The organism is Pseudomonas sp. DWP2-2 (assembly GCF_049897065.1).
In the GTDB taxonomy this organism is placed as follows: Bacteria; Pseudomonadota; Gammaproteobacteria; order Pseudomonadales; family Pseudomonadaceae; genus Aquipseudomonas; species Aquipseudomonas paracarnis.
In genome coordinates, this window is record NZ_JAFCVN010000007.1 from 167,480 (window position 1) to 278,808 (window position 111,329).

The 111,329-nt window shown below is 60.0% G+C and carries 95 protein-coding genes, 1 tRNA gene, 1 other RNA gene and 3 pseudogenes (1 of these 100 cut by a window edge); 47 read left to right on the top strand and 53 right to left on the bottom strand.

Annotated elements, in window-relative coordinates; translation table 11 throughout:
* The 3 genes from ACP7CZ_RS17495 to ACP7CZ_RS17505 form a co-directional block, all read right to left on the bottom strand.
* On the bottom strand, positions 1 to 449 hold the 5' portion of the coding sequence (locus ACP7CZ_RS17495) for a hypothetical protein (protein WP_054898609.1). 1,513 nt of this gene lie to the left of the window's left edge; the window shows 449 of its 1,962 coding nt (coding positions 1–449); its start codon is at positions 447 to 449; its stop codon lies off the left edge, out of view.
* A 150-nt stretch (positions 450 to 599) separates the two neighbouring features.
* Positions 600 to 696: signal recognition particle sRNA small type (ffs, locus tag ACP7CZ_RS17500), an RNA gene on the bottom strand.
* Between the two features lie 98 nt (positions 697 to 794).
* Entirely contained in the window at positions 795 to 1,961 is a 1,167-nt protein-coding gene (locus tag ACP7CZ_RS17505; RefSeq protein WP_034128384.1) for a zinc-binding metallopeptidase family protein, read from the bottom strand.
* Positions 1,962 to 2,038: 77 nt separating this feature from the next.
* Between ACP7CZ_RS17505 and ACP7CZ_RS17510 the strand changes: the two are divergent.
* Positions 2,039 to 2,128 (top strand): annotated as a pseudogene (locus ACP7CZ_RS17510) (outer membrane lipoprotein carrier protein LolA); the annotation flags it as partial.
* Positions 2,129 to 2,248: 120 nt separating this feature from the next.
* On the opposite strand, the gene ligA reads toward ACP7CZ_RS17510, so the two are convergent.
* The 4 genes from ligA to ACP7CZ_RS17530 form a co-directional block, all read right to left on the bottom strand.
* Positions 2,249 to 4,615 (bottom strand): NAD-dependent DNA ligase LigA, encoded by a 2,367-nt coding sequence (gene ligA, locus ACP7CZ_RS17515; RefSeq protein WP_034128382.1) that lies wholly within the window; start codon positions 4,613 to 4,615, stop codon positions 2,249 to 2,251.
* An 87-nt stretch (positions 4,616 to 4,702) separates the two neighbouring features.
* Positions 4,703 to 5,566, bottom strand: a complete 864-nt coding sequence (gene zipA, locus ACP7CZ_RS17520) for a cell division protein ZipA (RefSeq protein WP_054898611.1) — start codon at positions 5,564 to 5,566, stop codon at positions 4,703 to 4,705.
* 259 nt (positions 5,567 to 5,825) lie between these two features.
* The gene (smc, locus tag ACP7CZ_RS17525; RefSeq protein ID WP_426174798.1) at positions 5,826 to 9,314 is read right to left on the bottom strand and encodes a chromosome segregation protein SMC; all 3,489 of its coding nucleotides are present in this window, start codon (positions 9,312 to 9,314) and stop codon (positions 5,826 to 5,828) included.
* Between the two features lie 2 nt (positions 9,315 to 9,316).
* On the bottom strand, positions 9,317 to 9,976 hold the full coding sequence (locus ACP7CZ_RS17530) for a GntR family transcriptional regulator (protein WP_294170459.1): 660 nt from the start codon (positions 9,974 to 9,976) through the stop codon (positions 9,317 to 9,319).
* 280 nt (positions 9,977 to 10,256) lie between these two features.
* Between ACP7CZ_RS17530 and xdhA the strand changes: the two genes are divergently transcribed.
* The 4 genes from xdhA (at position 10,257) to guaD (ending at position 16,346) form a co-directional block, all read left to right on the top strand.
* A complete protein-coding gene (xdhA, locus tag ACP7CZ_RS17535; RefSeq protein ID WP_294170454.1) occupies positions 10,257 to 11,705 on the top strand; it encodes a xanthine dehydrogenase small subunit in 1,449 nt (482 codons plus the stop codon).
* Positions 11,698 to 14,124, top strand: coding sequence for a xanthine dehydrogenase molybdopterin binding subunit (gene xdhB / locus ACP7CZ_RS17540; protein ID WP_294170452.1), 2,427 nt, complete (start codon positions 11,698 to 11,700; stop codon positions 14,122 to 14,124). Before xdhA ends, xdhB begins: the two co-directional genes overlap by 8 nt.
* Before the next feature lie 65 nt (positions 14,125 to 14,189).
* Entirely contained in the window at positions 14,190 to 15,029 is an 840-nt protein-coding gene (gene xdhC, locus ACP7CZ_RS17545) for a xanthine dehydrogenase accessory protein XdhC (RefSeq protein WP_034128376.1), read from the top strand.
* Between the two features lie 12 nt (positions 15,030 to 15,041).
* Positions 15,042 to 16,346, top strand: coding sequence for a guanine deaminase (gene guaD / locus ACP7CZ_RS17550; protein ID WP_197900412.1), 1,305 nt, complete (start codon positions 15,042 to 15,044; stop codon positions 16,344 to 16,346).
* A gap of 129 nt (positions 16,347 to 16,475) precedes the next feature.
* On the opposite strand, the gene ACP7CZ_RS17555 is transcribed toward guaD, so the two are convergent.
* Positions 16,476 to 17,240, bottom strand: a complete 765-nt coding sequence (locus tag ACP7CZ_RS17555) for a GntR family transcriptional regulator (protein WP_014719469.1) — start codon at positions 17,238 to 17,240, stop codon at positions 16,476 to 16,478.
* 222 nt (positions 17,241 to 17,462) lie between these two features.
* On the opposite strand from ACP7CZ_RS17555, the gene ACP7CZ_RS17560 reads away from it, so the two are divergent.
* Positions 17,463 to 18,653, top strand: a complete 1,191-nt coding sequence (locus tag ACP7CZ_RS17560) for a benzoate/H(+) symporter BenE family transporter (RefSeq protein ID WP_197900413.1) — start codon at positions 17,463 to 17,465, stop codon at positions 18,651 to 18,653.
* 37 nt (positions 18,654 to 18,690) lie between these two features.
* Here the strand turns inward: ACP7CZ_RS17560 and ACP7CZ_RS17565 are convergent, their stop codons facing one another.
* Complete coding sequence (locus tag ACP7CZ_RS17565) at positions 18,691 to 19,035, bottom strand: YggL family protein (RefSeq protein WP_003193255.1); 345 nt, start codon at positions 19,033 to 19,035, stop codon at positions 18,691 to 18,693.
* A 236-nt stretch (positions 19,036 to 19,271) separates the two neighbouring features.
* On the opposite strand from ACP7CZ_RS17565, the gene dacB reads away from it, so the two are divergent.
* The gene (gene dacB / locus ACP7CZ_RS17570; protein WP_294170440.1) at positions 19,272 to 20,732 is read left to right on the top strand and encodes a D-alanyl-D-alanine carboxypeptidase/D-alanyl-D-alanine endopeptidase; all 1,461 of its coding nucleotides are present in this window, start codon (positions 19,272 to 19,274) and stop codon (positions 20,730 to 20,732) included.
* Between the two features lie 120 nt (positions 20,733 to 20,852).
* On the opposite strand, the gene ACP7CZ_RS17575 is transcribed toward dacB, so the two are convergent.
* Together ACP7CZ_RS17575 and rlmKL are read right to left on the bottom strand one after the other, a co-directional pair.
* Positions 20,853 to 23,237 carry a sensor domain-containing diguanylate cyclase gene (locus ACP7CZ_RS17575; protein ID WP_294170437.1) on the bottom strand — a complete coding sequence of 795 codons (2,385 nt, stop codon included), beginning with the start codon at positions 23,235 to 23,237 and terminating at the stop codon, positions 20,853 to 20,855.
* A gap of 226 nt (positions 23,238 to 23,463) precedes the next feature.
* Complete coding sequence (gene rlmKL / locus ACP7CZ_RS17580; RefSeq protein WP_034128371.1) at positions 23,464 to 25,728, bottom strand: bifunctional 23S rRNA (guanine(2069)-N(7))-methyltransferase RlmK/23S rRNA (guanine(2445)-N(2))-methyltransferase RlmL; 2,265 nt, start codon at positions 25,726 to 25,728, stop codon at positions 23,464 to 23,466.
* A 532-nt stretch (positions 25,729 to 26,260) separates the two neighbouring features.
* Between rlmKL and rmf the strand changes: the two genes are divergently transcribed.
* On the top strand, positions 26,261 to 26,476 hold the full coding sequence (gene rmf, locus ACP7CZ_RS17585) for a ribosome modulation factor (RefSeq protein WP_002553055.1): 216 nt from the start codon (positions 26,261 to 26,263) through the stop codon (positions 26,474 to 26,476).
* Positions 26,477 to 26,603: 127 nt separating this feature from the next.
* Here the strand turns inward: rmf and ACP7CZ_RS17590 are convergent, their stop codons facing one another.
* From ACP7CZ_RS17590 to ACP7CZ_RS17610, 5 genes are all read right to left on the bottom strand, one after another.
* Positions 26,604 to 27,623, bottom strand: a complete 1,020-nt coding sequence (locus ACP7CZ_RS17590) for a quinone-dependent dihydroorotate dehydrogenase (RefSeq protein ID WP_072447413.1) — start codon at positions 27,621 to 27,623, stop codon at positions 26,604 to 26,606.
* A gap of 85 nt (positions 27,624 to 27,708) precedes the next feature.
* Positions 27,709 to 28,176, bottom strand: a complete 468-nt coding sequence (locus ACP7CZ_RS17595; protein WP_034128369.1) for a transglycosylase SLT domain-containing protein — start codon at positions 28,174 to 28,176, stop codon at positions 27,709 to 27,711.
* Positions 28,163 to 28,552, bottom strand: a complete 390-nt coding sequence (locus ACP7CZ_RS17600) for a winged helix-turn-helix domain-containing protein (RefSeq protein WP_072447526.1) — start codon at positions 28,550 to 28,552, stop codon at positions 28,163 to 28,165. Before ACP7CZ_RS17600 ends, ACP7CZ_RS17595 begins: the two co-directional genes overlap by 14 nt.
* 163 nt (positions 28,553 to 28,715) lie before the next feature.
* Positions 28,716 to 28,931: a FliM/FliN family flagellar motor switch protein gene (locus ACP7CZ_RS17605; RefSeq protein ID WP_034128368.1), complete on the bottom strand. Its 216-nt coding sequence runs from the start codon at positions 28,929 to 28,931 to the stop codon at positions 28,716 to 28,718.
* A 14-nt stretch (positions 28,932 to 28,945) separates the two neighbouring features.
* Positions 28,946 to 29,866: a secretin N-terminal domain-containing protein gene (locus ACP7CZ_RS17610; protein ID WP_294169621.1), complete on the bottom strand. Its 921-nt coding sequence runs from the start codon at positions 29,864 to 29,866 to the stop codon at positions 28,946 to 28,948.
* Positions 29,867 to 30,113: 247 nt separating this feature from the next.
* On the opposite strand from ACP7CZ_RS17610, the gene ACP7CZ_RS17615 reads away from it, so the two are divergent.
* From ACP7CZ_RS17615 to cobA, 8 genes are all read left to right on the top strand, one after another.
* Positions 30,114 to 31,313, top strand: coding sequence for a CmpA/NrtA family ABC transporter substrate-binding protein (locus tag ACP7CZ_RS17615; protein ID WP_294169618.1), 1,200 nt, complete (start codon positions 30,114 to 30,116; stop codon positions 31,311 to 31,313).
* A gap of 13 nt (positions 31,314 to 31,326) precedes the next feature.
* The gene (locus ACP7CZ_RS17620; protein ID WP_003193274.1) at positions 31,327 to 31,902 is read left to right on the top strand and encodes an ANTAR domain-containing response regulator; all 576 of its coding nucleotides are present in this window, start codon (positions 31,327 to 31,329) and stop codon (positions 31,900 to 31,902) included.
* A gap of 146 nt (positions 31,903 to 32,048) precedes the next feature.
* Entirely contained in the window at positions 32,049 to 33,260 is a 1,212-nt protein-coding gene (locus ACP7CZ_RS17625) for a nitrate/nitrite transporter (protein WP_032903097.1), read from the top strand.
* Positions 33,260 to 34,927 carry a bifunctional protein-serine/threonine kinase/phosphatase gene (locus ACP7CZ_RS17630; RefSeq protein ID WP_054897188.1) on the top strand — a complete coding sequence of 556 codons (1,668 nt, stop codon included), beginning with the start codon at positions 33,260 to 33,262 and terminating at the stop codon, positions 34,925 to 34,927. The genes ACP7CZ_RS17625 and ACP7CZ_RS17630 overlap by 1 nt, the downstream gene beginning before the upstream one ends.
* Before the next feature lie 232 nt (positions 34,928 to 35,159).
* Positions 35,160 to 37,613, top strand: a complete 2,454-nt coding sequence (nirB, locus tag ACP7CZ_RS17635; protein WP_034128365.1) for a nitrite reductase large subunit NirB — start codon at positions 35,160 to 35,162, stop codon at positions 37,611 to 37,613.
* Positions 37,610 to 37,927: a nitrite reductase small subunit NirD gene (nirD, locus tag ACP7CZ_RS17640; RefSeq protein ID WP_014719483.1), complete on the top strand. Its 318-nt coding sequence runs from the start codon at positions 37,610 to 37,612 to the stop codon at positions 37,925 to 37,927. The genes nirB and nirD overlap by 4 nt, the downstream gene beginning before the upstream one ends.
* On the top strand, positions 37,927 to 40,635 hold the full coding sequence (locus ACP7CZ_RS17645) for a nitrate reductase (protein ID WP_259039180.1): 2,709 nt from the start codon (positions 37,927 to 37,929) through the stop codon (positions 40,633 to 40,635). The genes nirD and ACP7CZ_RS17645 overlap by 1 nt, the downstream gene beginning before the upstream one ends.
* A gap of 10 nt (positions 40,636 to 40,645) precedes the next feature.
* Entirely contained in the window at positions 40,646 to 41,389 is a 744-nt protein-coding gene (gene cobA, locus ACP7CZ_RS17650) for a uroporphyrinogen-III C-methyltransferase (RefSeq protein ID WP_054897190.1), read from the top strand.
* Positions 41,390 to 41,449: 60 nt separating this feature from the next.
* Here cobA and ACP7CZ_RS17655 read toward each other — a convergent pair whose 3' ends face one another.
* The 8 genes from ACP7CZ_RS17655 to ppsA all read right to left on the bottom strand — a co-directional run bounded on the left by ACP7CZ_RS17655 (position 41,450) and on the right by ppsA (position 49,588).
* Complete coding sequence (locus tag ACP7CZ_RS17655; RefSeq protein WP_019820540.1) at positions 41,450 to 42,430, bottom strand: OmpA family protein; 981 nt, start codon at positions 42,428 to 42,430, stop codon at positions 41,450 to 41,452.
* A 107-nt stretch (positions 42,431 to 42,537) separates the two neighbouring features.
* Positions 42,538 to 43,128: an RNA polymerase sigma factor SigX gene (gene sigX, locus ACP7CZ_RS17660; RefSeq protein ID WP_003193286.1), complete on the bottom strand. Its 591-nt coding sequence runs from the start codon at positions 43,126 to 43,128 to the stop codon at positions 42,538 to 42,540.
* Between the two features lie 87 nt (positions 43,129 to 43,215).
* On the bottom strand, positions 43,216 to 44,040 hold the full coding sequence (locus tag ACP7CZ_RS17665) for a mechanosensitive ion channel family protein (RefSeq protein ID WP_003193288.1): 825 nt from the start codon (positions 44,038 to 44,040) through the stop codon (positions 43,216 to 43,218).
* A gap of 2 nt (positions 44,041 to 44,042) precedes the next feature.
* Positions 44,043 to 44,288 carry a hypothetical protein gene (locus tag ACP7CZ_RS17670; protein ID WP_014719486.1) on the bottom strand — a complete coding sequence of 82 codons (246 nt, stop codon included), beginning with the start codon at positions 44,286 to 44,288 and terminating at the stop codon, positions 44,043 to 44,045.
* Between the two features lie 86 nt (positions 44,289 to 44,374).
* Complete coding sequence (locus ACP7CZ_RS17675; protein WP_054897192.1) at positions 44,375 to 45,370, bottom strand: zinc transporter ZntB; 996 nt, start codon at positions 45,368 to 45,370, stop codon at positions 44,375 to 44,377.
* A 25-nt stretch (positions 45,371 to 45,395) separates the two neighbouring features.
* A complete protein-coding gene (gene rraA / locus ACP7CZ_RS17680; RefSeq protein WP_014719488.1) occupies positions 45,396 to 45,887 on the bottom strand; it encodes a ribonuclease E activity regulator RraA in 492 nt (163 codons plus the stop codon).
* Positions 45,888 to 46,116: 229 nt separating this feature from the next.
* Positions 46,117 to 47,106 (bottom strand): alpha/beta fold hydrolase, encoded by a 990-nt coding sequence (locus ACP7CZ_RS17685; protein WP_034128358.1) that lies wholly within the window; start codon positions 47,104 to 47,106, stop codon positions 46,117 to 46,119.
* A 106-nt stretch (positions 47,107 to 47,212) separates the two neighbouring features.
* Positions 47,213 to 49,588, bottom strand: coding sequence for a phosphoenolpyruvate synthase (gene ppsA, locus ACP7CZ_RS17690; protein ID WP_003193296.1), 2,376 nt, complete (start codon positions 49,586 to 49,588; stop codon positions 47,213 to 47,215).
* A gap of 178 nt (positions 49,589 to 49,766) precedes the next feature.
* Here ppsA and ppsR point away from each other — a divergent pair, with 178 nt between their 5' ends.
* A complete protein-coding gene (gene ppsR, locus ACP7CZ_RS17695) occupies positions 49,767 to 50,585 on the top strand; it encodes a posphoenolpyruvate synthetase regulatory kinase/phosphorylase PpsR (RefSeq protein WP_003193298.1) in 819 nt (272 codons plus the stop codon).
* A 123-nt stretch (positions 50,586 to 50,708) separates the two neighbouring features.
* Here ppsR and ACP7CZ_RS17700 read toward each other — a convergent pair whose 3' ends face one another.
* On the bottom strand, positions 50,709 to 52,133 hold the full coding sequence (locus tag ACP7CZ_RS17700) for a PLP-dependent aminotransferase family protein (RefSeq protein ID WP_054897194.1): 1,425 nt from the start codon (positions 52,131 to 52,133) through the stop codon (positions 50,709 to 50,711).
* 109 nt (positions 52,134 to 52,242) lie between these two features.
* Here ACP7CZ_RS17700 and ACP7CZ_RS17705 point away from each other — a divergent pair, with 109 nt between their 5' ends.
* From ACP7CZ_RS17705 to ACP7CZ_RS17725, 5 genes are read left to right on the top strand one after another with little or no spacing between them, the layout of a single operon-like run.
* Positions 52,243 to 53,187: a DMT family transporter gene (locus ACP7CZ_RS17705; RefSeq protein ID WP_019820549.1), complete on the top strand. Its 945-nt coding sequence runs from the start codon at positions 52,243 to 52,245 to the stop codon at positions 53,185 to 53,187.
* A 23-nt stretch (positions 53,188 to 53,210) separates the two neighbouring features.
* Positions 53,211 to 55,073, top strand: a complete 1,863-nt coding sequence (moeB, locus tag ACP7CZ_RS17710) for a molybdopterin-synthase adenylyltransferase MoeB (protein WP_294169551.1) — start codon at positions 53,211 to 53,213, stop codon at positions 55,071 to 55,073.
* A 16-nt stretch (positions 55,074 to 55,089) separates the two neighbouring features.
* Positions 55,090 to 56,004, top strand: a complete 915-nt coding sequence (locus ACP7CZ_RS17715; RefSeq protein ID WP_034128415.1) for a PLP-dependent cysteine synthase family protein — start codon at positions 55,090 to 55,092, stop codon at positions 56,002 to 56,004.
* Between the two features lie 37 nt (positions 56,005 to 56,041).
* The gene (locus ACP7CZ_RS17720) at positions 56,042 to 57,034 is read left to right on the top strand and encodes a serine O-acetyltransferase (RefSeq protein WP_034128354.1); all 993 of its coding nucleotides are present in this window, start codon (positions 56,042 to 56,044) and stop codon (positions 57,032 to 57,034) included.
* 2 nt (positions 57,035 to 57,036) lie between these two features.
* Complete coding sequence (locus ACP7CZ_RS17725) at positions 57,037 to 57,771, top strand: alanyl-tRNA editing protein (RefSeq protein WP_034128353.1); 735 nt, start codon at positions 57,037 to 57,039, stop codon at positions 57,769 to 57,771.
* A gap of 133 nt (positions 57,772 to 57,904) precedes the next feature.
* On the opposite strand, the gene prpD is transcribed toward ACP7CZ_RS17725, so the two are convergent.
* The 6 genes from prpD to ACP7CZ_RS17755 all read right to left on the bottom strand — a co-directional run bounded on the left by prpD (position 57,905) and on the right by ACP7CZ_RS17755 (position 66,301).
* The gene (gene prpD / locus ACP7CZ_RS17730; protein ID WP_072447398.1) at positions 57,905 to 59,389 is read right to left on the bottom strand and encodes a 2-methylcitrate dehydratase; all 1,485 of its coding nucleotides are present in this window, start codon (positions 59,387 to 59,389) and stop codon (positions 57,905 to 57,907) included.
* A 158-nt stretch (positions 59,390 to 59,547) separates the two neighbouring features.
* Positions 59,548 to 60,738: a 2-methylaconitate cis-trans isomerase PrpF gene (prpF, locus tag ACP7CZ_RS17735; protein ID WP_054897197.1), complete on the bottom strand. Its 1,191-nt coding sequence runs from the start codon at positions 60,736 to 60,738 to the stop codon at positions 59,548 to 59,550.
* A gap of 11 nt (positions 60,739 to 60,749) precedes the next feature.
* On the bottom strand, positions 60,750 to 63,344 hold the full coding sequence (gene acnD / locus ACP7CZ_RS17740) for a Fe/S-dependent 2-methylisocitrate dehydratase AcnD (RefSeq protein WP_072447394.1): 2,595 nt from the start codon (positions 63,342 to 63,344) through the stop codon (positions 60,750 to 60,752).
* Between the two features lie 183 nt (positions 63,345 to 63,527).
* Complete coding sequence (gene prpC / locus ACP7CZ_RS17745) at positions 63,528 to 64,655, bottom strand: bifunctional 2-methylcitrate synthase/citrate synthase (protein ID WP_014719499.1); 1,128 nt, start codon at positions 64,653 to 64,655, stop codon at positions 63,528 to 63,530.
* Between the two features lie 42 nt (positions 64,656 to 64,697).
* The gene (prpB, locus tag ACP7CZ_RS17750) at positions 64,698 to 65,591 is read right to left on the bottom strand and encodes a methylisocitrate lyase (RefSeq protein WP_003193320.1); all 894 of its coding nucleotides are present in this window, start codon (positions 65,589 to 65,591) and stop codon (positions 64,698 to 64,700) included.
* Positions 65,588 to 66,301: a GntR family transcriptional regulator gene (locus tag ACP7CZ_RS17755; protein ID WP_014719500.1), complete on the bottom strand. Its 714-nt coding sequence runs from the start codon at positions 66,299 to 66,301 to the stop codon at positions 65,588 to 65,590. The genes prpB and ACP7CZ_RS17755 overlap by 4 nt, the downstream gene beginning before the upstream one ends.
* A 270-nt stretch (positions 66,302 to 66,571) precedes the next feature.
* On the opposite strand from ACP7CZ_RS17755, the gene ACP7CZ_RS17760 reads away from it, so the two are divergent.
* The 6 genes from ACP7CZ_RS17760 to ACP7CZ_RS17785 all read left to right on the top strand — a co-directional run bounded on the left by ACP7CZ_RS17760 (position 66,572) and on the right by ACP7CZ_RS17785 (position 72,055).
* Positions 66,572 to 67,096 carry an ATP-dependent zinc protease family protein gene (locus ACP7CZ_RS17760; protein WP_014719501.1) on the top strand — a complete coding sequence of 175 codons (525 nt, stop codon included), beginning with the start codon at positions 66,572 to 66,574 and terminating at the stop codon, positions 67,094 to 67,096.
* Between the two features lie 18 nt (positions 67,097 to 67,114).
* Positions 67,115 to 68,647 carry an inactive transglutaminase family protein gene (locus ACP7CZ_RS17765; protein WP_003193324.1) on the top strand — a complete coding sequence of 511 codons (1,533 nt, stop codon included), beginning with the start codon at positions 67,115 to 67,117 and terminating at the stop codon, positions 68,645 to 68,647.
* A complete protein-coding gene (locus ACP7CZ_RS17770; RefSeq protein WP_003193326.1) occupies positions 68,647 to 69,633 on the top strand; it encodes an alpha-L-glutamate ligase-like protein in 987 nt (328 codons plus the stop codon). The genes ACP7CZ_RS17765 and ACP7CZ_RS17770 overlap by 1 nt, the downstream gene beginning before the upstream one ends.
* A gap of 186 nt (positions 69,634 to 69,819) precedes the next feature.
* Entirely contained in the window at positions 69,820 to 71,163 is a 1,344-nt protein-coding gene (pabB, locus tag ACP7CZ_RS17775) for an aminodeoxychorismate synthase component I (protein WP_057976275.1), read from the top strand.
* Positions 71,164 to 71,390: 227 nt separating this feature from the next.
* A complete protein-coding gene (locus ACP7CZ_RS17780) occupies positions 71,391 to 71,693 on the top strand; it encodes a type II toxin-antitoxin system HigB family toxin (protein ID WP_034128346.1) in 303 nt (100 codons plus the stop codon).
* Entirely contained in the window at positions 71,693 to 72,055 is a 363-nt protein-coding gene (locus ACP7CZ_RS17785; protein ID WP_294157910.1) for a helix-turn-helix domain-containing protein, read from the top strand. The genes ACP7CZ_RS17780 and ACP7CZ_RS17785 overlap by 1 nt, the downstream gene beginning before the upstream one ends.
* A gap of 120 nt (positions 72,056 to 72,175) precedes the next feature.
* On the opposite strand, the gene thrH is transcribed toward ACP7CZ_RS17785, so the two are convergent.
* Positions 72,176 to 72,793, bottom strand: a complete 618-nt coding sequence (thrH, locus tag ACP7CZ_RS17790) for a bifunctional phosphoserine phosphatase/homoserine phosphotransferase ThrH (RefSeq protein WP_014719505.1) — start codon at positions 72,791 to 72,793, stop codon at positions 72,176 to 72,178.
* A gap of 151 nt (positions 72,794 to 72,944) precedes the next feature.
* On the opposite strand from thrH, the gene ACP7CZ_RS17795 reads away from it, so the two are divergent.
* From ACP7CZ_RS17795 to ACP7CZ_RS17805, 3 genes are all read left to right on the top strand, one after another.
* On the top strand, positions 72,945 to 73,679 hold the full coding sequence (locus tag ACP7CZ_RS17795; RefSeq protein ID WP_014719506.1) for a phosphoadenylyl-sulfate reductase: 735 nt from the start codon (positions 72,945 to 72,947) through the stop codon (positions 73,677 to 73,679).
* Between the two features lie 492 nt (positions 73,680 to 74,171).
* Positions 74,172 to 75,701, top strand: a complete 1,530-nt coding sequence (locus tag ACP7CZ_RS17800; RefSeq protein ID WP_103299596.1) for an NCS1 family nucleobase:cation symporter-1 — start codon at positions 74,172 to 74,174, stop codon at positions 75,699 to 75,701.
* 13 nt (positions 75,702 to 75,714) lie between these two features.
* Positions 75,715 to 76,443 (top strand): aspartate/glutamate racemase family protein, encoded by a 729-nt coding sequence (locus ACP7CZ_RS17805; RefSeq protein WP_181124868.1) that lies wholly within the window; start codon positions 75,715 to 75,717, stop codon positions 76,441 to 76,443.
* A gap of 105 nt (positions 76,444 to 76,548) precedes the next feature.
* Here ACP7CZ_RS17805 and ACP7CZ_RS17810 read toward each other — a convergent pair whose 3' ends face one another.
* Complete coding sequence (locus tag ACP7CZ_RS17810; RefSeq protein WP_054920603.1) at positions 76,549 to 77,472, bottom strand: LysR family transcriptional regulator; 924 nt, start codon at positions 77,470 to 77,472, stop codon at positions 76,549 to 76,551.
* Between the two features lie 107 nt (positions 77,473 to 77,579).
* Here ACP7CZ_RS17810 and ACP7CZ_RS17815 point away from each other — a divergent pair, with 107 nt between their 5' ends.
* Complete coding sequence (locus ACP7CZ_RS17815) at positions 77,580 to 78,326, top strand: 3-oxoacyl-ACP reductase family protein (protein ID WP_057976282.1); 747 nt, start codon at positions 77,580 to 77,582, stop codon at positions 78,324 to 78,326.
* 130 nt (positions 78,327 to 78,456) lie between these two features.
* On the opposite strand, the gene ACP7CZ_RS17820 is transcribed toward ACP7CZ_RS17815, so the two are convergent.
* Entirely contained in the window at positions 78,457 to 79,143 is a 687-nt protein-coding gene (locus ACP7CZ_RS17820) for an HAD-IA family hydrolase (protein ID WP_054920599.1), read from the bottom strand.
* A 224-nt stretch (positions 79,144 to 79,367) separates the two neighbouring features.
* Between ACP7CZ_RS17820 and ACP7CZ_RS17825 the strand changes: the two are divergent.
* From ACP7CZ_RS17825 to ACP7CZ_RS17835, 3 genes and pseudogenes are all read left to right on the top strand, one after another.
* A pseudogene (locus ACP7CZ_RS17825) lies at positions 79,368 to 79,619 on the top strand (type II toxin-antitoxin system RelE family toxin); the annotation flags it as partial.
* A complete protein-coding gene (locus tag ACP7CZ_RS17830; RefSeq protein WP_014719512.1) occupies positions 79,603 to 79,929 on the top strand; it encodes a helix-turn-helix domain-containing protein in 327 nt (108 codons plus the stop codon). The pseudogene ACP7CZ_RS17825 and the gene ACP7CZ_RS17830, both read left to right, overlap by 17 nt.
* A 51-nt stretch (positions 79,930 to 79,980) precedes the next feature.
* On the top strand, positions 79,981 to 80,337 hold the full coding sequence (locus ACP7CZ_RS17835) for a DUF2784 domain-containing protein (RefSeq protein WP_014719513.1): 357 nt from the start codon (positions 79,981 to 79,983) through the stop codon (positions 80,335 to 80,337).
* On the opposite strand, the gene ACP7CZ_RS17840 is transcribed toward ACP7CZ_RS17835, so the two are convergent.
* Positions 80,324 to 81,292 carry an NAD-dependent epimerase/dehydratase family protein gene (locus ACP7CZ_RS17840; RefSeq protein WP_294157925.1) on the bottom strand — a complete coding sequence of 323 codons (969 nt, stop codon included), beginning with the start codon at positions 81,290 to 81,292 and terminating at the stop codon, positions 80,324 to 80,326. The genes ACP7CZ_RS17835 and ACP7CZ_RS17840 overlap by 14 nt on opposite strands.
* A gap of 94 nt (positions 81,293 to 81,386) precedes the next feature.
* Here ACP7CZ_RS17840 and ACP7CZ_RS17845 point away from each other — a divergent pair, with 94 nt between their 5' ends.
* The 7 genes and pseudogenes from ACP7CZ_RS17845 to ACP7CZ_RS17875 all read left to right on the top strand — a co-directional run bounded on the left by ACP7CZ_RS17845 (position 81,387) and on the right by ACP7CZ_RS17875 (position 87,853).
* Positions 81,387 to 82,271 (top strand): LysR family transcriptional regulator, encoded by an 885-nt coding sequence (locus ACP7CZ_RS17845; protein ID WP_054920598.1) that lies wholly within the window; start codon positions 81,387 to 81,389, stop codon positions 82,269 to 82,271.
* A gap of 53 nt (positions 82,272 to 82,324) precedes the next feature.
* Positions 82,325 to 82,903 (top strand): DUF4337 domain-containing protein, encoded by a 579-nt coding sequence (locus ACP7CZ_RS17850; RefSeq protein WP_003193347.1) that lies wholly within the window; start codon positions 82,325 to 82,327, stop codon positions 82,901 to 82,903.
* Between the two features lie 178 nt (positions 82,904 to 83,081).
* Positions 83,082 to 83,417 (top strand): hypothetical protein, encoded by a 336-nt coding sequence (locus ACP7CZ_RS17855; protein ID WP_054897205.1) that lies wholly within the window; start codon positions 83,082 to 83,084, stop codon positions 83,415 to 83,417.
* Between the two features lie 69 nt (positions 83,418 to 83,486).
* Entirely contained in the window at positions 83,487 to 84,527 is a 1,041-nt protein-coding gene (locus ACP7CZ_RS17860; protein WP_072447384.1) for a DMT family transporter, read from the top strand.
* Positions 84,528 to 84,865: 338 nt separating this feature from the next.
* Entirely contained in the window at positions 84,866 to 85,135 is a 270-nt protein-coding gene (locus ACP7CZ_RS17865; RefSeq protein ID WP_019820582.1) for a hypothetical protein, read from the top strand.
* A gap of 319 nt (positions 85,136 to 85,454) precedes the next feature.
* Positions 85,455 to 85,939, top strand: a pseudogene (locus ACP7CZ_RS17870) (site-specific integrase); the annotation flags it as partial.
* 180 nt (positions 85,940 to 86,119) lie between these two features.
* Positions 86,120 to 87,853: an AIPR family protein gene (locus ACP7CZ_RS17875; protein WP_294157939.1), complete on the top strand. Its 1,734-nt coding sequence runs from the start codon at positions 86,120 to 86,122 to the stop codon at positions 87,851 to 87,853.
* Positions 87,854 to 88,299: 446 nt separating this feature from the next.
* Here the strand turns inward: ACP7CZ_RS17875 and ACP7CZ_RS17880 are convergent.
* Positions 88,300 to 88,389: transfer RNA gene (locus ACP7CZ_RS17880), tRNA-Ser, on the bottom strand.
* A 321-nt stretch (positions 88,390 to 88,710) separates the two neighbouring features.
* Here ACP7CZ_RS17880 and ACP7CZ_RS17885 point away from each other — a divergent pair.
* The 3 genes from ACP7CZ_RS17885 to ACP7CZ_RS17895 all read left to right on the top strand — a co-directional run bounded on the left by ACP7CZ_RS17885 (position 88,711) and on the right by ACP7CZ_RS17895 (position 91,489).
* On the top strand, positions 88,711 to 89,403 hold the full coding sequence (locus ACP7CZ_RS17885) for a crotonase/enoyl-CoA hydratase family protein (RefSeq protein ID WP_014719521.1): 693 nt from the start codon (positions 88,711 to 88,713) through the stop codon (positions 89,401 to 89,403).
* A 212-nt stretch (positions 89,404 to 89,615) separates the two neighbouring features.
* Complete coding sequence (locus tag ACP7CZ_RS17890) at positions 89,616 to 90,359, top strand: 1-acylglycerol-3-phosphate O-acyltransferase (protein ID WP_217536536.1); 744 nt, start codon at positions 89,616 to 89,618, stop codon at positions 90,357 to 90,359.
* A 158-nt stretch (positions 90,360 to 90,517) separates the two neighbouring features.
* Positions 90,518 to 91,489, top strand: coding sequence for a magnesium and cobalt transport protein CorA (locus tag ACP7CZ_RS17895; protein ID WP_003193449.1), 972 nt, complete (start codon positions 90,518 to 90,520; stop codon positions 91,487 to 91,489).
* On the opposite strand, the gene ACP7CZ_RS17900 is transcribed toward ACP7CZ_RS17895, so the two are convergent.
* The 3 genes from ACP7CZ_RS17900 to ACP7CZ_RS17910 all read right to left on the bottom strand — a co-directional run bounded on the left by ACP7CZ_RS17900 (position 91,486) and on the right by ACP7CZ_RS17910 (position 95,783).
* Entirely contained in the window at positions 91,486 to 92,211 is a 726-nt protein-coding gene (locus ACP7CZ_RS17900) for an amidotransferase (RefSeq protein ID WP_032901593.1), read from the bottom strand. The two genes, ACP7CZ_RS17895 and ACP7CZ_RS17900, sit on opposite strands and share 4 nt — an antisense overlap.
* A 205-nt stretch (positions 92,212 to 92,416) precedes the next feature.
* A complete protein-coding gene (locus tag ACP7CZ_RS17905; protein ID WP_294157960.1) occupies positions 92,417 to 94,561 on the bottom strand; it encodes a 3-hydroxyacyl-CoA dehydrogenase NAD-binding domain-containing protein in 2,145 nt (714 codons plus the stop codon).
* Between the two features lie 16 nt (positions 94,562 to 94,577).
* Positions 94,578 to 95,783 carry an acetyl-CoA C-acetyltransferase gene (locus ACP7CZ_RS17910; RefSeq protein WP_034126758.1) on the bottom strand — a complete coding sequence of 402 codons (1,206 nt, stop codon included), beginning with the start codon at positions 95,781 to 95,783 and terminating at the stop codon, positions 94,578 to 94,580.
* A 646-nt stretch (positions 95,784 to 96,429) separates the two neighbouring features.
* Between ACP7CZ_RS17910 and ACP7CZ_RS17915 the strand changes: the two genes are divergently transcribed.
* The gene (locus tag ACP7CZ_RS17915; protein WP_127881152.1) at positions 96,430 to 97,230 is read left to right on the top strand and encodes a c-type cytochrome; all 801 of its coding nucleotides are present in this window, start codon (positions 96,430 to 96,432) and stop codon (positions 97,228 to 97,230) included.
* A gap of 171 nt (positions 97,231 to 97,401) precedes the next feature.
* Here the strand turns inward: ACP7CZ_RS17915 and ACP7CZ_RS17920 are convergent, their stop codons facing one another.
* From ACP7CZ_RS17920 to ACP7CZ_RS17985, 14 genes are all read right to left on the bottom strand, one after another.
* Positions 97,402 to 98,184 (bottom strand): transglutaminase family protein, encoded by a 783-nt coding sequence (locus ACP7CZ_RS17920; RefSeq protein WP_054920491.1) that lies wholly within the window; start codon positions 98,182 to 98,184, stop codon positions 97,402 to 97,404.
* A complete protein-coding gene (locus tag ACP7CZ_RS17925) occupies positions 98,181 to 99,131 on the bottom strand; it encodes an alpha-E domain-containing protein (RefSeq protein ID WP_034126756.1) in 951 nt (316 codons plus the stop codon). Before ACP7CZ_RS17925 ends, ACP7CZ_RS17920 begins: the two co-directional genes overlap by 4 nt.
* Before the next feature lie 4 nt (positions 99,132 to 99,135).
* Complete coding sequence (locus tag ACP7CZ_RS17930; RefSeq protein WP_294157969.1) at positions 99,136 to 100,545, bottom strand: circularly permuted type 2 ATP-grasp protein; 1,410 nt, start codon at positions 100,543 to 100,545, stop codon at positions 99,136 to 99,138.
* A 445-nt stretch (positions 100,546 to 100,990) separates the two neighbouring features.
* Positions 100,991 to 101,332, bottom strand: coding sequence for a ribonuclease E inhibitor RraB (locus tag ACP7CZ_RS17935; protein ID WP_003193463.1), 342 nt, complete (start codon positions 101,330 to 101,332; stop codon positions 100,991 to 100,993).
* Positions 101,333 to 101,545: 213 nt separating this feature from the next.
* Positions 101,546 to 101,782 carry a hypothetical protein gene (locus tag ACP7CZ_RS17940; RefSeq protein WP_054897212.1) on the bottom strand — a complete coding sequence of 79 codons (237 nt, stop codon included), beginning with the start codon at positions 101,780 to 101,782 and terminating at the stop codon, positions 101,546 to 101,548.
* A gap of 103 nt (positions 101,783 to 101,885) precedes the next feature.
* On the bottom strand, positions 101,886 to 102,491 hold the full coding sequence (locus tag ACP7CZ_RS17945; protein ID WP_054897213.1) for an START domain-containing protein: 606 nt from the start codon (positions 102,489 to 102,491) through the stop codon (positions 101,886 to 101,888).
* Between the two features lie 41 nt (positions 102,492 to 102,532).
* Positions 102,533 to 102,787, bottom strand: a complete 255-nt coding sequence (locus ACP7CZ_RS17950; protein ID WP_034126753.1) for a YkgJ family cysteine cluster protein — start codon at positions 102,785 to 102,787, stop codon at positions 102,533 to 102,535.
* A 162-nt stretch (positions 102,788 to 102,949) separates the two neighbouring features.
* The gene (locus ACP7CZ_RS17955; protein WP_034126752.1) at positions 102,950 to 103,441 is read right to left on the bottom strand and encodes a hypothetical protein; all 492 of its coding nucleotides are present in this window, start codon (positions 103,439 to 103,441) and stop codon (positions 102,950 to 102,952) included.
* A 93-nt stretch (positions 103,442 to 103,534) separates the two neighbouring features.
* Complete coding sequence (locus tag ACP7CZ_RS17960; RefSeq protein ID WP_003193472.1) at positions 103,535 to 104,974, bottom strand: PLP-dependent aminotransferase family protein; 1,440 nt, start codon at positions 104,972 to 104,974, stop codon at positions 103,535 to 103,537.
* A gap of 269 nt (positions 104,975 to 105,243) precedes the next feature.
* The gene (locus ACP7CZ_RS17965; protein ID WP_034126751.1) at positions 105,244 to 106,056 is read right to left on the bottom strand and encodes an OmpA family protein; all 813 of its coding nucleotides are present in this window, start codon (positions 106,054 to 106,056) and stop codon (positions 105,244 to 105,246) included.
* Positions 106,053 to 106,415, bottom strand: a complete 363-nt coding sequence (locus tag ACP7CZ_RS17970; RefSeq protein WP_003193475.1) for a DUF4398 domain-containing protein — start codon at positions 106,413 to 106,415, stop codon at positions 106,053 to 106,055. Before ACP7CZ_RS17970 ends, ACP7CZ_RS17965 begins: the two co-directional genes overlap by 4 nt.
* A gap of 9 nt (positions 106,416 to 106,424) precedes the next feature.
* Positions 106,425 to 107,240, bottom strand: a complete 816-nt coding sequence (locus ACP7CZ_RS17975; protein WP_294158143.1) for a substrate-binding periplasmic protein — start codon at positions 107,238 to 107,240, stop codon at positions 106,425 to 106,427.
* A gap of 71 nt (positions 107,241 to 107,311) precedes the next feature.
* A complete protein-coding gene (locus tag ACP7CZ_RS17980) occupies positions 107,312 to 108,241 on the bottom strand; it encodes an electron transfer flavoprotein subunit alpha/FixB family protein (protein WP_294158146.1) in 930 nt (309 codons plus the stop codon).
* A 2-nt stretch (positions 108,242 to 108,243) separates the two neighbouring features.
* Positions 108,244 to 108,993 (bottom strand): electron transfer flavoprotein subunit beta/FixA family protein, encoded by a 750-nt coding sequence (locus ACP7CZ_RS17985; protein ID WP_014719538.1) that lies wholly within the window; start codon positions 108,991 to 108,993, stop codon positions 108,244 to 108,246.
* Between the two features lie 516 nt (positions 108,994 to 109,509).
* Here ACP7CZ_RS17985 and ACP7CZ_RS17990 point away from each other — a divergent pair.
* Positions 109,510 to 111,174 carry an electron transfer flavoprotein-ubiquinone oxidoreductase gene (locus ACP7CZ_RS17990; protein ID WP_072447290.1) on the top strand — a complete coding sequence of 555 codons (1,665 nt, stop codon included), beginning with the start codon at positions 109,510 to 109,512 and terminating at the stop codon, positions 111,172 to 111,174.
* Positions 111,175 to 111,329: the final 155 nt, after the last annotated feature.

A 111,329-nucleotide genomic window follows, 5' to 3' on the forward strand; every position in this document is an offset into this window, starting at 1 on the left:
ATTACCTGCTGGCTGAACGGATCATTGGCCTTGAGGTGGCGGACTTTATACTCGACGTCCCATTTGCCACTGGGCAACAGATAGTCCCGAGCCTGTACTTCCTCCTCCAGCAGAAAGCGCAGCTTCAGGCTTTTGACCACATTGAGGCCGAAATACAGCTTCCTCTGATCGAACAGCCGCTGCGCTTCAGAGAGCAGGGACACACTGGCCGAATGGCTGGCATCGACTGCCCAGTCAACCAGTTTGGCCAACACTTTTTCAGCACCATTGGCGCTCAGCTCGCTTTCGGGCACCTGCGCCAGGTTCTGGATCACCAACACCGCCGCCAATTCGGGCTCACTCAGGGCTACAAGCGCATCGATACCCTCGCCGCCCAACAAACCCGCACAGGTGTGCTCGGTGATCGGCAAGAATACGGGGCTGGATAAGTCGAAATGTTCCGAGTGCATAGAGCCTCGTAGCCAGGGAAAGAGACGCTTGGGAGTATGCCACTAGACGCGAAATGACCGTCATGCACTGTGCAAGAAGCATCACAGATGACTGGCTGAAAATAACTTGAGTTTTAGAAGGGACTGCAGGAGGGAGCGTTATGGAGGCAACCCCACCAGCCACACCCCGGCACACAATGTTCCCGCTGTGGCTGCTGCCTTCCGGCTCTGACCAGGTTCACGGGTAATCGTTGCGGGGGGACCGATGGGGTCACCATAACGACGCTGCCTCTCGGCAAGCCGCGCCATTGTACCCATCTCATCGGAAGTTACAACCGTTGGTTCCGGATTAAAAAATGAGAAGGCTCAAGCACTTGCCATAACCCCATCGGCCCTGCCGCCCTCTTCCTGGATGACCAGGTGAATAAAGTGCAGCTTGGCAATCACCGCGGGCGGCAGCACGAAGGGGTAGAAATCCGGCTGGCCCATGGCGCGGGACAGTTCGTTGAGCATGCCGGCCAGTTCGATCCAGGCATTGACGAAGCAGAGGAATGCCGGGCCGCCAGGGTGTTGAGGGTCGTAGAGCGTGGTCAGGGGGAATGGCTGGTAATCCAGGTCCATCTCGCGGGCGCTCATACCAAAGCCCAGGGCCGTGTCCACGGCGTCCATCATGTGCAGGTAGTGAGCCCAGGTTTCGGCCCAGTCTTCCCAGGGGTGCATGGTGGCGTAGGCGCTCACGCAGGTGAGTTGCCAGTCCGGGCGCGGGCCGTTCTGGTAGTGCCGGTCGAGGGCCTCGGCATAACTGGCGCGTTCGTCGCCGAACAGGTTGCGAAAAGGTGTGAGCCAGTGACTGTTGGCGATCAGGCGATCCCAGTAGTAATGGCCGACTTCATGGCGAAAATGGCCAAGCAAGGTCCGGTATGGCTCGCGCATCTGTACACGGACTTTTTCGCGGTGGGCGTCGTCGGCTTCCTTGATGTCCAGGGTGATCAGCCCATTGGCGTGGCCGGTGGTGGGCGCGTTGCCTTCCAGGTCGATACCGATGAAGTCGAAGGCCAGGCCAGCCTCTTCGTCAACGCTTTTGGGCACCACTTGCAGGCCTAGACTGATCAGTTGCGCCACCAAGCGGCGCTTGGCGGTTTCAACCTTGCGCCAGCGTTCGGGGTTTTCCGGAACCGAGAGATCAGGAATGGTGCGGTTCAGGCTACAGGCCACGCACAACGGCGCGGTGCTGTGGGCAGGAATCAGCCAGTTGCAGGCGGCGGGTGAATCGAGGTTTGCACAGCGCCGGAATGCGCCGGCATCGAGATTATCGTCCGCCAGCCAAGTACCGACCGCCGGCCCAGGTTGCAAGGACGACAGGCGGCTTTGCTGCGGCTGGTAACCCAATGCCGCCTGGCAGGCCAGGCACTGGCTGTTGCGAAAAAACAGCGACTGGCCACACCGGCATTGCCACACCTTGCTGTTGCGCGAGGTTTCGGCCATGAACGGAGCGGCGATGCGCGTGCTGAGTTGCTCGAAGTAGCGGAACATGGCGATCTCTCCCTGGGTGACAGAGACTAGATCATTTCTCGCTCGGGATCGTTCAACTGCTCCCTGTAGGAGCGAGCTTGCTCGCGAAGATCATCAACGATAACGCGGGCTGCCTGGTTCACAGCGGCGTCCTCCGGTTCTTCGCGAGCAAGCTCGCTCCTACAGTGTTGAGAGATCGTTCCCACGCTCCGCGTGGGAATGCCGCCTTGGACGCTCTGCGTCTGCGCGAAGGCCGTGACGCGGAGTGTCACAGGATGCGTTCCCACGCGGAGCGTGGGGACGATCAATCAGACGGTGATGTTGTGCTTGGCCAGGAAGGCGACGAAGGCCTCTTCGTCCAGTACTTTCAGGCCCAGCTCATTGGCCTTGGCCAGTTTCGAGCCAGCGCCCGGTCCCGCCACCACACAGTGGGTTTTCGCCGAAACGGAACCGGCCACCTTGGCCCCCAGGCTTTCGAGCTTGTCCTTGGCCACATCGCGGCTCATCAGCTCCAGGGAGCCCGTGAGTACCCAGGTGTGCCCGGCTTCGGGCAAGCCTTCAACGACCTTTTTCTCGCTCTGCCAATGCATACCAAAGTCCTTGAGCTGCTGCTCGATGGCCAAGGCATGGCTGGCGTTGTCGGCATTATCGAAAAAGTCCCGCACAGCCTTGGCTTGCTTCTCGGGCAGCGCCTGGCGCATATCGAGCCAGTCAGCCTTGATGACGCCTTCCAGCGAACCGAACTTGTCCGCGAGTTTCTGCGCAGCACCTGGCCCCACCGACGGCACGTGCAGCTTGTCGAGCAAACCGCCCAAGGTGGTGCTGGCGGCGAATTCCGCGCTGAGTTCGCCCTGCTCCTGCAATTGCAGGCCGCATTCGTCTGGCGACAACAGCGCGCCAATCACCTGCTGGTTGTGCCCGTCTTCAAAGAAGCTATGGATCTCATGGGCCACTTCCAGCCCAACATCCGGCAAGTACGTCAGCACCTCTGGCAACGCCTTTTGAACGCGCTCCAGGGACGCCAGCGAGCGCGCCAGGACCTTGGCCGTCTCCTCGCCCACATCGGGAATGCCCAAGGCGTAGATAAAGCGTGCCAGGGTCGGGGTCTTGCTGTTTTCGATGGCGCTGATCAGCTTCTTGCTGGAGATATCGGCAAAGCCTTCCAGGTCGATGATCTGTTCATATTTGAGTTTGTAGAGATCGGCCGGCGAACCAATGAGCTGTTCATCCACCAGTTGCTCGATGGTCTTGTCGCCCAGGCCGTCGATGTCCATGGCCCGGCGCGAGACGAAATGAATGATTGCCTGCTTGAGTTGCGCACCGCAGGCCAGGCGCCCGACGCAACGGTACACCGCGCCTTCGCTGACGGTTTCCTTGCCCTTGCTACGCTTGACCAGTTGCGTGCGCTCCACATGGGAACCGCACACCGGGCAATTCTGCGGGATCTGCACGGCGCGGGCGTTTTCCGGGCGGCGCTCGGTGACCACCGAGACCACCTGCGGAATCACATCACCGGCGCGGCGGATGATCACGGTGTCGCCAATCATCAGCCCCAAGCGTGCCACTTCGTCCATGTTATGCAGGGTGGCATTGGACACGGTCACGCCGGCCACCTTGACCGGCTTGAGGCGCGCCACCGGCGTGACCGCACCGGTACGACCGACCTGGAACTCCACGTCGAGCAGCTCAGTGAGTTCTTCCATGGCCGGGAATTTGTGCGCGATCGCCCAGCGCGGCTCGCGGGCACGGAAGCCTAGTTCACGCTGGTAGGCAATGCTGTTGACCTTGAACACCACGCCGTCGATTTCATAGCCCAGCGCATTGCGGCGCTCGCCGATGTCGCGGTAGTAGTCCAGACATTCCTGGATACCCTTGGCCAGCTTCAATTCGTGGCTGATCGGCATACCCCACTTCTGCAACTGCTTGAGGTTGCCGATATGGGTGTCGCTGATATCCGCGGTCACCTGGCCGATGCCATAGCAGCAGAATTCCAGCGGGCGACTGGCGGTGATCTTCGAATCCAGTTGGCGCAGGCTGCCCGCCGCGGCGTTGCGCGGGTTGGCGAAGGTCTTGCCGCCCACTTCCAGTTGCGAGGCGTTCAACCGCTCGAAACCGGCCTTGGACATGAACACTTCACCGCGCACTTCCAGGGTGGCTGGCCAGCCCGTGCCGTGCAGTTTCAGGGGGATATTGCGCACGGTGCGCACATTGACGCTGATGTCCTCGCCGGTGGTGCCGTCGCCCCGGGTGGCACCGCGCACCAGCTCGCCATCCTGGTACAGCAGGCTGACCGCCAGGCCATCCAGCTTCGGCTCGCAGCTGTATTCCACCGCCGCGCCAGCGCCAAACAGATCGCCCACCGGCAGATCAAGGCCCTCGGTGACCCGGCGATCAAACTCCAGCATGGTGGTTTCATCGAAGGCGTTGCCCAGGCTGAGCATCGGGATCTCGTGCTTGACCTGGGTGAACGCCGACAATGCCGCACTGCCGACCCGCTGCGTCGGTGAGTCACGCGTCACCAGTTCCGGGTGCTCGGCCTCCAGGGCCTTGAGCTCGTGGAACAGGCGGTCGTATTCGGCGTCCGGAATGCTCGGCTCGTCGAGGACGTGGTAGCGATAGTTGTGCTGATCCAGCTCAGCGCGCAGTTCGAGGATGCGGGTTTGGGCGGCGGTCATGGGTGTTCTCTCATAAAGCAAAAGAGCAGCCGAAGCTGCTCAATATGTTAGTGCACGGATTCTACAGACAACGCTTAAGATCGATCCTCAGCGTTTCTGTGTCAGGGCGCGACGCTCGAACTCGACGATGCGCTGACGGTAGTGTTCGATGGTCTGGGCGGTGAGCACGCTGCGCTGGTCGTCCTTGAGCTCGCCGTTGAGCTCCTGGGACAGCTTGCGGGCAGCGGCCACCATCACGTCGAACGCTTGTTTCGGGTGACGCGGGCCTGGCAGGCCAAGGAAGAAACTCACCGCCGGGGTGCTGAACAGGTCGATATCGTCCAGATCGAACGTGCCCGGCTTGACCGCGTTGGCCATGGAGAACAGCACTTCGCCGTTACCGGCCATGCTTTCGTGACGATGGAAGATATCCATCTCGCCAAAACGCAGGCCGCTTTCGAGGATGTTCTGCAAGAGTGCCGGGCCCTTGAAACCGCCGGCATCGCGGCAGATCACGCTGATGACCAGGACTTCTTCGGCAGCCGGCTGATCGTTGACCGATTGGCGCGCCGCACTCTTGGCGGACGTCTCGTCCGGGAAATCGTCATCGCGGCTGCTGAAGCTCGGGCCATCATCGACGTCGAGGTTCAGGTCGCCCTGGTGCGGCTCGGCAACCGCCGCGCTACCGCGCTTGCCACGCTTGGACGACGGCTCGCGGGCTTCACGCAGCGGGGCGCTCATCGACGGCAGGTCGTGCTCGTCCAGTTGCGGCTCTTTATGGGTATCCAGCACACGGGGCGGCCCCAGCAGCTCGGCGGCGCCGTCGTCATCAGGCAAGTTGGACAGGTTTCGGTCCAGCCGGAACTTGAGCTTGCCCTTGCCACCGCGCATGCGGCGCCAGCCATCAAAAAGAATACCGGCAATGACAATAATGCCGATGACGATCAGCCACTCGCGCAGACCGATTTCCATGTAATCCCGTGCCTCTAATAAAAAATGCTGAAAAATAAGGGGTTTAGCACCGTGCAAACCGCTTTAAAACGTGGCGCCAACTCTATGTTCTGACTGACGTTTTGCCCACGCACACGAAAAATTGACATTAAACTAGCACGACCAAAGATAACTTTACACCGTCTGTCAAAATGCCTTGAACAAATATGTCCATTTGCCACTTTCCCCAGACCGGTAAATCGCCCTACAGCGTGCTGTAAATTCTCTCTCCCGGCGTGGCTCAGGATTCCACCATCGCCATCGCCTCTTCCACATCCACCGCTACCAATCGCGAACATCCAGGCTCATGCATCGTCACCCCCATCAACTGGTCGGCCATTTCCATGGCGATCTTGTTGTGGGTGATATAGATGAACTGCACGGTCTGGGACATCTCTTTGACCAACCGAGCGTAGCGTCCAACGTTAGCGTCATCCAGCGGCGCGTCAACTTCGTCGAGCATGCAGAACGGCGCCGGGTTCAACTTGAAGATGGCAAATACCAGGGCCAATGCGGTCAGGGCTTTTTCGCCGCCAGACAATAAATGGATGGTGCTGTTCTTCTTGCCCGGAGGCCGCGCCATGATCGTTACCCCTGTATCGAGTAGATCTTCGCCCGTCAGTTCCAAGTAGGCGCTGCCACCACCGAAAACTTTTGGGAATAACGCCTGTAAACCGCCATTAATCTGATCAAAGGTATCTTTGAAGCGGTTGCGGGTTTCCTTGTCGATCTTGCGGATCACGTTTTCCAGGGTGTCCAGGGCTTCAACCAGATCGGCGTCCTGGGCATCCAAATAACGTTTACGCTCGGACTGCTGCTGGTACTCATCGATAGCGGCGAGGTTGATCGCGCCCAGGCGTTGAATACGTGCGGCAATCCGTTCAAGTTCTTCTTCGGCGTCTTTCTCGTTGGCCTGGGCGGTCAGGGTGTTGAGCACGCCGTGCAGGTCATAGCCGTCTTCCAGCAATTGGTCTTGCAAGGTCTTGCGGCGCACGGTGAGGGCTTGCCATTCCATACGCTGTTGTTCGAGCTGGCCGCGGATCAACTGCGATTGCTGCTCGGCCATGGTGCGACGCTTTTCGGCGTCGCGCAGTTCACGGTCGGCGTCTTCCAGGGCGATCTGGGCGGTCTTGAGTTCGACATCGACGGTCATGCGCTTGTCGAGCAATTCCTCAAGCTTGAGGCGCAGCTCTTCCAGCGGCGCCTCGCCCTCCTCCAGGTTGAGGCTCAGTTGCTCGCGCTTTTCGGTCAGGCGTTCGGACTGCATCTCCAGGCGCTCAAGGGCCTGGCGCGTGGAATCATGCTGGGCGCGCAACGAGCCCAGGCGTACGGCCAACTGATGGGCGTGGTCCTTGTGCTGCCGGGCTTCCTGGCGCACGCGGTCAAGGCGCTCGCGCAGGCTGTCGCGCTGGGCCAGCAGCAACTCGCGCTGTTCGGTGTCCAGGGCCATGCTGTCGAGGGCTTCCTGCAAGTGCAGGCGCGCTTCACCGATCTGTTCATGTTCCAGGGCGCGCTGTTCGCCCATCTCGGCCACTTCTTCGTCAAGACGGGTGCGGCGCAGGGTCAATTGCTCGACCTTGGCTCTGCTCGCGGAAAGTTGGGCTTTCAACTCGCCTTGCTGGCGCGCTTCGTCCTGCAACAGCCGACGCAGGTGTTCGCGGCCGGTTTCCTGCTGGCGCTGGGTAGCGCGCAGGGTTTGCAGTTCGGTTTCCAGGCTTTCCAGTGTGGCTTCGCGTTCTTCACGCTCGGCGCTCAGGTTGACGATTTCCTGGCCACGGGCCAATACGCCACTTTCCGCCTCACTGGCGCGGCGCACGCGCAGGAAGTGGCGGCCGACCCAATAACCATCGCGGCTGATCAAGCTTTCGCCGGTCGCCAATTGGCCGCGTTGGGCCAAGGCTTGCTCAAGGGTCTCCACGGGCCTGACCTGGCCCAGCCATGGCGACAGATCCATCGCCGCCTCGACCTTGTCCAGCAAGCTGCCCGGCACCCGTGCACCCTCGGGCGCCGGGCTGAGCAGGCGCAAATCGCCCTGGGCAAACCCGGCCAGGTCGAAGCCGCCGAAATCATCTACCAGCACCGCTTGCAGATCGGCACCCAACACGGTTTCCACCGCCAGTTCCCAGCCGGCTTCGACTTTCAAGCCTTCGGCCAGGCGCGGGCGCTCGGCCAAATGCTGGTCGCGCAGCCATTCGGCGGTGCCGGTGCCTGGGTCGAGCGCGGCTTGCTGCAAGGCTTCCAACGAAGCCAACCGACCATTGAGCCGCTGCAAGTCGCCCTGGGCTTGCTGCTGCGCCTGGGTCGCGGTGTGCAATTGCTGACGCAGTTGCTCCAGGCGCTCCACTTGCTGTTCTTCGCTGGCCTCCAGCTCTTCCAGGGTCATTTCGCTTTCGGCCAGTTGTTCGCTCAGCGCCATGATCGCCGCGTCTTCCGGATCGGCAGCGAGCAATACGCGCTCCTCCTGCAACCGACGCTGGCGCTCGGCCAGGCGTTCCATGCTGGTTTCCAACTGCTGGATGCGCGACTGCTGCACCTCGGCCTGGCGGCGTGGCTCGGCGGATCGCAGGTTGAAGGCGTCCCACTGTTCCTGCCAGCCGTGCATGGTGGCTTCGGATTCTTCCAGGGCGGCGGCGGCTTCTTCGGCGGCGGCGCTGGTGATTTCCTGCTCGGGGGTGAGCATGTCCAGCTCTTCGCCCAGGGTCAGCAGCAAGGTACGGTCATGGCCCAGGTGCGATTCGGTTTCCAGGCGCGCGCGTTCAGCTTCCTTCAAGTCATCCTGCAACTGGCGCAAACGCTGCTGGCCGTGCTGGATACTCTGCTCGACCCGGGCAATGTCACCGCCCACCGAATAGAAGCGGCCTTGCACCAGATTGAAGCGCTCGGACAACTCATGGTGGCCGTCACGCAAGCGCTCAATGCTGGCGTCGGCATTACGCTGCTCGGCCACCAGCGCTTCAAAACTGACTTCCTGGGTGCCAATAATCGCTTCGCGCTGGCCCACCTGGTCATTCAATGCTTGCCAGCGCAGGGCCGACAATTGCGCCTTGAGCTGGCGCTCTTCACCCTTGTATTCCTGATACTTCTCGGCGGCCTGGGCCTGGCGGTGCAGGCGTTCGAGCTGGCGCTCCAGCTCTTCGCGCAGGTCGGTCAGCCGGGCGAGGTTTTCGTGGGTGCGGCGGATACGGTTTTCAGTCTCGCGGCGGCGCTCCTTGTATTTGGAGATGCCAGCCGCTTCTTCGATAAAGTTGCGCAGGTCTTCGGGCTTGGCTTCGATCAGCTTGGAGATCATGCCCTGCTCGATGATCGAGTAGCTGCGCGGGCCCAGGCCAGTGCCAAGGAAGATATCGGTGATATCGCGACGGCGACACTTGGTGCCGTTGAGGAAGTAACTGTTCTGGCTGTCGCGGGTGACTTTACGACGGATGGAAATTTCCGCGTAGACTGCGTATTCGCCGATCAGGGTGCCGTCGGAATTATCGAATACCAGTTCGATACTGGCCTGGCTCACCGGCTTGCGGCTGGTGGAGCCGTTGAAGATGACGTCGGTCATCGACTCGCCGCGCAGGTTTTTCGCCGAGCTCTCGCCCATCACCCAGCGCACGGCGTCGATGATGTTCGACTTGCCGCAGCCATTGGGCCCCACCACCGCCGCCATGTTGCTGGGGAAGTTGACGGTGGTCGGGTCGACAAAGGATTTGAACCCCGCCAACTTGATGCACTTGAGCCGCACGCTTAGGCGTCCGCCAAGGCTGCGATGACCAGCGAACTGCTGCGCTGGCAATAGGCTGTGAGCACCAGGCGAATCTGCACCAGGTCACGGGCCAGTACTGCGGCGAGCAATTGCTCGAACAGCGCCAGGAACTCGCTCATGGACGCCTTGCGCTGATCCAGCGCCAGGTAATAGGCGCGGTTCATCGCCGGTTGCAGGTTTTCGACGGTTTCCTGCAAATACGGGTTGTTGGCGAAGGGGTACGCGGCGCGCATCACATTGAAGCTTTCTTCGACGAAGGCGCGGATGTCCTCGCGCTCCAGGCTCAGCTGCAGGCGTTGCTGGATCTGCAGGAACGGAGCCATGTCGGCCTGGGTCTGCCAGCCTTCGGCAACCGCATTGCCGAGCAGGATGTACATCTCGCCCATCAACGTACACAGGCTCTGCACCTTGTGCGCGGTGAGTTCGGTGACGTGGGCGCCACGGCGCGGCAGGATCGCAATCAGATGGCGGCGCTCAAGGATCAGCAAGGCTTCGCGCACGGAACCACGGCTGACGTTGAGCGCCAGCGTGACCTTCTGTTCCTGGATCCGCTCCCCAGGCTCGAGATCGCCGCGAATGATACGTTCGGCGAGGTGGTGAGCAATTTGCTCGGCGAGACTGTCCGGCGCCTTGAACGTCATGTTTTCCCTTCAAAATCTGCTATCGGTACAAGCGCGGCAGTGTAGCGCATTGGCCCGCTGATGGCGCTACGCCCACCGTGGCGAATTTGGCACGAAATAAGCAACGTTGAAAGCCTGTAAGCCGCCAAAAACGCCGGTTCCAGAAGACTGGACCATAATTGTAAGTGTTGCGACCGCATTTTCTTGACCCTTAGGTCAGAAACCCATTGACCGAAAAGTCAGACATGACTAGATTCGGCGCAAAGCGGTTAACAACAATAATGAGTCTGCGAGGCCTTCCGTGATCCAGTTTTTACTTAACCAGGAACTCCGTAGCGAGCACGCCCTGGACCCCAACCTGACCGTGCTCAACTATCTGCGCGAGCATGTGGGCAAGCCCGGTACCAAGGAAGGCTGCGCCAGCGGCGACTGTGGCGCGTGCACCGTGGTGGTCGGCGAGTTGCACTCCGACGAGCAAGGCGCCGAGCAGATTCGTTATCGCAGCCTCAATTCCTGCCTGACGTTTGTCTCGTCGCTGCACGGCAAACAATTGATCAGCGTCGAAGACCTCAAGCACCAGGGCCAACTGCACAGCGTGCAACAGGCCATGGTCGAGTGCCACGGTTCGCAGTGCGGCTTTTGTACCCCAGGTTTCGTGATGTCGCTGTTTGCCCTGCAAAAGAACAGCGATGCCCCCGACAGCCAGAAAGCCCATGAAGCCCTTGCCGGCAACCTGTGTCGTTGCACCGGTTATCGCCCGATCCTCGCCGCCGCCGAACAGGCCTGCTGCAACAAGCCCCAGGATCAATTCGACAGCCGCCAGACTGAAACCATCGCTCGCCTCAAGGCCATCGCGCCGACCCAGACCGGTGAACTCAACAGCGGTGACAAGCGTTGCCTGGTGCCACTGACCGTCGCCGATCTGGCCGACCTCTATGACGCCTATCCGCAAGCCCGCCTGCTGGCCGGCGGCACTGACCTGGCGCTGGAGGTCACCCAGTTCCACCACACCCTGCCGGTGATGATCTACGTCGGCAACATTGAAGCCATGAAGCGCATCGAGCAGTTCGACGACCGCCTGGAAATCGGCGCGGCCACCGCCCTCTCCGACTGCTACGCCGCGCTGCACCACGAATACCCGGACTTCGGCGAACTGCTGCAGCGCTTCGCCTCCCTGCAAATCCGCAACCAGGGCACCCTGGGCGGCAATATCGGCAACGCTTCGCCCATTGGTGATTCGCCGCCGCTGCTGATTGCCCTGGGCGCACAGATCGTGCTTTGCAAAGGCAACACCCGCCGCACCCTGGCGCTGGAAGACTACTTCATCGACTACCGCGTCACCGCCCGCCAGGACAGCGAGTTCATCGAGACCATCATCGTGCCCAAGGGCCACACGCTGTTTAGGGCCTACAAGGTGTCCAAGCGCCTGGACGACGATATTTCCGCGGTGTGCGCAGCGTTCAACCTGAACATCGACAACGGTGTGATCAGCGCGGCTCGCGTTGCCTTCGGAGGCATGGCCGCCACACCAAAACGCGCAAAAAATTGCGAGGCGGCGTTGGTGGGCGCCATCTGGAACTTGGCCACGGTCGAAAAAGCCTGCGCCGCCCTGGCACAGGACTTCACCCCACTCTCGGACTTCCGCGCCAGCAAGGAATACCGCCTGCTCAGCGCGCAAAACCTGCTGCGCAAATACTTCATCGAACTGCAAACGCCGCACATCGAGACTCGGGTGACCGCTTATGTCTAACCATCACGCCGTGGTAAAAACCGAGGCTGAACTTGCCGCACTCTTTGCCCAGGACCTCACCACCGGGGTAGGTCGCAGCGTCAAGCATGACAGCGCCGCCAAGCACGTCAGCGGTGAAGCGCAGTACATCGACGACCGCCTGGAATTTCCCAACCAGTTGCACCTGTATGCGCGCATGTCCGACCGCGCCCATGCCCGGATCATCAGCATTGACACCGCGCCCTGCTACGCCTTCGACGGCGTACGCATTGCAATCACCCATGAAGACGTACCGGGCCTGAAAGACATTGGCCCGTTGATGCCCGGCGACCCGCTGCTGGCCATCGACACCGTGCAGTTCGTCGGCCAGGTGGTGCTGGCCGTGGCCGCCCGCGACCTGGAAACCGCACGCAAGGCGGCAATGGCGGCGGTGATCGAATATGAAGACCTGGAGCCAGTTCTGGATGTGGTCGAGGCGTTTCGCAACAAGCACTTCGTGCTCGACAGCCATACTCACCAGCGCGGCGATTCGGCCGCTGCGCTGGCAAGTGCCAAGCACCGCATCCAGGGCACTTTGCATATCGGCGGCCAGGAACACTTTTATCTGGAAACCCAGATCTCTTCGGTGATGCCCACCGAAGACGGCGGCATGATCGTCTACTGCTCCACGCAAAACCCCACCGAAGTGCAGAAGCTGGTGGCCGAAGTGCTGGATGTGTCGATGAACAAGATTGTGGTGGACATGCGCCGCATGGGCGGTGGCTTTGGCGGCAAGGAAACCCAGGCCGCCAGCCCGGCGTGCCTGTGCGCCGTGGTGGCGCGCCTCACCGGCCAGCCGACCAAGATGCGCCTGCCACGGGTCGAAGACATGCTGATGACCGGCAAGCGCCACCCCTTCTATATCGAATACGACGTGGGGTTTGACGACAACGGCCGGCTGCACGGCATCAACCTGGAGCTGGCGGGTAACTGCGGTTGTTCGCCGGACCTGTCCAACTCGATTGTCGACCGCGCCATGTTCCACGCCGACAACTCGTATTACCTGGGCGACGCCACGGTCAATGGCCATCGCTGCAAGACCAACACTGCCTCCAACACGGCCTATCGCGGCTTCGGCGGCCCCCAAGGCATGGTCGCCATCGAGGAAGTGATGGACGCCATTGCGCGCCATCTGGGCCAAGACCCGTTGGCGGTGCGCAAGGCCAACTACTACGGCAAGACCGAGCGCAACGTCACCCACTACTACCAGACCGTCGAGCACAACATGCTCGAAGAAATGACCGCCGAACTGGAAGCCAGCAGCCAATATGCCGAGCGCCGCGAAGCAATCCGCCTGTACAACGCCCACAGCCCGATCCTGAAAAAGGGCTTGGCGCTGACCCCGGTGAAATTCGGTATTTCATTCACCGCCAGCTTCCTCAACCAGGCTGGCGCGCTGATCCATATCTACACCGATGGCAGCATCCACCTGAACCACGGCGGCACCGAGATGGGCCAGGGCTTGAATACCAAGGTCGCGCAAGTCGTGGCCGAAGTGTTCCAGGTAGACATCGACCGCGTCCAGATCACCGCCACCAACACCGACAAGGTACCCAACACCTCGCCCACCGCTGCCTCCAGCGGCGCCGACCTGAACGGCAAGGCCGCGCAGAATGCGGCCGAGACCATCAAGCAGCGCCTGGTGGAATTTGCGGCGCGCAAGTACGACGTAAGCGAGGCGGACGTGGAGTTTCGCAACGGCCATGTGCGCGTGCGCGAGCAGATCCTGAGCTTCGAGGCGTTGATTCAGCAGGCGTATTTCGCCCAGGTATCGCTCTCCAGCACAGGTTTCTACAAAACCCCGAAAATTTTCTACGACCGCAGCCAGTCACGCGGGCGACCGTTCTACTACTACGCGTTCGGGGCGGCTTGCTGCGAAGTGATCGTCGACACCCTGACCGGCGAATACAAAATGCTGCGCACCGACATCCTGCATGACGTCGGCGCCTCGCTGAACCCGGCCATCGACATCGGCCAGGTGGAAGGCGGCTTCATCCAGGGCATGGGCTGGCTGACCATGGAAGAGCTGGTGTGGAACAACAAGGGCAAGCTGATGACCAACGGCCCGGCCAGCTACAAGATCCCGGCAGTGGCCGACATGCCGCTGGACTTGCGGGTGAAGCTGGTAGAGAACCGCAAGAACCCGGAGGACACGGTGTTCCATTCCAAGGCCGTGGGCGAGCCGCCGTTCATGCTCGGGATTGCCTCGTGGTGTGCAATCAAGGATGCCGTGGCGAGTTTGGCTGACTATCGCCAGCAGCCCAGGATCGATGCGCCGGCCACGCCCGAGCGGGTGTTGTGGGGGTGTGAACAGATGCGGCAGTTGCGGGAGCTAAAGGCTGTTGATCGTTCCCACGCTCCGCGTGGGAATGCCGCCCTGGACGCTGTGCGTCCGCTCTAGTGACGCTGAGCGTCACGGTATGCATTCCCACGCGGAGCGTGGGAACGATCTGACTGGAGGTAGACATGGACAACTGGATCAGCGCCCTCGCCACTCTGCAAAACCAGGGCGAGCCCTGCGTGCTCGTCACCATCATCGAAGAACTCGGCTCAACCCCGCGCAACGCCGGTTCCAAAATGGTCATCAGCGCCGCGCACACCTTCGATACCATCGGCGGCGGGCACTTGGAATACAAGGCGATGCAGATCGCCCGCGACATGTTGGTGCGCGGCCAGCAGAACACCCATCTGGAGCGCTTCAGCCTCGGCGCCAGCCTGGGCCAGTGCTGCGGCGGCGTGACCGTGCTGCTGTTCGAACCCATGGGCCAGGCGCAAGCGCACATCGCCGTGTTTGGCGCCGGCCACGTCGGCCGTGCGTTGGTACCATTGCTGGCGAGTCTGCCCTGCCGGGTGCGCTGGATCGATTCCCGCGAGCAGGAATTCCCGCAGCACATCCCCGAAGGCGTGCGTAAAATTGTCAGCGAAGAGCCGGTCGACGAAATTGCCGACCTGCCTGCAGGCAGCTACTGCATCGTCATGACCCACAACCACGCGCTGGACCTGGAACTGACCGCCGCCCTGCTCAAGCGCAACGACTTCGCCTACTTCGGCCTGATCGGCTCGAAAACCAAGCGGGTCAAATTCGAACACCGCCTGCGTGATCGCGGCTTTGACGCCGCGCAGTTGCAACGCATGCGTTGCCCCATGGGCCTCCCCGAGGTCAAGGGCAAGCTTCCGGTGGAGATCGCCATCTCCATCGCCGGCGAAATCATCGCCACCTATAACGCCAATTTCGGCCAGCATCTTGCCGGCGCCGAACCTATTGCCAAACTGCTGCCGGCTTCGCGCCGCAGCCACGCTATCTGAATTGAGACGATCATGCCTTTGACTCGCAAAGCCTACCGTGCCGCCATCCTGCACAGCATCGCCGACCCTGCCATCGTGGGGATCGAAGCCTCCTATGAATATTTCGAGGACGGCCTGTTGGTGATCGACAACGGCCAGATCAGCGCCCTTGGCCACGCCAGCGACCTGCTGCCGAGCCTGCCCGCTGATATCGACATCACCCATTACAAAGACGCGCTGATCACCCCTGGCTTGATCGACACCCATATCCACCTGCCGCAGACCGGTATGGTCGGCGCCTATGGCGAGCAGTTGCTGGACTGGCTCAACACCTACACCTTCCCCTGTGAAAGCCAGTTTGCCGACAAGGCTCACGCCGAAGAAGTCGCCGATATCTTCATCAAGGAACTGCTGCGCAACGGCACCACCACAGCGCTGGTGTTCGGCAGCGTGCACCCGCAATCGGTGAATGCATTCTTTGAAGCGGCCGAGAAACTCGACCTGCGCATGATCGCCGGCAAGGTGATGATGGACCGCAACGCGCCGGACTACCTGACCGACACCGCCGAATCCGGCTACCAGGAAAGCAAGGCGCTGATCGAGCGCTGGCACGGCAAGGGGCGCCTGCATTACGCGGTGACGCCACGCTTCGCCCCTACGAGCACGCCGGAGCAACTGACGCTGGCCGGTCAGCTGCTGGGCGAGTACCCGGATTTGTACATGCAGACCCACATCAGCGAGAACAAGCAGGAAATCGAGTGGGTCAATGAGCTGTTCCCGGAGCGCAACGGCTACCTGGATGTCTACGACCATTACAAGCTGCTCGGCGAGCGCTCGGTGTTTGCCCACGGCGTACACCTGTGCGACGACGAATGCGCACGGCTGGCAGAGACTGGTTCGGCGGTGGCGTTCTGCCCGACTTCGAACTTCTTCCTCGGTAGTGGGTTGTTCAACCTGCCGATGGCCGAGAAACACAACTTGAACGTGGGCCTGGGCACCGACGTGGGCGGCGGCACCAGCTTCTCGCTGCTGCAAACCCTGAACGAAGCGTACAAGGTCATGCAGCTGCAAGGTGCGCGCTTGAGCCCGTTCAAGTCGCTGTACCTGGCAACCCTGGGCGGCGCACGGGCGTTGCGCCTGGAAGACAAGATCGGCACGTTGCAGCCGGGTACCGATGCAGACTTCCTGGTATTGGATTACAACGCCACGCCGCTGCTGAGCTATCGCCTGAAACAGGCCAATAACATTGCCGAGACGTTGTTTGTGCTGATGACGTTGGGGGATGACCGGACGGTGCTGCAGACCTATGCAGCCGGGCAGCTGGTGCACCAGCGCTGATTCAAGCTACATACAACCAATGTGGGAGCTGGCTTGCCTGCGATAGCATCACCGCGGTGTAACTGATACACCGCGGCGCCTGCATCGCGGGCAAGCCCGGCTCAAGCTCGCTCCCACATTTGATTGGGTTTACAACTTTACAGACGAGCGCCCAGGTTTTTTAGTCTGTAAAAGATGCGAAAACACCGCATGCAAATCATCCGACGCACTCTCTTCATCGAGGTTGAGCTTGCTGTCGATGTGATCCATGTGATGCATCATCAAGTTCACCGCCAACGTCGCATCCCGGGCTTCGATCGCGTCGATCAACTGGGTGTGCTCATCGTAGGAACAGTGCGAGCGGTTGCCGCTTTCGTACTGGGCGATGATCAATGACGTCTGGGACACCAGGCTGCGCTGGAAGCTGATCAGCGGCGCGTTCTTCGCGGCTTCGGCCAGCTTCAAGTGGAACTCGCCAGAGAGACGGATACCGGCGCCACGGTCACCGCGCGAGAAGCTGTCTCGCTCGTCGTTGACCATCTGGCGCAACTCGGCCAACTGCTCGGCCGTGGCGTGCTGCACCGCCAATTCTGTGATCGCCCGCTCCACCAGGCGCCGGGCCATGAACACCTGGCGTGCTTCTTCAACGCTTGGGCTGGCAACCACCGCACCGCGATTGGGCCGCAGCAGTACCACGCTTTCATGGGCCAGGCGCGACAGCGCGCGGCGAATGATGGTGCGGCTCACGCCGAAGATCTCGCCCAGTGCCTCTTCACTCAATTTGGTTCCGGGCGCCAGGCGTTGTTCAAGGATCGCCTCGAAGATATGCGCATAGACGATATCGTCCTGGGTTCCGCTGCGACCGGCCTTGCCGGCTCGCGGTTGTTTCTTGAGAGGTTGCAACTGTTCGTTCATGGGCACTCGGGTTTGAGAACGGCGAATTAACGGTAATACGGCAACAGCGTGTCGCTGGCAAGTATCACCTAAAAACAGCGCACATTGTACACAACCCACTGCGCCAACACACTGTACGGCTGTTTGCGGGCTCGGCTGTATTGCAATGACTCGTTACGTTTGAGTTTAGGCTTGAATCAGAGCCGCCAGCGGCAAATTCCCGGCAATAAGGAACACCTCTCCATGACCGACGCCACCCAAGCGCCCTTGCGCCCACTGGCCGACACTTCTGCGTCGGCCGTCGTCGCCGGCTTTATCGCCATGATGACCGGCTACACCAGCTCCCTGGTGCTGATGTTCCAGGCCGGCCAGGCCGCCGGCTTGACCACGGCGCAGATTTCTTCGTGGATCTGGGCGATTTCCATCGGCATGGCGGTGTGCAGCATCGGCCTGTCCCTGCGCTATCGCACACCGATCACCATCGCCTGGTCCACCCCTGGCGCGGCGCTGCTGATCACCAGCCTGGGCGGCGTGAGCTATGGCGAGGCCATCGGTGCCTACATCACCTGTGCGGTACTGGTGACGCTCTGCGGGTTGACCGGCAGCTTTGAGAAGCTGGTCAAGCGGATTCCGGCGTCATTGGCGGCGGCGCTGTTGGCGGGAATCCTGTTCAAGATCGGCAGCGAAATTTTTGTCGCCGCCCAGCATCGTACCGGGCTGGTGCTGGGGATGTTCTTCACCTACCTGATCATCAAGCGTGTGTCACCGCGCTATGCCGTGCTGGCCGCCTTGCTCATCGGCACCGCCTTGTCAGGACTGATGGGGCTGCTGGATTTCAGCGGCTTTCATCTGGAGGTGGCGACGCCTGTTTGGACCACGCCGCATTTCTCGCTGGCGGCGACCATCAGCATCGGCATCCCGCTGTTCGTGGTGGCCATGACCTCGCAGAACATGCCCGGCGTAGCCGTGCTGCGGGCCGACGGCTACACCGTGCCGGCTTCGCCGTTGATCACCATCACCGGCCTGGCGTCACTGGTGCTAGCACCGTTCGGCTCCCACGGCATCAACCTGGCGGCGATCAGCGCCGCGATCTGCACCGGGCCGCACGCCCATGAAGACCGCAACAAGCGCTACACCGCTGCGGTGTGGTGTGGGGTGTTCTATGGGATTGCCGGGGTATTCGGCGCCACGCTGGCAGCACTGTTCGCAGCCCTGCCCAAGGAACTGGTGCTGTCGATTGCGGCGTTGGCGTTGTTTGGCTCGATCATCAATGGCTTGAGCATCGCCATGAATGAGCCGAAGGAACGGGAAGCGGCGCTGATTACCTTTATGGTCACGGCGTCTGGCTTGACGTTGTTTTCCATCGGTTCGGCGTTCTGGGGGATTGTGGCGGGGGTGTTGACGCTGCTGATTCTGAATTGGCGCAAGGCATAAAAAAACGGCGACCCTCAGGTCGCCGTTTTTTTCAGTATCACTTAGCCGCGTTGATCGGCTTTTCCGGATACCACACGTCCAGCAACGGGCTGACTTCAGCCTTGGTCAGCTCGGAACGGGTTTTCAGCCAGGCTTCGACCGCAGCACGCTGCTCTTCGGAGACCGAGCCACGCTTTTGCAGGCAAACCAGACCGTAGTCATCGCCGCCGACATAGCCCAGGCCATTGGCTTCCATGGCTTCTTTGATGAATGCTTCGAGGAAAGCGTCGATAGCTTCTTCACTCAGGCCTTCGTTGAAGTCCAGGTTCAGTTCGAAACCCAGCTCTTGAAATTCATCAACGCACAGTTTTTTGCGCAGACGCTGGGAACGGTTAGTCGCCATTGGAACAATCCTCATAAGTATTAACGGGCGGCACTTTAGCAGTTTAAGGCAGCAATTGCCCGACTCTCTGGGACCGACGGGCAAATGCGCGCAAAAAAACCGCGATTAGCAGCTATCGTTCAGCTACAAGCAGCGCCAGCTTGGGGCATAATGCCGACACTTTCGTGACCAATGAGGGATTTTCTTCCATACCCCTCGCCTTTTTCACCCTCCTCAGCAGTAGGGTTTTATTTCTTATGATCAAATCTTTGCGTTCAGTGTTACTTGCCAGTGTTGTCTTGCCCCTGGCCCTTTCCGTTTCCGCTGCTCCCGTCAATAACACCCTGCCACCCAGCGTTGCGCAGGCCTTGCAGAAAGCCAAGCTGCAAAATACCGCGCTGTCCCTGGTGATGCTGCCCCTGAACGGCCCTGGTACCCCTACGGTTTTCAACGCCGACGTCTCGGTGAACCCGGCTTCCACCATGAAGCTGGTCACCACTTATGCGGCCCTGGAAATGCTCGGCCCCAACCATCAGTGGAAGACCGAGTTCTACACCGATGGCACTCTCAGCGGCGGCGTATTGCGTGGCAACCTGTACTTCAAGGGCGGCGGCGACCCCAAGCTGAACATGGAAAAGCTCTGGCTGCTGATGCGCGACCTGCGCGCCAATGGCGTTCAGCAAGTCACCGGCGATCTGGTCCTGGACCGTAACTTCTTCAACCAGCCGCAATTACCCGAGTTCAACGACGACGGCAACGATGAGAACAAGCCGTTTCTGGTCAAGCCCGACGCCTTGCTGGTCAACCTAAAGGCCCTGCGCTTCGTGACCCGCAATGATTCGGGGCGGGTGATCGTATCGGTCGAGCCGCCGATTGCCAGCATTCGCATCGACAACCAGGTGAAAGTCACCAACGCCAAGCAGTGCACCGGTGACGTGCGCTACAGCCCGGTGACCGCCGCCGACGGCAGCGTGACCGTGACCGTCAGCGGCCAACTGGGTGATGGCTGCAGCTCGCAGACTTACCTGTCGCTGCTCGACCACGCCACCTACACCGCAGGCGCCGTGCGGGCGATCTGGAAAGAGTTGGGCGGTACCATCCAGGGCCGTGATATCCAGGCACCGGTGCCCAAGGATGCCAAGGTGCTGGCGCGCGCCTTCTCACCGGACCTGGCGGAGATCATCCGTGACATCAACAAATACAGTAACAACACCATGGCCCAGCAGTTATTCCTGAGCCTGGGTGCGCAGTTTCGCAACGATGCCGATGGCGACGATGCCAAGGCCGCGCAACGCGTCGTGCGCCAGTGGCTGGCCAAGAAAGGCATCACCGCGCCGCACCTGGTGATGGAAAACGGCTCCGGCCTGTCCCGCGCCGAACGGGTCAGCGCCCGCGAAATGGCGGCCATGCTGCAAGCGGCGTGGAAAAGTCCTTATGCAGCAGAGTACATCAGCTCGATGCCGATCGCCGGCACCGACGGCACCATGCGTAAACGCCTGAAAACCACCGCCCTGCGCGGCGAAGCCCACGTAAAGACCGGCACCTTGAACACCGTACGCGCCATTGCCGGTTACAGCCGCGACAACAATGGCAATACCTGGGCGGTGGTGGCTATTCTCAACGACTCCAGGCCTTGGGGGGCGTCATCGGTGTTGGATCAGGTGCTGCTGGACCTGTATCGCCAGCCGAAGGCCGTTGCGGCCGCGCCGGTCCTCTAAGCACCCCTCTGATCGTTCCCACGCTCTGCGTGGGAATGCTTTTTTGGACGCTCTGCGTCCGCGCTCAAGGCGTGACGCGGAGCGTCTTAGGATGGATTCCCACGCGGAGCGTGGGAACGATCATTCAAGCATCAGGGCTTCCTCGACCCGATCCCTGCCCGCCTGCTTGGCCACATACACCGCCGAATCAGCGCGCAGCAGCAACCCATCGATGCCTTCGTCAACCCGCCAACTGGCCACGCCGAAGCTGGCGGTGACCACTCCCACCGGTTCCATCGCCGCATCGCGCAACGACTGCCACAACTGTATCGCCAGGCTGTAGGCCTGAGCGCCATCGGTGTTGGGGCACAGCACCACGAACTCTTCCCCGCCGATCCGGCAAAACACATCGGTGCGGCGCAAGCGTTGGACGATACGCTTGCACAACTCCTGCAACACGCTGTCGCCCACGGCATGGCCGTGCTGATCGTTGATGCGCTTGAAGTGGTCGATATCGAGCATGATCAACGACAGCGCGCCAGATATACGGTTGAGCCGAAGCATTTCGCCCTTGAGACGATCCTGGAAATAGCGCCGGTTATAGATCCCTGTCAGGGAGTCGGTGATGGACAACGCGCGCAGTTCTTCCTCGACCCGTTTGAGGTCAGAAATATCCGATACATAACCGTGCCAAAGCGTACCGCCTCCCGGCAACTCTTCCGGCGTCGCTTCGCCGCGAATCCAGCGCAGGCCTCGCTGGGGTAATTGCACGCGGTACTCTTCTCGCCAATGGCTCATTTGCAACGCAGAAAGGCGTATCGACGCACGCACTCGCTCCAGATCCAAAGGGTGAATGCGCTCCAGGACCGTGCGCGCATCCTTCTGCAGCATGCCCAGCTCGATTTCATAGATATCGCGCATGCCTTCGCTGGCATAGATGAAACGCCCGTTGTCCTGGGGCTCCAGGGTGAACTGGAAGATGCCACCAGGCACATGGGCGCTGAGTTTTTTCAGCAGGCGGTCGCGGACGGCAAGGGCCTCATAGGCGCGCTTTTGCTCGGTGACATCCAGGTAAATCGCCAAGTGCCCGACCCATAGGCCATGGTCATCCAAGAGCACGGTCGGCAACATGTTGACCGTCAACTGGCTGCCATCCTTGCGCACCAGCGTCCACTCACGTCCTTCATGTTGACTGTCTGGGCTCTCCACCAGCATCGCCTGACTCGCTGGAATGCGCTTGCCCAGCGCCCTGCTCAACGGCTCGGCGCGGGCGTCAAGTTCCACGGCCACATGCAGACGGTCCAAGGTCATATGCCCAAGCACCTCCTCGGCCTTGAAGCCCAACATCTGTTCGGCACCGGCATTGAAGGTGTTGATCACACCGCGCAGGTCAGTGGCAATGATCGCCACTTGAGTCGCCGCATTCAACACGCTGCGCAGTTGCCCATGGGCGCCACGCAACTCCTGCTCACGGGCACGCAATTGAACGGTGCGTTGCTCCACCAATTTCAGTGCGCGCTGGCGCTGGCTGACCAACATGTAAAGCAGCGCACTGAGCAAGGCGCTGAGCAACACACCCATCGCCAGAATGGCGTGCATCGAAGAATGGTTGGCCCTGTCGAACACTTCGCTGGCGCTCAGGCTAAGAGCGTAGACATGATCGCCCAGGGAGAGGCGGCGTGCAGCCGTCAAGCCACTGCTGCCCAACGCGTTACTGGACGCATATAACACCCGTTGCTGGGTGTCGGAGGTGTCTACGATCTGCATCACCAGGTTGTCACGGTTGGGCCTGGGCAACCCCTCGGCCACCAGCTGGCGCATGCTGATCACCGCCATCACAAAACCATAAGGCTCGGCCCCCGCGACTTTGCTCACGGGCGCCACCAATAACACGCCTGCCGCATAAGCGGGCTCCACCCCCACCAATTGCATGGGCTGTGACACCGCCAACTGGCCGCTTTGTTGTGCACGCTCCAGCGCTGCACGGCGCAGGGGCTGCGCCAGCAAATCAAAGCCCAGCGGCGAGCCCAGCAAACTTTGCGTCTGGCTGTACAGCACCGGTACGTATTCATCGCGCTCGGCCGCTGGCGCCAATTCACCGGAGGTATTCAGTTCGCGGATACTGAAGGGAATGCCACGCTGGCGAGAAATGTCCTGTTCAAACAGGCTGCGCTGCGTGCGAAATATCCGTGGTGCCCAGGCATAAGCACGGGCATGCAACAACAGCGGTTTGGCGAAACCGTCGAACTCGGTGCGGGACACCTCGCCGGAATTGACGAAGAAACGCTGCAGGCTACCCAGGCGTTGTTCCTGGTCTTCAAAACGTTCCTGGATGCGGCTGTAGCGCTCGTTGACCAGCAACTGGAACCGCTGGCGCACCTGTTGCTGATACAGGTCGGACGCCGCCCACGCGACGACCACCGTCAGCGCGCTACCAACCACTAACACCACCAATGCCACCAGCCAAGCCGATGCCTGCTCACTGATAAAACCAAGGATTTTCGGGCGAACGACTTGCATCGGCATAGGCAACACTCACAGCGCCAGTGTGCGGGGGTGTCACTTTGGCTAGGGCTTAAGTTATAGCCATCGGTCATGGGTTTGACCAGCGCAAAACCGTCAACTGGCTTATTGTGGCGAGGGAGTTTGCTCCCGCTCGGGTGCGAAGCGCCCGCAAGTTTCCGGGGGGCCGCTGCGCAGCCCAGCGGGAGCAAGCTCCCTCGCCACAGAAGCTCGCTCCTACAGGGAAAAATCAGCGTGCGGTGATTTTCCAGGCGCGGTGGATCTTGGCATTGCGCGCAAAATCCGGGTCGATGGTCTTGTCGCTGATCTCCTCGACCGCATAGCGTTCGCTGAGGTTGTCTTCCAGCTGGAACTTGCGGAAGTTGTTGGAGAAGTACAGCACGCCACCCGGCGCCAGGCGCGCCATGGCCAGGTCGAGCAACTGCACATGGTCACGCTGCACGTCGAAGATGCCTTCCATGCGCTTGGAGTTGGAGAAGGTCGGCGGGTCGATGAAAATCATGTCGAATTCATCGCGGCTCGCTTCCAGCCACGCCATCACGTCACCCTGTTCCAGGCGGTTCTTGTCGGAGAAGCCGTTGAGGGAGAAATTGCGACGCGCCCAGTCCAGGTAGGTCTTGGACAGGTCGACGCTGGTGGTGCTGCGCGCGCCGCCCTTGGCAGCATGCACACTGGCTGTGGCGGTGTAGCAATACAGATTGAGGAAGCGCTTGCCCGCCGCTTCCTTCTGGATGCGCATGCGCATCGGGCGATGGTCGAGGAACAGGCCGGTGTCCAGGTAATCGGTGAGGTTGACCAGCAACTTAACGCCGCCTTCACTGACCTCGGTGAATTTACCTTGGGCACTCTGACGCTCGTATTGCTTGGTGCCGCTCTGACGCTCACGACGCTTGACCACCACACGGCTCTTGTCGACGTTCAGTGCCTGGGGAATTGCCGCCAGGGCATCGAACATGCGGGCAGAGGCTTTTTCCGGGTCGATGGATTTAGGCGCGGCGTATTCCTGTACGTGCACCCAATCGTGGTACAGGTCGATGGCCATGGAGTATTCAGGCATGTCAGCGTCATACACACGGTAGCAATCCACGCCTTCGCGCTTGGCCCATTTGCCCAACAGCTTGAGGTTCTTCTGCAGACGGTTGGCGAACATCTGCCCGCCTTCGCTCAAGCGCGCCTGTTCCACCACGGGGGCCGGGGCGGGCTTGATCGGGTTGCCGTTCTTGTTGTACTGACGCTCTGCCGGCTCGCTCGGGGCCTGGTCGTAGGCCGCTTGCTCACGTTCGGCCTGACGCTGTTCAGGAGTGCGGCGCTCGCCCGTGACGAACTGATCCGGGTTGACCTTGATCAGCAGCAACTTGCACGGCAATGCGCCGTTCCAGAACGAATACTGTTTGTGGCTACGGATACCCATGCGCTTGCCCAGGTCCGGCGCGCCGGTAAACACCGCCGCTTCCCAGCCCATGCAGGCCTGGCGCAGGCGCTCGCCGAGGTTCTGGTAGAGGTACAACAGGCTGGCTTCATCACCCAGGCGCTCGCCGTAAGGTGGGTTGCAGATGACCAGGCCTTTCTGGTTCTGGTCCGGGCGCGGCTCGAAAGTACCGACTTCGCCCTGGTACACCTTGATCCAATGGCTCAGCCCGGCGCGCTCGATGTTATTGCGAGCAGGCTGGATCAAGCGTGGGTCGGCTTCATAGCCACGCACCCACAACGGCGGCTTGTTCATGCCGATAGCGGCGCGCTCAGTGGCTTCTGCGTGCAGTTTTTTCCACAGCGCCGGGACGTGGCCCAGCCAGGTGGTGAACCCCCACAGTTCACGATTGAGGTTGGGGGCCATGTCGGCGGCGATCATTGCGCCCTCGACCAGAAAGGTACCCACACCGCACATCGGGTCTGTCAGCGCGCCGCCTTCGGCTGCAATACGCGGCCAGCCGGCGCGGATCAGGATTGCCGCCGCCAGGTTTTCCTTCAGCGGTGCCGCGCCCTGCTGCAGACGGTAGCCGCGCTGGTGCAGGCTGTGGCCGGAAAGATCCAGGGACAGGATGGCTTCGCCACGGTCCAGGCGCAGGTGAATGCGCAGGTCAGGGTTGATCTTGTCGATGGACGGACGTTCGCCGGTCGGGGTGCGCAGTTTGTCGACGATCGCATCCTTGACCTTCAGCGCGCCGAAGTGGGTGTTGTCGATGCCCGAGCCGTGCCCGCTGAACTCCACCGCAAGGGTACCGTCGGGGACCATGTGGTCAGCCCATTCGATGTCCAGCACGCCGTGGTAAAGATCCTCGGCGTCCTTCATCGGGAAGCGCTTGAGCACCAGCAACACACGGTTGGCCAGGCGCGACCAGAGGCACAGGCGGTAGGCGGTTTCCATGTCGGCCATGCCGCGCACGGCCGAGGTGTGCTCGCGGGCTTCCTCAAGGCCAAGCCCGACGGCTTCCTCGATCAGCAGGCCTTCGAGGCCCTTGGGGCAGGTGAGGAAGAGTTCAAAACGGTCCGACATGGGGCATTCCAGGCTTTTCAGCAATAAGTGAACAGGCGACGCATCGCCGGTTCGGTTTTCAATCAAGCACTTTTCTCGAAGAGTGCTCGCGTGGCACGAATGTGCCGTTCCACCCCGTCTGACGGGCCCTTGAGCCTTTATTGGCGAGGCAGAAGAAGAATGTTGTGCAATAAAAAGAAATATTCCGACCCTTCGTCGAATAATAACCGACTGCAACAGGCGGTCATTCTCACCAAGGGATTAAACCTTTCCTCTGTGCAGGGCACATCATAGCTGGCTTTGCCCTATAAAAGGGGCGAATAACCATCCCAGCTTATGGCTATAGCATCGTTATCGTTACGTGCTTATGACAAAACGATCATTGAATACATGTGACCTATTGGTTAGAACTCAACACAGGTTGGCGCCGTAACGGTGCCGACACATCGGCTCGCCACGCCGGCAGCGAGCCCACCAACGGCAGAAAAACTCTGCCCGGCCTTGGACAAGGCCGAAGGATATCTAGACAGTCAACAAGTGAGGGAAACACCCTATGAGAAGACTTAAGCGTGATCCGTTGGAAAGAGCATTTTTACGCGGATATCAATATGGCGTTCATGGAAAATCCCGTGAGCTTTGCCCATTTACTCTACCGTCGGTACGCCAAGCCTGGATCAACGGCTGGCGAGAAGGACGCGGCGACAACTGGGACGGTATGACTGGCACTGCGGGCATCCACAGACTCAACGAACTTCACGCCGTCGGCTAATCAGGGGCACTTTATTCCGACACACATCTCTGAACGAGTAACGACTTAACCACGCGCGCCCCATCCGGGCGGCGGGCTTCGGCCCAGGGGCTCCTTTATGGAGCCCTTTTTATTGCCCCGCAGATTGTCAGCGCAAGGCAGCGATGGCATCCACCGACTGGCGAATCAACGCCGGCCCTTTATAGATAAAGCCGGAGTACAACTGCACCAGGCTGGCGCCAGCCGCGATCTTCTCGGCCGCGTGCTTGCCTTCGGTAATACCGCCCACCGCGATGATCGGCAAACGCCCGGCCAACTCGGCCGCCAGCACCTTGACGATATGGGTGCTCTTGTCACGCACTGGCGCGCCCGACAGGCCGCCCGCCTCGTCACCATGGGCCAGGCCTTCGACGCCCACGCGGCTGAGGGTGGTATTGGTTGCAATCACCGCGTCCATCCCTGAATCCACCAGGGCCTGGGCCACCAGTACGGTTTCTTCATCGCTCATGTCCGGCGCGATCTTGATGGCCAGGGGCACACGCTTGCCGTGACGCACGGCCAGGTCTTCCTGGCGCTGGCGCAAGGCTTCGAGCAGTTGCTTGAGGGAATCGCCAAATTGCAGGCTGCGCAGGCCCGGAGTGTTGGGCGAGCTGACGTTGACGGTGACATAGCTGGCGTGGGCGTAGACCTTGTCCAGGCATATCAGGTAGTCATCCACCGCACGTTCCACAGGGGTGTCAAAGTTCTTGCCGATGTTGATACCCAGGATGCCGGTGTATTTCGCCGCCTGAACCCGCGACAGCAGATGGTCGACGCCGAGGTTATTGAAGCCCATGCGATTAATAATCGCCTCCGCTTCCGGCAGGCGGAAAATGCGGGGCTTGGGGTTGCCCGGTTGCGGCCGTGGGGTCACGGTGCCGATTTCGACAAAGCCGAAACCCAACTGCGCAAACCCGTCGATGGCGGCGCCGTTCTTGTCCAGGCCGGCTGCCAGCCCGACCGGGTTGGGGAAGTCGAGCCCCATCACCGACACCGGCATTTTCGCCGGTGCCTTGCATACCAGGCCATTGAGCCCCAGGCGGCCACCAGCGCCGATCAGGTCCAGGGACAGATCGTGGGAGGTTTCCGGGGAAAGTTTGAACAACAGCTGGCGGGCCAGGTTATACATGGGCGGGCTAGACTCGGATGGCGGTAAAAGGTGGCGGTGATTATAGCCGCGGCGGTGGGTTGCATGCGAGGCATGACACTCGATCTCATTGACGCTGCGCCATCAAGGCCTCATAGCGCACCCAGATCCTCTCGGCGTAGCGCAGGCGTAATGCCTCACGCTGAGGGCCGGGGCCGGGCCCAACGTTGTAAGCGCCCACTGCCGTCCAGTTGTAGCCAAAACGCTGTATAAAATCGGCAAGAATCGAGGCGCCTACTTCCACCGACAGGCAAGGTTCGTTCAACAACCGCTCTTCGGTAATACCCTGCTTGAGCAAACGAGGCAGGTGAATGCTGTTTATCTGCATCAAGCCAATATCCCGTGTGCCGTTTCGGTTGCTGTAGTTCATTGCTTGCGCACGGTAACCCGACTCGACTGAGGCGATAGCCTGCAGTAACTCTGGCTCGAGATCGTAGCGGCTGGCCGCCTCTTCCCAGCAATAGGCCCATGCCGGGTTACAGCCCATCAGCACACTGAACAACAGGCCTCTGCCCCCGACCCTAACCTTTAACATTACTGGCCTGACCACAGACGGCGCACAGGTGCAGGACAGCCCTCGGTTGATCACCCACCCGTACCGGGCATGTAAAGCGATAGCCCTTGCCATAAATAGTCTTGATAAAGCCTTTGTCGGCCCTCAAGTGCTTGCGCAGGGAATAAATACAACGCGTAAGTGACTCATCGGCTACCTCGCCCCGAGGCCAGGCCAGTTCCAGCAAGCGGTCCTTGGTCATCAGTGCGCCACCGGAGGCCAGCAGCAACCTCAGCACCTGCCCCTCCTTGGGAGGCAGCTGTATATCCGCATCCGCGCCTATCAACCGACCATCGCCGTGCAAGGTCCAGCGAGCGAAGACCAGGGATGCCGCCGCTTCTTGCGTCACGACGGCCATACGCACCTCTGTATCGACTACTGACATTCAAATCCTTACTGTGTGAACCGGCTCACCTGCCATTGGCACGACTATAAAAACCGCCCCGCAGACTCGCGTTAGGAAAAAACCCATTCAATGGTTTTTTTTGGGCCGCTGCCGGTCAGACAAATCGCTTGCCCCCTTATCGCGACAGCCATTCCTGAAAGGTCTCCTGCAACTCGACCCCTAGCCGGTCCTCCAACTGCACCAACTCACCTAACGCCATCAATTGTCCATTGACCCGCACCTCCACACATCGTGTGACGCCTGGGTCCAAGGGCAGCACTTTTCCCGGCGCGAACGCGGCCAAACGCTTGCGGCTGATCAATTGCTCCTGCAGCAGTATTTCCAGGTGCATGGACAAATGCCTTTTCAGGGGGAAAACTCGCGCTCCGTCCGTAGGAACGCACGTTGCACACGCTCATATTGCGCGGCGGTCAACTGAGGTGGCCAGGCCTGCGGGTCGCCACCACCGGCATGCGCCTGCCCCGGCAAGGTTTCATTCAGCACCTGGGCCACATCCAGCTCGGCGAGCAGTTTCTCGATAACTTTCACTTGGGCAGGCGAGCCCTTGATCAACACACTGTTGGTATCCGGATAGGCTAGCAACGCAAGGCGGCCGTCGGCCAACTGGTCCCTCTGCGCCTGGGATAGCCGGGCCTGGATCATCGAGAGCATGCCTGGTACCCGGCCCCTGTTGGTACCCACGCCGTGAGGGTGATCTTCCACCGGGAAATTGGCCACTTGCACCACGCCAAATGCAGGCGGGCGCTCTGGCGCCTTGCGAGGGGGCCGATCCATCAGTTGCGTCAGCCGCAATATATGATCGACATAGCTGGGAGGCCCGGACACGTAGAACATGCGCGCCCCGTTTGCGCGCAGCGGATAACGCGGCTCATCCAGCCCTGCACGTCGCATGATGCCACGCAGCCTGTCGACACTAATATGTTGCAGCGCCACCGCCGAGCTTCTCGCTTCGTCGGCAGCGTAGACGTGCAACACTTGGCCATCGCTGTGCCAGATCAAGCCTTCGCGCGCGGCGAGCGTTTCAATGACCTGTTGCGGCGCCGCAAAATCGAACGCTCCGCTCACCTGCCTACTAGCCACGGCACGGCTGGTCACCACGGGCAGGCCCAATGACACAGACAACGCAGCAAAGAAAGCCGGCAGCCCCTCATCCTGTGCCTGGTACACCTCGCCACAGGCCGTGCGACTGCCCAGCAACAGCGCGGCGCACAGCAGCACGCTGTACAGCCAGCGGCAATTGAGGGTTGCGAGGAAATCAGCGTGCACCGTGGGAATGCCTGGCGGTCTGGCCTGAGGAAGCGGCCATACTGCGAGGCGCACGAGGTTCAATCATGATGGAAAGTTGACGGCCAGTTGCACCGGCCCACCCATGGCATGTGCCTTGCTATGCACTCTGTATCAGGCTCGCACCAACGGCGGTACGGGCCTACGGACAGAGGCGTCGTTTCCCTGCAATGGCCTGTAACGCCAGCCTGGGAAACGGCGCTTTTTTTTTCAGAAAAGGCAGGTATTGATGAACGATCCGCTGGCTTGGGTACACGGCAGCGATGCCCCGGAAAAGAGCAGCCTGGACCTTGGGTTCATGGCCCTGACCGATTGCGCCTCGTTGGTGGTCGCCGCCACCCAGGGCTTCGCCCAACCTTACGGCCTCACACTCAACCTCAAGCGCCAGGCGTCCTGGGCCAACCTGCGCGATAAGCTGGTCAGCGGTGAACTCGACGCCGCCCACAGTCTCTACGGGCTGATTTATGCCGTACACCTGGGCATCGGCGGCGTCGCCGCCAGCCCCATGGCAGTGCTGATGGGGCTGAACCAGAATGGCCAGGGCATCAACCTGTCCCACGGCCTGCAACAGCAAGGCGTGATCACTCCTGAGGCGTTGAAAGGCCATGTGCACCAAAGCCGGACAAAACTGACCTTCGCTCAGACGTTTCCCACCGGCACCCATGCCATGTGGTTGTACTACTGGCTGGCGAGCCAAGGCATTCATCCATTGCAGGATGTGAACAGTGTGGTGGTGCCGCCGCCGCAAATGGTGGCGCACCTGCAAGCCGGACGCATCGACGGACTTTGCGTGGGTGAACCCTGGTGCGCCAGCGCAGTGCAACAAAACCAGGGCTTTACCCTGGCGACTAGCCAGGCAATCTGGCCGGACCACCCGGAAAAAGTCCTGGGCTGCACCCAAGCCTTCGCTGACGCGTACCCCAATACCGCACGCGTACTGGTCATGGCGATCCTCGAGGCCAGTCGGTTTATCGAGCAGAGCCGTGAAAACCGCCGCTCTACCGCCCAGTTGCTCAGTGCCAGTGAATACCTCGACGCACCTGTGGGCTGCATCGAACCGCGCCTGCTGGGGCACTATGACGATGGCCTGGGCAACCACTGGCTGGATCCCCATGCACTGCGCTTTTTCGCCGACGGCGAGGTGAACCTGCCTTACCTCAGCGATGGCATGTGGTTCATGACCCAGTTCCGGCGCTGGGGCTTGCTGCGGGAAGACCCTGACTACCTGGGCGTTGCCCGGCAAGTTCAGCAATTGGCACTGTATCGCCAGGCTGCCGAGGCGCTGGGCATTACCGCAGGCGACTCGGACATGCGTCGCAGCCAGTTGCTCGATGGCAAGACCTGGGACGGCAGCGACCCCGCTGGCTACGCCCGCAGCTTCCACCTGCATGCCCTGGCCGATGATGCCAATCGCCAAGCGCTGCGCTGACAGGAGCCCGACGATGCTGCGAATCCTGTTGATCAACGACACCCCGCGCAAGGTCGGGCGCCTCAAGGCCGCATTGACCGAGGCCGGCTTCGAGGTGATCGATGAGTCCGGCTTGACCATCGACCTGCCCGCACGCGTCGAAACAGTGCGTCCTGATGTGATCCTGATCGATACCGAGTCACCCGGGCGCGATGTGATGGAGCAAGTGGTGCTGGTCAGCCGCGATCAGCCACGGCCCATCGTGATGTTCACCGACGAGCACGACCCGAATGTAATGCGCCAGGCCATCAAGTCCGGCGTCAGTGCCTATATCGTCGAAGGTATCCAGGCCCAGCGCCTGCAACCGATCCTCGATGTGGCAATGGCGCGCTTCGAGAGTGACCAGGCCCTGCGCGCCCAGCTTCATGCCCGCGACCAGCAACTGGCCGAACGCAAGCGCATCGAGTTGGCCAAGGGCCTGCTGATGAAGATGAAGAGCTGCAACGAGGAAGAGGCCTACACCCTGATGCGCCGCCAGGCCATGAGCCGTCAACAGAAACTGATCCAGGTGGCGGAGCAGATTATTGCCATGAGCGAGTTGCTCGGCTGATCTGGCTCAGCTCTTGCTAAAGAATTATCACAGGTAGCCAACGGCGGTTGCCCCTTCACGACAAAGACGTCGCCCACCCGGTTTGCCCTTGCGAACCCGGTGGCGGCGTTTTTTCGTTTCTAGACCCCCAACCGTTGAGGTGCGTGATGAAATCAAGCTTCTGGAAATCCGGGCACACCCCGACCCTGTTTGCCGCGTTCCTGTATTTCGACCTGAGCTTCATGGTCTGGTACCTGCTGGGCCCCCTGGCGGTGCAGATTGCCGCTGATTTGCACCTGACCACCCAACAGCGCGGCCTGGTGGTGGCCACCCCAATCCTGGCGGGCGCGGTACTGCGCTTCTTGATGGGGATGCTGGCCGACAAGCTGTCGCCCAAGACCGCCGGGCTGATTGGCCAGGTGATTGTGATCGTGGCGCTGTTCTGCGCCTGGAAACTGGGGATCCACAGCTACGAACAAGCGCTGCTGCTGGGCATGTTCCTGGGCATGGCCGGTGCGTCCTTCGCGGTCGCCCTGCCTTTGGCGTCACAGTGGTACCCCGCGGAGCACCAGGGCAAGGCGATGGGCATCGCCGGCGCCGGTAACTCCGGCACCGTGTTTGCGGCGTTGCTGGCGCCCGTGCTGGCGGCCGCCTTTGGTTGGAGCAATGTATTCGGCTTTGCGCTGATCCCACTGGTGCTGACCCTGATCGTATTCGCCTGGCTTGCGCGCAATGCGCCTGAACGGCCGAAAGCCAAATCCATGGCCGACTACTTCAAGGCCCTGGGCGACCGCGACAGCTGGTGGTTCATGTTTTTCTACAGCGTGACCTTCGGCGGGTTTATCGGCCTGGCCAGCGCCCTGCCCGGCTACTTCAACGACCAGTACGGCCTGAGCCCGGTGACCGCCGGCTATTACACCGCCGCCTGTGTGTTCGGCGGCAGCCTGATGCGCCCATTGGGTGGCGCCCTGGCAGACCGGTTCGGCGGGATCAAGACCCTGCTCGGCATGTACAGCGTGGCGGTGATCTGCATTGCGGCAGTGGGGTTCAACCTGCCCAGTTCCTACGCGGCACTGGCGCTTTTCGTCTGCACCATGCTCGGCCTGGGCGCTGGCAATGGGGCGGTATTCCAACTGGTGCCCCAGCGTTTTCGCAGTGAGATCGGCGTCATGACCGGCCTGATCGGCATGGCCGGTGGCATCGGTGGCTTCGCCCTTGCGGCGGGCATGGGCGCGATCAAGCAGAGTACTGGCAGCTATCAACTGGCCCTGTGGTTGTTCGCCAGCCTCGGTGTGTTGGCCTGGTTCGGCCTGCATGGGGTGAAACGGCGCTGGAGAACCACCTGGGGTTCGGCCGCCGTGACCGCCGCCCGCGTCTGATGAGCCTGCAACTGAGCGTCGCCCAGGCCAGTGCCATCGGCCCGCGCAGCGAGAACCAGGACGCGCTGCGGGTGGTCACGCCCATGGCGGAACTGGCCGCGAGCAAAGGCTACCTGTGCGCACTGGCCGACGGCGTCAGCCAGTGCGCCGACGGTGGCCTGGCCGCACGCTCGACCCTGCAGGCCCTGGCCCTGGACTACTACGCTACGCCACAGACCTGGGGCGTGGCCCAGGCGCTGGAGCGCTTGTTACTGGCGCAGAATCGCTGGTTGCAAGCCAACGGCGGCGGCCAACCGTTGCTCACCACCCTAAGCGCCCTGGTGTTTCGCGGCCAGCGTTTCACCCTGGCCCATGTCGGTGATTGCCGGGTGTATCGTTGGCTTGACGGAGAGTTGCAACGCATCAGTGAAGACCATGTGTGGGAACAGCCGGGCATGCAGCATGTACTCAAGCGCGCCCTCGGCCTGGATCAGCACTTGGTGCTGGACTTCCTCGATGGTCCATTGCGCGAGGGCGAGTGTTTCCTGCTACTCAGCGATGGGGTGTGGGCCACGCTGGGCGATCACAGCATCGGCGCGATCCTGCGCGAACAAAGCGACCTCGAGCTGGCCGTCAACACCCTGGTCAACGCCGCCCACCTGGCGGGTAGTCAAGACAACGCCAGCGCCTTGCTGGTGCGCATCGATCAACTCGGCGCGGCCACCCTCGGCGACGCCTTGGTGCAGTTGCAGCAATGGCCACTGCCGCCACCGCTGAAAGTCGGGCAAACCTTTGAAGGCTGGCAGGTGCAAAGCGTGCTGGCGCAGAGTCGGCAGTCGCTGCTGTACCGCGTGCACGACGCCCAGGGGCAACCCTGGCTGCTCAAGACCTTGCCGTTGCGTTGCGACGATACCGACGCCGCCCAGGCCTTGTTATCGGAGGAATGGTTTCTGCGCCGGGTCGCCGGCCGGGCCTTTCCCGAAGTGCATGCCGCCAGTGGCCGTCAGCATTTGTACTACGTGATGCGCGAATACGCCGGGCAAACCCTGGCCCAACTGTTCCAACAACAGGGCCCGCTGCCGTTGGCACAATGGCAGTCGATTGCCGAACGCTTGCTGCGCGCCGTGGGCCTGTTGCATCGCCGGCAGATCCTGCACCGCGACATCAAGCCAGAAAACCTGCTGCTGGGAGAAGATGGCGAACTGCGAGTGCTGGACTTCGGCCTGGCCTATTGCCCCGGGCTCTCCGAGGACCGTGCGCACCTGCTGCCCGGCACCCCGAGTTTCATCGCGCCCGAGGCGTTCGCTGGCGAGCAGCCTACGGCACAACAGGACTTATATAGCGTCGGCGTGACCTTGTATTACCTGCTGACTGGGCATTACCCCTACGGTGAAATCGAGGCCTTCCAACGGCCCAGGTTTTCCCAACCCGTCAGCGCCAGCCGTTATCGCCCCGACTTGCCGGAATGGTTGCCACACAGCCTGGAACGAGCGGTGACCGCTGTCTCGGCCCAACGTTATGAAACCGCCGAAGAATGGCTGTTGGTGCTGGAACAGGCCGATCGCCGCGAATTGAGCGTACGCCCACGCCCTTTGCTCGAACGCGAACCCTTGAAAGTCTGGCAGACCCTGGCGATGGCTTCGCTGCTACTCAATCTGGTGCTGCTGTACTGGCTGATGCACCACTAGCGGGCAGAATCCGCCAACTCTCCGTGTAAACGCCCACTAAACCTGGGCTATAGGGACTTGGCACAGCTGCTGCATTAACGTTCTCAACACCCCACATATAGCCGCTCCTTCAACGACGAAGGGCCGAGCTTCCCGATAGAACGGGACCAGGACAAAGGCGTCCTCGCTAGCTGACTAGCGGGGATGCCTTTTTTGTTTGCGCACGATTTGTCGAGCCATTGCGGAGAACGACATGAAAAAACTCAAACTGGTGATGATCGGCAACGGCATGGCCGGGGTTCGCACCCTTGAAGAACTGCTCAAGCTGAGCAACGAGCTGTACGACATCACCGTGTTCGGCGCCGAGCCTCACACCAACTACAACCGCATCCTGCTGTCGCCGGTACTGGCCGGTGAACAAACCTTCGAAGAGATCGTGCTCAACGACCTGGATTGGTACCTGGACAATAACGTCAAACTGCTGCTCAACCGCAAAGTGGTGCAGATCGACCGAGTCAAGCGCAAAGTCATCGCCGAAGACGGCACCGAGGCCGAATATGACCGCCTGCTGATCGCTACCGGGTCCACGCCGTTTATCCTGCCAATTCCCGGCAACAGCTTGCAGGGCGTGATTGGTTACCGCGACATTGCCGACACCCAGGCGATGATCGACACCGCCAAGACCCACAAGCATGCGGTGGTGATCGGCGGCGGCCTGCTCGGCCTGGAAGCGGCCAACGGCCTGATGCTGCGCGGCATGCACGTGACGGTGGTGCACATCGGTGAATGGCTGCTGGAGCGGCAACTGGACAAGACCAGCGGCCAGCTACTGCAAACCGAACTGGAAAGTCGCGGCCTGGTGTTCCGCCTGTGCGAGCAAACCCAGGCCCTGCACGATGCCGGCAATGGCCGCGTCGGCTCGGTGCAGTTCAAGAATGGCGACATCATCCCGGCCGACCTGGTGGTGATGGCTGCCGGCATCCGCCCCAATACCGAACTCGCGGAAAAGTCCGGCATCCCATGCAACCGTGGGATCCTGGTCAACGACACAATGCAAACCTACGACCCGCGTATCTATGCGATCGGTGAATGCGCCAGCCATCGCGGCATCGCCTATGGTCTGGTGGCACCCTTGTTCGAACAGGCCAAGGTCTGCGCCAACCACCTGGCCCAATTGGGCTTTGCCACTTACAAGGGCTCGGTGACCTCGACCAAGCTGAAAGTCACCGGCATCGACCTGTTCTCCGCCGGCGACTTCATGGGCGGCGAAGGCACCGAAACCATCACGCTCTCCGACCCGATTGGCGGCGTGTACAAGAAGCTGGTGATCAAGGACGACATCCTGGTCGGCGCCTGCCTGTACGGCGATACCGCCGATGGCGGTTGGTATTTCCGCCAGATTCGTGAGAACCACGCCATCGGTGAAATCCGCGATCATCTGATGTTCGGTGAAAATGCACTCGGCGATGTCGGCCACCAAGGCCAGGACAAAGCCATGAGCATGGCCGACAGCGCCGAAGTCTGCGGCTGCAACGGCGTGTGCAAGGGCACCATCGTCAAGGCGATCCAGGAACAAGGGCTGTTCAGTGTCGATGAGGTGAAAAAACACACCAAGGCCGCCAGTTCCTGCGGCTCCTGTGCCGGGCTGGTCGAGCAGATCCTGATCAACACCGTGGGCGGCGCCGCCGACGTCAAACCCAAAAGTGAAAAAGCCATCTGTGGCTGCAGCGACCTCAACCACGGGCAGATCCGCCAGGCCATCCGAGAGCAGCACCTGCTGACCATCGACAGCACCATGCGCTACCTGAACTGGCGCACCCCCAATGGCTGCGCCACCTGCCGCCCGGCCCTCAACTACTACCTGATCTCCACCTGGCCCGGCGAAGCCAAGGACGACCCGCAATCGCGGCTGATCAACGAACGGGCCCACGCCAATATTCAAAAAGACGGCACCTACTCTGTGGTCCCCCGGATGTGGGGCGGCGTGACCAATCCTTCGGAGCTGCGCCGCATCGCCGATGTGGCCGACAAGTACAACGTGCCGATGGTCAAGGTCACCGGCGGCCAGCGCATTGACTTGCTCGGTATCAAGAAGCAGGACTTGCCAGGGGTATGGAAGGACCTGGATATGCCGTCCGGGCATGCCTATGGCAAATCCATCCGCACCGTCAAAACCTGTGTGGGCAGCGAGTTCTGCCGGTTTGGCACGCAGAACTCGACGCAACTGGGCATCGAGCTGGAGCATGACCTGTTCAATATGTGGTCGCCCCACAAGGTCAAGTTGGCGGTCTCCGGGTGCCCACGCAACTGCTCGGAAGCGGGCATCAAGGACGTAGGCATTATCGGTGTCGACTCGGGCTGGGAGATGTACATCGGTGGCAACGGCGGGATCAAGACCGAAGTCGCGGAGTTCTTCGTCAAGGTGAAGACCGCAGAGGAAGTGCGCGAATACAACGGCGCATTCCTGCAGCTATACCGCGAAGAAGCCTTCTACCTGGAGCGCACCGTGCACTACCTGCAGCGGGTGGGCATGGAGCATATCAAGAAGGCTGTGCTGGAAGACCCGGCCCGCCGCCAGGCCCTCAATGAGCGTTTGCAGTTCTCGTTGTCATTCGAGCAGGACCCGTGGAAAGAACGCCTGGAACAGCCGCTGCTGAAAAAGGAATTCGACGTGATCCCCGTCAAACAACTGGAGGTCTCGCTATGAACTGGCTGGATATCTGCGCGCTCGATGAAATCAACGCCCTGGGCTCGCGCATCATCAGCGGGCCGAAAGGTGACATTGCGATTTTTCGCACCAGTGACGATGAAGTCTTTGCCCTCGACGACCGCTGCCCACACAAAGGCGGGCCGCTGTCCCAAGGCTTGATCTACGGCAAGCGGGTGGCCTGCCCGCTGCACAACTGGCAGATCGACCTGGCGACTGGCCAAGCCCAGGCCCCGGATATCGGCTGCGCCCACCATCATCAAGCCCGGGTCGAAAACGGCCGGGTGATGCTGGCTCTGCGGGACGCGGGTTGATGAACCGCCAGACCACCGCGTCCACCTGTTGTTATTGCGGGGTGGGCTGCGGCGTGCTGATCGAGCATGACGGCGAACAGATCGTGGGGGTGCAAGGCGACCCCAGCCATCCGGCCAACTTCGGCAAGTTGTGCAGCAAAGGCGCGAGCCTGCACCTGACCGGCGACTTGAGCGCCCGCGCTCTTTACCCGCAATTGCGCTTGGGCAAAGAACTGGCGCGCACCCGCACCGACTGGGACACTGCCCTGGACCACGCGGCCAACGTGTTCGCCGATACCATTGCCGAACACGGGCCCGACAGTGTGGCGTTCTATATTTCCGGGCAACTGTTGACCGAGGACTATTACAGCTTCAACAAGTTGGCCCGCGCATTGGTGGGCACCAATAATATCGACAGCAATTCTCGGCTGTGCATGTCTTCGGCGGTGGTCGGCTACAAGCGCAGCCTGGGCGCCGATGCGCCGCCGTGCAGCTATGAAGACCTGGAAAACAGCGACTGCGTGATGATCGTCGGCAGCAATATGGCCTACGCCCACCCGGTATTGTTCCGACGCCTGGAGCAAGCCAAGGCGCAACGCCCGCAGATGAAAGTGCTGGTGATTGACCCTCGGCGTACCGACACCTGCGACTTGGCCGACCTGCACTTGGCCATCTTGCCGGGAACGGATGTGGCGTTGTTCCACGGCATTTTGCATTTACTGCTGTGGGAAGACTGGGTCGACCGTGCGTTTATCCAGGCCCATACCGAAGGCCTGGCCGAACTCAAGCGCCTGGTGCATGACTACACGCCGCAGATGGTCACGCAGCTGTGCGGCATCAGCGTCGAACAGCTGCGCCTGTGCGCACAGTGGGTCGGCACCTCCAGCAGCTTTTTGTCGCTGTGGTGCATGGGGCTTAACCAATCCACCGCTGGCAGCGCCAAAAACAGCGCGTTGATCAACCTGCATCTAGCCACGGGGACCATTGGCCGGCCGGGCTGCGGGCCGTTTTCCCTGACCGGCCAACCGAACGCCATGGGCGGGCGCGAAACCGGCAGCCTGTCCAACTTGCTGCCGGGCCACCGCGAAGCGGCCAACCCTGAACACCGCGCTGAAGTAGCGGCCTATTGGGGCGTGGAACAACTGCCCGCGACTACGGGCCTTACCGCCATCGAACTGTTTGAACAGGTGCAGGCTGGCAAGATCAAGGCGTTGTGGATCGCCTGTACCAACCCAGCCCAATCGCTGCCCGACCAGAACGCGGTGCGTGCCGCCTTGGCCGCGTGCCCGTTCGTGGTGTTACAGGAAGCGTTTCGTACCACCGAAACCGCCGCCTATGCCGACCTGCTACTGCCCGCCGCCAGTTGGGGTGAAAAAGACGGCACGGTGACCAACTCCGAGCGGCGTATTTCCCACGTGCGCCGCGCCATCAACCCACCGGGTGAAGCACGCGCGGATTGGGCGATCACGGTGGATTTCGCACAGCGCCTGGAGCGTCGTCTGCGTCCGGGGTTGCCGAGCCTGTTCGCCTTTGAGCAAGCGGCGCAGCTGTTTGATGAATTCAAGCCACTGACCCAAGGCCGTGACCTGGATATGTCCGGCATCAGCCACTCCCTGCTCGACCGGCTCGGCCCGCAGCAGTGGCCCTTTCCCGAGGGTGCGCAAGCGGGTACGTCGCGCCTGTACACCGACGGCATTTTCCCTACTGACACGGGCCGGGCGCGATTTGTCGCCGAGCCTTACCGCGCCGCCAAGGAACAGCGCGATGCGCGATTCCCCCTGACCCTGATCACCGGTCGCCTGCGTGATCAATGGCACGGGATGAGCCGCACCGGCACGGCAGCGCAGCTGTTCGGGCACGTCAGTGAAGCATTGTTGAGCCTGCATCCGGATGAGCTACGCCGCCACCGCTTCAAAGAGGGTGACCTGGTCAGCCTGAAAAGCCGTCGCGGCAGCGTGATCGTCGCCGTCGGCAGCGATGACAGTGTGCGTCCCGGCCAAGCGTTTCTGCCCATGCACTGGGGCGACCGCTTTCTCAAGGGCGGCGTCAATACCCTCACTCAACCGGCGTTCGACCCTTTGTCCAAGCAGCCGGAGCTCAAGCACAGCGGTGTGCGCCTGGAAGCAGTGCAACTGCCGTGGCAGCTGTTTGCGCTGATCGAAGGCGATGTACAGCAGCACTTCGAAGCCTTGCGCCCACTGTGTGAAACCTTTGCCTACGTCAGCCTGAGCCTGGCTGGCCGTGAACGCCCCGCGCTGCTGGTGCGCGCCGCGCATACCGAGGCGCCCGACCTGCAACTCTTGACCCGTATCGACCAACTGCTGGGCCTCGACGACGGCCCGGTAATGGCCTATGACGACCCGCGCCGCTCAATCGGCAAGCGCGTAAAAATCGAGAAAGGTCGCATCACCGCCCTGCGCCTGGCCGGCGAAACCCTGGCCCGTCACTGGCTGCAAAGCCTGTGGCTGGAAGGCCGGGCCGACGAGCAACTGCGGCGCTGGTTGCTGGCGCCCTTGAGCGCGCCGCCGGGCGGTGCAACGGCCAGCAACAAGATTGTGTGCAACTGCAAGAACGTCAGCGAAAACGCCGTGTGCGCCGGTATCGGCAGCGGCCTGGACCTGGATGGCCTCAAACAGGCCCTGGGCTGCGGCACCCAATGCGGCTCCTGCGTGCCGGAAATCAAACGTCTTTTGGCCAGCAACCCGCAGCCAATCGCCATCAGTGTGTAAGGGGAACAACATGAGCGCAAAAGTGTGGCTGGTAGGCGCAGGACCGGGTGACCCGGAGTTGCTGACCCTGAAAGCGGTCCGGGCTCTGCAGGCAGCGGACGTCGTGCTGATTGATGATCTGGTCAACCCGGCAGTACTGGAACACTGCGCCAGCGCTCGGGTGATTACCGTTGGCAAGCGCGGGGGATGTCGCTCTACACCGCAGGATTTCATTCACCGCCTGATGTTGCGTTATGCACGCCAGGGCAAATGCGTAGTACGTCTTAAAGGCGGTGACCCGTGTATTTTTGGCCGCGGTGGCGAGGAGGCAACCTGGCTGCGCGAGCGTGGAGTCGATGTGGAATTGGTCAATGGCATCACCTCAGGGCTGGCCGGGGCGACCCAGTGTGACATCCCTTTGACCTTGCGCGGGGTGAGCCGTGGAGTGACCTTGGTCACCGCGCATACCCAGGATGACAGTAGCTTGAACTGGCGTGCGCTGGCGGAGGGTGGAACCACGCTGGTGGTATATATGGGCGTGGCGAAGCTGGAAGAAATCCGCGAACAGCTGCTCAACGGCGGCATGGCTGCGGATATGCCGGTGGCAATGATCGAAAACGCTTCATTGCCCCAGCAACGCGAATGCCGCAGCTCCCTGGCGGCCATGCATGAAGCTGCAAAAGCCTTTGCACTGAAGAGCCCGGCCATCCTGGTGATTGGCCAGGTTGCCGGCGCCGCACAGATGGCTAGCATCGCCGCTGCGGCAAGCGCCTGAGGCAAATCGCAGGCGAAAAAAAGCCCGGCCTGAGCCGGGCTTTTCTTTACTACTCAGTAATTACTGAGCGGTAGCTTCAACCGACGCTTCTACGCGACGGTTAACAGCGCGACCAGCTTCAGTTGCGTTGTCAGCAACTGGGCGGGATTCGCCGTAACCAACAGCAGTTACACGGCTAGGAGCAACGCCGTCTTTAACCAGGACTTGCTTAACAGCGTCAGCACGACGCTGGGACAGCTTCTGGTTGTAAGCGTCTGGACCTACGGAGTCAGTGTGACCAGCAACTTCTACGTTGGTAGCTGGGTACTGAGCCATGAAGTCGGCCAGGTTTTTAACGTCGCCGTAGCTGTTAGGCTTAACAACGGCCTTGTCGAAGTCGAACTTAACGTCCAGCTCAACACGAACAACCTGAGCAACCGGAGCTTCTGGCTCTGGAACTGGCTCTGGAGCTGGTGCTGGGGTAGGAGCTGGAGCAGCTGCGCCAGCGTTACCGCCGAAGTTCACGCCCAGGCCAACCAGTGCGGAGTAGTCCCACTTGCCGTTGTCCAGACCGTAGTCAGCTTCAACACCAGCACGAGCGTACAGGTTGTTGGTGAAGTAGTACTTCACGCCGGTACCGATGGTAGCGAAAGTGGTCTGGTCGCGACCGCTGTGGCCGTCAGCCTGAACGTTGGTACGGCTCTGGTGGCCGAAACCGCCTTCAACGTATGGACGCAGGCTATCAACGCCAGCCTGACCGAAGTGGTACTGAGCAACGAGGCTGCCAGTGTCACCTTTGATCTTCTGGTTGCCAGTGCCGTCGTTCGAACGGGTGTGGTTGGTCTTGTCGTACGACAGATTCAACGACAGATCGTCGGTCAGGAAGTAACCAATGCGAGCGCCTGGGTTGAAGCCGTCTTCGATGTGCTTAACGCTATCGTTGTACTGCTTCTTGTAGAACAGCTCGCCTTCAACTGCGCCTTGGCCTTGTGCCAGAACGCCGAAAGAAGTAGCGGCAATAAGAGAACCAATGGCCAAGCCCAAGGTGTTTTTCAGTTTCATCCGTTAAATCCCCATCTGGTGATTGTAAAGCAGTCCCACAAACCGGGGGACAACTCGGCGACAAGTCTAACAGAACTTGCCTACACGTAAGAGATATTTGCTACGCACTAAGTTTCAGTCTCGCCCGCAAATTTCTCACGTAATTTATCAAGAGCACGCTTGTACCGCATTTTTGTAGCACTCAAACCCATATGCATGATGTCAGCGATTTCCTGAAATTCCAGCTCTGCGACAAATCGAAGCACCAGAATTTCGCGGTCAATCGGGTTCACATGCACCAACCAGCGATCAAGTCCGCCCTTTTCCTCGGGTGCCGGCGCCTTCTCTTCAGACGCCTCCTCAAGGGGGTCCAGACTCAAAGCGTCCATCAAGCGACGCTTTCGCCGTTCCTTCCGATACTGCGTGATGCACTCGTTGTACGTGATGCTGTACAGCCAGGTCTTGAACTTCGATTTGCCCTCGAAGTTCTTCAGGCCGTATAGCACCTTGAGCATCACTTCCTGACAGACATCATCCGCGTCTCTATCGTTCCCCAAATACCTTGAACAAACGTTGAACAGAGTGCGTTGATACCTGCGCATCAATTCTTCGTACGCGCGTGTTACGTGAAACAGCTCCGTGTGCGAGCGCGCGACCAACTCCTCATCAGAGAGCTCACGGGGGTCATAGCGCGTGGACAGCGTTTGGGCTTTATTCAAAACAAGTCGTGCCGACAGTCAGGTCAATGTCCGCTGCAACCCGGTCACCCGGGTTTGCGGCGGCGTACATTAGCAGGATTTGCCGGATTAGCGGCTACTGACCTGCTGCTCCAGGAGAATCCGGTTCGACAGTGACACCAGTTCCCCGTCATCGGTCAGCACGGTCGTCTTGACTGTGCCGATCTCCTCGATTTGCCCTTCGACCTCGCCCACACGCACCTGTTGCCCAACTTGATACAGCTCACGCACATAGATTCCCGCAAGAATCTGACCGGCAATTTCCCGGCTTCCCAACCCCATGGCCAGCGCAACTGCCAGACCAACGGTAATCAAAACAATCACAATAACGTGGTTGAGCAGGTCAGTCTTGACCTCCAACTGGCTGATCGCGACGGAAATACTGATGATGATCACCAGCCCCTGTGCGATTCGCCCCAGGCCTGCCGCGTAGTCCAACCCCACGCCTTCGGCGGCCCCGCGCACCAGCCCGTTGGCCAGTTGCGCGAGTAAAACCCCCACCAGCAGCACCAGCGCGCCGCCGAAAACTTTCGGCAAATACAGTGCCAGCATGTCGAGCGTAGCTGAAACTCGCTCAAGTCCAAGGGACTGCGCTGCAGAAACCAGAAAAATAAGTAGAACAAACCAATAGACGATCTTGCCGATCAGGGTCGAAATCGGTACTTGCAACCCCGCGCGGCCGAGCAATTTGGTCAGGCCAGTTCCCGCCATCAGGCGATCGAGCCCCAGTTTGGCGAGCAATTTGGACAGCAGGGTATCGAGCAGCTTGGCCACGACAAAACCCAGCAATACCAGGACCAGGGCACCAAACAGGTTGGGAATGAAATTCGCCACCTTGGTCCACAATGCGGTCATCGCGGTGACCAGGCTCTGGGTCCAGAGATCAAGTTCCATATTCAATCAGCCTTATCAGCAGTGCTAGCAAGAGGTTTACGACGGGAAACCGGTGACACATGGGCCGAACCATTGTTCAGGGCCATCATCAACGCCGGCAACCAACGCCCGAGCAGACCGAACAGGTCACCCGCCCCTACCTGACGGTTGGCGGTTTTCAGTACGCGGCCCAGGCAGGCATCGTCATCACGGTTGGATGGCGAAGCATTGAGCATGTCACGCAAAGATTGTTCGAACGGATCGTGCATAGAGACCTCTCGCAAGTGATTTAAAAGACGAGGGTAAAATTCATCGGGTCACATCGGCCCTTTCTTACGTTCAGGTCATATTCAGGTCAAACCCAGCGCAATCGTCGAAACAGCCACCATTGCCCCAGTGCCACAGACACCATCAACAGGCACGCAATCATGAATCCATAAGGGCTGGCAGAGAACGGAATGCCGCCCACATTGATACCGAGCAAACCGGTAAGAAAACTCATCGGCAAGAAGATCCCGGTGATGATCCCGAAGCGGTACATGGTGCGGTTCATGCGCAGGCTCAAGCGCCGGTCTTCAGCCTCCAGCACAAGCCCCACGCGCTCTCTGGCCAATTCCAGCTCTTCCAGGTAACGGGTCAGGCTGTTGTGCAGTTCGTTCCAATAGTCGGCATCGTCGTCGCAGAACCACGCCAATTTGATTCGTGTCAGCTGGGCGAAAATATCCCGCTGTGGGGCCAGGAAGCGCTTGAGTCCGGCGGCTCTTCGACGGATCTGCAGAACGCTGCCGTGCTCCGGGGTATACCGTTCGTCGGCATCGAGTTTTTCTTCCTCGGAATCGACGATTTCAGACAAGCCAGCGACCAGATCCTGCACTTTGTTGGTCAGGTACTGAGCCATATAAAGGATGAGTTCAGACGCCGTCCTGGGGCCTTTGCCGTCTGCCAGTTGCACCAGCAACTCATCGGTAGCGCGCAAGGGGCGCAAACGCAGGGAAATCACTCGGTTGGCGGCGGCGAAGATGCGCACCGACACCATGTCTTCCGGCTCCGCGCCTGGGTTGAGATTGATCCCGCGCAGAAACAACAGCAATTCGGCGTCCGGCAGCGGCAACAGGCGTGGGCGGGTGTTTTCCTCCAGCAGCAAGTCACAGGCAAACTCGCTCAGGCCGCTGGATTTACGCAGCCAGGTCTGGGTTTGAGGATGGCTGCGATCCCAGTGCAGCCACAGGCTTTCCTGGGGCTGCAACTGCAAATCGTCGAGCTCAGTCCGGGCAATCGAACGCGCACCGCCTTTACCGTCCAGCACCAGGGCATGCACCAGCCCCCATTGCGCGTTTTCTTCTTCGAACATCCTCACCCCGATCGGTTGCGGCAGTTTATTCAGGCATTTTCAGCGGGCTGGGTGACACGATCACCCCGTTGTTATCGGCATAAATGTACTCACCGGGGCGGAACGTCACGCCTGCGAATGTTACCGGCACGTTCAGGTCGCCAAGGCCGCGCTTGTCGGTTTTTTTCGGATGAGAGGCCAGGGCCTGCACACCCAGGTCGGTCTGGGCGATGACGTCTACGTCACGGATGCACCCGTAAATCACCAGCCCTTCCCAACCATTTTTCGCGGCTTTCTCGGCAATCATGTCACCCAGCAACGCGCAGCGCAGCGAACCACCACCGTCTACCACCAGCACTTTACCAGCGCCCGGCAGGTCAGCCTGCGCCTTGACCAGCGAGTTATCCTCGAAGCATTTGAGGGTGACTATCTCGCCACCAAAGGAGTCTCGGCCACCGAAGTTGCTGAACATCGGCTCCACTACCTGCACCAGCTCCGGGTAGGCGTCACACAGGTCGGGGGTCACGTAATGGTTCATCGAGAAACTCCTGTCATCAAAGAAGAGGTCGAACATCCACGGTGTACATCAAGAAAACGCCCCGCGACAGGCATTCTTTAAGCGCCTGCGGGTGGGCGGCGGCCATGATCAAACCACGATCAGCGCAACGCAATACACGTTACGCGACTGAATATGACCAGAAGCGCGTGGCGCGTCATATCTTAGCCGCAACCATTCAAGAGTGAAACGCCCTTGGTAGAGCGTTTCGTCAAACCGCTGCGGACACCTCGGGCTGCGTACCCAACAAGGGTGTCAGCGGGTCGTTCAACCAACGCTCGACCAAAGGCCACACTTGGGCCTGGGCCGCTTTGCTGACCAGCATCTGCACATGGCCGAAATCCTCGCTGAAACCTTGCTGACGTCCCAGGCACAGGTACTGGCGATGCTCGCTGCCCACTTGCTCGAAGAGCTTGCGGCAGGCCCAGTCCGGGTCTTGCCGGTCGCCCGCTGCGCTCACCGCCAACAGCGGCACATCGACCTGCGCCAAGCCTTTCCACCAATCATGCTCGGCATCGCCAAACCGGCCGAACAGGCCGTTCCAACGCATCGCTTCGATCATGACGCCGGCCGGCTCGTCCTCGGGCCCACGCTTGAAGCGTGGGCCGGACAGATGGGCAAGGCGCTTGAGAATAAAGCGACCACTCCACTCCACCGGTGGAATTTTCAACGGCCAGTGGGTGCGACTGACCTGGCAGCCGAACAACGCCACCGAGGCCACCCCTGATGCATCCAAGTGCCGCCCACCCAAGGCCGCAGCCAGGGTAGTGGCACCGAGGGAATGCCCGATCCAGTGCGGAATCTGCCCGCTTTGCTCACACACAAACGCCCCCACGGCCGGCAAATCGTAGCGCGCGTAATCGGCGACACGGTTTCTGGCGTAGTCGTGATTGCGTTTGGACAAACCATGGCCGCGCATTTCCGGGATCCACACATCAAATCCGCGACGCGCCAGGTAAGCCCCCAGGCCGATACCTTTGGGCGAATACCAGAAACGCCGGTTGGAAAAACTGCCATGCAACAAAATAATCGGCGTGCCCCGGTTTTCCGGGACATCGGCCAGGCCCAAACGGGTAACCGCCAGCTCGACGGTGCCGTCCGGGCTGTTACCGGGTTTGAGCCGGTAGACGTCTTCACTCAGGTCGCCGCGACGTTCAGCACTGATCAGGGCGACAGGAAACAGATGGCTGCTGCTTTGCATAATGCTCTTGCACAAAAAAGGGCGGCGTCCGCAAGGATTCCCGCCCTGTACAGATAAGAATGCCGGTCACCCGCAACGAGTGACCGGCACTTTTGACCTTACGCCCTTAGGCGGACGCTTGGCCTTCAGCCAGGAAGAACCAGGTTTCCAGCACGGAATCGGGGTTCAGCGAGACGCTCTCGATCCCCTGCTCCATCAGCCATTTGGCCAGGTCAGGGTGGTCCGAAGGGCCTTGGCCGCAGATACCGATGTACTTGCCAGCCTTGTTACAAGCCTGGATGGCGTTGGCCAGCAGCTTCTTGACCGCTGGGTTACGCTCGTCGAACAGGTGGGCGATGATCCCCGAATCGCGGTCCAGGCCCAAGGTCAACTGGGTCAGGTCGTTGGAGCCGATGGAGAAACCGTCGAAGAACTCCAGGAACTCTTCAGCCAGGATGGCGTTCGACGGCAATTCGCACATCATGATCACGCGCAGGCCGTTCTCGCCGCGGGTCAGACCGTTTTCTGCCAGCAGGTCCACGACCTGGCTCGCTTCGCCCAGGGTGCGCACGAACGGCACCATGATCTCGACGTTGGTCAGGCCCATCTCGTTGCGCACACGCTTGAGCGCACGGCATTCGAGCTCGAAGCAGTCACGGAAGGCTTCGCTGATGTAACGCGAGGCGCCGCGGAAACCCAGCATCGGGTTTTCTTCTTCCGGCTCGTAGAGCTTGCCGCCGATCAGGTTCGCGTATTCATTGGACTTGAAGTCCGACAGGCGCACGATGACCTTTTTCGGGTAGAACGCCGCAGCCAGGGTGCTGATGCCTTCGACCAGTTTCTCGACGTAGAAACCTACCGGGTCGTTGTAGCCGGCGATGCGCTTGTCGACGCTTTCCTTGATGTCCAGCGGCAGCCCGTCATAGTTCAGCAGTGCCTTGGGGTGCACGCCGATCATGCGGTTGATGATGAATTCCAGGCGGGCCAGGCCCACACCGGCGTTCGGCAACTGCGCGAAATCAAAGGCGCGGTCCGGGTTGCCGACGTTCATCATGATCTTGAACGGCAGGTCGGGCATGGCATCGATGGAGTTTTGCTTGATATCGAAGCCCAGCTCACCTTCGAAGATAAAGCCGGTATCGCCTTCGGCGCAGGAAACGGTCACGCCCTGGCCATCCTTGAGCAGTTGGGTGGCGTTGCCGCAACCCACGACTGCCGGAATCCCCAGCTCACGGGCAATGATCGCCGCGTGGCAGGTACGCCCGCCACGGTTGGTGACAATGGCACTGGCGCGCTTCATCACCGGTTCCCAATCCGGGTCGGTCATGTCGGAAACCAGTACGTCACCCGGCTGGACCTTGTCCATCTCGGACACGTCCTTGATGATCCGCACCTTGCCTGCGCCAATGCGCTGGCCAATGGCACGGCCTTCTACCAGCACGGTGCCGGTTTCTTTGAGCAGGTAGCGCTCCATGACGTTGGCCGAAGTGCGGCTCTTCACGGTTTCCGGGCGAGCCTGCACGATGTACAGCTTGCCGTCGTCACCGTCCTTGGCCCACTCGATGTCCATCGGGCACTTGTAGTGCTTTTCGATGATCATCGCTTGTTTGGCCAACTCGCTGACTTCAGCGTCGGTCAGGCAGAAACGCGCGCGCTCGGCCTTGTCGACTTCAACGGTTTTGACCGAGCGACCGGCCTTGGCCTCATCGCCGTAGATCATTTTGATGGCCTTGCTGCCCAGGTTACGGCGCAGGATGGCCGGGCGGCCCGCTTCGAGGGTGCCCTTGTGTACGTAGAATTCGTCGGGGTTGACCGCGCCTTGTACGACGGTTTCGCCCAGGCCGTAGGCGCCGGTGATAAACACCACGTCACGGAAACCGGATTCGGTATCCAGGGTGAACATCACACCGGCAGTGCCGGTTTCCGAACGCACCATGCGCTGCACACCGGCAGACAGGGCCACCAGCTTGTGGTCGAAACCCTGGTGTACGCGATAGGAAATCGCACGGTCGTTAAAGAGGGAGGCAAACACTTCCTTGGCCGCGCGGATCACGTTTTCGACGCCGCGAATGTTGAGGAAGGTTTCCTGCTGGCCCGCAAAGGAGGCGTCCGGCAAGTCTTCGGCGGTGGCAGAGGAACGCACGGCAACAGCCATGTCCGGGTTACCGGCCGACAGAGTGGCGAAGGCGGTGCGAATTTCTTCGTTGAGCTTCTCGGGGAACTCGGCTTCCATGATCCACTGGCGGATCTGGGCGCCGGTCTTGGCCAGGGCGTTGACGTCATCGACGTCCAGGGCGTCCAGCGCGGCGTGGATCTGGGCGTTGAGGCCGCTCAGCTCGAGGAAGTCGCGGTAAGCCTGGGCCGTGGTGGCGAAACCACCGGGCACCGAGACACCAGCGCCTGCAAGATTACTGATCATCTCGCCGAGGGATGCGTTCTTGCCCCCCACATGCTCTACATCATGGACGCCGAGCTTATCGAGGGAAACTACGTACTCTACCAAGGTGATCTCTCCACTTTCTGTGTTGGAAAAGCTCAGGACGCGGGTTGCTCAGTAGGAGCTAACGCCAGCGCTTGTGGCCTGGACCTGGAAAATAAGTGAGAATGCGGCCCACTGCGGGACGGCAAAATCGCGCCTATCATATCCAAGATTCGCCATCAGCTTAAGGCCCAGGGCTCAAATGAAACGATCTGCTTTCTTTATTTCCGACGGCACCGGCATCACAGCCGAAACATTGGGCCAGAGCCTGCTCGCGCAGTTCGAAAACATTACCTTCGCCAAATTCACCCGGCCTTATATAGACAGCGTGGATAAAGCGCGGGCCATGGTACAACAAATCAATCTGGCGGCTGAAAAAGACGGTTTTCGCCCGATCATTTTCGACACCATCGTCAATCAAGACATTCGTGAGATTCTCGCAACGTCGAATGGTTTCATGATCGACATTTTCTCTACCTTCCTGGCGCCGCTGGAACAGGAGTTGAGTGAACATTCGTCCTATTCCGTCGGAAAGTCCCATTCCATCGGGCATAACTCCAACTATATGGAGCGTATCGAGGCGGTGAACTTCGCCCTCGACAACGACGACGGTGCCCGCACCCACTACTACGACAAGGCCGACCTGATACTGGTGGGCGTGTCGCGTTGCGGCAAGACCCCCACCTGCCTGTACATGGCCATGCAATTCGGTATTCGTGCGGCCAACTACCCGCTGACCGAAGACGACATGGAGCACCTGACCCTGCCCGCCGCCTTGCGCGCGCATTCACACAAGCTGTTCGGCCTGACCATCGACCCGGACCGGCTGACCGCCATCCGCAACGAACGCAAGCCCAACAGCCGCTACTCCAGCTATGCCCAGTGCGAATTTGAAGTGCGTGAAGTAGAAAATCTGTTTCGCCGGGAGAATATCGCGCACATCAATTCCACGCATTTTTCGGTGGAAGAGATTTCGGCGAAGATTCTGGTGGAGAAGGGTGTGGAGCGGCGCTTCAAGTGATCTGATCGTTCCCACGCTCTGCGTGGGAACACCGCCTGGGACGCTCCGCGTCCCGCAATAGCGACGCGGAGCGTCGCAAGATGGATTCCCACGCAGAGCGTGGGAACGAGCAATAACGCGGTCTCACAGATGAAACCGCCCGCCCCCCTGCCCCAACGCCGTCGCCAGCGCATCAAACCCCTCGCGCAATAACTGATCATCACCCGACGTGTTGCAGATACTCGCCCGAATAAACTGCGGCACCGCCGTCTGCCCCACGGCAAACGCCTCGGCGGTGGCGATCAGGTAATTATTCTGCTTGAGCTCTGCCTCGATTTCCGAGGCCCGCCAGGGCTCCGGTACTTCGATCCAGAAGTGCGGGCTATTGAGGTGGGTGCGATAGGCCAGGCCGGTCAATAAATCTTCGACCAGCGTCTTGCGACGGCTGATCTCGTTGATCTGCTGACGCAACAAATATTCCGCCGTGCCGTTTTCAATCCACTGGGTCGCCAGTTCCAGGGTCACAGGTGTGGCCATCCAGCAGGTCGAACGCAACGCCGCCGAAATGCGACTGACCAGCGCCGGCGGCGCATGCACGTAGCCCACCCGCAAACCGGCCGATACCGCCTTGCTCAGGCTGCTGATCAAGATCGTACGCTCAGGCGCGAAATAACTGAGGGGCGGCGGACGGTCCTCCACCAGCACACCGTGGGCTTCGTCCTCCAGAATCAGCAGGTTATGTTCGCGACACACCCTGGCCAAGGCTTCGCGGCGCGCCACCGACAACACAGCGGTGGTCGGATTCTGGATAGTCGGCGTGCAGTACAACGCCGAAATACGGTGATTGCGACAGACCTCATCCAGCGCCGTGGGCAGCACACCTTCCTCGTCCATCTCCAGGCCGATCAGCCGCACCCCCAACATGCGTGCGGCGGTAATCAGCCCTGGGTAAGTCAGTTGCTCGGTCACCACTGTATCGCCAGCACGCAGCAACGCCATCATGGCGCACAGCAAGCCGTGCTGGCCGCCGTTGACGCAGATGACCTGCTCGGGAATCGGATGAAACTCGCGCTGTACCAGCCATTGCGCGCCCGCTTCACGGTAACGCGGCAGGCCGGCGTCGGGGGTGTAGGCGCTGATGTCCTGGAGGAACTTGGCGTTGGTCGACAGGGTTTGGAAGCTCTGGGCGAGAAACACCGTCTCTTGCCCGGGAATGTGCATGTTGCGGCTCATGTCGAAGTACTGGCGCGGCTCCTCGCTGAAATTACGAAAGCCCTCATCACGCTGGCGCTCCATCCCACGCTTGCGCACGAAGGTGCCGTCACCTACCCGTGCAACCACCAGGCCCAGGCGTTCCAGTTCACCGTAAGCCCGGCTGATGGTGCCGATGGTCACGCCTAAATTGTCGGAAAGCACCCGATGGGGCGGCAGTTTTCGTCCCGGTTCAATCAAGCCTTCGAGGATGCCCCGTTCCATCACATCAGACAGGCGCTTGTACTTCACGCCCTGCCCGTTGGACAGGCCCTCACGCATAATTGACACCATGTCAATATTTGTTTTGACAGCCATCTTTCGCCCTAATAGTGTGCTTTTACGGGTTCAATCGCCGATAAACATAACTCATTACAAGTTCAATATAGAGTTCAATTTCGGCCCAGGGAAGCAATAAACGATGCCAATGTCCGCCGTTCTCGAAAACACTGCAAAAACAAAAACGCAAAAACAGTGGCTCGCCGGGCTGGTGACCAGCGTGATGTTCCTTATCGTGTGCCTGAGTTGGGGCACTACGTGGCTGGGCATCAAGATCGCCGTCGAGAGCGTGCCGCCGCTGACATCTGCCGGCCTGCGCTTTCTCATCGCGTTTCCGCTGTTCCTGTGTTTTGCCATGGTGCGCCGTGAGCCGATCCTGTTTCCCCGGGAAAGCCGCTGGTTCTTCGTATTCGTGACCCTGTCCTACTTCAGCGTTCCCTACTATTTGCTCAATTACGGCGAAATGCATGTGTCGTCGGGCCTCACGGCCCTGCTGTTCAGCTGCATGCCAGTGTTCATCCTGATCTTCTCCGCGCTGTTCCTGCGCGAGCGCATCTATTTCTCCCAGGTGGTCGGCATCGGCATTGGTTTCGGCAGCCTTTACATGATCATCAAGAGCCAGGGCCTGCATCTGGACCACGCCGAGTTCTTCGGGGTACTGGCCATTCTGAGCGCCGCGATCATGCACGCCTTGTGCTATGTCATTACCAAACAAAAAGGCAGCGCCATCAGCGTCATCACTTACAACACCCTGCCCATCGGCATTGCCGGGCTGATGCTGTTCCTGGCCGGCCTGTGGTTTGAAACACCGACGTTCGACGCCATTACCCTGCGCTCCTGGAGCGCGCTGTTCTACCTGGGGCTGGTGGCCTCGGTGGGCGGGTTCATTGTGTATTTCATGCTGCTCAAGCGCCTGAGCCCGATCATCCTGTCGTTCGTCTTCATCATCTTCCCGGTGTTCGCGGTCATCATCGGAGCCTGGTACGAAGGCGTGGAAATTTCCCGCGACCTGATGCTGTACTCGGCGATCCTGCTGGCCGGCTTTGCGATCACCAAATTGCCGATCGAAAAACTCATGGCCAAGAAAAAGTGACCCTCAACCAACGCGAGAGAAACATGGACGTCCTCCGCCCTACCGCCCTGGAACAGATCTACGCCCACGCCAGCCGCAGCTATCCCGAGGAGTGCTGTGGTTTCGTCTTCGCCGACGGCAGCGTGTACCTGGGCAGCAATATCCAGAATGAGCTGCACCGCAAGAACCCCGAGATGTACCCACGCAGCGCGGCCAATGGCTACACCTTTTCGGTGGCCGACACCCTGCTGATGAACAAGGCGTTTCGCAGTGACAACCCGGTGGTAGTGATTTACCACTCACACCCGGATGTGGGCGCCTATTTCAGTGACGAAGACCAGGACAAGGCACTGTTCCTGGGCGAGCCGATCTTCCCCGTCAGCTATTTGGTGGTGGATGTCCGCCAGGGCCAGGCCCTGGGCTCCAAGCTGTTTGCCTGGGATGGCAAGCATTTCTCCCTTCAACCTTTCAACGACCTGCACACGGAGTTGTCCATGAACGCTGTCTCTTTCCCCGACATTCTGGTTCGCGTGGCCAAGCTGCCGGAATCGACCCTTGAGGGCGCCGGATCGACATTGCGCGAAGTCATTGAAAATCTCTGCACCCATCACCCCCAATTGCGTCAGCACCTGTTCCATGAAAAGAACGACCAGCTCAAGGAACACTTCCTGTTTACCGCCGAGGAGGAGTTGATCGACGCCGATGAACCCCTGCCGCCGAAATCCCGGATCGAAGTGTTGCTCGCCACTTCAGGTGGCATGGACATCGATGCCCTGAGCAACGAAGAAGTGCAGCGCTATGTGCGCCACATCACCCTGCCGGGCGTCGGCCGCGAAGGCCAATTGAACCTGAAGAAAGGCAAGGTGCTGGTCATCGGTACCGGCGGCCTGGGCTCGCCCATCAGCCTGTACCTGGCGGCGGCCGGCATCGGCACCCTGGGGCTGGTGGACTTTGATGTGGTGGAAAGCAGCAACCTGCAACGCCAGATCGTGCATGGCAACAGCACCCTGGGCATGCCCAAGGTCGAGTCCGCCAAGCAGCGCCTGCTGGACCTCAATCCGCATATCCAGATCAACGCGTACAACACCGCGCTCAACAGCGACAACGCCCTGGCACTGGTGGGCGCCTATGACCTGGTGATCGACGGAACCGACAATTTCGACACCCGCTACCTGGTCAACGACGCCTGTGTGCAGTTGGGCAAACCTTTGGTGTACGGCGCTATCTACCGTTTCGACGGGCAGATCAGCGTGCTCAACTATAAAGGTGGGCCGTGCTATCGCTGCCTGTTCCCCAAGGCCCCACCCGCAGAGTTGGCACCCAATTGCAGCGCGGGCGGTGTGATCGGCGTGTTGCCGGGCGTGGTCGGTATGATCCAGGCCACCGAGGCGATCAAATTGCTGATCGGTATTGGCGAACCCCTGTCCGGCCGCTTGATGCGCTTCGACGCGCTGGCGATGAAGTTCAGCGAAATCCGCTTCAAGCGCCGCGCTGATTGCCCCTGCTGCTCGGACCTGCGCCATAGCGAAACCGTCGCGCCGGCCACCTGCGCCGATGCCGTACCGAGCCTGCCCTCCCTGGCCGCGGAACGCTACATCAAGCCCCAGGTGCTCAAGCAAGTGCTCGAACACCCCAGCAGCGCCGATGTATTGCTCGACGTGCGTGACGCCAGCGAACTGGAAGTGTGCAAATTACCGGGCGTGGTGCATATCCCGTTGGCAGAACTGGATGGGCAACTCGCCAGCCTGAGCCGCGACAACACCCACTACCTGATCTGCTACGCAGGCGCCCGTGCCGAGCAAGCCGCCAGCACCCTGTTGGCGGCCGGCTTTGCCAACACCAAAGTCCTCCAGGGTGGCATGAAACATTGGGTTCGCGACGTCGAACCTGACATGCCGTTGTACTGAAAGTGGGGACGTGCTGATGCTGCATAACTCCATTCTCGACGTCATCGGCCAAACGCCGATCGTGCGTCTGGCCCAGTTTTCCGAAGACCTCGGCATCGAGGTCTACGCCAAGCTGGAGTCCCTCAACCCCGGCGGCAGCCACAAGGCGCGCATCGCCCTGGGCATGATCCTGGATGCCGAGCGCCGCGGCGTGCTGATCCGTGATTCCGGGCAGACCATCATCGAACCCAGTGGCGGCAACACCGGCATTGGCCTGGCGATGGCCGGCAATGTGCTGGGCTACAAAGTAGTGCTGGTGATCCCTGACAACTACAGCCCGGAAAAACAGAAACTGCTGCGTCTGTATGGCGCCAGGGTAGTGCTGTCCGACAGTCGCCTGGGCAATAACTCCCACGGCGAAAAGTGCATGGAGCTGCAGTTGGAGAACCCCAACTACGTGATGCTCAACCAGCAACGCAATGGCGCCAACCCCCAAACCCACCGCGACACCACCGCCCCGGAAATCCTTCGCGCCTTCGGTGAACAGCGCGTGGACTACTTCGTCAGCGGCATTGGCACCGGGGGACACATCACCGGTATCGGCGAAACCCTCAAGGCCGCCTGGCCAGCGCTGCGGGTGATGGGTGTAGAACCGGAAGAGTGCGACCTGCTCAAAGACCAACACGCAGCGCACGGGATCCAGGGCCTGTCGATTGGCCTGATCCCCAGCATCCTCAACCTGGACGTGATCGACGGCATGCTCAAGGTGTCGCACGCCGATTGCCTGGACATGATCAAACGCATCATGCGCACCGATGCCATCAGCCTCGGGCTGTCTTCGGCCGCCAACATGGTTGCCATCGCCCAACTCGCCCCCGAACTGCCGCCTGAAACGGTGGTGTTGACCATGGTCTACGACAATGCCGACAGCTACCTGCCCAGTTTCGAATAACGGGGTTTCCAACCATTCAATGTACGGGGGTGTCTCCATGGGGGGCTTTATCGACATGCAACAGCTGCACGATGAGTTGCTCACCCACCTCATCACCACCCTGACGCCCAGACAGATGAAGCAGCTGGAGCCGCACCTGGCACCGTTGATCCAGACCGCCGCCCAGGCGGTGGCCGAGGACCTGATTGCCTATGCCTATCGCGACCCCGCGTCCCGTGGGCGCGGTGAGTTGATCCTGGAATCCTACGCCTCGTTCAAGGCCGTGCTGTTCTACCGCCTTGCGCACCTGGTGTGGCATTTCCAGGCCGCTGACCACGGCGATTTTTCGCGCATGGCCCTCAAACTGAGTAACCAGGGCAAGATTCTCTCCGGCGCCGAGATTCACCCGGCAGCGCGCATCGGCCGGCGCTTTGTGCTGGACCATGGCTACGGCACGGTCATCGGCGAGACCTGCGTGATCGGCAACGACTGCTATATCCTCTGCGGCGTGACCCTGGGTGCGCGCGGTATTGCCAACAACCCGGACGGCAAACGCCACCCGCGCCTGGGCAACAACGTCGAAGTCGGCGCCGGCGCCCGGGTGCTGGGCTATGTTTCGATCGGCGATAACGTGTTTATCAGCCCCTCCTGCGTGATTACCCAGGACGTGCCGGCAGGCACCAAGGTCAAGGTGGTCAACCAGATCCAACTGCAGAAAAACGATGAATCGGACCATAGCAACTACCTCGGCGCCTTTGCCCTGGATGAGCGCTTGCACGTGGTGGGCGAAGTGAGTGCCGGCCACAAGGTCACCGTGCTGGACGCCGACTTTCATCCGCTGCAAGGACTGATGCTCGAACCCACGGTGAAAGAGCGGCACCACCTGCAGTTTCGCCTGCGTCGCCTCGACAACGACGAGCAACTGCCACGCCTGCCGCTGAACCTGAAGGTGTGCGGGCCGGAATTTGAAATCACCCTGCTCTCTCCCCCTGGCTTGAGCGCACTGGTGCGCCACCTCTTGCAAGCCACCCCATTGATCGTCGGAGGTTGAACATGTCCGTGCATACCATGGAAACCCTGGCGCTGTTTGACAGCGCGCCCTACCAGAACGCCTTCAGCGCCCGGGTGATTGCCGTCAGCGAACAAGGTATCGCCCTGGAGCACACCCTGTTCTACCCCACCGGCGGCGGGCAACCAGGCGATACCGGCCACTTCACCCTGGCCGATGGCACACGGGTCGAGGTGACAGGCACCGTGCGCGATCCGGTGTTGCGCTCGATCATCTGGCATCAGGTAGACCATTGCCCCGAACAGTTGGCCGCTGGCGTCCAGGTCGACGCCGGGCTGGATTGGGAGCGGCGCTACCAGCACATGAAGATGCACACTTGCCTGCACTTGCTGTGCTCCCTCATCGACGCGCCCGTGACCGGTTGCAGCATCAGTGCGGATAAAGGCCGACTGGATTTCGACCTGCCGGAGATGACCCTGGACAAAGACGGCCTCACCCGTGACCTCAACGCCCTGATCGAGCAGGCCCACGCGGTGAAAACGCTGTCGATGCCTGCCACCGAGTACGCGACCCTGCTGCAGATCACCCGCACTCAGGCGGTTGCGCCGCCGGTGGTCTCCGGTTCGGTACGGGTGATTGAAATCCCCGGCATCGATATCCAGCCCTGCGGCGGTACCCATGTGCTCAATACCGAGGAAATCGGTCGGGTGTTCTGCGAGAAGATCGAGAAAAAGAGCAAGCACAACCGCCGGGTGATACTGCGGTTTGGACACGCTTGAGCCTGCGTCATTGCCTCTGTAGGAGCGAGCTTGCTCGCGAAAAACCCATAGGCGCCGCGCTTACTCAGGAAGCACGCGGCATCGTTGACGTTTTTCGCGAGCAAGCTCGCTCCTACAGTGACTGTGCTGTTTTTCAGATAGTGAGCAGGTCCATGAAACGGTTGACTGGAGTAGCCTCAAGCCGTGCCTGATCCTTGCACAACGCAAAGATTTCGGCGCTGCGTTGCGCGGTGAACCGCGTGGCCAGGTTGGCCTTGAACTTGTCTTCCAGCAGTGGAATGCCGTCCACCCGACGGCGGCGATGGCCAATCGGGTACTCCACCACCACCTGCTCGGTGCAGGTGCCATCCGTGAAAAACACCTGCACCGCGTTGGCAATCGAGCGCTTGTCGGCCTCCAGGTATTCGCGGCTGTAGCGCGGGTCTTCGATGACGACCATCTTGTCGCGCAGCTCATCGAGGATCGGGTGGGCGGCGTGGAAATCATCTTCATACTGCTCGGCCACCAGATTGCCGAACGCCAACGGCACGGCGGTCATGTATTGCAGGCAGTGGTCGCGATCAGCGGCGTTGGCCAATGGGCCGACCTTGGAAATAATGCGAATCGCCGACTCGTGGGTAGTGATCACGATGCGGTCGATTTCATGCAGGCGATGCTTGACCTGCGGGTGCAGGGCGACTGCCGCTTCACAGGCGGTTTGCGCGTGAAACTCGGCCGGAAAGCTGATCTTGAACAGCACGTTTTCCATCACATAGGTGCCGTAGGCTTGGGGCAGGCTGAAAGCTCGCTTGTCCTCGGGCTTGAGCGCCAGGTCCTTGTTGGTGTGGCTGAACAGCACGTCATAGAAGCCCCACTGCGGCGCACTCAACACGCCGGGGATGCCCATTTCGCCACGCAGGGCGATGTCTGCCAGGCGCACGCCGCGGCTCGACGCATCGCCCGCCGCCCAGGATTTGCGCGAGCCGGCATTCGGTGCATGACGATAGGTGCGTAGCGCCTGACCATCGACAAAAGCGTGGGACAACGCCGATAGCAACTGCTCGCGGTTGGCGCCCATCAGCTTGGCGGTGACCGCCGTGGTAGCGACTTTCACCAGCAACACATGGTCGAGGCCTACCCGGTTGAAGGAGTTTTCCAAGGCAATCACGCCTTGGATTTCGTGAGCCATGATCATCGCTTCCAGCACTGCACGCACGGTCAGCGGCGCGTCGCCATTGGCCAGGCGCTTTTGCGACAGGTGATCGGCCACGGCGAGGATGCCGCCAAGATTGTCTGAAGGGTGGCCCCATTCGGCGGCAAGCCAGGTGTCGTTGTAGTCGAGCCAGCGCACGATGCAACCGATATCCCAGGCGGCCTTGACCGGGTCCAGGCGAAACGAAGTGCCCGGCACCCGTGCACCGAACGGCACCACGGTACCCTCGACCATCGGCCCCAGGTGCTTGGTGCACTCGGGGAAGCGCAGGGCCAGCAGGCCACAGCCGAGGGTGTCCATCAGGCAGTTGCGGGCGGTATCCAGGGCGTCCTGGGAGTCAATGCGGTAGTTGAGGACGTAGTCGGCGATGCCCTGCAAAACCGGGTCGTAGTCGGGGCGGTTGTTCTGGTCGACGTTGGCGCTCATGGCAGTTCTCCTAAAAGGTGGGGTTGTTCCTCAAGGTCAAGGTTGATGTTGATCGTTCCCACGCTCCGCGTGGGAATGCATTCCGTGACGCTCTGCGTCACAGCAGGACGCAGAGCGTCCCAGGCGGCGTTCCCACGCGGAGCGTGGGAACGATCAAGCTAAAAGGCGTCGCCGGGGATGCGCACGTAGCCTTCCATCAACACCCGCGCACTGCGGCTCATAATGGCTTTTTTCACCACCCATTCACCGTCCACCTGGCTGGCCTCGGCCCCCACACGCAAGGTGCCGGACGGGTGCCCGAAGCGCACGGCATTGCGCTCTACGCCACCCGCCGCCAGGTTGACCAAGGTGCCGGAAATCGCCGCGGCGGTGCCAATCGCCACCGCCGCAGTGCCCATCATCGCGTGGTGCAGTTTGCCCATCGACAAGGCGCGCACCAGCAGGTCCACATCGCCGGCCTTGATCGCCTTGCCGCTGGAGGCCACGTAATCGGCTGGCTTGGCGACGAACGCCACCTTGGGCGTGTGCTGGCGCTGGGCGGCTTCGTCCAGGTGTTGGATCAGGCCCATGCGCAACGCGCCATACGCCCGCACGGTCTCGAACATCGCCAGGGCCTTGGGGTCGCTGTTGATCGCGCCTTGCAGCTCGGTACCGGTGTAGCCCAGGTCTTGGGCATTGATGAAAATCGTCGGAATACCGGCGTTGATCAACGTGGCCTTGAAGGTACCGACGCCGGGCACCTCCAGGTCGTCGACGAGGTTGCCGGTGGGGAACATCGAACCACCACCGCCCTCTTCTTCCGCCGCCGGGTCCATGAATTCCAACTGCACTTCGGCGGCCGGGAAGGTCACGCCGTCCAGTTCAAAGTCGCCGGTTTCCTGCACCGCGCCGTCAGTGATTGGCACGTGGGCGATGATGGTCTTGCCGATATTGGCCTGCCACACCCGCACCACGGCCACGCCGTTATGGGGTACGCGGGCCGCATCGACCAGGCCGGCACTGATGGCGAACGAACCCACCGCCGCCGACAGGTTGCCGCAGTTGCCGCTCCAATCGACAAATGGCTTGTCGATGGAGACCTGGCCAAACAGGTAATCCACGTCGTGATCGGCGCGGCTGCTTTTGGCCAGGATCACGGTCTTGCTGGTGCTCGAGGTGGCCCCACCCATGCCGTCGATCTGCTTGTCATAGGGGTCGGGGCTGCCGATCACCCGCAGCAACAAGGCGTCGCGTGCAGGGCCCGGCACCTGCGCCGCTGCGGGCAGGTCCTGGAGGCTGAAGAACACGCCCTTGCTGGTGCCGCCACGCATGTAGGTGGCGGGGATCTTGATTTGCGCTACGTGTGCCATGGTTATCCTCTTCAGGCGGTCGCCTTTGATTCCAGGAAGTCCTGGGCGAAACGTTGCAACACGCCACCGGCCTCGTAGATCGACACTTCTTCGGCGGTGTCCAGGCGGCAGGTCACTGGCACCTCGACACGTTCGCCATTCTTGCGGTTGATCACCAGGGTCAGTTGCGCACGCGGGGTGCGCTCGCCGACCACGTCATAGGTTTCACTGCCGTCGATTTGCAGGGTGTGGCGGTCGGTGCCCGGCAGGAACTGCAGGGGCAACACGCCCATGCCCACCAGGTTGGTGCGGTGGATACGCTCGAAGCCTTCGGCGGCAATGGCTTCCACACCGGCCAGGCGTACGCCCTTGGCCGCCCAGTCACGGGACGAGCCCTGGCCATAGTCGGCGCCCGCGATGATGATCAACGGCTGTTTGCGTTCCATGTAGGTTTCAATCGCTTCCCACATCCGCGTGACCTTGCCTTCCGGCTCGATACGCGCAAGAGAGCCCTGCTTGACCTTGCCGTTTTCCTGCACCATTTCGTTGAACAGTTTCGGGTTGGCGAAGGTGGCGCGCTGCGCCGTCAAATGGTCACCCCTGTGTGTCGCGTAGGAGTTGAAGTCGACCTCGGGCAAGCCCATTTTCGCCAGGTATTCACCGGCGGCGCTGTCCAGCATGATCGCGTTGGACGGCGACAGGTGGTCGGTGGTGATGTTGTCCGGCAGCACCGCCAGCGGGCGCATGCCTTTGAGCGGCCGTGCACCGGCCAGCGCGCCTTCCCAATATGGCGGGCGGCGGATATAGGTGCTTTGTGGGCGCCAGTCGTACAGCGGCGTGACCTTGGGCCCGGTGTCTTCGTGAATGGCGAACATCGGGATATACACCGCACGGAATTGCTCGGGTTTCACCGAAGCCTTGACCACCGCATCGATCTCTTCATCGCTCGGCCAGATGTCTTGCAGGCGGATTTCCTTGCCGTCGGCATCCAGGCCGAGCACGTCCTTCTCGATGTCGAAACGGATGGTACCGGCAATCGCATAGGCCACCACCAGCGGCGGCGACGCCAGGAAGGCTTGCTTGGCGTAAGGGTGAATGCGCCCGTCAAAGTTGCGGTTACCCGACAACACCGCGGTGGCGTACAGGTCGCGGTCGATGATCTCTTGCTGGATCACCGGGTCGAGCGCGCCCGACATGCCGTTGCAGGTGGTGCAGGCAAAGGCCACCACGCCAAAACCGAGTTTTTCCAGCTCATGGCCCAGGCCGGCTTCTTCCAGGTACATGGCCACGGTTTTCGAGCCCGGCGCCAAAGACGACTTGACCCACGGCTTGCGGGTCAGCCCCAGCTTGTTGGCGTTGCGTGCCAACAGGCCGGCGGCAATCACGTTGCGCGGGTTGCTGGTGTTGGTGCAACTGGTGATGGCAGCGATGATCACCGCGCCGTCGGGCATTTGCCCCGGCACGTCATCCCATTGGCCAGCGATGCCTTTTGACGCCAGGTCGCGGGTGGCCAGGCGGGCATGGGGGTTGCTCGGGCCGGCCATGTTGCGCACGACGCTGGAGAGGTCGAAGCTCAGACTGCGCTCGTACTGCGCGCCTTTCAGGTCGTCCGCCCACAGGCCAGTGTGACGTGCGTATTGCTCGACCAAGGCGACTTGTTCGTCTTCGCGGCCGGTGAGTTTGAGGTAAGCGATGGTTTGCGCGTCGATGTAGAACATCGCGGCGGTGGCGCCGTACTCCGGGGCCATGTTGGAGATGGTGGCACGGTCACCCAAAGTGAGTGCCGACGCCCCTTCGCCGAAGAACTCCAGCCAGGCGCCGACCACCTTCTGCTGGCGCAGGAATTCGGTGAGCGCCAGCACCATATCGGTGGCGGTGATGCCCGGTTGCAGCTTGCCGGTCAATTCCACGCCCACGCTTTCCGGCAGGCGCATCCACGACGCACGGCCGAGCATCACGCTTTCGGCTTCCAGGCCGCCAACGCCGATGGCGATCACCCCCAGGGCATCCACGTGGGGCGTATGGCTGTCGGTGCCCACGCACGTATCCGGGAAGGCCACACCGTCACGCACTTGAATCACCGGGGACATTTTCTCCAGATTGATCTGATGCATGATGCCGTTGCCCGGCGGGATCACATCGACGTTCTTGAAGGCCTTTTTGGTCCACTCGATAAAGTGGAAACGGTCTTCGTTGCGACGGTCTTCAATGGCGCGGTTTTTTTCGAAGGCTTGCGGGTCAAAACCACCGGCCTCGACGGCCAGGGAATGGTCGACGATCAGTTGGGTAGGCACCACCGGGTTGACCTGCGCCGGGTCGCCGCCTTGCTGGGCGATGGCATCGCGCAGGCCGGCAAGGTCGACCAGAGCGGTCTGGCCGAGGATGTCATGGCACACCACGCGGGCGGGGAACCACGGGAAGTCGAGGTCGCGCTTGCGCTCGATCAGTTGACTCAGGGACGCGTCGAGGGTGGCCGGGTCGCAACGGCGCACCAGGTTCTCGGCGAGCACACGCGAGGTGTAGGGCAACGTGGCGTAGGCGCCGGGGGTGATTGCCTCGACAGCCGCACGGGCGTCGAAGAAATCCAGGCGGCTGCCGGGGAGCGGTTTGCGAAATTCAGTGTTCATCGTCAGGACTCGGTCACGGTAAGTTCGAAAGGTGAACTGTCGACACTGGCTTTGTTTCCTGTGGGAGCTGGCTTGCCTGCGATGGCATCACTGTGGTGTGACAGGTACACCGAGGTGATGCCATCGCAGGCAAGCCAGCTCCCACACACAAGCACATGAGCCAGCGGGCACAGCCCATCCCATTCAGCGTCGTTCGATTGGCACGAACTTGCGCTGCTCAACGCCGGTGTACTCGGCGCTTGGACGGATGATGCGGTTGTTGGCGCGCTGCTCGAACACATGCGCAGCCCAGCCAGTCAGGCGCGAGCATACGAAGATCGGCGTGAACAGCTTGGTCGGGATGCCCATGAAGTGGTACGCCGAGGCATGGTAGAAATCGGCGTTAGGAAACAGCTTCTTCTGTTCCCACATGGTCTTGTCGATGGCTTCGGAGACCGGGAACAACACGGTGTCGCCCACTTCGTCAGCGAGTTTTTTCGACCAGCCCTTGATCACTTCATTGCGCGGATCGCTGTCTTTATAGATCGCGTGGCCAAAGCCCATGATCTTGTCTTTGCGCGCCAACATGCCAAGGGTGCCTTCAACCGCTTCCTGGGCCGAGGAGAAACGTTCGATCATTTCCATCGCCGCTTCGTTGGCACCGCCGTGCAGCGGGCCGCGCAGGGAGCCGATGGCAGCGGTGACGCAGGAATACAGGTCGGACAATGTCGATGCACACACCCGTGCGGTGAAGGTCGAAGCGTTGAATTCGTGTTCGGCGTAGAGGATCAGTGACACGTTCATCACTTTGACGTGCAGCTCGCTCGGTTTCTTGCCATGCAGCAGGTGCAGGAAGTGGCCACCGATGCTCGGCTCGTCGGTCACGCAGTCGATGCGCTGGCCGTCGTGGCTGAAGCGATACCAGTAGCACATGATCGCCGGGAACGCGGCGAGCAGGCGGTCGGTGACATCGCGCTGCACGCTGAAATCTTTCTCCGGCTCGATATTGCCCAGGAACGAGCACCCGGTGCGCATCACGTCCATCGGATGGGCGTCGGCGGGGATGCGTTCGAGCACTTCTTTCAGGGCCTGGGGCAGGTCACGCAGTTTGCTCAGCTTGTTGCTGTAGGCGGCCAGTTCGGCCTGGGTTGGCAATTCACCGTACAGCAGCAGGTAGGCGACTTCTTCAAACTGGGCGTCGGCGGCCAGTTCGCGTACGTCGTAGCCACGGTAGGTCAGGCCGGCGCCGGCCTGGCCCACGGTGGACAGTGCCGTCTGCCCGGCAACCTGGCCACGCAGGCCTGCACCACTCAATACTTTAGCTTCAGCCATGTTCGTTCTCCAATTTTGTAGTTGTTCAGGGAACCACAGGGTTTATTTTTTCGCGGCGAACAGCGCGTCGAGCTTCTGCTCGAAGGTGTGGTAGTCGATGCGATCGTAAAGCTCCATGCGCGTTTGCATGGTGTCGATCACATTCTGCTGCGTACCGTCGCGACGAATCGCGGTGTAGACATTCTCGGCCGCCTTGTTCATGGCACGGAAAGCCGAGAGCGGGTACAGCACAATGGAAACATCCGCAGATTTCAACTGTTCGGTGGTGTACAGCGGTGTGGCGCCGAACTCGGTGATGTTCGCCAGGATCGGCGCCTTCACGCGGGAGGCGAACAGCTTGTACATTTCCAGTTCAGTGATGGCTTCCGGGAACACCATGTCGGCACCGGCCTCGATGCATGCGGCGGCGCGCTCCAGCGCGGACTCCAGGCCCTCGACCGCCAGGGCGTCGGTGCGCGCCATGATCACGAAGCTGTCATCGGTGCGCGCATCCACGGCGGCCTTGATGCGGTCGACCATTTCCTGCTGGGACACGATTTCTTTGTTGGGGCGATGACCGCAGCGCTTGGCGCCCACCTGGTCTTCGATATGGATGGCGGCGGCACCGAACTTGATCATCGACTTGACGGTACGCGCCACGTTGAACGCCGAGGAGCCGAAACCGGTGTCCACGTCCACCAGCAGCGGCAGGTCGCACACGTCGGTAATGCGGCGCACGTCGGTGAGCACGTCATCCAGGCCGGTGATACCCAGGTCCGGCACGCCGAGGGAGCCGGCGGCTACACCGCCACCTGACAGATAAATCGCCTTGAAGCCGGCGCGCTTGGCCAACAGCGCATGGTTGGCGTTGATGGCGCCCACCACTTGCAAGGGCTGTTCACTGGCGACGGCGTCACGGAAACGCTGGCCGGGAGTGCTGTTGTTGTTGGAACTCATGACTCACCTCGTGATGAAGGCGCACCGTCCGGGAAGTGACGGGCAATGTTGCGTTTGGAGGCGCCGATATGCCGGCGCATCAACAGTTCGGCCAGTTCACCGTCGCGATCGGCAATCGCGTCCAGAATGCGGTGATGCTCGGCAAAGGCCTGGCGTGGACGATTGGGGGTGGCGGAGAACTGGATGCGGTACATGCGCACCAGTTGATACAGCTCGCCGCAGAGCATTTGGGTGAGGGTGCGGTTACCGGCACCTTGAATGATGCGGTAGTGAAAATCGAAGTCGCCTTCCTGCTGGTAATAGCCGACACCGGCCTGGAACGCCGCATCCCGTTCGTGGGTGTGCAACACCTGGCGCAGTTCCTCGATCTCTGCGTCAGTCATGCGCTCGGCGGCCAAGCGACAGGCCATGCCCTCCAGGGACTCGCGAATCTCATACAGTTCGACCAGCTCGGCGTGACTCAAAGACACCACGCGTGCGCCGACATGAGGCACCCGCACCAGCAGGCGCTGGCCTTCCAGGCGATGGATCGCTTCGCGCAGCGGGCCGCGACTGATGCCGTAGGTGCGCGCCAGCTCCGGCTCGGAAATCTTGCTGCCGGGGGCGATTTCGCCTTTGACGATGGCGGCCTGGATACGCCGGAAGACGTTCTCTGACATGGTCTGGGAATCGTCTGGTGCCACCGATGGTTTTTCCAGTTGCTCCAGCATATTGTCGACACCTTTAAAATCAATGCCGCAAAAACTAGCCAATAAGCCTCTCACAGTCAAAGAATAAATACACATTGTCGACAATCGTCTAATAACCCCCTCATTCGCTTGCCAAGGCATGGCCGCCTGCCAGCGCTGGCGCCAAAAAAGCATCATGTTAGAATGCCCGCCGCTTTTGCCTGACATCAAATGATGAAAGGGCGCACCCGAGATTGCGCAGCAATGCCAGTCCCCATGAAATGAACAGTGCACTGCCCTGCCTCAGGATTTATGAGACTCAAGCCTTACCTACTAGTGATGTGCCTGCTGTGCATACCGAGCCTTGGCGCTGGCGCCGAGAAGACCGTGTACGGCCTGAATGAATACGCCAAGCTTGCGGGTATCGACCTGGAAGTGGCGGCCAAACTCGACACCGGCGCCAAGACCGCCTCGTTGAGTGCCCGCGATATCAAGCGCTTCAAGCGCAATGGCGAATCCTGGGTACGCTTCTACCTGGCCATCGACACCGCCCATTCCCACCCCATCGAACTGCCCCTGGCGCGTGTCAGCAAGATCAAGCGCCGCGCCGGCGACTACGACCCCGATGAGGACAAGAACTACACCGCCCGCCCAGTGATTGCGCTGGATATCTGCATGGGCAGTGCTTTACGCAGCATCGAAGTGAACTTGACTGACCGCAGCGCATTCCAATACCCGCTGCTGATTGGCTCCGAAGCCTTGAAACGCTTTGATGCGCTGGTCGACCCCAGTCTTAAATATGCAGCAGGCAAACCCGCCTGCGCCGCCGACGCTTAATACCGCCGAGTAAACCGAATGCGCTCTCTGACCCTGCACCTGAAAATCCTGATCACCTTGCTGGTGGTGCTGGGCATTTCGGTCACCGCTTATCAGATCTTCGTGCTGGGAATTCCCGTCACCGAAGATGCCACCGACGACTTGTGGAACATCGACGCCAAGGTCGAGTTCGTCGCCAACCCGAAAGACCCGGTCAAGATCCAGATGTTCGTGCCGCCCTTGAGCCGCGACTTCGTCAGCCTCAATGAGAGCTTTATCTCGAACAACTACGGGGTGAGCGTCAACCGCATCGACGGCAACCGCAAGGTCACCTGGTCGGCGCGTCGGGCCAAGGGCAACCAGACCCTCTATTACCGCCTGGTGCTGACCAAGCGCTACAGCGGCGAAAAGGTCAAGATCAAAGGCCCGACCTTCCGCGACAGCATCGCCGTTGAAGGCCCCGAGAAGATCGCCGCCGAAGCCTTGCTGGCCCCGATCCGCCAGCACTCGGCCGACGTCGAGACCTTTATCAGTGAAGCCATCAAGCGCACCAACAACCTCAACGACGACAATGTGAAGTTGCTGCTGGCCGGCGACCCCTCGACACCGCACAAAGCCAAGATCGTCGAACTGCTGCTGTCCATCGCCCACGTGCCGGTAGAGAAAGTCCACACCATCCGCCTGGTGGCCGACCAGCCGCAAACCCCGGAACTATGGCTGCGCAGTTTCAACGGCAACGACTGGCTGTACTTCAACCCGGAGACTGGTGAACAGGGCCTGCCCGCCGACCGCCTGCTGTGGTGGACCGGCGATGAAAACCTGATCACCGTCGATGGCGGCAAGAAAGCCATGGTGACCTTCAGCCTGAACAACAGCGAGATGAACGCCATCCGCCTGGCCAAGCTGACGGACGAAAACACCGACGCCAACTTCCTCGAATACTCGCTGTACGGCCTGCCGCTGCAAACCCAGCAGACCTTCATGATCATGGTGATGATCCCGATAGGCGTGCTGGTAATCTTGATCCTGCGCAACCTGATCGGCCTGCAGACCCTGGGCACCTTCACCCCCGTACTGATCGCCCTGGCATTCCGCGAGACCCAGTTGGGCTTCGGGATTGTGCTGTTCACGATCATCACGGCACTGGGCCTGTCGCTCCGGTCGTACCTTGAACACCTTAAACTGCAGATGCTGCCGAGGCTGTCGGTGGTGCTGACCTTCGTGGTGGTGCTGATTGCCGCCATCAGCCTGTTCAGCCACAAATTGGGGCTGGAGCGCGGCTTGTCGGTGGCGCTGTTCCCGATGGTGATCCTGACCATGACCATCGAACGCCTCTCGATTACCTGGGAAGAACGCGGCGCCAACCATGCGCTGAAAGTGGCGATTGGCACGCTGTTCGCTGCGTCCCTGGCGCACCTGATCATGAGCGTGCCGGAGTTGGTCTACTTCGTGTTCACCTTCCCGGCGATCCTGTTGATCCTGGTGGGCTTCATGCTGGCCATGGGTCGCTACCGCGGCTATCGCCTCACCGAGCTGGTGCGTTTCAAGGCGTTCCTGAAGGCTGATTCTTGATGTTCGGCTTCTGGAAGACCTGGAAGGCCCTGGAAGCGCGGGGAATCATGGGCATTAACCGGCGTAATGCCGACTACGTGCTCAAGTACAACAAGCGCAGCCTGTACCCCATCGTGGATGACAAGATCATCACCAAGGAACGGGCCCTGGCGGCCGGCATCCATGTACCGGAAATGTACGGGGTGATCTCCACCGAGAAGGAAATCGACAAGCTCGACGAGATCATCGGCGGGCGCAGCGACTTCGTGATCAAGCCCGCCCAGGGCGCCGGCGGTGACGGCATCCTGGTGGTGGCCGACCGGTTTGAAGGGCGCTATCGCACGGTGTCCGGCAAAATCATCAGCCATGAGGAGATCGAGCACCAGATTTCCAGCATCCTCACCGGCCTGTATTCCCTCGGCGGCCACCGCGACCGCGCGTTGATCGAGTACCGCGTGGTGCCCGACCAGATCTTCAAAAGCATCAGCTATGAAGGCGTGCCGGACATCCGCATCATCGTGCTGATGGGCTACCCGGTGATGGCGATGCTGCGCTTGCCCACCCGCCAGTCCGGCGGCAAGGCCAACCTGCACCAGGGCGCGATCGGCGTGGGTGTAGACCTGGCCACCGGCCTGACCCTGCGCGGCACCTGGCTGAACAACATCATCACCAAGCACCCCGACACCACCAACGCGGTGGATGGCGTGCAACTGCCCAACTGGGACGGTTTCATGAAGCTCGCCGCCGGCTGCTATGAGCTGTGCGGGCTGGGTTATATCGGCGTGGACATGGTGCTGGACCAGGAAAAAGGCCCATTGATCCTTGAGCTGAACGCTCGGCCTGGGCTGAACATCCAGATTGCCAACGATTGCGGCCTGACTTTGCGCACCCATGCGGTGGAGGCACGGCTTGAAGAGCTCAAGGCAGCCGGGGTGACAGAAACCCCCGAGGAACGGGTGAAGTTCGTGCAGGAGATGTTCGGGCATATTCCGCCGGTTGAAGGCTAAGCAGCGCATCGCAGGCAAGCCCGGGCTCGATAGGTGGGAGCTGGTTTGCCTGCGATAGCTTTCTGACAAGCCAGTTGCCCCTCAGGCTATACCCTCTATCGAGCTATCACCGACATCCCCTCTAGGAGCAAGTCCTACAGAGGACTACAATCCCCTCCCCCCCGCCACTGGCTGATTCACCCTCGCATGTCGACCTGCTCCGTTTACCCCTTACCCTACCGGGCCAACCCCGCCGAGTACTTTGCGGCTATTCGCCATGCGCCTGGCGCGGTGCTGCTCGACAGCGGCCGCCCGGCTGCCGAGCGGGGGCGTTATGACCTGCTCAGCGCCTGGCCCGAAGCGACCTTGACGGTTGGGCCGGATGAACGCGGCAGCGATTTCCTGCAACGCCTGCGCGAGAACCTGGCGCAGTTGGGTGAGGCGGCCCTGCCTGCTGGCGTTGAATTGCCATTTGCCGGCGGTTTGATCGGTTACTTGAGCTATGACTTCGGCCGGCACTTGGAACAGGTCTCGCGCCTGGCCGTGGACGACCTGCATCTGCCGGATGCGCGCCTGGGGCTGTATGCCTGGGCACTGGTCAGCGATCACCTGGCGCACACCAGCCAACTGGTGTTTCACCCGGTGCTGGCCGATAGCGAGCGGCAACGTCTGATCGCCCTGTTCAGTCATGCAACAGGTGACACCCCCACCACCTTCAAGCTCCAGGGCACCATGGCGCCGGACCTCAGCGTGGATGCGTACCAGCAGGCCATCCTGCGTATCCAGGATTACATCCAGGCCGGCGACTGCTACCAGGTCAACTTTGCCCAACGCTTTCGTGCGCCGTGCATCGGCGATCCATGGGCAGCCTACTGCGCGCTGCGCGAAGCCTGCCCGACGCCGTTTTCCGGGTTCCAGAGTTTGCCCGATGACGGCGCGGTGCTGAGCCTGTCGCCGGAGCGCTTCGTGCGCATCAGCGAAGGCCAGGTCGAAACCCGCCCGATCAAGGGCACCCGCCCTCGCGGTTTGACACCGGAAGAGGACGCTGCCAACGCCGCTGAGCTGCTCGCCAGCCCCAAGGACCGCGCAGAAAACCTGATGATCGTTGACCTGCTGCGCAACGACCTCGGCCGCAGTTGCCGAATCGGCTCAGTGAAAGTGCCGGAGCTGTTCAGCCTGGAAAGTTACCCCAACGTGCACCACCTGGTGAGCAGTGTCACTGGCATATTGGCCGACGACAAAGACGCCCTCGACCTGATCGCCGGCAGCTTCCCTGGCGGCTCCATTACCGGCGCGCCAAAGATTCGCGCCATGCAGATCATCGATGAGCTGGAGCCCACCCGCCGCGGGTTGTATTGCGGCTCGCTGGTGTACCTGGACGTGCGCGGCGAAATGGACAGCTCCATCGCGATTCGCAGCTTGCTGGTCAAGGATGGGCAGGTGTGTTGCTGGGGTGGCGGCGGGATTGTGGCGGATTCGCAGTGGCAGGCGGAGTATCAGGAGTCGCTGACAAAGGTGCGTGTGTTGTTACAAACGTTGGAAAATCTGTAGGGCACAGCCCCTTCCTAGCGTTCGAGTAGAACGCCATGCGATAGAAAAAGCCTGAATCAGAACCGCTGTGGACGGGATAGACGCTTGCAGATAGCGTCCGGAGCGACCGTCCACCCGCCACCTGTGAAGGATCACATGAAGCGACTACCTCCTCGTCTGGAAATATTTCCGAGTTTGCCTATCCACGCAATCGCACCTATGATCTCCCAAAACGGGAGGTTGAAGCGATGCGGATAATCGCTCTATCTACCCTACGAATATTCTGGGAAAGCCATTCAGCTTATAGCGACGCCAGAACACCGCTGGTCGAGTTGTATCGGCACATGGAAAAGGCCAATTATCCAACACCGCAAGCACTCAAGGCCGAACTCAGAACAGCGAGCATTCTTAAGGGTGGCAGGGTCGTGTTCAACGTTGGCGGCAACAAGTATCGAGTGATCATGGCGATCGACTACCAGCGACAACTAGGGTTTATACGGTTCGTGGGGACCCACGCTCAGTACGACCAGATCAACGCGGAGACTGCGTGATGAACATCAAACCTATTCACTCCCAGGAAGACCTGACTGCGGCACTCGTACGAGTCGAGCAGGTATGGGGAGCACCACCCGGCTCGCCTGAAGGTGATGAGCTGGAAATCCTGGCAGTCCTCATCGAGAAGTACGAAGCCGAGCATTACCCCATGCCCCCTTCGGATCCGGTAGAGGCTATCAAGTTTCGCATGGAGCAATTGGGCATGACCGCCCGCGATCTGGAGCCGTTTATCGGCACCAGTGGGCGGGTGTCAGAGGTGCTGAACCACAAGCGCAAGCTGAGCCTGGCGATGATCAAGCGTCTGCATGAAGGCTTGCGTATTCCTTATGAGCGCTTGCTGGCCGAGGGTAAGGTGTGACGGCGCCGACGCCATCGCAGGCAAGCCCGACTCCCACAGTTGACCGCGTCGTTTGACGTTACATGGTCAAAGGTGGGAGCTGGCTTGCCTGCGATGGGGCAATCAGCCGCGCCGCATAATTTACAGGCTCAACTGCCGATTCGACGCCTTGATAAACTCTTTCTTCAGGTCTTCAAACGTATGCACCGCCGGGAACTGCGGGAATTCGCGAATCACATTGTCCGGCGCATGGAACAGAATCCCACGGTCAGCTTCACCCAGCATGCTGGTGTCGTTGTAGGAATCACCGGCAGCGATCACGCGGTAGTAGAGCGTCTTGAATGCCAGCACCGATTGGCGCTTGGGGTCTTTCTGGCGCAGTTGGTAGCTCACCACCCGATCGTTTTCATCGGTGATCAAGCGGTGGCAAAGCAAGGTCGGGAAACCCAGCTGACGCATCAGCGGCTGGGAGAACTCATAGAAGGTGTCGGACAGGATCACCACCTGGAAGCGCTCGCGCAGCCAATTGACGAACTCAATGGCGCCGTCCAGCGGTTTGAGCGTGGCGATAACGGCCTGAATATCGGCCAGCTTGAGCCCATGCTCGTCGAGGATGCGCAGGCGCTGTTGCATCAGCACGTCGTAGTCGGGGATGTCACGGGTGGTGGCCCGCAGGGACTCAATGCCGGTTTTCTCGGCAAAGGCGATCCAGATTTCCGGAACCAGTACCCCTTCCAGGTCAAGGCAGGCAATTTCCACACGACACTCCTGTTAGATATTGTTAGTTGAGCGAGCAAAAGGACTGCCGAACTCTAGCGACTCAAGCCCGCCGCCGCAACGCGGGACAGTTTTTGATACCATCGCCCTCCTAGAGAGCGCTCAGCGCCACTGACCTGTAGGAACCGTCCTGATGAACCAAGCCTTCGACGTCGTTGAACTCGCCACGACTTATGCCAACAAGTCTGCCCAGGACATTCTCAAGCTGGCGTTCAGCCAGTTCGGCGATGACTTGTGGATTTCCTTCAGCGGTGCCGAGGATGTGGTCCTTGTGGACATGGCCTGGAAGCTGAACAAGAACGTCAAGGTGTTCAGCCTCGACACCGGCCGCCTGCATCCGGAGACCTACCGGTTTATCGAGCAGGTGCGTGAGTTCTACAAGATCGACATCGAGCTGATCTCGCCAGACCCGAGCAAGCTGGAGCCCTTCGTCAAAGAGAAAGGCCTGTTCAGCTTCTATAAGGACGGCCATGGCGAATGCTGCGGCATCCGCAAGATCGAACCGCTGCGCCGCAAGCTTGCAGGTGTCAGCGCCTGGGCCACCGGCCAGCGCCGCGACCAGAGCCCCGGCACTCGTAGCCAGGTGGCGGCGCTGGAAATCGACACGGCGTTCTCCACACCGGAACGCACCCTGTACAAGTTCAACCCGCTGGCGCAGATGACCAGCGAAGAGGTCTGGGGCTACATCCGCATGCTGGAGTTGCCGTACAACAGCCTGCATGAGCGCGGTTTCATCAGCATCGGCTGCGAGCCCTGCACCCGGCCGGTACTGCCCCGCCAGCATGAGCGCGAAGGCCGCTGGTGGTGGGAAGAAGCCACGCAGAAGGAATGCGGGCTGCATGCGGGGAATATCATCAGCAAGGCTTGAGCCTCCGATGCCACCGCCTCTGTAGGAGCGAGCTTGCTCGCGAAAAACTCACGGACGCCGCGTTTATTCAGGAAGCCCGCGTTATCGTTGACGTTTTTCGCGAGCAAGCTCGCTCCTACATAACGCGATATTTGCTTTGGGGGGGTCGGGTAAACCTGTACACAACCTTGTAACCATAGGTGCCATTTTTGTGTGCAACTTAATGTACAACGCACCAAAACGTAACATCTCCCTGCGCCAATGGCGCTGCATATAAATAACCCTGCAATTAATGAAAAAATAAATACCTGTTCAAACGGTCAACTTATAGTGACCGTAATTCAGTAAGTTATTCGCGACCTATATAAAAACGAAATTAGCCAAGATTTTCATATATCGAGAATTGGCACGCATATGGCTTAGGCAGAAGTACGCTTTGTATACAATCAATACAAAACCTACATACACTTTGCCATCCGCCGCTTTGCTGCAGATGCGCTGGAGCCTGCCGGAATGCGTACAAGTCTCTCGAACACCCTCGCACTGGATCTGCCCTCCTCCACCCTGAATCCTGCAGCCACAGGCCCCGGCCCGCTGGTACTCAGCCCGCGCCTGCACAACAAGGACCTGGCGCCCACCAAGGTCGAAGGCCGACGCTGGGGGCGCTATAGCATCTTTGCGCTGTGGACCAATGACGTGCACAACATCGCCAACTATTCATTCGCCATTGGGCTCTATGCACTGGGCCTGGGCGGCTGGCAAATATTGCTGTCCCTGGGGATCGGCGCAGCACTGGTGTACTTCTTCATGAACTTGTCGGGCTACATGGGGCAGAAGACCGGTGTGCCGTTTCCGGTTATCAGCCGCATCAGTTTTGGCATTCATGGGGCGCAGATTCCGGCGTTGATTCGGGCGGTAATTGCGATTGCCTGGTTTGGGATCCAGACCTACCTGGCCTCGGTAGTTTTCCGCGTGCTGCTGACCGCCATTCATCCAGGCTTTGCCGATTATGACCACGACTCGATTCTCGGCCTGTCGACCCTGGGCTGGGCGTGTTTTGTGGCGATCTGGCTGGTGCAGTTGGTGATCCTCGCCTATGGCATGGAAATGGTACGTCGCTATGAAGGCTTCGCCGGGCCGGTGATACTGCTGACCGTGGCCGCACTGGCCGGCTGGATGTACTTCCAGGCGAACGGGCAGATCGCCTGGTCGATCCGCGAGCCCCTGAGTGGCGGCGAGATGTGGCGCAATATCTTTGCCGGCGGCGCGCTGTGGCTGGCCATCTACGGCACCCTGATCCTCAATTTCTGCGACTTCGCGCGTTCATCGCCGTGCCGCAAGACCATCCAGGTCGGGAACTTCTGGGGCCTGCCGGTCAATATCCTGGTGTTCGCCGCAATTACCGTGCTGCTGTGCGGCGGACAGTTCCAGCTCAATGGCCGCGTGATCGAAAGCCCGACCGAAATCATCGCGGCGATCCCCAACACCTTTTTTCTGGTGCTCGGCTGCCTCGCTTTCCTGATCGTCACCGTGGCGGTGAACATCATGGCCAACTTCGTCGCCCCGGCCTTTGTACTGAGCAACCTGGCGCCCAAGTACCTGAACTTCCGGCGCGCCGGGTTGATCAGCGCCTTCGTTGCCGTGCTGATCCTGCCGTGGAACCTCTATAACAGCCCACTGGTGATCGTGTATTTCCTCTCTGGCCTCGGCGCGCTGCTGGGGCCGTTGTACGGGGTGATCATGGTCGATTACTGGCTGATTCGTAGAAGCCAGGTGGATGTACCGCAGTTGTACAGCGAAGACCCCCAAGGCATTTATTACTACAGCCGCGGGGTGAATATGCGTGCGGTGGCCGCGTTCATTCCGGCGGCAGTGATCGCCATCCTGCTGGCGCTGTTGCCGGGGTTTGCCAGCGTCTCGCCGTTTTCCTGGTTGTTTGGCGCCGGCATTGCCGGGTTGCTGTACCTGCTGATTGCCAAGCGTCAACCGCACTACGCCGATGTCAGCGGCGAAAGCATTGCCGTCGATAACGTCAGTCATTAAACAAGGATTTTCCATGCGTATCCTCGTGGTCAACGTCAACACCACCGAATCCATCACCGACACCATTGCCCAGCAAGCACGGGCCGTGGCTTCACCGGGCACCGAGATTGTCGGGCTCACCCCGTACTTCGGCGCAGAATCGGTGGAAGGCAACTTTGAAAGTTATCTGGCAGCCATCGCCGTGATGGATCGGGTCATGGCCTACGACCAGCCCTTTGATGCGGTGATCCAGGCCGGTTATGGCGAGCATGGCCGTGAAGGGTTGCAGGAATTGCTCAACGTGCCGGTGGTGGATATCACCGAGGCGGCGGCCAGCACCGCGATGTTCCTGGGGCACGCCTACTCGGTGGTGACCACCCTGGACCGCACGGTGCCGCTGATTGAAGACCGGCTGAAACTCGCCGGCCTCTACCAGCGTTGCGCTTCGGTGCGTGCCAGCGGCATGGCGGTGCTGGAGCTGGAAGAAGACCCGGTGGGCGCCATGGAAGCCATCGTGCAGCAGGCGGAACTGGCCATTCGCGACGACAAGGCCGAGGTGATCTGCCTGGGCTGCGGCGGCATGGCCGGGCTGGACGAGCAGATTCGCCAGCGCACCGGGGTGCCGGTGGTGGACGGGGTAGCGGCGGCGGTGATGGTGGCCGAGTCGTTGGTGCGGTTGGGGTTGTCGACTTCGAAGGTCAGAACTTATGCGACACCGCGGCCGAAGAAGGTCATCGGCTGGCCGGGCAAGTTCGGGCGGTAGACCGATGCGCCTGCATCGCGGGTGAGCCCGGCTCCCACATTGGATTGCGATCACTGTGGGAGCCGGGCTTGCCCGCGATGGCCACGACTCGATGCAAGGCCATGCTCAGATAGCACTGAACCGTTGAGCCAGTTTCTGCTCGGCGAACTGCTCAATAATGAAATCCACAAACGCCCGCGTCTTGCCCGGCAGCAATTTATGCTCTGCGTAGTAGATGGAAATATTGCCGTCGTCCACATACCAATCGGGTAACACTCGCACCAACGCACCGCTGTCCAGGAACGGCACCGCCATCGGCATGCTCACCAGCGCGATGCCAAGGCCCTGCGCACTCGCGCAGCAAGCGGCTTCGGAGTCGCTCATGGTCATCGCCGGTTTCAGCACTAAAGGGCTGTGCTCGCGCTCACGATGGGTCAGTTGCCATGAACGCACCCGGCCTGTCTGCGGCGAGCGGATCAAGATGCCAAGGCAGTGCGACAGGTCATCGGGCGCCAGCACCAGCGAGCACCGCGCCAGGTAATCCGGCGACGCCACCAGCACCCGGTGCGCCGGGGTCAACTTGCGCGCCACCACGCCTTGGGGCAGCTCAAACCCGCCGCCAATGGCCGCATCGAAGCCTTGCCCGATCAGGTCGACCTGGCGGTTATCGAAATGCCAGTCCGGGCTGATATCCGGACAACGCCGCATAAATTCGCCCAGCAACGGCACCACGTACCGGTTCCCGAACACTGGCCCCATGCTGACCTTGAGCGTGCCCACCGGCCGCCCTTCGGCACTGGCCAGGTTGGCGACCGCATTCTGAATGGTGGTGAGGCTGCCGCTGACTTCCGCCAGGAACATCTTGCCGGCTTCGGTCAGCGCCAGACGCCGAGTGCTGCGCTGGAACAGTCGCACACCGAGGCGCGCCTCCAACTTGGCAACGCTTTTACCCACCGCCGCCGGGGTCAGGCTCAGGTGCCGAGCAGCCTCGGCAAAGCTGCCACCCTCGGCGCTGCGCACAAAGCATTCGATACTGCCAAAGCTTTCCATATCGCCAAACTCTAAACTTTTGGTTTACACAGACTATAGCAACCACGGGCTACCGAGCAGCGCGGGTGAGGTCGATACTCGCTCCATCAACTACCTCGGAGATCGACATGACCACACACAACCTCACCGGCAAAGTCGCCTTGATTCAAGGCGGTTCCCGCGGCATCGGCGCCGCCATCGTCAAGCGCCTCGCCGACCAGGGGGCAGCGGTTGCCTTTACCTACGTCAGCTCGGCCGCCAAGGCTGAAACACTGCAGAACGAGGTGATCAGCGCAGGGGGTCAGGCTCTGGCGATTCACGCCGACAGCGCCGATGCCACGGCGATTCGCGCTGCGGTCAACGCCACGGTCGAGGCGTTTGGACGCCTGGATATCCTGGTGAATAACGCCGGCGTGCTGGCCATCGCGCCGCTGGACGAATTCAAGCTGGAAGACTTCGACCAGACCTTGGCGATCAACGTACGCAGCGTGTTTATCGCCACCCAGGAAGCCGCCAAGCATATGGGCGAAGGTGGCCGCGTGATCAATATCGGCAGCACCAACGCCGAACGCATGCCCTTTGGCGGTGGCGGGCCCTACGCCATGAGCAAGGCGGCGCTGGTGGGGTTGACCAAGGGATTGGCGCGGGACCTGGGGCCACGGGGCATTACCATCAACAACGTGCAGCCTGGGCCGGTGGACACCGATATGAACCCGGCGAACAGTGATTTTGCCGAAAGTCTGATCGGGTTGATGGCGGTGGGACGGTATGGGCATGTGGAGGAGATTGCCAGTTTTGTGGCCTATCTGGCCGGGCCGGAAGCCGGCTATATCACGGGCGCCAGCCTGACCATCGATGGTGGTTTCAGCGCCTGATTTTTGCAGAACCGCAACCCAAATGTGGGAGCGGGCTTGCTCGCGAATACGGTGAGTCAGTTGATAAATCTACTGACTGACACCCTGCATTCGCGAGCAAGCCAGCTCCCACATTTTTGACCGCGCGGGGTCAGGCCATGGGGGGCAAGCCGTAGGCGGCCAAATCAAAGTCGGCGAGCTTGCGAATAATCTGGTCAGCATGCTGGTACTTGCTGTCAGCCATCGCCTCATCGGGCACCGCAATAGCGGTCATGTGCGCAGCCTTAGCGGCCGTCACGCCGAAAGGCGAATCTTCGAACACCAGACAATCCTCAGGCGCTACACCCAACCGGCGCGCGGCGGTGAGGAAGATATCCGGCGCGGGCTTGGCAGCGCCTACTTCCGGGTCGTCAGCGGTGACGATGGTGTCGAACAGGCCAAACCATTCACGGTGCAGGGTGGTCTTGTGGCCAAACGAGTTACGCGATGAACTGGTGCCCACCGCAATCGGAATATTGTGCGCCTTCAAATGCCGCACCAACGCCTCGGCGCCGGGCATGCCCTGGGCCTTGGGAAAGCGCTCGCTCATCAGCGGTTCGCGTATTTCCAGAAACTCGGCGGGCGTGATCGGCAGGTCCAGGGCCTTGACCACGTAATCGGCCAAATCCTGGGCACCCCGCCCGATGATGTGCTGCTTGATGCTCCAGTCGTAGGTACGACCATAGCGTTCGGCAATGATCTGCGTGACTTCGGTGTAGATGCCTTCGGTATCCAGCAACAACCCGTCCATATCGAAAATAACGGCTTTGATCGGGACAGCGGTACGCGGTGCATTCATCACAACACAACCTTGGGGCGAGGACTAAAAGGATTCAGCACAATAACGGCCCTCATTGCCGGCAAGCAACCTTCGTGGGCCTTCCGTTGATTCATACCACGCAACAGTTTTACCCGTCGGCGCTGACGGCGGCCGTCTAGGGTTTGAAAGGAAAACGTCATGACCCGTTGACGCGGATCTGAAAATACCGATTGCAAACCTTATAAAAGACTTATTAACCTCCCATGAATTCAATCCAATGGACGCGAAAAGCCGTCAAACAATTGCTTCGGTTGCATTCGTATCATCAGCAACAGGTACGCGATGCCGTGTCCGCTCTTGAACACATGCCCGATGCAATCAACGTCAAGGCGCTGGTTAACCATCCTCACAGCTATCGCTTGCGGGTAAGTCATTACCGGGTCCTTTTCGACTGGGACGGCAGCATCCAGGTCGTCAGCATCCAAGAGGTTAAAAAACGTGACGAGCGAACCTACTGCCGTACAGATCATCCACAATACGCAGGGCGAGCCAGCCTATGTGGTGATTCCCTATGAACACTATGTGGCGCAGCAAAACGATCCAAACCTGATACCCCATGCGGTAGTCAGCCGCCTGGTGGATGGCGCAACACCTATTCGCGCGTGGCGCGAGCATCTGAGCCTGACCCAGGAAGAAGTCGCCAAACGCCTGGGTATTTCACAATCGGCATTTGCCCAGCAGGAAGCGGTCAGCAAACCCCGCCGCACCACGCGAGAAAAGATAGCCAAAGCGTTCGGTATCAATGCCAGTCAACTGGAGCTATAACGGCGCGCTGCAAAAATTCACGTACCCCTTCACCTCACATCGAGCTCAAACATGCTCTACCGCCTAGCCGCCGACGGCCTCGTGCTGTTCCACCTGGCCTTTATCCTGTTCGTGCTGTTCGGCGGCCTGCTCACCCTGAAGTGGCCCAGGGTAATGTGGCTGCACCTGCCCGCCGTTGCCTGGGGCATCGCGGTAGAGGTGCTGCACCTGCCCTGCCCACTCACCCGTTGGGAAAACCTGTTTCGCCACTTGGCCGGGCAGGATGGTTATGGCGGTGGGTTTATCGAGCATTACATTCTGACGATGATCTACCCAGCCGGGCTGACTGCGAATACTCAATTAGTGCTGGGGGCCGTGGTGGTGGTGGTCAACCTCGCCGTGTATGCACGCCTGATCAAACGCAAGTAGGCAGGCAACCCAGGCCAACCAGGGTGGCCTCCACCGCCTGTTCCAGCGGTGTGTGGGGCTCATGGCCGAGCGTCGCGAGCAGGCGCTGGTTATCCAGGCGCAACGGTGTTTGCCACAGGTAGCGCATCTCCTGCATCTCACGCACGGTGACGACAAAAGGCGCCGCCCAGTTCAACAACCACCAGGGAAACGCGCCGACCCTGGGTTGCTGGCCCGTCCTGCGCAGCACCACACGCTGGATCGTCTTAGCCATCTGCGTACCGTCCGCATCCATGTACCCAGCCATATGAAAGCAGGCGAAGGCGCCAAGACTGGCACGACGCTCAATCAACTCAAGCATTGTACGCGCTACGTCCGGCAGATAAGCCCATTGATGGGCCACGCCGTAATCGCCTGGGTAGCGGATGGTGTGCACCGGTTTGCCGGGTTTGACCAAGCCTTGGGCAAACCAGTTATTGGCCACCCTGGCGCCGAAAAAATCCCCAGCGCGCAAAATCACCACCCGGGCGCCCTGAGTGGAAGCGGCTCGCAAGCGCTGCTCCATCTGCACACGGATCGCGCCCTTGCGAGTCAGCGGGTGCTGGGGTGAGTCTTCGTGCAGCACAGGGAATGCATCCGGCCCGAAGTTGTAGACCGTGCCGGGCAGCACGACTGTCGCGCCTTCGCAGATGGCCGCCGCAATGGAGTTGTCGATCATCGGCAACACCCACTCGGCCCATTTGCGATAACCCGGCGGATTGACGCCGTGCACGATTCCCGCGCAGCCCCGGGCGGCCGCGATCACGTCGTCGCGATTCAGGGCATCGCCTTTTAGCCACGTAAAAACAGGATTTTGGCTGCGAGCCTTGATCAGATCCCGAGTCAACGCCCGCACCTCCCAGCCCGCCGCGCTCAACTGCCGCGCCACTTCGCCACCAATGCCACCGGTTGCACCCAAAACCAGAACCTTGCTCATCACCCTCTCCCACTGTTGGTTGATGAGGGTATGTTGGATGCGGAACAGCTATAGAGGAATTGCCCAAGAGTATCGAGCCGCTATACATTTATGTATGGCTACGAATATCGGTTGGGAGCTTTACCGGTCATTTCTCGGTGTACTCAAGGAAGGATCGCTGTCGGGGGCCGCACGGCAGCTCGGCATCACCCAACCCACGGTAGGGCGGCACATCGCCGCGCTGGAAACGGCGCTGGGCGTCGTGTTGTTCACCCGCTCGCCCTCAGGCTTATTACCCACTACGGTCGCCCACACACTGCGGGCGCATGCAGAAACCATGGCGCGTACCGCCGCCGCCCTTGAACGCGCCGCCTCGTCCCAAGGCGATGAGGTGCGCGGCGTGGTACGAGTATCGGCCAGTGAAGTGGTGGGTGTGGAGGTACTGCCGCCGATCATCACGCAATTGCACCGGGAACACCCGCACCTGAAGGTGGAACTGGTGCTGACCAACCGCTTGAGCGACCTGCTGCAGCTGGAAGCCGACATTGCCGTGCGCATGGTGCGCCCCAGCCAGGAGCAGCTGCTGGCGCGGCGTATCGGCCTGATCGAAGTCGGCCTGCATGCCCGTGACGATTACCTGCAGCAACACGGCATCCCCCAACACATGCACGACCTGGCCGGCCACTCCGTCATCGGCTTTGATCAAGCCACTGCATTTATCCGCAGCCTGGCAATCAAGGGTTTTGAGCGCAACGCCTTCGCCATCAGTAGCGACAGCGACCTGGCGCAACTGGCAATGATCCGCGCCGGTGCCGGCATCGGTGGGTGCCAGGTACAACTGGCCCAGCGCGACCCACGTCTGCGCCGAGTGCTGCCTGACGGCTTCGCGTTTAAAATGGACACTTGGGTCAGCATGCACGAAGACCTGCGCAACAGCCCACGCTGCCGGGTGACATTCGATGCACTGGTGGCAGGTTTGCAGCGTTACGTACAGGCTTGAGACAGCTGCGCTGGTGAACAATCAGCGCACCTCAATCCGTTCGCGGTCGCCCCATGTCCGAAGCCTTCGAAGTTCCCAGCCCCCACGAAAAACACCTTGAACACACCACCGAGCATGCTCACGGCCGCGGCGATAGCTTTGCCAGTCGTATCGCCGTGATGACCGCGATCATGGCGACCGTCGGTGCCATGCTCAGCTATCAGGCCGGCTCCAGCGAAAGTGAAGCTGCGATGGACAAGAACAACGCCGCCATCATCAAGACCGAAGCCGCTAACCAGTGGAACTACTACCAGGCCAAATCCAGCCGCCAGAACCTGGCAGAACTGGCCAGCCATATTCCCGGCGTGGATGCGGCGCATTACCAGGCGGAGATCGAGCGCTACAAGCGCCAGAAGGAAGAAGTGCGTAAACAGGCCGAAACGCTTGAGGCCACTTCACGGGACTGGGACCACAAATCCGAGGAAGCGCTGCACCAGCACCATCGCTGGGCCCAGGCGATGACGGCGATTCAGATCGCGATTTCATTGGCGGCGATTACCCTGCTCACGCGCAAGGAATGGCTCAAACGCATGTCGTACACCGCCGGCGGGGTGGCGGTGATGTTGGGTGGCCTGGCGTGGCTGCATCTCTGACACGCCGAAGAATAAATGTGGGCGCTGTCGAGCCCCAACCAGGCTGCAATGGGATCACCGCGCAGTACCTGCCAGACTGCGACCCAGCCTCGCTGATTGATTTCAATCTGCCAACTGAGCGCTTAGAGTGTCGCCCCCCCGAGAATTGAATCTCGAGATTGAACCTATGGAGTTATGAGTGAAATACGTCAGTAAAGTCGTTGCAGCAGCCGTACTTAGTTTCACCCTGGCAGGTTGCACCGGCACCGCCATGAAAACCCAGCAATACGACGCCAGCCAATACACCGTCCTCGGCCACAGCGAAGCCAGCGCCACCGGCATCATGCTGCTGGGCGTCATCCCCATCGGCCAGAACAACCGCTTCGTACGCGCCCAGGATGCAGCCATCAAGGCCAAGGGCGGCGACGCGTTGATCAACACACAAGTGCAGGAAAAGTGGTTCTGGGCTTGGGTATTGAACGGTTACACCACCAAAATCTCCGGTGATGTGATCAAGCTGAAAACCGCGCAATAAAGTACGAAATTGCCAGGGCGCTGACCCCGGCAAGCGACGTATCATGGGCCTGACTTTCGAGGATGGCCCATGAACCTCAGCATCATTTACGCCCTCGCGGCCGCCGCCCTGTTCGGCGCCAGCACCCCGCTCGCCAAAAGTCTTGGCCTGGGCCTCTCGCCCATCCTGCTCGCCGGCCTGCTCTACCTCGGCAGCGGCATTGGCCTTGCCGGTGTGCGCTTGATCCGTGATCGCGGCTGGAAACCTACCGGGCTAACCCCATCGGAATGGCCCTGGCTACTTGGCGCCATCGCCTTCGGCGGCCTCCTCGGCCCCGTTGCACTGATGTTCGGCCTGACCCGCACCACCAGCGCCAGCGCCTCCCTGATGCTCAACCTTGAATCGGTACTGACCGCCGTGATCGCCTGGGTCGTGTTCCGCGAAAACGCCGACCGACGCATCGTCCTCGGCATGCTTGCCATTGTGTTGGGCGGCGTGGTGTTGTCGTGGTCCGGTGCTGACAGCAGCCATCAGGACTGGACCGGACCGCTCGCCGTTGCGCTGGCGTGTTTGTGCTGGGGCATTGATAACAACCTGACGCGCAAGGTGTCGGCGTCTGACGCGCTCTTTATCGCTGGCGCCAAGGGTTTGATTGCGGGGTTGGTGAATTGCAGCCTGGCGCTTTACCTGGGGGCGCAGATTCCGGGCATGGCGCAACTGGCGCCGATTCTACTGGTAGGTTTCCTCGGCTATGGCATCAGCCTGGTGATGTTCGTGCTGGCCCTCCGCGGGCTGGGCAGCGCGCGTACCGGCGCTTACTTCTCCACGGCACCCTTTCTCGGTGCTGCAGTGGCGTTACTGGTGTTTGGCGAGTCGGTGACCGTCGCCTTCTGGATTGCCTCGGCGCTGATGGCCGTGGGCGTGTGCCTGCACCTGACGGAGCGGCATGCCCATGAGCATGTGCATGAGGCAACGCAACATGGGCACTGGCATGTGCATGATGAGCATCATCAACATGAGCATGGGTTTGAGTGGGACTCGAAGGTGCCTCATAGCCATGAGCATGCGCATGGAGTGATGAGGCATAGCCATGCGCACTTTCCGGATGTGCATCATCGGCATAGGCATTGAGGGCGGGCTTAGGCATAGGGTGTGGGTGGCTTTCGGCAACGTCCTACACGTCACTCAGAAGCGATGGGCTGCCGTTTTAAAATCGCCACACCTATAGTCTGACGGTCGCTCACATAGCGAACGGGTTTGGCGACCCGATGATAAATCGATAGATGCCTCTCGGGATTTGCGGGATGCTTCTGCGCGCAATAAGCTGCTCGACGGTAGCTGTGCGCGGGAGACCTTCGGGTCTGCCGGTTTTTCCGATTGTCCCGGTTCGCCAACCTGCGTACAGCTGCCACCCTTTTGTTTGGCGACAAATGTGTGGTTGCTCTCCTTTGACAACCGGAGTTCAACATATGAACCAATACATCGCCCTTACCAGCAACGACAGCGCCACCCCTGCCCTATTTGTCGACACCACCGTGCCGCTGGGAATACTCCTCGATGCTGCGACCTATCGGCTTCGTGCTGTTACTCAAGTCCTTGAGAATCTTGCGCTACGTAGTGAGATCAGCAGTGATGCGGTGGTGCTGAGTGACTTGGCATTGCTCTGCTCCATTCCGCTGCGGGACGGATGCGATTTACTTGATGTCATGGGGCGACGGATAGACGTGTCCTGCGCATGATTTAAGAGCAGTAGGTTTTCAACTTAAAAATTACGAAACCCCAGGTTTCTTTCGAAACCTGGGGTTTCGTTTGCTTCGAATGTGGTGAAATGAAAATTAAATAAATCTGTCCCCTTTTTCCACTGCTCAATTCCGCTGCGGGACGGGTGCGATTTGCTCGATGTGATTGGACGAGGGATGGATGTGCCGAGCGCGTGACCTAAGAAATCTACGTTCTCAAACTTAAAAACTACAATCCCTCTGGTTCCCTCTCAAACCAGAGGGATTGTTTGCTTCGAATTTGGTAGTGAAGAGAAATCAAATAAATCCGTCACCTTTTTCCTTTCGCCGATCGAAGGTACGCGGCGCCTATCGAGTCACGAAAAAACCCGGCGCTTGATGCGCAAGGCTCGACTGGTGGCACCTGTGTGGGATGCCTTGCGGAAGGGCGATGCGTTGACACCACGGCGAAAAGCGGAAACCGTGGAAATTATTGAGCGGGACAACAAGACCGTACGCCGGCACACGCTGCACTTCGTATCCTTGAACACCAAAAGCGGGATCCCACACGCCAACGACTTCGTCGTGCGTGATCGTTTTTTCAAAGCTCACTTACTCGCAGCCGGGGTCTGCTATCGAGGTCCTGGGCAGTGCCGGCACACATATGCCAGCCAGTTACTTACGACGGGCATAGCCTCTATCGACTGGATCGCCGAGCAGATGGGTCACACCAACGGCAACATGATTCGCCGGCATTACGGGACATGGATCAACGAAGACGGGCCAGACGTAGTAGGAATGCTGCAGCTGGCTCCGAAAATCTAAAAGGTTAATCTGCCGCCGATCCAGTCCGAGTCTTCTTTCCATCATGCTGGTGTCAAAATCTTCAAAACACCTGTACTGTTGAAAGGCACTTAGCCATCACACATAATAGAAAAGCGAGGTTTGTCTGCTGCGCAATAGAATAAACAGCGGAAAATTTCCACCATACTAAAGGGAGTAGGTATGCACTTAGTAGTAAGAAGTCACTTAGCAGATTTTGCCAATAAGTTTTTCGTAAGCGACATCCAGTCCAAACAATTTGAAGCATTCTTGAACTACGTGATATTTAGGTCACACTCCGCAGACACAATTGACCCTGCATCACTTGTATACGATGGCGATGATCCGGGTGTGGATGGAGTTATGGTATTTATTGACGACAGCTACGTATCGTCAGTAGACGAAGTCGAAAACGCAATGGCTGGTAAACGACGCGACGCTGACGTAACTATAGTATTCACTCAAGCAAAAACCTCAGAGAGTTGGTCCAAAGCTGAGATAAACGTATTTCAGTCTGCCATTTCAGACTTTTTATCTGAGGAGGTTGCATATCCTCATAGCGACTACATGACCAATGCCAAAGAAGTATTTCAAGCCGTACTGAAACACCTAGGAAAAATCAAAGGTGGAAAACCGGAAGTTCAGGCTTGTTTCGGCACCACCGCAAGAGCGTCAAACGACCGCGAAATATTGGCGGCAAGGAAAGCGCTAGCAACATCGCTAACGAGCACTGGCTATTTCACAAAGGTCGATGTAACACTAATCGATAGAGACAGCATTATAGATTTATGGACCGCAGCAGAGGGCCAAGTAGAAGCCACTCTTAAAATCATTGGCAATGCGCCTTTCCCACGTACTTCCGATATAGAGGAAGGCTACGTAGTAACGGTCAGAGCTCAAGATTTTATCAAGGAAATTTTGACGGACAAGAATGGCAAGCTGCGTCAAAGAATTTTTGAAGAGAACGTAAGGGACTTTATAGGAACCAATGGTGACGTCAATAAAGAGATGACCGAGACCCTTCTTGACCCAATAAAGCAAAAACGCTTCGGCATTCTCAACAACGGCATTACGATGATTTCACCCGATGTCCGACTCGGAGCTCTGGAGATTTTTGTAAGAGATTTCCAAATCGTGAACGGCTGTCAAACGTCTAACATCCTTTTCGAAAACAGAAATGTCGTATCAGAAGATGTAACGATAATGTTGAAACTTATCGAAACTTCAGATCCGGCAGTTGTAGACGACATTGTTAGATCCACTAATAGACAAGCAAAGGTTGATGAAGACGAATTTCTAGCAACCCTTGACGCAGTTAAAGCATTAGAGCGTTACTTCGATGCTCGTGGAACCGATGATGAACGCCAACTCTACTTCGAACGCAGAAAAAACCAATTTCTAGCGAAAGAGGATGTTAAGGCAATACGGCTTTTCGACATTAGAGAAATTGCTCGGTGTGTTGCTGCAATGTTTCTGGACAAACCGGACATTGCGAGCCGTTACCCCAACAAACTCACCGGAGAACTTCGCACGCTTGTATTTGATAAAAGCTACGCCGAAGAGCCTTATTACACGGCCGCATTTACCTCATACAGACTTAAGCTACTACTTGGCAACGGAAAAATAGACAAAAGCTATTCAAAGTGTCGCTGGCACATTATGATGGCATTGAAATATTTTGTATGCGGCGAAAAAAGCATGCAGCTTAACTCAAATAAAATCAAAGCGGAGTGTGCAAAAATTGAAGCTTTCCTTAGTGCTAGTGACGACGCCACAGTAAAGATCATTAAAGATCTATGCGCTGCGATCATTGATATTGATGTGAGCAGAGACAAGCTCAGAGGAAGCGTTTTAGCTGCCGAAGTTAAAGAAAAAGCACTCGAATTTCGTAAGCAAAACGCTCTTGTTCAAGAATAATTTAATCGAGAGATTATTATTTTTGATCGTGAAACGCCCGAAGCAACATATGTAATACGAGCATCAATAGTCCCGCCGCATCGCTTAACTATGATCGGCGGGACTCTTGCAGCTTCAGCCCTCCTACCCTCACCGCGCGACCAGCACGGACTGGTAAAAACCTCCGCCCCTGTATCAGTTTCATTTGGCGAGTTTTCAGACGCGAATGAAGTAATAGCCATCCGTATTATCAAGGACTGCGCTCTCAGAATGCGATGTTGCAGTAGAGACGTGCGTGGACAGTTTGGCGATTAGTTAGGCCTAGGCAGGCTGGGAAGCTGGATTTTTCTTCGCACCAAAATAGCGCAACAGTCCCATGGTGGTCCCATGGAACCATTTTTCGGGCGTCAAAAACCACAAACCCCCGGCTTTCTCTAGGAAAACCAGGGGTTTGTGTTTACTTAATGTGGCGGTGAAGGAGAGATTCGAACTCTCGATACAATTTCTTGTATACACACTTTCCAGGCGTGCTCCTTAAGCCACTCGGACACTTCACCGTATCTCGTCAAACCAGTTCAGTCTGTCGAGGCGCGCTAATGTAGTCGAAAGCCTTTCTGATGGCAAAGGTTTTTTTCAGAATTTTCATGCGGTTAGACCGTTATGCCATTCACCGTCCGGCAAGGGGTGGTGATTGTGCCATTCTCAGGCAGCGGCGGCACGCGTCTGGAGCGCTTGCTGCGCCCTGCTCCGCGGTGTCTACCCTTGGGGATACAGGAAAAGCCTGACTGGGTAGTCAGTCACGGCGCTTTACCCGCGGGGGCGTGGTGAGTAACGTCTGCGCATCTACCTCTATAACAAGCCCTACAAGGAACCGCGTCATGAGTGAGTTGATTGCCTACCACTTCGAAGACGGTATCGCGACCCTGACCCTGAGCAACGGCAAGGTGAATGCCATTTCTCCGGCGGTGGTCAGTGAGTTTAATGCGGCGCTGGATCAGGCCGAGAAGGATCGGGCAGTGGTGATCATCACGGGCACGCCGGGGATCTTGTCGGGTGGTTATGATTTGAAGGTGATGACCGCTGGCCCTAAAGAGGCAATCAGCCTGGTGACCTCGGGTTCGACCCTGGCGCGGCGGATGTTGGCGCATCCGTTCCCGGTGATCGTGGCCTGCCCTGGCCATGCGGTGGCCAAAGGCGCGTTCCTGTTGTTGTCGGCCGATTATCGGATTGGCGTCGAAGGCCCGTTCAGCATTGGTCTGAATGAAGTGGCGATTGGCATGACCATGCACCATGCCGGTATCGAGTTGGCGCGGGATCGCCTGCGTAAGTCGGCGTTTCAGCGTTCGGTGATCAATGCCGAGATGTTTGATCCGCAAGGCGCCTTGCACGCCGGTTTCCTCGACAAAGTGGTGGCACCCGAAGAACTGCACGCTGCAGCACTGGAAGCAGCGCGGCAGCTGAAGAAGATCAATATGAACGCCCACAAGCACACCAAGTTGAAAGTACGCCGCGCGCTGCTCGAAGCCCTGGACGATGCAATCATCCAGGATCAGGGCCATAGCCTGAGCTAAGTCCTACACCTGCTGTGCCTGAGCCCGACCTTGAGTCGGGCTTTTTCTTACCTATAAATGTGAAACGTCCGTAGCCGCTCTAGCTAGCCGTTATCGGCTCATGTGGAAACATGCGCTTAAACATCGGCTATTTCCTACGTCTGTAGGGGCAATTGCCGAATACAGTGCACATCCGTACACTGCGCCACCTTTTGTCCCTATGGGCCGTGTCGATGCTTTTTCTGTTGCGTATGTTGTTGATGGGCCTGCATTTTATGATCGCTGGCGTGCTGGGTGTGCTGGTCGGTGTGTGCAGGCCGTTCAACCCGGACAACAGCCGTCTCTGCGCTCGCCTCTATGCGTTGCCGGCCATGCGGATCTTGGGCTTGAACGTGAAGACCGACGTCGACTCGCTGCGCGACAAGCCCGGTACCTGCGTGGTGATCGCCAACCATCAGTCCAATTACGATTTGTTTGTGTTCGGCAATGTAGTGCCCCACCGCACGGTCTGCATCGCCAAGAAAAGCCTGAAATGGGTACCACTGTTCGGCCAGTTGTTCTGGCTGGCGGGCAATGTGCTGATCGACCGTGGCAATGCGCACAAGGCCCGGCGTGCGATGCTGACGACCACGCATACCTTGCAGCATGAGGACACGTCAATCTGGGTGTTCCCGGAAGGTACGCGCAACCTGGGCAAAGGGTTGTTGCCGTTCAAGAAAGGCGCGTTCCATATGGCGATTGCGGCCGGTGTGCCTATCGTGCAGGTGTGTGTCAGCAATTACGTGACGCAGATGAAGCTCAATCGTTGGGACAGCGGCAGTGTGCTGATACGCTCGTTGCCGCCGATTCCTACCTGTGGGTTGACGGTGGATGACATCCCTCAGTTGCTGCTGACGTGTCAGACGCAGATGGATGAATGCATCGCGCAGATGGACCGTGAGCTTGTAGGAGCGAGCTTGCTCGCGAAAAACGTATAAGCGACGCGGGTCACCTGATGGCGCTGCGTTATCGTTGACGATTTTCGCGAGCAAGCTCGCTCCTACAGGGGAGTGGGCAATGTCGGTGAGCAACAACGGAACGCCATTCAGGCTAAGCTGCCCAACATCTGTCCTCTTGATAAGAAGTGATCAGCACCATGGGTAGAGTTGTTGCGGCTGCCGTCTACAGCGCCGGTAAGAAAGTCTCGGATATCACTCTCGATGAAGGCGCGGCCTGGGCCGCCAAACCTGGGCACTTTGTGTGGATCGGCCTGGAAGAACCCAGCGCCCAGGAACTGAACAACCTGCAACGCCAGTTCAACCTGCACGAGCTGGCGATTGAAGACGCCATGGAAAAACACAGCCGCCCGAAGCTGGAAACCTTCGGCGACGCGCTGTTTATCGTCACCTACTCACCGGTGCGCGAGAACGGCAAGCTGGAGTTTATCGAAACCCATATTTTTGCCGGCAACGGCTACATCATAACCGCACGCAACGGTCACTCGGCGTCCTACGGCTTTGTGCGCCAACGCTGTGAGGCGCGCCCGTTGTTGCTGGAGCATGGGGAAGATTTCGTACTCTATGCGTTGCTGGATTTTGTCACTGAAAACTACCAGCCGGTGAGCGAGGCGATCCACGCCGAGATTGATGAGTTGGAGCGTAACGTGCTGTGCAGTTCGCTCAACGAGCGCGATATCCAGCACCTCCACGGCCTGCGCCGCGATGTGTTACGGCTCAAGCGGCACGTGGCGCCAATGGTGGAGATCAGCCAGGAGTTGCAGAAGCTGAGCTTCCCGTTTATCGACAAGAACATGCGCCCGTATTTCCGTGATGTGCAAATCCACGTGACGCGGCAAATGGAAGACCTCACCACCCTGCGCGACATTGCCAGCCAGACCATCGAGATCGGTGTGTTGCTGGAGGCGTCGCGCCAGAGCGTGGTGCAGCGCAAGTTCGCCGCGTGGGCGGCGATCCTGGCGTTCCCCACGGCGGTGGCGGGGATTTACGGGATGAACTTTCAGAACATGCCCGAGCTGCAATGGCACTACGGCTATTTTGCGGTGCTCGGTTTTATTACCTTGGGCTGTACCGGTTTATGGGCCAGCTTCAAGCGTTCGGGCTGGCTTTAAGCCTTGGCTTCAGGCTGGTGCGCCACAAAGCGCATCATCCACTCCGCCACGGTCACGCCGTGGTGGTCGCGCTCCAGGCTGGCCACGCCGTTGCTGTAGACCTTTTCACCCAGGGTTGTCTGAAGTATTTCCAGCAACTCACGGGAATAGTCGTGAACAAACTCCGGATGGCCCTGGAAGCACAGCACCTGGTCGCCAATGTGATACGCGGCAAACGGGCAGAATTCGCTCGAGGCGATCACGGTGGCGTTTTCTGGCAAGGTGGTGACTTGGTCCTGGTGGCTGATCAATAGCGTCAGCTGCGGCACCTCGGGGCTCATCCATGGCGTCTTGGCATCCAGTTTGTAGGCGTGGGTGCCCATGCCCCAGCCCTGGCTGGCACGTTCGGCCTTGCCGCCCAGCAGCAGCGCGAGCAACTGATGACCGAAGCACACGCCCAGCAGCTTGTCGCCGCGCTCATAACGCGTGAGCAGGTAGGTTTTGAGCGTCTGGATCCAAGGGTCGGTACCGAACGAATCGGCCTTGCTGCCGGTGATCAGGTACGCGTCAAACACTTCGTCATCCGGCGGGTACTCGCCTTGCACCACGTTGTAGACCACAAACTCGGCGGCTATCGGTTGCTTGGCGAACAGGCGCTTGAACATCTGCCCATAGCCTTGGTACTCATCGATCAAAGCGGGACGCAGAATATCGGTTTCCAGGATGCAGACGCGTAGCGACATAAAAAATACCTGACACGGCGATGGGAATATTGCACACCCAGAGCCTGCCTTGAAATACCTCCCCAAAGCAAGCCCTCAATGGCCGCCCACACTCCCTGTAGGAGCGAGCTAGCTCGCGAAAAACGTCAACGATAACGCAGGTGGCCTGGATAAAAGCGTTGCCTGTGCGTTCTTCGCGAGCAAGCTCGCTCCTACAGTGGAACGTCTAAAACAGCGCGCCTTTTGCGGCTTTTTCCAGTAATAACGCCGGTGGCGAGAAGCGCTCCCCGTACTCCTCGGCGAGGTAGCGGGCGCGGGCGATGAAGTCGTTCAGCCCGTACTGGTTGATAAACTGCAACGCGCCGCCACTCCAAGCGGCAAAACCGATGCCGAAGATTGAACCGACGTTGGCATCCGCCGTGGACATCAACACGCCCTCCTCCACACAGCGCACGGTTTCGATGGCTTGGATAAACAGCAAGCGGTCACGCACATCCTGGGGGGAGATTTGCTTGCCGGGCTGTTCGAACCGGTTTTTCAGCTCAGGCCACAGGTGCTTCTGGCCGCCAGCGGGATAGTCGTAAAAACCACCGCCGGCCGCCTTGCCCGTGCGCTTGTATTCGTTCACCAACAGATCAATCACCGCCGTCGCCGGATGGTTCGGCATAGCCTTGCCTTCGGCCTGCAGGTCCTTGGCCGTTTGCTGTCGGATATGGCTCATCAGGCTGAGGGACACTTCATCGGACACCGCCAGCGGCCCCACTGGCATGCCGGCCTTGCGCGCTTCGGTCTCGATCATCGGCGCCGCCACGCCTTCGCCGAGCATGGCGATGCCTTCGTTGGTAAAGGTGCCGAATACTCGCGAGGTAAAGAAACCGCGACTGTCGTTGACCACAATCGGGGTTTTCTTGATTTGGAGTACGAAGTCAAAACCTCGGGCCAGGGTTTCGTCGCTGGTGCGCGCCCCCTTGATGATTTCCACCAAGGGCATCTTGTCCACGGGGCTGAAGAAGTGCAGGCCGATGAACTTGGCTTGATCAGGCACCGCCGTGGCCAGGCCGCTGATGGGCAAGGTGGAGGTGTTGGAGGCGATCACCGCGTCGGCCCCCACCACGCTTTGCGCTGTGGCCGAGACCTTGGCCTTGAGTGCGCGGTCTTCGAATACGGCTTCGATGATCAGGTCGCAGCCGGCCAGGTCGGCGTCATCCTGCGTAGGATGAATGCGCGCCAGGGTGGTTTCGCGCTGTTCGGCGGTCAATTGCCCACGGCTGACTTTCTTGTCCAGCAATGCGGCCGAATGAGCTTTGCCTTTTTCGGCGGCGGCCAGGGTGATGTCTTTGAGCACCACCTCGATACCCGCACAGGCACTGACATAGGCGATGCCCGCGCCCATCATCCCGGCGCCGAGCACGCCGACTTTGCGCGTTACATAAGGCGCAAAACCCTGCGGTCGCGAGCTGCCGGCATTGATTTGATTGAGCTGGAACCAGAAGGTGCCGATCATGTTCTTCGCTACTTGCCCGGTCACCAGTTCGGTGAAGTAACGGGTTTCGATCAGGTGTGCGGTGTCGAAGTCCACTTGGGCGCCCTCGACTGCAGCACAGAGGATTTTCTCCGGCGCGGGGAAGCAGCCCTGGGTCTTGCTACGCAAGATCGACGGCGCAATGGCGAGCATCTGCGCGACTTTAGGGTGGGACGGCGTGCCGCCGGGAATCGCGTAGCCCTTGTTGTCCCAGGGTTGCCTGACCTGCGGATTAGCCAGAATCCAGGCACGGGCTTGGGCCAGCAATGCCTCGCGATCCGCCGCCAACTCATCAATCAAGCCCGCTTGCAGGGCCTGGGCGGGCCGCACCTTTTTGCCTTCGAGCAAATACGGCAAGGCTTTTTCCAGGCCAAGCATGCGCACCATACGCACCACGCCGCCGCCCCCGGGCAACAGGCCAAGGGTGACTTCCGGCAAACCCAACTGCACGGACTTGTCGTCCAGCGCGACCCGGTGATGGCAAGCCAGGCAAATTTCCCAACCACCGCCCAGGGCCGCGCCATTGATTGCGGCCACCACCGGTTTGCCGAGGGTTTCCAGGCGGCGTAATTGCGCTTTCAATACCAAGACACTGTCGTAGAACGACTTGGCATGGGCTTTATCGACCTTGATCAGCTCATTGAGGTCGCCCCCGGCAAAAAAAGTTTTCTTGGCCGAGGTGATCACCACCCCGGCGATCTCGTCCTTTTCCGCTTCCAGGCGCGCGAGGGTGGCCGCCATGGCTTCACGGTAGGCGGCGTTCATGGTGTTGGCGCTCTGGCCGGGCATGTCCAGGGTCAGTACCACGATCTGGTCCTGGCCTTTTTCGTAACGAATGGCATCGGTCATGACAAATTCCTTAGGCTCAGAGGCGTTCGATAATGGTGGCGATCCCCATGCCACCGCCGACACACAAGGTGGCCAGGCCGTAGCGTTGCTGGCGCACCTCGAGTTCGTCGAGCAAGGTGCCGAGAATCGCGCAGCCGGTGGCGCCCAAGGGGTGGCCCATGGCGATGGAGCCACCGTTGACATTGACCCGTGCGGTGTCGATGCCCATGTCCTTGATGAACTTGAGCACGACCGAAGCAAAGGCTTCGTTGACTTCGAACAGGTCGATGTCTTCAACCCGCAGGCCGGCTTTGGCCAGTGCTTTGCGAGTGGCCGGCGCGGGGCCGGTGAGCATGATGGTCGGGTCGGTGCTGGTCACCGCCGTGGCGACAATACGCGCCCGCGGTTGCAGGCCCAGCTCGCGGCCTTTGGCCTCGGAGCCGATCAGCATGAGCGCGGCGCCATCCACGATCCCGGAACTGTTGCCCGGCGTGTGCACATGGTGGATGCGCTCCACGTGGCTGTAGACCCGCAACGCGGTGGCGTCGAAGCCCATCTGCCCCATCATTTCGAAGCTCGGCTTGAGCTTGCCCAAGCCCTCGAGGGTTGAGTCGCCGCGGATAAATTCGTCATGGTCCAACAGCACGATGCCGTTCTGGTCGTGCACCGCGATCAGCGACTTATTGAAGGAACCGTCTGCCCGCGCCCTGGCGGCTTTCTGCTGGGACTGTAGGGCAAAGGTGTCGACATCCTGGCGCGTGAAGCCTTCCAGGGTGGCGATCAGGTCGGCGCCAATGCCTTGGGGCGTGAAGTGGCTGTGCATATTGGTTTGCGGGTCGAGCACCCATGCGCCGCCATCGCTGCCCATGGGCACGCGGGACATGGATTCGACGCCGCCAACAACCACCAGGTCTTCGAAGCCGGAACGCACCTTCATCGCCCCCAGGTTCACCGCCTCCAGGCCCGACGCGCAGAAACGATTGACCTGCACACCGGCAACACTGACATCCCAGTCGGCCACCAGTGCGGCGGTCTTGGCGATATCGGCGCCCTGGTCGCCCACGGGGGTGACGCAGCCAAGGACGATGTCATCCACTTGGCGGGTGTCGAGGTCGCTGCGCTGCGCCAGCGCCGTGAGCAAGCCGGCCACCAGGTTTACCGGCTTGACGCTGTGCAGGGCACCGTCGGCCTTGCCTTTACCCCGGGGCGTGCGTATCGCATCAAAGATCAAAGCTTGGGTCATGACATCCTCGAACCGCTGTGGGTGTGTGCCCCTACCTTAGGCCCGATTGACACGGTTTCAATGACGGATGCGCTCATTGCTTTTGACCCCCTCGCTCGGACGAACGGTAGGTACCTACGGGAAATGCCTGATTAATCGTTTTAGCTGTCTAGCCCTAGGGCTGGCGCCAAGATGGCAATAAGCCTCATGCCGTTTTTAGCGCAAATACTTCTTAGCTGATATGAAATGAGTCTAAGCCAGAAAGAACGGGCGCTCTAAGGTTGAATCTGTAAGACGCTGCTGCCGGGTTTTGCTGGAGCAGCTGTAAGAAAAGTGCAACGTCACCTCGCGATACTGACTTCAACGGCACGCATTTGACGCTCAGGAATAACAACAAAAGAAAAGGCAGTCAGCCATGTTCAAACAATCGAAAGTACGTCAGGCGGGACTTATCCTGTTCGCCACCACCTTGATTCTGATCTTGCCCAATTTAACCAAGGTTATTGGGTGACACTCCCAGCTTCCGTGCACACACCGCACCAGGCCTGCAGCTTTTGGCAGCACCTGCCAGGACATTGCGCTTAGCGCTCCTGTTGCAGGGGCTGTCTTTTTACCTGCCGTTTTCCGTTATCGTGTGCGCCTCACTCTCTCGCAACGGGCCTGTGCCTTGAAACCGATCCTCGCCCTTTTTGCCCTGCTGCTGAGCCTGCCTGCGGCGGCGGCACAGTTGACCATCGAGTTGGACCACACCCACAAAACCTGGGAGACCGCCGAGCTGCTCAAGCACCCCGACGCTCAGACGGTGCAGATCGTTGATGATGTGTCCTACAAGCGCAACATGACCTATCGTGCGGTGCCCCTCGCGGTGCTCTTGCCGGGCCTTAAATCTGCGAACCACCTGCAAGCCGTTGCCCTTGATGGTTTTGCCGCCGAACTTGCCGCCGCTCCGTTGCTGGAAAAAAACGGCGCCCGCGCCTGGCTGGCCGTGGAAGACCCGGCCCATCCATGGCCACCACTGGCACAGGGCAAGCCCAGCGCCGGACCGTTCTATCTTGTCTGGACCAACCCTCAAGCCGGACGTATCAGCCCGGAACAGTGGCCGTTCCAGGTCTCCAGGTTCAAACAGTTGCAGACGGTTGGCGAGCGTTTCCCGGCGTTATTGCCCGACCCTAAGCTGGCGGCGAACGACCCGATCAACCAAGGCTTCGCGTTGTTCCAGAAGAACTGCCTGGCGTGCCATCGCCTCAATGGCGGCGGTGATGCCCAGATGGGGCCGGACTTGAATGTGCCCTACAACCCCACCGAGTATTTCAGCGGCGATTTTCTCAAGCGTTACATCCGCGACCCGCAAAGCTTGAGGCATTGGCCACAGGCGAAGATGCCGGCGTTTACAGCCATTGTATTGCCAGACAATGAGTTGGACTTGCTGGTGGGGTATCTGCGGCATATGGCGGGCCGCAAGTTGTAGGGGCGAGCTTGCTCGCGAAAAGCCTGAGAGCACCGTCGATCGTTCCCACGCTCTGCGTGGTAACGCCTCTTGTGATGCTCTGCGTCACGCTATGGGACGCGGAGCGTCCTGGGCTGCATTCCCACGCAGAGCGTGGGAACGATCAAGCAAGCTTGCTCCGACAGTTATCGGTCATTGCTGCGGCGCCACGAATACCTTGGCGTGCATCTGCTCATGCCCACCGCCACGGCGCATGCCGCGTACCGGACAGGCGTCGAGGTAGTCCAGGCCGACGGCCAGCTTCAAGTGCCGCTCCGGCCGGGCCAGTTGGTTGGTCACGTCAAAGCTGTACCAGGCGTCATCCAGCCAGGCTTCGGCCCAGGCATGACTGGCCAGGTGCGCGCTGTCTTCGGTGTACAAATACCCCGACACATACCGCGCCGGGATCCCCAGGCTACGTGCGCAGGCCAGGAACGCATGGGTATGGTCCTGGCACACCCCAGCGGCCCCTGCGAAGGCTTGGGCGGCGCAGGTATCGACGTCAGTCGCGCCGGGGGTGTAGACCATGGTGTGGTTCAGCGCCTGCATCAGGTCGATAAGCGCCGTGCGGTCGCGACGCTGATGGCAGTTTTGCTCGGCAAACCCGCGCAGGGCGTCGTCGGGCTCGGTGAGGCGCGTGGAGCGCAGGAACGGAAAGGCAGACTGGCTTTCGTGTTCGGCCTCGCGCAATTCATCGATCTCCACCACGCCCCGGGCGCCAATGATGATGGCGTCATGGGGCTCGTCCAGCGTAAGCACATGCAGGATGTTACCGAACGGGTCCACCTGCGCCCGCACGGGGCGTGGAAGGTCGAGTTGCCAGCTCAGCACGTGCTGGCGCTCGCTGTCATGAGGGGTCAGGCGCAGGTACTGGATGCTGGCGCGCACCTGGTCTTCGTAGTGGTAGGTAGTGTCGTGGCTGATGGAGAGTCTCATGCCGCCTCCAGGTAGGAACTGTAGATGGCGTCGCCCAACTGGCGGACCAAGGGGATAAAGTCGGTCAGCCAGGCATGCAGGCCTTCCTCGAGGATTTCGTCGATGGCGGTAAAGCGCAGGCGCGCATCCATCTCGGCGGCCAGGCGCTGGGCCGGGCGACCATTGAGGCCTGGCAGGCTCGCGAGGATCTGGTCGATCTCTTCGCTGCAAGCACGCAGCGAACGCGGCACATCCGCGCGTAAGAGCAGCAGTTCGGCCACTTGCCGAGCGCCCGGCGCATCGCGATAAATCTCGGTGTACGCCTCGAACGACGACAGAGCGCGCAGCAACGCACTCCATTGGTAATACGCGTGAGCCGTACCATCGCTGACCGCCGCCGCCTGTTCGCCGGCCATTTCGTAGCGGGCATCCAGCAGGCGCAGGGTGTTATCGGCACGCTCAATAAAAGTGCCCAGGCGGATAAAGCGGAAGGCATCGTTGCGCATGATGGTGCCGTACGTGGCGCCCCGAAACAGATGGGAACGCTCCTTGACCCACTCACAAAACCGGCTCATGCCGTAATGGCTGAGCCCCTGCTGGGCGATATCGCGAATGTCCAGCCAGGTGGCGTTGATGTTTTCCCACATGTCGGCGGTGATCCGCCCACGTACCGCATGGGCGCTGGCCCGCGCCGCACCCAGACAGCTGTAGATGCTCGCCGGGTTGGCCGCGTCCAAGGCAAAAAAGTGCAGCAAGCGTTCAGCGTGCAATGGGCCATGGCGCTCGTGGTAATCGTCCAGAGTGCCGGTGATCAACAGCGGCATGGCCAATTCGTGCAGGCCATCGCCGCGCCCGTCCTGGGGCATCAGCGACAGCGAATAGCTGACATCGAGCATGCGTGCGAGGTTTTCGGCACGTTCCAGGTAGCGTGACATCCAGTACAAATCCGAGGCAGTTCTACTCAACATGGCATCAGTCCTCGACCACCCAGGTGTCTTTGGTTCCGCCGCCCTGGGACGAGTTGACCACCAGCGAGCCTTCGCGCAGCGCCACACGGGTCAGGCCACCCGGCACCACGCGGGTGTCCTTGCCGGACAACACGAAGGGGCGCAGGTCGATATGGCGCGGGGCGATGCCGTTTTCGACAAATGTCGGGCAGGTGGACAAGCACAGGGTCGGCTGCGCGATATAGGCGTGTGGCTTGGCCTTGATACGCGCCCGGAACGCTTCGATTTCTGCGGTTGTAGACGCCGGGCCAACCAGCATGCCGTAACCACCGGAGCCCTGGGTTTCCTTGACCACCAGGTCGGGCAGGTTGGCCAGTACGTGGGACAACTCGTCAGGCTTACGGCATTGAAAAGTCGGAACGTTCTGCAGGATCGGCTCTTCATCGAGGTAGAAGCGGATCATCTCGGTGACGAACGGGTAAACCGATTTGTCGTCCGCGACTCCGGTGCCAATGGCGTTGGCAAGCACCACATTGCCGCACCGGTAGGCGGCGAGCAGGCCAGGTACACCGAGCATCGAGTCGGGGTTGAATGCCAAGGGATCTAGAAATGCATCATCGAGGCGACGGTAGATCACATCGACAGCCTTGGGCCCATCGGTGGTGCGCATGAACACACGGTCATCGCGCACGAACAAATCCGCGCCTTCCACCAACTCCACACCCATTTCCCGAGCCAGGAAGGCATGTTCGAAGAACGCGCTATTGAAACGCCCGGGCGTCAGTACCACCACACTGGGGTTATCCTGGGGGCTGGCGCTTTTGAGGGTGTCGAGCAGCAGGTTGGGGTAATGGTCGATGGGCGCGATGCGTTGGGCCGCGAACAACTCGGGGAACAGACGCATCATCATCTTGCGGTCTTCGAGCATGTAGCTGACACCGCTGGGCGTGCGCAGGTTGTCTTCGAGCACGTAGTACGTGCCGTCGCCATCGCGTACGAGGTCCACCCCGGAGATGTGCGAATAGATATCGCGGTGCAAGTCCAGGCCCCGCATTGCCAGTTGGTATTGCTCGTTGGCCAATACCTGCTCGGCGGGGATGATGCCGGCCTTGATGATGCGTTGGTCGTGGTACAGGTCGGTGAGGAACAGGTTCAGCGCCTTGACCCGCTGGATGCAACCGCGTTCGACAACCCGCCATTCACTCGCCGGAATGCTGCGGGGGATGGTATCGAAGGGGATCAGGCGCTCGGTGCCTTGTTCGTCCCCGTAGAGGGTGAAGGTGATGCCGGCGCGGTGGAACAGCAAATCGGCTTCACGCCGGCGCTGGGCCAGCAGTTCGGCAGGGGTGTCGGCCAACCAGCGGGCGAACTCGCGATAATGGGGGCGAACCTGCCCTGCCCCATCGTACATTTCATCGTAATAAGTGCGGATCATGCCGTACTCCTTGTCACCCGGACGCAAGAACCTTCGCAAGGCCCGTGCCAGCGGCATAAACACTTTATAATCAAACAGTTGCATAATCCGAGGGGATTTTCCGCACCGTCCTGGTGCGCGCAATTGCCTGTGCCACGCCGTACGCTCCGTTGCAATGCGGTGTTTGGCTATCAAGAGCATAGTCAGAGTTGATTTCACTGCCCGCCTGCACATGCGGATAATCGCCCACATCGGTTGAACAGGACGTGTCCTACAGCCAAACCCTTTGCACATTCAGTAACGTATTGACTCGTGTACTGATGACTCCTCGGTCTTCCCTTTCCGCCACCCCATCCGGGTGGCTTTTTTTTGCGCCTGAAACGGCAGTTTCCGTTGCGACGGTAGCCCAAACAAAATCGGCCGACCCAAAGGTCAGCCGATACGCTGTGCTGCTCATAAATACCAACTACATGGGTAACCCACGCACCTCCTGCTTGACGCCCCATCCTTCGATGATCCCTCCCAGGGGCTCGACCACCGCTTCAAAGTCTTGCTCGAAGTCTCCTATGCCGTCGTAGGTTGCGAACATGATTTTGCTCAGTTCGAGGTACCAGGCGCCATCGTCGCGCGCGCTGACCTGGGCGTTGAGGGACTCCCCACGAAATCGACCCGCAGCCCTGCGCGCCCGTTCCTCATCCGGGAAAATGGCGTAGAACTCGATGGGGTGAAAGCGCGAGAAATCAAAGCCGCCTTCTTTCATGCGGCGCAGTACGTTGGTGCTGATGTCTTCTTGATAGGCTGTGCTCATGAAACGTCCTCCTCACACCGATGGATAGACTTTCCGTGCTTCCTGAAGCCCCGCGCCCTGCTGGCGCGGGCACCACGGCATAACATCACCGCAGGAAAACAAGCATGTAGCTGACAAGACCAGACCTTAGCGATTCATTCGCTGATCTCGATTGCAGAGTAGCGTGAAGCTATCACCGCCACCAGAGGTGCTCGTGTGGCGCGTGAAAAATGTTTAGACGGAGGGAGAAATATCGAGAATCTGGATACTGTTCTGGTCTTTGAGAATCTTGACCGTCGGCTCGGGTTTACGGCCTTCCAGGTCATTGAGATCGAGCTTGGCAGCAATCGGCACCAGCTTCGCACGAATCATATGCGCAGCGTCTTCGAGGCTGGGCTTTTGTTCGCAGGTGAACTGCTGCACGGACGTTTCACCGTGATCATCAACGAAGGTAATTTGCCACGTTTGCATCGGTGCCTCCTCGATAAAACCCATAGGTGGGCTTACAAGTATCTGGACCTTGGCGGCGCGCAAAACGTTCCGCTCAAGCCCGGAGGCACCGGATCAACTGCACTTATTTTTCAGCGTGATCTTTCAAGGCTTTCAAGGTGTTGAACGGCGCGTCCACCACGAACTTGTTGGCCAGCCACGAAGGTACGCTGCCACCTGGTTCGGTGTGTACCTGGTAGGTGACTTCGGTCTGGTTATCGCCCTTTGGCACCAGCTTCCAGAAACCCTCCACCTGGGCGACCCGCACGTAGCCTTTTGCTTCAGGCTTGTAGGTCGGCACGCCTTCCAGTTTGCGCGTGACGGTGCCGTCAGCGGCTTTGGTGGTGGTGACGTGGATGTACGAGTCGCGGTCCGTCACGGGGAACGGGGCCTTGAACTGGGTGTAGGTCCAGGCCTCGTCGCCTTTCTTGTCGACGAGTTTCTGGGATTTGCATTCATGGATCCATGCGCAAGCACCGACCACATCTTCCTGCAGCGCCTGGACCTTGGCCAAAGGCGCCTTGATCACGGTCACGCCGCGATAGGCCTTGTACTTGGAACCGGCAATCTCGCTCAGGGACACCTTGATACCGTCTTCGTCCTTGGCGACTTGCCAATCCTCAGCCTGGGCAGTGGCCGCAAACAACAGCGTAAAACCGCACAGCACAGCCACTCGTTTCAGCGAACCCATCGTTGTATTCCTTATTGTTGAAGTTCCGATAGTAAAGCCCATCAAGCCGCCGTCATCTGCTCCCACCAGCCGATCAGCCGGATGGCATCGGCCTGGTCGTTGCCGCACACCTCAATATCGGCCTTGAAATCACTGCACACGGCGGGCCGCTGCGGTTGACCGAACAACTGGCACAATTGTTCCACCGACAGGTGCACGCAACGGACGCCAGCGGGTTTGCCCTGGGGCATTCCGGGTAGTGGCGAACTAATGGAGGGGGCAATGCAGCAGGCGCCACAGCCTTCACGGCATTTCATGACCAGCAGGTCCTCGACGACTCAATAGGGATGGCCGGGCTAGAGTACGCCCTTAAACAGCCGTTTTAAAATGGGCCAACAGGAGTTTTTCGCACAAAACAAAAATGACCGACCAGTCTGCGACAGATGGTCGGCAACCTGGGTCACCTGTGGACCGAAAGTTTATTGCTTGAATTCGAAATCCAGCGCAGCGCCTTCTACATCACGGCGCTCTTCGTTACGCAGTTGCAGCTTCATCTCATTGCTGAGCAAGCGGCCGTTGATCTGGAACGCACTGTTGTCGGTGGGCTTTTCACCAAACATCGGCGGCAACAGAGGCACGCTCTTGGGCTTGGGCATGGTGCCAATGGGTTGCAAGTGCCTGACCATGTCCGAAGGCAGGGACAGGTCCAACTGTGCCGGTGGCAGTTTGGTCTGGGCGACCTCATGGGCCGACTTGGACTTGCTCGCCACGGGTGCACGCTTTTTGGTCGAAGCGGCTTTTTTTTGCGCGGCAGGGGATTTTTTCGCAGGCGTTGGCTGCTTGGCTGAGGTCTTTTGCTCGGCACCGACAACAGGCTTGCCTTCAGCCACCGGTGCTGCAGCCAGCACGCTACCGGCATTGCACAGGCTCAGCAGACCAAGCATCAACGTAACGCGAAAAATAGAAGTCATATCGCCAACAGCATTAACGGCAGAAGGCCATATGCTCGCTTGTTGTGCGCGGCATGACAAGGGCACAGATCAGTCTTGTCCCCTTTGCTCGCCTCAAAAACCCGCTGCGGCCTCTTGGCACAGCTGGCTGGCAAGCATTCCCAGGGTCATCAACGCCCTCTCCGCCTCGCGGTTCCACGGCGTGCCGCAATTGAGGCGAATACAGTGGTTGAACTGTTCGGTATTACTGAAAATCAGCCCTGGCGCAATGCTGATGCCTTGTTGCAGGGCACGCACATGCAGTTCCTGAGTATTGACCCGCCCCGGCAAACTGACCCACAGGATAAAGCCGCCGGTCGGGCGGGTCATCTGGGTGCCCTCGGGGAAATACTGCTGCACCGCCAATTGGAAGGCGCTGAGGTTCTTGCGGTATTCCTGGCGGATGTAGCGCAAATGACGGTCGTAGCCACCGTTTTCCAGATAGGCCGCGACGCCCATCTGGGTGACGCTGCATGCCGAATGCGTGCTGAACATCTGCAGGCGCTGGATTTCCTGCTGGTATTTACCGGCAATCATCCAGCCAATGCGTACGCCCGGCGACAAGGTCTTGGAAAAGCTTGAGCAATAGATCACCCGGTCGAGGCGGTCGTAGGCCTTGAGAGCTTTGGTGCGGCCGAGTTCGAACATCAACTCGCCGTAAATATCATCTTCGACGATCTGGATATCAAAGTCCGACGCCAGGCGCAGCAACTGTTTCTGCCGCTCCTCTGGCATGGTGCCGCCCAGCGGGTTACTCAAGCGCGTGGTCAGCACCAGCGCCTTGATCGACCATTGGTTGGCGGCCAGTTGCAGGGCTTCCAGGCTCATGCCCGTGGCAGGGTCACTGGGGATCTCGATCACCTTGAGGCCCAGCAAATCAGCCAATTGCAGCAAGCCGTAATAGGTCGGTGATTCAGCCGCGATCAGGTCGCCAGGGCGCGTCAGCACGCGCAACGACATTTGCAAGGCATCGACACAGCCGTGGGTAATCACCACTTCGGAAGGGTCCACTACCACCCCGGCATCGCGCATGCGGATCGCCACCTGGCGCCGCAGGGGTTCAAAGCCAGGGCTGAACATGTAGCTGAACGCCCGTGGGCTCTGGAAACGCGTGACCTTGGCCAATTGCTGATGCAATGCCCGCACCGGCAGGTAGTCGACACTCGGCACCGCCGCCCCCAGGGGAAAAACCCCTTCACGGCGCGACTCGACCAGCACCTGCTGGATGATACTGCTACGGGTGACCAACCCTGGGCGCTCGACCCGTGCGATATCAGGCGTAGGCGCCGTGAGTGCTGGCGTCTGGTGAACGTAGTAGCCCGACTGCGGCCGCGCCCGAATCAGCCCCTGGTCTTCCAGGTTGGCGTAGGCCTGCAGCACCGTGGCATGGCTCACATTGAGCTGGGAACTCATCTTGCGCACCGACGGCACGCGCTCCCCCGGTTGGTAGACACCGCGGCGGATGTCCTCAGCCAGTTGCTGGGCAATACGTTGGTAAAGCAACAGATTGGTCATGACGCAGCACTCGATTTCACGGGCATTTTATTTTTGTGTGAAACATACATACCGGCACAGTTTAGAAGTGTACGGGGACAGTTGCCACAATAGTCGAGCGTGGGCAGGAGTGACAGTAAAAACTGCCGGGGGAGCTGGGGTGGGCATCGCCGAAACGAAATGTGGGAGCGGGCTTGCTTGCGAAGGCGGTGTGTCAGTCAGCACATCCTGTACTGAGCCACCGCATTCGCGAGCAAGCCCGCTCCCACAATTTGGAGCTGCGTCAGCTGTTAGCGCGCAGCGCCCAATTGGCCCTTCTCGTCAGAGAAAACAATTTCCACCCGACGGTTCTGTGCACGACCACGCTCGGAGGCATTGGCTTCCACCGGGTATTGGTCGCCGTAGCCCTCGACTTCGATGCGCTTGTCATCGATGCCCAGGTCCATCAACAGGTCGGCCACCGATTGAGCCCGGTCGCGGGACAGTTTCAGGTTTTCCTGCTCGCCACCGGTGTTGTCGGTGTAGCCCTCGATGCGCACCCGACGCTTGGGGTTCAGTTGCAGGAATTGCACGATCTTGAGCACCGTGCGGTTGGCCGAGTTCTGCAGCTCCGCTTCGCCGGTGTCGAACAGTACGTCGCCCAGGGTCATCACCAGGCCACGGTCGGTCTGGGTGGTGAGGCTGGCGATTTGCGCTTCAACCCACTTGCCCTGCTGTTGCACGCTGGCCAGCTTGTTTTCGCGCAAGGCCAGTTGCAGGCGCTGACGTTCCAACTCCAGTTGGGTGCCGCGCTCGGCATTCAGGCCCTGCTGGGTGTGCTCTCGGGCGATGGCGCTGTACCGCTGGCTCAGGTAGGCGTAATGCACCACATCGGAACCGCTGCCCCAGTAGCTGGACAGGCGATCGGCGCGGGCCAGGGACTCTCCGGCGCGGATCACGTCCTTGGGCGCGAAGCGCAGCACGTTGGCGTCTTCCTTGACCTTTTGAAAGTCATCGCCGGCCTGCTGCAACGCCTGCTCACTCGTGGGTTGGCTCGCACAGCCGCCCAAGGCCACGCTGCCCAGCAGCAGTACACAGCTCAGGCCACGGATCATCGGGCTCATTGTGCTTCTCCCAACTGCAGCTGCTTACGCAGGCGAGTGATACGGGTATTGAGCACGTTCAATTGTTCCTGGCTCTTGCCGGTCAGCACTTTGGCTTCGGCCAGGCGTGCGTCCAGCTCAGCCTGCTCGGCGCGCATCCGCGCTCGCTTGTAGGATTGGTCGGCCATGTTGCCCTTGGCCCGGGCGAATTTTTCTTCGGCCAGCTTCAGTTCGGGGGATTCATCGGTGTTGGCCCCGACCGCGGTGGCTTGTTCCAAGGCTTGCTGGGTCAGGCGCATTTGTTCGATCGGCGCAGGATCGGTTGCGCATCCCGCCAGCGCGACAACGGCAAGGGCCGCGAAAAGAGCTCGAAAAATCACTGTAAATCCCTACTTTGTTGGGGTGCCGACAGGTTGTTGCAGTTGCGCTTTCCAACGCTCCAGATTGCGCTGCAGCGCGGCTTGAGCGGCACCGGAGGCGGGCAATTCTGTCATCTTTTTCGTCAGCTGTCCGCGAAGCCAAGGATCATTGCAGGCCGAGTTGTGGGAAATCGCCAGGTACAGGCCAGGCTGATCGACAGGCACCTCATGGGCCACCAGGTCATTACTCATGCCCAGGGTCTGGGCCATGGCCATGCCGGAATAGCGCCCAGCCAGCACGTAGTCCACCTCACCGAGCAACAGTTTCTGGAAAGCCGGCGTCAAATTGGGCAGGCGTTGCAGGTTGAGTTGCTGGCTGGCGAAGGATTCGAACTCCGTGCTCAAACGCGCACGTTGCGAGACTGCGCCTTTGTGGCCGTGCAAATCGGCGGCGGTGGAATAGACCACGGCTGAATCCTTGCGCGTCCATACCAGGTAGTCGGTCTGCATCAGCGCCGGATGGATGTAGTCGAAGTGGTCCAGTTCACCCAGGTTCAGCGGTGCGTCGGCGAGAATGTCCATGCGCCCGCTGCGTGCTTCATCTAGGGCCAGGGAGCGTTTGCCGCCGTAGAGCAGGTCGATTTTCACCCCGAGCTCCTTGCCCACTTGTTGCAGCACGTCAGCGGTCGCGCCGATCAGGTGCGTAGGGTCCTGGGGGTCGCGCCAGAGTAAAGGCGGTGCGTCCGGGCTGCCGGTGATCACCAGGCGCTCGCACTTGCCGGCGGCGAGCGTCAGGCTCGGCAGCAGCGTAAGGCCTAGCAGTAAGGCCCAGGGGCGCAGTTCCATGGCAAGACTCTCCCGATCAGTAAAAAAAACCCGGTCATAAGACCGGGCTCTTTATAAGTGAAGCGGCTGGATTAGACCAGCTTCTCCAACTCAGGTACCGCTTCGAACAAGTCCGCCACCAGGCCATAATCGGCGACCTGGAAGATCGGCGCTTCTTCGTCCTTGTTGATCGCAACGATCACTTTGGAGTCTTTCATACCGGCCAAGTGCTGGATCGCGCCGGAGATACCGACGGCGATGTACAGCTGTGGCGCAACGATCTTGCCGGTCTGGCCGACCTGCATGTCGTTGGGTACGAAACCTGCGTCAACGGCTGCGCGGGAAGCGCCGACCGCAGCGCCCAGCTTGTCGGCCAGGGCGTACAGGTGTTTGAAGTTGTCACCGTTCTGCATGCCACGCCCGCCGGAAACGACGATCTTGGCAGCAGTCAGTTCAGGACGATCCGACTTGGCCAGCTCTTCACCGACGAAGCTGGAAGTGCCAGCGTCGTGGGCAGCGGAGACGGCTTCAACGGCAGCCGAGCCACCTTCGGCAGCAACCGGGTCGAAACCGGTGGCGCGTACGGTGATGACCTTGACCGAGGCGTTGGACTGCACGGTAGCGATGGCGTTACCGGCGTAGATCGGGCGCTTGAAGGTGTCGGCGCTTTCTACCGAGATGATCTCGGAGATCTGGTCAACGTCCAGCTGCGCGGCAACGCGTGGCAGGATGTTTTTGCCGTTGGAGGTGGCGGCAGCCAGGATGTGGGTGTAGCTCTTGCCCAACTCTGCCACTAGCGGTGCAACATTTTCCGGTAGCTGATGCGCGTAAGCGGCATTGTCAGCGTTCAGGACTTTGCTCACGCCCGCGATTTTCGCAGCGGCTTCAGCCACAGCGCCGGCGCCCTGCCCTGCTATCAGGACGTGGATGTCACCACCGATTTTGGCGGCAGCAGCCACGGTGTTCAGGGTGGCCGGGGCCAGCACCTTGTTATCGTGTTCGGCGATTACGAGGATAGTCATGATCAGATCACCTTCGCTTCGTTTTTCAGTTTCTCGACCAGTTCAGCCACCGACTTGACCTTGATGCCCGCGCTGCGTGCAGCCGGCGCTTCGACTTTGACGGTCTTGTTGGTAGAGGCGGTGGAAACGCCCAACGCGTCCGGAGTCAGCGTCTCCAGAGGCTTCTTCTTGGCTTTCATGATGTTTGGCAGGGACGCATAACGCGGCTCGTTCAAACGCAGGTCGGTGGTGACGATGGCCGGCAGTTTCAGGGAAACCGTCTGCGCGCCGCCGTCGATTTCACGGGTGACCGCAACGCTGTCGCCGCTCACTTCGACTTTCGAAGCGAAGGTGCCCTGGCCGTAACCGGTCAGTGCAGCCAACATCTGGCCAGTCTGGTTGTTGTCGCTGTCGATGGCTTGTTTGCCTAGGATCACCAGTTGTGGCTGTTCCTTGTCGACAACTGCCTTGAGCAGCTTGGCCACGGCCAGGGAGGTCAGCTCTTCAGCGGACTCCACCAGAATGGCGCGGTCGGCGCCCAGGGCCAGAGCGGTACGCAACTGCTCTTGGGCAGTGGTCGGCCCGATGGACACCACGACGATCTCCGTCGCCACGCCTTTCTCTTTCAGGCGTACGGCTTCTTCCACAGCGATTTCGCAGAAAGGGTTCATCGACATCTTGACGTTAGCAAGGTCGACGCCGGAATTGTCCGCCTTGACGCGAACTTTCACGTTGTAATCGACAACGCGTTTGACAGCTACAAGAACCTTCATGGATTCCTCGTTACTCTCCGGTGAAAAGAAAGTCGCCTAGGCGAACCTGGCGGTTGATGCTCATCGGCACACAAGGGCACCTCCAAAGACCTCGGCAGTGGCCTTGCACACGGGAAATGACGACCGTTCGTCAGTGGTGACTGAGAGGTCATTCTTTATCGCGGCGTGTAAACTGCGCTCCAACGTTTGGGTGCGCATCACCTTTATTGCCTTCAGCCTGTCTTTGGACGTGCTCTTGAAACCTGCAGTCTGCCTACGGGAAGCGCAAAACCGACCGTATCTTGACCGGAACACCTATTCTGGTCAATACGGCAAAATGGTCAGTCATAAGCCCCGTTGCTTTGATTTATCTAGGCTGCAGGCAATTCAAACAAACGTTTGTATTGGACGCTGTCAGTGGTCTATATATAATGCGCCACCTAGAGAGACAGGTGGGTGCTGCCTTCGCGCAGAACCACACCGAACCTCCACCCATTAGAAAAAAAAGCCTGTTGAGCCTTGAGTAGGAGATAGCCTGTGGAACGCGAATACATGGAATTCGACGTGGTCATCGTCGGCGCTGGCCCGGCTGGCCTGTCTGCCGCCTGCCGACTGAAGCAGAAGGCCGCCGAAGCCGGTAAGGAAATCAGCGTCTGCGTGGTCGAGAAAGGCTCCGAAGTCGGCGCCCATATCCTCTCCGGTGCCGTGTTTGAACCACGTGCCCTGAACGAGCTGTTCCCGGACTGGAAAGCACTCGGCGCCCCGCTCAACACGCCCGTGGTGCGCGATGACATCTATGTACTGCGCAGCCCGAAAGCCTCCACCAAGGTGCCCGACTTCTTTGTGCCCAAGACCATGCACAACGAAGGCAACTACATCATTTCCCTGGGCAACCTGTGCCGCTGGCTGGCCCAGCAGGCCGAGAACCTCGGCGTGGAAATCTACCCAGGCTTCGCCGCCCAGGAAGCGCTGTTCGACGAGAACGGCGTGGTACGCGGCATCATCACCGGCGACCTCGGCGTCGACCGTGAAGGCAAGCCAAAAGACGGCCTGTACACCCCGGGCATGGAGCTGCGTGGCAAGTACACGCTGTTCGCCGAAGGTTGCCGTGGCCACATCGGCAAGCAACTGATCCAGCGCTTCAACCTGGACAGCGACGCCGACGCCCAGCACTACGGCATTGGCCTGAAGGAAATCTGGGAAATCGACCCAGCCAAGCACCAGCCGGGCCTGGTGGTGCACACCGCCGGTTGGCCGCTGGACATCATGAGCGCAGAAAACACCGGTGGCTCGTTCCTCTATCACCTGGAAAACAACCAGGTGGTGGTCGGGCTGATCGTCGACCTGTCCTACAGCAACACCTTCCTGTCGCCGTTCGATGAATTCCAGCGCCTCAAGCACCACCCGGTGCTGGCCCAGTACCTGGAAGGCGGCAAGCGGGTCAGCTACGGCGCCCGCGCGATCTGCAAAGGTGGCCTGAATTCGCTGCCGAAGATGGTCTTCAAGGGCGGCGCGCTGATCGGTTGCGATCTGGGCACCCTGAACTTCGCCAAGATCAAAGGCAGTCACACCGCGATGAAGTCCGGCATGCTCGCCGCCGACGCCGTGGCCGACCGCCTGTTTGCCGAATCCGAGGGCGGTGATGAGCTGACCACATATGTCGACAGCTTCAAAGCCAGCTGGCTGTATGAAGAACTGTTCGCCAGCCGTAATTTCGGCCCGGCCGTGCACAAGTTCGGCGCAATCATCGGCGGCGGTTTCAACTGGCTCGACCAGAACATTTTCGGCGGCAAGATCCCTTTCACCCTGCACGACACCAAACCGGACTACGCCTGCCTGAAGCTGGCCAAAGACAGCCAGAAGATCGACTACCCCAAACCCGACGGCAAGCTGAGCTTCGACAAACTGAGCTCGGTGTTCATCTCCGGCACCAACCATGAAGAAGAGCAGCCGTGCCACTTGAAGCTCAAAGACCCAAGCATCCCGATCGGCACCAACCTGCCGCTCTACGATGAACCGGCGCAGCGCTACTGCCCGGCAGGCGTGTATGAAGTGGTGACCAAGGAAGACGGCGAGAAACGCTTCCAGATCAACGCCCAGAACTGCGTGCACTGCAAGACCTGTGACATCAAGGACCCCTCGCAGAACATCACCTGGGTGACGCCGGAAGGCGCGGGCGGGCCGACTTACCCGAATATGTAAGTAGTTCGCTTAACCAGAAAAGGCTCCCGAAATGGGTAATGCCAGTCAGTTAAGACAGAATCGGTAACTGTGGCGAGGGAGCTTGCTCCCGCTGGGGCGCGAAGCGGCCCCAAAAATGGGACTGCTACGCAGTCCAGCGGGAGCAAGCTCCCTCG

Coding starts and splice junctions, on each gene's coding strand:
- ACP7CZ_RS17505 (WP_034128384.1), bottom strand. CDS start 1,961: ATGTTCCGCTACTTCGAGCAACTCAGCACGCGCATCGCCGCTCCGTTC.
- ligA (WP_034128382.1), bottom strand. CDS start 4,615: ATGACCGCCGCCCAAACCCGCATCCTCGAACTGCGCGCTGAGCTGGAT.
- zipA (WP_054898611.1), bottom strand. CDS start 5,566: ATGGAAATCGGTCTGCGCGAGTGGCTGATCGTCATCGGCATTATTGTC.
- ACP7CZ_RS17530 (WP_294170459.1), bottom strand. CDS start 9,976: ATGACGTTCAAGGCGCCGGACAGTCTCGCCGAGCAAATTGCTCACCAC.
- xdhB (WP_294170452.1), top strand. CDS start 11,698: ATGTCTAACCATCACGCCGTGGTAAAAACCGAGGCTGAACTTGCCGCA.
- xdhC (WP_034128376.1), top strand. CDS start 14,190: ATGGACAACTGGATCAGCGCCCTCGCCACTCTGCAAAACCAGGGCGAG.
- guaD (WP_197900412.1), top strand. CDS start 15,042: ATGCCTTTGACTCGCAAAGCCTACCGTGCCGCCATCCTGCACAGCATC.
- ACP7CZ_RS17555 (WP_014719469.1), bottom strand. CDS start 17,240: ATGAACGAACAGTTGCAACCTCTCAAGAAACAACCGCGAGCCGGCAAG.
- ACP7CZ_RS17560 (WP_197900413.1), top strand. CDS start 17,463: ATGACCGACGCCACCCAAGCGCCCTTGCGCCCACTGGCCGACACTTCT.
- ACP7CZ_RS17565 (WP_003193255.1), bottom strand. CDS start 19,035: ATGGCGACTAACCGTTCCCAGCGTCTGCGCAAAAAACTGTGCGTTGAT.
- dacB (WP_294170440.1), top strand. CDS start 19,272: ATGATCAAATCTTTGCGTTCAGTGTTACTTGCCAGTGTTGTCTTGCCC.
- ACP7CZ_RS17575 (WP_294170437.1), bottom strand. CDS start 23,237: ATGCCGATGCAAGTCGTTCGCCCGAAAATCCTTGGTTTTATCAGTGAG.
- rlmKL (WP_034128371.1), bottom strand. CDS start 25,728: ATGTCGGACCGTTTTGAACTCTTCCTCACCTGCCCCAAGGGCCTCGAA.
- rmf (WP_002553055.1), top strand. CDS start 26,261: ATGAGAAGACTTAAGCGTGATCCGTTGGAAAGAGCATTTTTACGCGGA.
- ACP7CZ_RS17590 (WP_072447413.1), bottom strand. CDS start 27,623: ATGTATAACCTGGCCCGCCAGCTGTTGTTCAAACTTTCCCCGGAAACC.
- ACP7CZ_RS17595 (WP_034128369.1), bottom strand. CDS start 28,176: ATGTTAAAGGTTAGGGTCGGGGGCAGAGGCCTGTTGTTCAGTGTGCTG.
- ACP7CZ_RS17600 (WP_072447526.1), bottom strand. CDS start 28,552: ATGGCCGTCGTGACGCAAGAAGCGGCGGCATCCCTGGTCTTCGCTCGC.
- ACP7CZ_RS17605 (WP_034128368.1), bottom strand. CDS start 28,931: ATGCACCTGGAAATACTGCTGCAGGAGCAATTGATCAGCCGCAAGCGT.
- ACP7CZ_RS17615 (WP_294169618.1), top strand. CDS start 30,114: ATGAACGATCCGCTGGCTTGGGTACACGGCAGCGATGCCCCGGAAAAG.
- ACP7CZ_RS17620 (WP_003193274.1), top strand. CDS start 31,327: ATGCTGCGAATCCTGTTGATCAACGACACCCCGCGCAAGGTCGGGCGC.
- ACP7CZ_RS17625 (WP_032903097.1), top strand. CDS start 32,049: ATGAAATCAAGCTTCTGGAAATCCGGGCACACCCCGACCCTGTTTGCC.
- ACP7CZ_RS17630 (WP_054897188.1), top strand. CDS start 33,260: ATGAGCCTGCAACTGAGCGTCGCCCAGGCCAGTGCCATCGGCCCGCGC.
- nirB (WP_034128365.1), top strand. CDS start 35,160: ATGAAAAAACTCAAACTGGTGATGATCGGCAACGGCATGGCCGGGGTT.
- nirD (WP_014719483.1), top strand. CDS start 37,610: ATGAACTGGCTGGATATCTGCGCGCTCGATGAAATCAACGCCCTGGGC.
- ACP7CZ_RS17645 (WP_259039180.1), top strand. CDS start 37,927: ATGAACCGCCAGACCACCGCGTCCACCTGTTGTTATTGCGGGGTGGGC.
- cobA (WP_054897190.1), top strand. CDS start 40,646: ATGAGCGCAAAAGTGTGGCTGGTAGGCGCAGGACCGGGTGACCCGGAG.
- ACP7CZ_RS17655 (WP_019820540.1), bottom strand. CDS start 42,430: ATGAAACTGAAAAACACCTTGGGCTTGGCCATTGGTTCTCTTATTGCC.
- ACP7CZ_RS17665 (WP_003193288.1), bottom strand. CDS start 44,040: ATGGAACTTGATCTCTGGACCCAGAGCCTGGTCACCGCGATGACCGCA.
- ACP7CZ_RS17670 (WP_014719486.1), bottom strand. CDS start 44,288: ATGCACGATCCGTTCGAACAATCTTTGCGTGACATGCTCAATGCTTCG.
- ACP7CZ_RS17675 (WP_054897192.1), bottom strand. CDS start 45,370: ATGTTCGAAGAAGAAAACGCGCAATGGGGGCTGGTGCATGCCCTGGTG.
- rraA (WP_014719488.1), bottom strand. CDS start 45,887: ATGAACCATTACGTGACCCCCGACCTGTGTGACGCCTACCCGGAGCTG.
- ACP7CZ_RS17685 (WP_034128358.1), bottom strand. CDS start 47,106: ATGCAAAGCAGCAGCCATCTGTTTCCTGTCGCCCTGATCAGTGCTGAA.
- ppsR (WP_003193298.1), top strand. CDS start 49,767: ATGAAACGATCTGCTTTCTTTATTTCCGACGGCACCGGCATCACAGCC.
- ACP7CZ_RS17700 (WP_054897194.1), bottom strand. CDS start 52,133: ATGGCTGTCAAAACAAATATTGACATGGTGTCAATTATGCGTGAGGGC.
- ACP7CZ_RS17705 (WP_019820549.1), top strand. CDS start 52,243: ATGTCCGCCGTTCTCGAAAACACTGCAAAAACAAAAACGCAAAAACAG.
- moeB (WP_294169551.1), top strand. CDS start 53,211: ATGGACGTCCTCCGCCCTACCGCCCTGGAACAGATCTACGCCCACGCC.
- ACP7CZ_RS17715 (WP_034128415.1), top strand. CDS start 55,090: ATGCTGCATAACTCCATTCTCGACGTCATCGGCCAAACGCCGATCGTG.
- ACP7CZ_RS17720 (WP_034128354.1), top strand. CDS start 56,042: ATGGGGGGCTTTATCGACATGCAACAGCTGCACGATGAGTTGCTCACC.
- ACP7CZ_RS17725 (WP_034128353.1), top strand. CDS start 57,037: ATGTCCGTGCATACCATGGAAACCCTGGCGCTGTTTGACAGCGCGCCC.
- prpD (WP_072447398.1), bottom strand. CDS start 59,389: ATGAGCGCCAACGTCGACCAGAACAACCGCCCCGACTACGACCCGGTT.
- prpF (WP_054897197.1), bottom strand. CDS start 60,738: ATGGCACACGTAGCGCAAATCAAGATCCCCGCCACCTACATGCGTGGC.
- acnD (WP_072447394.1), bottom strand. CDS start 63,344: ATGAACACTGAATTTCGCAAACCGCTCCCCGGCAGCCGCCTGGATTTC.
- prpC (WP_014719499.1), bottom strand. CDS start 64,655: ATGGCTGAAGCTAAAGTATTGAGTGGTGCAGGCCTGCGTGGCCAGGTT.
- prpB (WP_003193320.1), bottom strand. CDS start 65,591: ATGAGTTCCAACAACAACAGCACTCCCGGCCAGCGTTTCCGTGACGCC.
- ACP7CZ_RS17755 (WP_014719500.1), bottom strand. CDS start 66,301: ATGCTGGAGCAACTGGAAAAACCATCGGTGGCACCAGACGATTCCCAG.
- ACP7CZ_RS17760 (WP_014719501.1), top strand. CDS start 66,572: ATGAGACTCAAGCCTTACCTACTAGTGATGTGCCTGCTGTGCATACCG.
- ACP7CZ_RS17765 (WP_003193324.1), top strand. CDS start 67,115: ATGCGCTCTCTGACCCTGCACCTGAAAATCCTGATCACCTTGCTGGTG.
- ACP7CZ_RS17770 (WP_003193326.1), top strand. CDS start 68,647: ATGTTCGGCTTCTGGAAGACCTGGAAGGCCCTGGAAGCGCGGGGAATC.
- pabB (WP_057976275.1), top strand. CDS start 69,820: ATGTCGACCTGCTCCGTTTACCCCTTACCCTACCGGGCCAACCCCGCC.
- ACP7CZ_RS17780 (WP_034128346.1), top strand. CDS start 71,391: ATGCGGATAATCGCTCTATCTACCCTACGAATATTCTGGGAAAGCCAT.
- ACP7CZ_RS17785 (WP_294157910.1), top strand. CDS start 71,693: ATGAACATCAAACCTATTCACTCCCAGGAAGACCTGACTGCGGCACTC.
- ACP7CZ_RS17795 (WP_014719506.1), top strand. CDS start 72,945: ATGAACCAAGCCTTCGACGTCGTTGAACTCGCCACGACTTATGCCAAC.
- ACP7CZ_RS17800 (WP_103299596.1), top strand. CDS start 74,172: ATGCGTACAAGTCTCTCGAACACCCTCGCACTGGATCTGCCCTCCTCC.
- ACP7CZ_RS17805 (WP_181124868.1), top strand. CDS start 75,715: ATGCGTATCCTCGTGGTCAACGTCAACACCACCGAATCCATCACCGAC.
- ACP7CZ_RS17810 (WP_054920603.1), bottom strand. CDS start 77,472: ATGGAAAGCTTTGGCAGTATCGAATGCTTTGTGCGCAGCGCCGAGGGT.
- ACP7CZ_RS17815 (WP_057976282.1), top strand. CDS start 77,580: ATGACCACACACAACCTCACCGGCAAAGTCGCCTTGATTCAAGGCGGT.
- ACP7CZ_RS17820 (WP_054920599.1), bottom strand. CDS start 79,143: ATGAATGCACCGCGTACCGCTGTCCCGATCAAAGCCGTTATTTTCGAT.
- ACP7CZ_RS17835 (WP_014719513.1), top strand. CDS start 79,981: ATGCTCTACCGCCTAGCCGCCGACGGCCTCGTGCTGTTCCACCTGGCC.
- ACP7CZ_RS17840 (WP_294157925.1), bottom strand. CDS start 81,292: ATGAGCAAGGTTCTGGTTTTGGGTGCAACCGGTGGCATTGGTGGCGAA.
- ACP7CZ_RS17845 (WP_054920598.1), top strand. CDS start 81,387: ATGGCTACGAATATCGGTTGGGAGCTTTACCGGTCATTTCTCGGTGTA.
- ACP7CZ_RS17850 (WP_003193347.1), top strand. CDS start 82,325: ATGTCCGAAGCCTTCGAAGTTCCCAGCCCCCACGAAAAACACCTTGAA.
- ACP7CZ_RS17860 (WP_072447384.1), top strand. CDS start 83,487: ATGAACCTCAGCATCATTTACGCCCTCGCGGCCGCCGCCCTGTTCGGC.
- ACP7CZ_RS17865 (WP_019820582.1), top strand. CDS start 84,866: ATGAACCAATACATCGCCCTTACCAGCAACGACAGCGCCACCCCTGCC.
- ACP7CZ_RS17875 (WP_294157939.1), top strand. CDS start 86,120: ATGCACTTAGTAGTAAGAAGTCACTTAGCAGATTTTGCCAATAAGTTT.
- ACP7CZ_RS17885 (WP_014719521.1), top strand. CDS start 88,711: ATGAGTGAGTTGATTGCCTACCACTTCGAAGACGGTATCGCGACCCTG.
- ACP7CZ_RS17890 (WP_217536536.1), top strand. CDS start 89,616: ATGCTTTTTCTGTTGCGTATGTTGTTGATGGGCCTGCATTTTATGATC.
- ACP7CZ_RS17895 (WP_003193449.1), top strand. CDS start 90,518: ATGGGTAGAGTTGTTGCGGCTGCCGTCTACAGCGCCGGTAAGAAAGTC.
- ACP7CZ_RS17900 (WP_032901593.1), bottom strand. CDS start 92,211: ATGTCGCTACGCGTCTGCATCCTGGAAACCGATATTCTGCGTCCCGCT.
- ACP7CZ_RS17905 (WP_294157960.1), bottom strand. CDS start 94,561: ATGACCGATGCCATTCGTTACGAAAAAGGCCAGGACCAGATCGTGGTA.
- ACP7CZ_RS17910 (WP_034126758.1), bottom strand. CDS start 95,783: ATGACCCAAGCTTTGATCTTTGATGCGATACGCACGCCCCGGGGTAAA.
- ACP7CZ_RS17920 (WP_054920491.1), bottom strand. CDS start 98,184: ATGAGACTCTCCATCAGCCACGACACTACCTACCACTACGAAGACCAG.
- ACP7CZ_RS17925 (WP_034126756.1), bottom strand. CDS start 99,131: ATGTTGAGTAGAACTGCCTCGGATTTGTACTGGATGTCACGCTACCTG.
- ACP7CZ_RS17930 (WP_294157969.1), bottom strand. CDS start 100,545: ATGATCCGCACTTATTACGATGAAATGTACGATGGGGCAGGGCAGGTT.
- ACP7CZ_RS17935 (WP_003193463.1), bottom strand. CDS start 101,332: ATGAGCACAGCCTATCAAGAAGACATCAGCACCAACGTACTGCGCCGC.
- ACP7CZ_RS17940 (WP_054897212.1), bottom strand. CDS start 101,782: ATGCAAACGTGGCAAATTACCTTCGTTGATGATCACGGTGAAACGTCC.
- ACP7CZ_RS17945 (WP_054897213.1), bottom strand. CDS start 102,491: ATGGGTTCGCTGAAACGAGTGGCTGTGCTGTGCGGTTTTACGCTGTTG.
- ACP7CZ_RS17950 (WP_034126753.1), bottom strand. CDS start 102,787: ATGAAATGCCGTGAAGGCTGTGGCGCCTGCTGCATTGCCCCCTCCATT.
- ACP7CZ_RS17955 (WP_034126752.1), bottom strand. CDS start 103,441: ATGACTTCTATTTTTCGCGTTACGTTGATGCTTGGTCTGCTGAGCCTG.
- ACP7CZ_RS17960 (WP_003193472.1), bottom strand. CDS start 104,974: ATGACCAATCTGTTGCTTTACCAACGTATTGCCCAGCAACTGGCTGAG.
- ACP7CZ_RS17965 (WP_034126751.1), bottom strand. CDS start 106,056: ATGAGCCCGATGATCCGTGGCCTGAGCTGTGTACTGCTGCTGGGCAGC.
- ACP7CZ_RS17975 (WP_294158143.1), bottom strand. CDS start 107,240: ATGGAACTGCGCCCCTGGGCCTTACTGCTAGGCCTTACGCTGCTGCCG.
- ACP7CZ_RS17980 (WP_294158146.1), bottom strand. CDS start 108,241: ATGACTATCCTCGTAATCGCCGAACACGATAACAAGGTGCTGGCCCCG.
- ACP7CZ_RS17985 (WP_014719538.1), bottom strand. CDS start 108,993: ATGAAGGTTCTTGTAGCTGTCAAACGCGTTGTCGATTACAACGTGAAA.